Origin of the sequence: Pseudomonas frederiksbergensis, from assembly GCF_003732275.1 — a bacterium.
GTDB lineage: Bacteria > Pseudomonadota > Gammaproteobacteria > Pseudomonadales > Pseudomonadaceae > Aquipseudomonas > Aquipseudomonas frederiksbergensis_H.
Map to the genome: position 1 here is coordinate 173,015 of NZ_MOBM01000012.1, position 115,343 is coordinate 288,357.

Annotated in this window: 107 protein-coding genes and 1 pseudogene (2 of these 108 running past the window's edge); 24 read left to right on the forward strand and 84 right to left on the reverse strand. The window is 59.2% G+C overall.

What is annotated here, in order from left to right; genetic code table 11:
- The 10 genes from ihfB to mtnA all read right to left on the reverse strand — a co-directional run.
- Nucleotides 1-251 carry the 5' portion of an integration host factor subunit beta gene (gene ihfB, locus BK662_RS08780; RefSeq protein WP_003369729.1) on the reverse strand. Its footprint begins 46 nt before the window's first position, so the window shows 251 of its 297 coding nt (coding positions 1-251); the start codon lies at nucleotides 249-251; the stop codon falls past the left edge of the window.
- Between the two features lie 149 nt (nucleotides 252-400).
- The gene (locus BK662_RS08785) at nucleotides 401-679 is read right to left on the reverse strand and encodes a hypothetical protein (RefSeq protein ID WP_123357744.1); all 279 of its coding nucleotides are present in this window, start codon (nucleotides 677-679) and stop codon (nucleotides 401-403) included.
- Between the two features lie 219 nt (nucleotides 680-898).
- Entirely contained in the window at nucleotides 899-2,590 is a 1,692-nt protein-coding gene (gene rpsA, locus BK662_RS08790) for a 30S ribosomal protein S1 (protein ID WP_008005961.1), read from the reverse strand.
- 120 nt (nucleotides 2,591-2,710) lie between these two features.
- The gene (gene cmk, locus BK662_RS08795) at nucleotides 2,711-3,400 is read right to left on the reverse strand and encodes a (d)CMP kinase (RefSeq protein ID WP_123357745.1); all 690 of its coding nucleotides are present in this window, start codon (nucleotides 3,398-3,400) and stop codon (nucleotides 2,711-2,713) included.
- A complete protein-coding gene (locus BK662_RS08800) occupies nucleotides 3,397-5,604 on the reverse strand; it encodes a bifunctional prephenate dehydrogenase/3-phosphoshikimate 1-carboxyvinyltransferase (RefSeq protein ID WP_259695899.1) in 2,208 nt (735 codons plus the stop codon). Before BK662_RS08800 ends, cmk begins: the two co-directional genes overlap by 4 nt.
- A 28-nt stretch (nucleotides 5,605-5,632) precedes the next feature.
- A complete protein-coding gene (gene hisC / locus BK662_RS08805; protein WP_063341135.1) occupies nucleotides 5,633-6,745 on the reverse strand; it encodes a histidinol-phosphate transaminase in 1,113 nt (370 codons plus the stop codon).
- Between the two features lie 12 nt (nucleotides 6,746-6,757).
- Complete coding sequence (pheA, locus tag BK662_RS08810) at nucleotides 6,758-7,852, reverse strand: prephenate dehydratase (protein WP_030128742.1); 1,095 nt, start codon at nucleotides 7,850-7,852, stop codon at nucleotides 6,758-6,760.
- The gene (gene serC / locus BK662_RS08815) at nucleotides 7,852-8,937 is read right to left on the reverse strand and encodes a 3-phosphoserine/phosphohydroxythreonine transaminase (protein ID WP_123357747.1); all 1,086 of its coding nucleotides are present in this window, start codon (nucleotides 8,935-8,937) and stop codon (nucleotides 7,852-7,854) included. Before serC ends, pheA begins: the two co-directional genes overlap by 1 nt.
- A 237-nt stretch (nucleotides 8,938-9,174) precedes the next feature.
- Nucleotides 9,175-11,844, reverse strand: a complete 2,670-nt coding sequence (gene gyrA / locus BK662_RS08825; protein ID WP_123357748.1) for a DNA gyrase subunit A — start codon at nucleotides 11,842-11,844, stop codon at nucleotides 9,175-9,177.
- Between the two features lie 418 nt (nucleotides 11,845-12,262).
- Nucleotides 12,263-13,339: an S-methyl-5-thioribose-1-phosphate isomerase gene (gene mtnA / locus BK662_RS08830; protein ID WP_123357749.1), complete on the reverse strand. Its 1,077-nt coding sequence runs from the start codon at nucleotides 13,337-13,339 to the stop codon at nucleotides 12,263-12,265.
- Nucleotides 13,340-13,448: 109 nt separating this feature from the next.
- Between mtnA and BK662_RS08835 the strand changes: the two genes are divergently transcribed.
- From BK662_RS08835 to BK662_RS08860, 5 genes are all read left to right on the forward strand, one after another.
- On the forward strand, nucleotides 13,449-14,783 hold the full coding sequence (locus tag BK662_RS08835) for a TRZ/ATZ family hydrolase (protein ID WP_123357750.1): 1,335 nt from the start codon (nucleotides 13,449-13,451) through the stop codon (nucleotides 14,781-14,783).
- A gap of 57 nt (nucleotides 14,784-14,840) precedes the next feature.
- A complete protein-coding gene (ubiG, locus tag BK662_RS08840) occupies nucleotides 14,841-15,539 on the forward strand; it encodes a bifunctional 2-polyprenyl-6-hydroxyphenol methylase/3-demethylubiquinol 3-O-methyltransferase UbiG (protein ID WP_046042598.1) in 699 nt (232 codons plus the stop codon).
- A gap of 4 nt (nucleotides 15,540-15,543) precedes the next feature.
- Nucleotides 15,544-16,215: an N-acetylmuramic acid 6-phosphate phosphatase MupP gene (gene mupP / locus BK662_RS08845; RefSeq protein WP_052964126.1), complete on the forward strand. Its 672-nt coding sequence runs from the start codon at nucleotides 15,544-15,546 to the stop codon at nucleotides 16,213-16,215.
- Between the two features lie 186 nt (nucleotides 16,216-16,401).
- The gene (locus BK662_RS08855; RefSeq protein ID WP_007899713.1) at nucleotides 16,402-17,142 is read left to right on the forward strand and encodes a YciK family oxidoreductase; all 741 of its coding nucleotides are present in this window, start codon (nucleotides 16,402-16,404) and stop codon (nucleotides 17,140-17,142) included.
- 374 nt (nucleotides 17,143-17,516) lie between these two features.
- Nucleotides 17,517-18,443, forward strand: a complete 927-nt coding sequence (locus BK662_RS08860) for a GGDEF domain-containing protein (protein WP_123357751.1) — start codon at nucleotides 17,517-17,519, stop codon at nucleotides 18,441-18,443.
- A gap of 140 nt (nucleotides 18,444-18,583) precedes the next feature.
- On the opposite strand, the gene BK662_RS08865 is transcribed toward BK662_RS08860, so the two are convergent.
- Both BK662_RS08865 and BK662_RS08870 read right to left on the reverse strand, forming a co-directional pair.
- On the reverse strand, nucleotides 18,584-19,345 hold the full coding sequence (locus BK662_RS08865; RefSeq protein ID WP_375538986.1) for an iron-containing redox enzyme family protein: 762 nt from the start codon (nucleotides 19,343-19,345) through the stop codon (nucleotides 18,584-18,586).
- 76 nt (nucleotides 19,346-19,421) lie between these two features.
- Nucleotides 19,422-21,881: an EAL domain-containing protein gene (locus tag BK662_RS08870; protein WP_123357753.1), complete on the reverse strand. Its 2,460-nt coding sequence runs from the start codon at nucleotides 21,879-21,881 to the stop codon at nucleotides 19,422-19,424.
- 218 nt (nucleotides 21,882-22,099) lie between these two features.
- On the opposite strand from BK662_RS08870, the gene BK662_RS08875 reads away from it, so the two are divergent.
- Complete coding sequence (locus BK662_RS08875) at nucleotides 22,100-26,266, forward strand: hypothetical protein (protein WP_123357754.1); 4,167 nt, start codon at nucleotides 22,100-22,102, stop codon at nucleotides 26,264-26,266.
- Nucleotide 26,267: 1 nt separating this feature from the next.
- Here BK662_RS08875 and BK662_RS08880 read toward each other — a convergent pair whose 3' ends face one another.
- The 5 genes from BK662_RS08880 to BK662_RS08900 all read right to left on the reverse strand — a co-directional run bounded on the left by BK662_RS08880 (nucleotide 26,268) and on the right by BK662_RS08900 (nucleotide 30,776).
- A complete protein-coding gene (locus BK662_RS08880) occupies nucleotides 26,268-28,085 on the reverse strand; it encodes an ABC transporter ATP-binding protein (protein ID WP_123357755.1) in 1,818 nt (605 codons plus the stop codon).
- The gene (locus BK662_RS08885; RefSeq protein WP_185047109.1) at nucleotides 28,078-28,680 is read right to left on the reverse strand and encodes a DsbA family protein; all 603 of its coding nucleotides are present in this window, start codon (nucleotides 28,678-28,680) and stop codon (nucleotides 28,078-28,080) included. The genes BK662_RS08880 and BK662_RS08885 overlap by 8 nt, the downstream gene beginning before the upstream one ends.
- 39 nt (nucleotides 28,681-28,719) lie before the next feature.
- Nucleotides 28,720-29,661 carry an oxygen-dependent tRNA uridine(34) hydroxylase TrhO gene (gene trhO, locus BK662_RS08890; protein WP_123357757.1) on the reverse strand — a complete coding sequence of 314 codons (942 nt, stop codon included), beginning with the start codon at nucleotides 29,659-29,661 and terminating at the stop codon, nucleotides 28,720-28,722.
- Between the two features lie 278 nt (nucleotides 29,662-29,939).
- Nucleotides 29,940-30,239, reverse strand: coding sequence for a BolA family protein (locus BK662_RS08895; RefSeq protein WP_052964137.1), 300 nt, complete (start codon nucleotides 30,237-30,239; stop codon nucleotides 29,940-29,942).
- A 12-nt stretch (nucleotides 30,240-30,251) separates the two neighbouring features.
- Nucleotides 30,252-30,776, reverse strand: a complete 525-nt coding sequence (locus BK662_RS08900; RefSeq protein ID WP_008005911.1) for a DUF2059 domain-containing protein — start codon at nucleotides 30,774-30,776, stop codon at nucleotides 30,252-30,254.
- 192 nt (nucleotides 30,777-30,968) lie between these two features.
- Here BK662_RS08900 and BK662_RS08905 point away from each other — a divergent pair, with 192 nt between their 5' ends.
- Entirely contained in the window at nucleotides 30,969-32,363 is a 1,395-nt protein-coding gene (locus tag BK662_RS08905; RefSeq protein WP_123357758.1) for a class II fumarate hydratase, read from the forward strand.
- Between the two features lie 139 nt (nucleotides 32,364-32,502).
- On the opposite strand, the gene BK662_RS08910 is transcribed toward BK662_RS08905, so the two are convergent.
- The gene (locus BK662_RS08910; RefSeq protein ID WP_123357759.1) at nucleotides 32,503-33,462 is read right to left on the reverse strand and encodes a DMT family transporter; all 960 of its coding nucleotides are present in this window, start codon (nucleotides 33,460-33,462) and stop codon (nucleotides 32,503-32,505) included.
- Nucleotides 33,463-33,663: 201 nt separating this feature from the next.
- Between BK662_RS08910 and BK662_RS08915 the strand changes: the two genes are divergently transcribed.
- A complete protein-coding gene (locus BK662_RS08915) occupies nucleotides 33,664-33,858 on the forward strand; it encodes a DUF6316 family protein (RefSeq protein ID WP_123357760.1) in 195 nt (64 codons plus the stop codon).
- Between the two features lie 139 nt (nucleotides 33,859-33,997).
- Here the strand turns inward: BK662_RS08915 and BK662_RS08920 are convergent, their stop codons facing one another.
- The gene (locus tag BK662_RS08920) at nucleotides 33,998-35,182 is read right to left on the reverse strand and encodes a thiolase family protein (protein ID WP_123357761.1); all 1,185 of its coding nucleotides are present in this window, start codon (nucleotides 35,180-35,182) and stop codon (nucleotides 33,998-34,000) included.
- A 105-nt stretch (nucleotides 35,183-35,287) separates the two neighbouring features.
- Nucleotides 35,288-36,811: a polyphosphate:AMP phosphotransferase gene (gene pap / locus BK662_RS08925; protein ID WP_123357762.1), complete on the reverse strand. Its 1,524-nt coding sequence runs from the start codon at nucleotides 36,809-36,811 to the stop codon at nucleotides 35,288-35,290.
- Nucleotides 36,812-37,135: 324 nt separating this feature from the next.
- On the opposite strand from pap, the gene mnmC reads away from it, so the two are divergent.
- The 5 genes from mnmC to BK662_RS08950 all read left to right on the forward strand — a co-directional run bounded on the left by mnmC (nucleotide 37,136) and on the right by BK662_RS08950 (nucleotide 44,533).
- On the forward strand, nucleotides 37,136-39,118 hold the full coding sequence (gene mnmC, locus BK662_RS08930; RefSeq protein ID WP_123357763.1) for a bifunctional tRNA (5-methylaminomethyl-2-thiouridine)(34)-methyltransferase MnmC2/FAD-dependent 5-carboxymethylaminomethyl-2-thiouridine(34) oxidoreductase MnmC1: 1,983 nt from the start codon (nucleotides 37,136-37,138) through the stop codon (nucleotides 39,116-39,118).
- Nucleotides 39,119-39,240: 122 nt separating this feature from the next.
- A complete protein-coding gene (locus tag BK662_RS08935; protein WP_123357764.1) occupies nucleotides 39,241-41,013 on the forward strand; it encodes an N-acetylglutaminylglutamine amidotransferase in 1,773 nt (590 codons plus the stop codon).
- 3 nt (nucleotides 41,014-41,016) lie between these two features.
- Nucleotides 41,017-42,762 carry an N-acetylglutaminylglutamine synthetase gene (ngg, locus tag BK662_RS08940; protein ID WP_123357765.1) on the forward strand — a complete coding sequence of 582 codons (1,746 nt, stop codon included), beginning with the start codon at nucleotides 41,017-41,019 and terminating at the stop codon, nucleotides 42,760-42,762.
- Between the two features lie 164 nt (nucleotides 42,763-42,926).
- Nucleotides 42,927-44,117, forward strand: coding sequence for an osmoprotectant NAGGN system M42 family peptidase (locus BK662_RS08945; protein WP_123357766.1), 1,191 nt, complete (start codon nucleotides 42,927-42,929; stop codon nucleotides 44,115-44,117).
- A 188-nt stretch (nucleotides 44,118-44,305) separates the two neighbouring features.
- The gene (locus BK662_RS08950; protein ID WP_025212539.1) at nucleotides 44,306-44,533 is read left to right on the forward strand and encodes a YheU family protein; all 228 of its coding nucleotides are present in this window, start codon (nucleotides 44,306-44,308) and stop codon (nucleotides 44,531-44,533) included.
- 3 nt (nucleotides 44,534-44,536) lie between these two features.
- Here BK662_RS08950 and csrA read toward each other — a convergent pair whose 3' ends face one another.
- The 3 genes from csrA to BK662_RS08965 form a co-directional block, all read right to left on the reverse strand.
- Nucleotides 44,537-44,722 carry a carbon storage regulator CsrA gene (gene csrA / locus BK662_RS08955; protein ID WP_123357767.1) on the reverse strand — a complete coding sequence of 62 codons (186 nt, stop codon included), beginning with the start codon at nucleotides 44,720-44,722 and terminating at the stop codon, nucleotides 44,537-44,539.
- 154 nt (nucleotides 44,723-44,876) lie between these two features.
- Nucleotides 44,877-45,209, reverse strand: a complete 333-nt coding sequence (locus BK662_RS08960; RefSeq protein WP_123357768.1) for a YnfA family protein — start codon at nucleotides 45,207-45,209, stop codon at nucleotides 44,877-44,879.
- Between the two features lie 64 nt (nucleotides 45,210-45,273).
- A complete protein-coding gene (locus BK662_RS08965) occupies nucleotides 45,274-46,089 on the reverse strand; it encodes an SDR family oxidoreductase (protein WP_123357769.1) in 816 nt (271 codons plus the stop codon).
- Between the two features lie 292 nt (nucleotides 46,090-46,381).
- Here BK662_RS08965 and BK662_RS08970 point away from each other — a divergent pair, with 292 nt between their 5' ends.
- Complete coding sequence (locus tag BK662_RS08970) at nucleotides 46,382-46,534, forward strand: DUF3309 family protein (protein ID WP_008012020.1); 153 nt, start codon at nucleotides 46,382-46,384, stop codon at nucleotides 46,532-46,534.
- Between the two features lie 60 nt (nucleotides 46,535-46,594).
- Here BK662_RS08970 and BK662_RS08975 read toward each other — a convergent pair whose 3' ends face one another.
- The 10 genes from BK662_RS08975 to BK662_RS09025 all read right to left on the reverse strand — a co-directional run bounded on the left by BK662_RS08975 (nucleotide 46,595) and on the right by BK662_RS09025 (nucleotide 56,307).
- Nucleotides 46,595-48,688, reverse strand: a complete 2,094-nt coding sequence (locus tag BK662_RS08975) for an LTA synthase family protein (RefSeq protein WP_123357770.1) — start codon at nucleotides 48,686-48,688, stop codon at nucleotides 46,595-46,597.
- Between the two features lie 509 nt (nucleotides 48,689-49,197).
- Nucleotides 49,198-49,800, reverse strand: a complete 603-nt coding sequence (locus tag BK662_RS08985; RefSeq protein ID WP_123357771.1) for an START domain-containing protein — start codon at nucleotides 49,798-49,800, stop codon at nucleotides 49,198-49,200.
- 41 nt (nucleotides 49,801-49,841) lie between these two features.
- The gene (locus BK662_RS08990; RefSeq protein WP_123357772.1) at nucleotides 49,842-50,096 is read right to left on the reverse strand and encodes a YkgJ family cysteine cluster protein; all 255 of its coding nucleotides are present in this window, start codon (nucleotides 50,094-50,096) and stop codon (nucleotides 49,842-49,844) included.
- 166 nt (nucleotides 50,097-50,262) lie between these two features.
- Nucleotides 50,263-50,730 carry a translation initiation factor 2 gene (locus BK662_RS08995; protein WP_123357773.1) on the reverse strand — a complete coding sequence of 156 codons (468 nt, stop codon included), beginning with the start codon at nucleotides 50,728-50,730 and terminating at the stop codon, nucleotides 50,263-50,265.
- 87 nt (nucleotides 50,731-50,817) lie between these two features.
- Nucleotides 50,818-52,257 (reverse strand): aminotransferase-like domain-containing protein, encoded by a 1,440-nt coding sequence (locus tag BK662_RS09000; protein ID WP_007903895.1) that lies wholly within the window; start codon nucleotides 52,255-52,257, stop codon nucleotides 50,818-50,820.
- Between the two features lie 276 nt (nucleotides 52,258-52,533).
- The gene (locus BK662_RS09005) at nucleotides 52,534-53,346 is read right to left on the reverse strand and encodes an OmpA family protein (protein WP_123357774.1); all 813 of its coding nucleotides are present in this window, start codon (nucleotides 53,344-53,346) and stop codon (nucleotides 52,534-52,536) included.
- Nucleotides 53,343-53,699, reverse strand: a complete 357-nt coding sequence (locus BK662_RS09010; RefSeq protein WP_123357775.1) for a DUF4398 domain-containing protein — start codon at nucleotides 53,697-53,699, stop codon at nucleotides 53,343-53,345. The genes BK662_RS09005 and BK662_RS09010 overlap by 4 nt, the downstream gene beginning before the upstream one ends.
- A 9-nt stretch (nucleotides 53,700-53,708) precedes the next feature.
- Nucleotides 53,709-54,545: a substrate-binding periplasmic protein gene (locus BK662_RS09015; RefSeq protein WP_123357776.1), complete on the reverse strand. Its 837-nt coding sequence runs from the start codon at nucleotides 54,543-54,545 to the stop codon at nucleotides 53,709-53,711.
- An 82-nt stretch (nucleotides 54,546-54,627) separates the two neighbouring features.
- Nucleotides 54,628-55,557: an electron transfer flavoprotein subunit alpha/FixB family protein gene (locus BK662_RS09020; protein WP_050682913.1), complete on the reverse strand. Its 930-nt coding sequence runs from the start codon at nucleotides 55,555-55,557 to the stop codon at nucleotides 54,628-54,630.
- A complete protein-coding gene (locus BK662_RS09025; RefSeq protein WP_003226982.1) occupies nucleotides 55,558-56,307 on the reverse strand; it encodes an electron transfer flavoprotein subunit beta/FixA family protein in 750 nt (249 codons plus the stop codon).
- A gap of 547 nt (nucleotides 56,308-56,854) precedes the next feature.
- On the opposite strand from BK662_RS09025, the gene BK662_RS09030 reads away from it, so the two are divergent.
- Complete coding sequence (locus BK662_RS09030; protein ID WP_123357777.1) at nucleotides 56,855-58,519, forward strand: electron transfer flavoprotein-ubiquinone oxidoreductase; 1,665 nt, start codon at nucleotides 56,855-56,857, stop codon at nucleotides 58,517-58,519.
- Between the two features lie 124 nt (nucleotides 58,520-58,643).
- On the opposite strand, the gene BK662_RS09035 is transcribed toward BK662_RS09030, so the two are convergent.
- The gene (locus BK662_RS09035; RefSeq protein ID WP_123357778.1) at nucleotides 58,644-59,534 is read right to left on the reverse strand and encodes an AraC family transcriptional regulator; all 891 of its coding nucleotides are present in this window, start codon (nucleotides 59,532-59,534) and stop codon (nucleotides 58,644-58,646) included.
- 204 nt (nucleotides 59,535-59,738) lie between these two features.
- Between BK662_RS09035 and BK662_RS09040 the strand changes: the two genes are divergently transcribed.
- Nucleotides 59,739-60,791 carry an NAD(P)-dependent alcohol dehydrogenase gene (locus BK662_RS09040; RefSeq protein WP_123357779.1) on the forward strand — a complete coding sequence of 351 codons (1,053 nt, stop codon included), beginning with the start codon at nucleotides 59,739-59,741 and terminating at the stop codon, nucleotides 60,789-60,791.
- Nucleotides 60,792-60,806: 15 nt separating this feature from the next.
- Here BK662_RS09040 and BK662_RS09045 read toward each other — a convergent pair whose 3' ends face one another.
- The 6 genes from BK662_RS09045 to BK662_RS09070 all read right to left on the reverse strand — a co-directional run bounded on the left by BK662_RS09045 (nucleotide 60,807) and on the right by BK662_RS09070 (nucleotide 66,699).
- Nucleotides 60,807-61,610: an IclR family transcriptional regulator gene (locus tag BK662_RS09045; RefSeq protein WP_123357780.1), complete on the reverse strand. Its 804-nt coding sequence runs from the start codon at nucleotides 61,608-61,610 to the stop codon at nucleotides 60,807-60,809.
- Nucleotides 61,611-61,670: 60 nt separating this feature from the next.
- Nucleotides 61,671-62,981 carry an MFS transporter gene (locus BK662_RS09050; RefSeq protein WP_123357781.1) on the reverse strand — a complete coding sequence of 437 codons (1,311 nt, stop codon included), beginning with the start codon at nucleotides 62,979-62,981 and terminating at the stop codon, nucleotides 61,671-61,673.
- Between the two features lie 190 nt (nucleotides 62,982-63,171).
- Nucleotides 63,172-64,320 carry a galactonate dehydratase gene (dgoD, locus tag BK662_RS09055; RefSeq protein WP_123357782.1) on the reverse strand — a complete coding sequence of 383 codons (1,149 nt, stop codon included), beginning with the start codon at nucleotides 64,318-64,320 and terminating at the stop codon, nucleotides 63,172-63,174.
- A gap of 47 nt (nucleotides 64,321-64,367) precedes the next feature.
- Entirely contained in the window at nucleotides 64,368-64,988 is a 621-nt protein-coding gene (locus tag BK662_RS09060) for a 2-dehydro-3-deoxy-6-phosphogalactonate aldolase (protein WP_123357783.1), read from the reverse strand.
- A 19-nt stretch (nucleotides 64,989-65,007) separates the two neighbouring features.
- Nucleotides 65,008-66,000: a 2-dehydro-3-deoxygalactonokinase gene (locus tag BK662_RS09065; protein WP_123357784.1), complete on the reverse strand. Its 993-nt coding sequence runs from the start codon at nucleotides 65,998-66,000 to the stop codon at nucleotides 65,008-65,010.
- A gap of 216 nt (nucleotides 66,001-66,216) precedes the next feature.
- Nucleotides 66,217-66,699 (reverse strand): GNAT family N-acetyltransferase, encoded by a 483-nt coding sequence (locus tag BK662_RS09070; RefSeq protein WP_123357785.1) that lies wholly within the window; start codon nucleotides 66,697-66,699, stop codon nucleotides 66,217-66,219.
- A gap of 301 nt (nucleotides 66,700-67,000) precedes the next feature.
- Between BK662_RS09070 and BK662_RS09075 the strand changes: the two genes are divergently transcribed.
- The 4 genes from BK662_RS09075 (at nucleotide 67,001) to BK662_RS09090 (ending at nucleotide 68,790) form a co-directional block, all read left to right on the forward strand.
- Complete coding sequence (locus BK662_RS09075; RefSeq protein ID WP_123357786.1) at nucleotides 67,001-67,657, forward strand: HD domain-containing protein; 657 nt, start codon at nucleotides 67,001-67,003, stop codon at nucleotides 67,655-67,657.
- A 93-nt stretch (nucleotides 67,658-67,750) separates the two neighbouring features.
- A complete protein-coding gene (locus BK662_RS09080) occupies nucleotides 67,751-68,056 on the forward strand; it encodes a hypothetical protein (RefSeq protein ID WP_123357787.1) in 306 nt (101 codons plus the stop codon).
- A gap of 55 nt (nucleotides 68,057-68,111) precedes the next feature.
- Complete coding sequence (locus BK662_RS09085) at nucleotides 68,112-68,366, forward strand: hypothetical protein (protein ID WP_038982112.1); 255 nt, start codon at nucleotides 68,112-68,114, stop codon at nucleotides 68,364-68,366.
- A 43-nt stretch (nucleotides 68,367-68,409) separates the two neighbouring features.
- Nucleotides 68,410-68,790 (forward strand): Rho termination factor N-terminal domain-containing protein, encoded by a 381-nt coding sequence (locus BK662_RS09090; protein ID WP_050683264.1) that lies wholly within the window; start codon nucleotides 68,410-68,412, stop codon nucleotides 68,788-68,790.
- A gap of 135 nt (nucleotides 68,791-68,925) precedes the next feature.
- Here the strand turns inward: BK662_RS09090 and BK662_RS09095 are convergent, their stop codons facing one another.
- The 10 genes from BK662_RS09095 to BK662_RS09140 all read right to left on the reverse strand — a co-directional run bounded on the left by BK662_RS09095 (nucleotide 68,926) and on the right by BK662_RS09140 (nucleotide 80,031).
- Nucleotides 68,926-69,855 (reverse strand): PfkB family carbohydrate kinase, encoded by a 930-nt coding sequence (locus BK662_RS09095; RefSeq protein WP_123357788.1) that lies wholly within the window; start codon nucleotides 69,853-69,855, stop codon nucleotides 68,926-68,928.
- Entirely contained in the window at nucleotides 69,848-71,314 is a 1,467-nt protein-coding gene (locus BK662_RS09100; protein ID WP_123357789.1) for a purine-cytosine permease family protein, read from the reverse strand. Before BK662_RS09100 ends, BK662_RS09095 begins: the two co-directional genes overlap by 8 nt.
- 209 nt (nucleotides 71,315-71,523) lie before the next feature.
- The gene (locus tag BK662_RS09105) at nucleotides 71,524-72,531 is read right to left on the reverse strand and encodes an ADP-ribosylglycohydrolase family protein (protein ID WP_123357790.1); all 1,008 of its coding nucleotides are present in this window, start codon (nucleotides 72,529-72,531) and stop codon (nucleotides 71,524-71,526) included.
- A complete protein-coding gene (locus BK662_RS09110; RefSeq protein WP_123357791.1) occupies nucleotides 72,528-73,241 on the reverse strand; it encodes a GntR family transcriptional regulator in 714 nt (237 codons plus the stop codon). Before BK662_RS09110 ends, BK662_RS09105 begins: the two co-directional genes overlap by 4 nt.
- 254 nt (nucleotides 73,242-73,495) lie before the next feature.
- Complete coding sequence (gene araH, locus BK662_RS09115; RefSeq protein WP_123357792.1) at nucleotides 73,496-74,464, reverse strand: L-arabinose ABC transporter permease AraH; 969 nt, start codon at nucleotides 74,462-74,464, stop codon at nucleotides 73,496-73,498.
- A gap of 9 nt (nucleotides 74,465-74,473) precedes the next feature.
- A complete protein-coding gene (gene araG, locus BK662_RS09120) occupies nucleotides 74,474-76,018 on the reverse strand; it encodes an L-arabinose ABC transporter ATP-binding protein AraG (RefSeq protein ID WP_123357793.1) in 1,545 nt (514 codons plus the stop codon).
- Nucleotides 76,019-76,084: 66 nt separating this feature from the next.
- On the reverse strand, nucleotides 76,085-77,089 hold the full coding sequence (locus BK662_RS09125) for a substrate-binding domain-containing protein (protein WP_123357794.1): 1,005 nt from the start codon (nucleotides 77,087-77,089) through the stop codon (nucleotides 76,085-76,087).
- Between the two features lie 129 nt (nucleotides 77,090-77,218).
- A complete protein-coding gene (locus BK662_RS09130) occupies nucleotides 77,219-78,037 on the reverse strand; it encodes an SDR family oxidoreductase (protein ID WP_123357795.1) in 819 nt (272 codons plus the stop codon).
- A 273-nt stretch (nucleotides 78,038-78,310) separates the two neighbouring features.
- Nucleotides 78,311-79,186 carry an SMP-30/gluconolactonase/LRE family protein gene (locus BK662_RS09135; RefSeq protein ID WP_123357796.1) on the reverse strand — a complete coding sequence of 292 codons (876 nt, stop codon included), beginning with the start codon at nucleotides 79,184-79,186 and terminating at the stop codon, nucleotides 78,311-78,313.
- A 128-nt stretch (nucleotides 79,187-79,314) separates the two neighbouring features.
- Nucleotides 79,315-80,031 (reverse strand): FadR/GntR family transcriptional regulator, encoded by a 717-nt coding sequence (locus BK662_RS09140; protein ID WP_050683259.1) that lies wholly within the window; start codon nucleotides 80,029-80,031, stop codon nucleotides 79,315-79,317.
- A gap of 249 nt (nucleotides 80,032-80,280) precedes the next feature.
- On the opposite strand from BK662_RS09140, the gene BK662_RS09145 reads away from it, so the two are divergent.
- Entirely contained in the window at nucleotides 80,281-81,153 is an 873-nt protein-coding gene (locus BK662_RS09145; RefSeq protein WP_123358127.1) for an esterase/lipase family protein, read from the forward strand.
- 66 nt (nucleotides 81,154-81,219) lie between these two features.
- Here the strand turns inward: BK662_RS09145 and BK662_RS09150 are convergent, their stop codons facing one another.
- From BK662_RS09150 to BK662_RS09230, 17 genes are all read right to left on the reverse strand, one after another.
- Nucleotides 81,220-81,780 (reverse strand): DUF1285 domain-containing protein, encoded by a 561-nt coding sequence (locus BK662_RS09150; protein WP_123357797.1) that lies wholly within the window; start codon nucleotides 81,778-81,780, stop codon nucleotides 81,220-81,222.
- A 16-nt stretch (nucleotides 81,781-81,796) separates the two neighbouring features.
- On the reverse strand, nucleotides 81,797-82,402 hold the full coding sequence (locus tag BK662_RS09155; RefSeq protein ID WP_007903975.1) for a DUF4823 domain-containing protein: 606 nt from the start codon (nucleotides 82,400-82,402) through the stop codon (nucleotides 81,797-81,799).
- A gap of 259 nt (nucleotides 82,403-82,661) precedes the next feature.
- Nucleotides 82,662-83,630 (reverse strand): GTP 3',8-cyclase MoaA, encoded by a 969-nt coding sequence (locus BK662_RS09160; RefSeq protein WP_123357798.1) that lies wholly within the window; start codon nucleotides 83,628-83,630, stop codon nucleotides 82,662-82,664.
- A gap of 139 nt (nucleotides 83,631-83,769) precedes the next feature.
- On the reverse strand, nucleotides 83,770-84,408 hold the full coding sequence (locus BK662_RS09165; protein ID WP_123357799.1) for a TetR/AcrR family transcriptional regulator: 639 nt from the start codon (nucleotides 84,406-84,408) through the stop codon (nucleotides 83,770-83,772).
- Between the two features lie 394 nt (nucleotides 84,409-84,802).
- Complete coding sequence (locus BK662_RS09170) at nucleotides 84,803-85,594, reverse strand: TatD family hydrolase (RefSeq protein ID WP_123357800.1); 792 nt, start codon at nucleotides 85,592-85,594, stop codon at nucleotides 84,803-84,805.
- Nucleotides 85,595-85,608: 14 nt separating this feature from the next.
- The gene (locus BK662_RS09175; RefSeq protein WP_008014345.1) at nucleotides 85,609-85,965 is read right to left on the reverse strand and encodes a PilZ domain-containing protein; all 357 of its coding nucleotides are present in this window, start codon (nucleotides 85,963-85,965) and stop codon (nucleotides 85,609-85,611) included.
- Between the two features lie 43 nt (nucleotides 85,966-86,008).
- Nucleotides 86,009-86,995 carry a DNA polymerase III subunit delta' gene (locus BK662_RS09180; RefSeq protein WP_123357801.1) on the reverse strand — a complete coding sequence of 329 codons (987 nt, stop codon included), beginning with the start codon at nucleotides 86,993-86,995 and terminating at the stop codon, nucleotides 86,009-86,011.
- Entirely contained in the window at nucleotides 86,988-87,620 is a 633-nt protein-coding gene (gene tmk / locus BK662_RS09185) for a dTMP kinase (RefSeq protein WP_123357802.1), read from the reverse strand. Before tmk ends, BK662_RS09180 begins: the two co-directional genes overlap by 8 nt.
- Before the next feature lie 19 nt (nucleotides 87,621-87,639).
- Nucleotides 87,640-88,842: an endolytic transglycosylase MltG gene (gene mltG, locus BK662_RS09190; protein ID WP_123357803.1), complete on the reverse strand. Its 1,203-nt coding sequence runs from the start codon at nucleotides 88,840-88,842 to the stop codon at nucleotides 87,640-87,642.
- A 3-nt stretch (nucleotides 88,843-88,845) separates the two neighbouring features.
- On the reverse strand, nucleotides 88,846-89,661 hold the full coding sequence (gene pabC / locus BK662_RS09195) for an aminodeoxychorismate lyase (protein ID WP_123357804.1): 816 nt from the start codon (nucleotides 89,659-89,661) through the stop codon (nucleotides 88,846-88,848).
- Complete coding sequence (fabF, locus tag BK662_RS09200) at nucleotides 89,661-90,905, reverse strand: beta-ketoacyl-ACP synthase II (RefSeq protein ID WP_123357805.1); 1,245 nt, start codon at nucleotides 90,903-90,905, stop codon at nucleotides 89,661-89,663. Before fabF ends, pabC begins: the two co-directional genes overlap by 1 nt.
- Before the next feature lie 108 nt (nucleotides 90,906-91,013).
- Nucleotides 91,014-91,250: an acyl carrier protein gene (gene acpP / locus BK662_RS09205; RefSeq protein ID WP_003175607.1), complete on the reverse strand. Its 237-nt coding sequence runs from the start codon at nucleotides 91,248-91,250 to the stop codon at nucleotides 91,014-91,016.
- A 191-nt stretch (nucleotides 91,251-91,441) separates the two neighbouring features.
- The gene (fabG, locus tag BK662_RS09210) at nucleotides 91,442-92,185 is read right to left on the reverse strand and encodes a 3-oxoacyl-ACP reductase FabG (RefSeq protein WP_008014356.1); all 744 of its coding nucleotides are present in this window, start codon (nucleotides 92,183-92,185) and stop codon (nucleotides 91,442-91,444) included.
- A gap of 16 nt (nucleotides 92,186-92,201) precedes the next feature.
- Entirely contained in the window at nucleotides 92,202-93,140 is a 939-nt protein-coding gene (fabD, locus tag BK662_RS09215; protein WP_052964852.1) for an ACP S-malonyltransferase, read from the reverse strand.
- 125 nt (nucleotides 93,141-93,265) lie between these two features.
- Complete coding sequence (gene plsX, locus BK662_RS09220; protein WP_081501315.1) at nucleotides 93,266-94,276, reverse strand: phosphate acyltransferase PlsX; 1,011 nt, start codon at nucleotides 94,274-94,276, stop codon at nucleotides 93,266-93,268.
- Nucleotides 94,277-94,279: 3 nt separating this feature from the next.
- Nucleotides 94,280-94,462: a 50S ribosomal protein L32 gene (gene rpmF, locus BK662_RS09225; RefSeq protein ID WP_003179396.1), complete on the reverse strand. Its 183-nt coding sequence runs from the start codon at nucleotides 94,460-94,462 to the stop codon at nucleotides 94,280-94,282.
- A gap of 13 nt (nucleotides 94,463-94,475) precedes the next feature.
- Nucleotides 94,476-95,003 carry a YceD family protein gene (locus BK662_RS09230; protein WP_004371317.1) on the reverse strand — a complete coding sequence of 176 codons (528 nt, stop codon included), beginning with the start codon at nucleotides 95,001-95,003 and terminating at the stop codon, nucleotides 94,476-94,478.
- Between the two features lie 104 nt (nucleotides 95,004-95,107).
- On the opposite strand from BK662_RS09230, the gene BK662_RS09235 reads away from it, so the two are divergent.
- Complete coding sequence (locus BK662_RS09235; protein ID WP_123357806.1) at nucleotides 95,108-95,686, forward strand: Maf family protein; 579 nt, start codon at nucleotides 95,108-95,110, stop codon at nucleotides 95,684-95,686.
- A gap of 10 nt (nucleotides 95,687-95,696) precedes the next feature.
- Here BK662_RS09235 and sppA read toward each other — a convergent pair whose 3' ends face one another.
- Genes sppA through rluC form a run of 3 tightly spaced genes read right to left on the reverse strand, consistent with a single transcriptional unit; the run spans nucleotide 95,697 to nucleotide 98,324 of the window.
- Nucleotides 95,697-96,686: a signal peptide peptidase SppA gene (gene sppA / locus BK662_RS09240; protein WP_123357807.1), complete on the reverse strand. Its 990-nt coding sequence runs from the start codon at nucleotides 96,684-96,686 to the stop codon at nucleotides 95,697-95,699.
- Between the two features lie 26 nt (nucleotides 96,687-96,712).
- Nucleotides 96,713-97,375 carry an HAD-IA family hydrolase gene (locus BK662_RS09245; RefSeq protein WP_123357808.1) on the reverse strand — a complete coding sequence of 221 codons (663 nt, stop codon included), beginning with the start codon at nucleotides 97,373-97,375 and terminating at the stop codon, nucleotides 96,713-96,715.
- Nucleotides 97,362-98,324 carry a 23S rRNA pseudouridine(955/2504/2580) synthase RluC gene (rluC, locus tag BK662_RS09250; RefSeq protein ID WP_008014368.1) on the reverse strand — a complete coding sequence of 321 codons (963 nt, stop codon included), beginning with the start codon at nucleotides 98,322-98,324 and terminating at the stop codon, nucleotides 97,362-97,364. Before rluC ends, BK662_RS09245 begins: the two co-directional genes overlap by 14 nt.
- 700 nt (nucleotides 98,325-99,024) lie before the next feature.
- Between rluC and rne the strand changes: the two genes are divergently transcribed.
- Nucleotides 99,025-102,219 (forward strand): ribonuclease E, encoded by a 3,195-nt coding sequence (rne, locus tag BK662_RS09255; RefSeq protein ID WP_123357809.1) that lies wholly within the window; start codon nucleotides 99,025-99,027, stop codon nucleotides 102,217-102,219.
- Nucleotides 102,220-102,479: 260 nt separating this feature from the next.
- A complete protein-coding gene (locus tag BK662_RS09260) occupies nucleotides 102,480-103,355 on the forward strand; it encodes a LysR family transcriptional regulator (RefSeq protein ID WP_123357810.1) in 876 nt (291 codons plus the stop codon).
- A gap of 11 nt (nucleotides 103,356-103,366) precedes the next feature.
- Here the strand turns inward: BK662_RS09260 and BK662_RS09265 are convergent, their stop codons facing one another.
- From BK662_RS09265 to BK662_RS09330, 14 genes and pseudogenes are all read right to left on the reverse strand, one after another.
- Nucleotides 103,367-104,284: a DMT family transporter gene (locus BK662_RS09265; protein WP_123357811.1), complete on the reverse strand. Its 918-nt coding sequence runs from the start codon at nucleotides 104,282-104,284 to the stop codon at nucleotides 103,367-103,369.
- An 11-nt stretch (nucleotides 104,285-104,295) separates the two neighbouring features.
- Nucleotides 104,296-104,427, reverse strand: coding sequence for a hypothetical protein (locus BK662_RS35175; protein WP_259695890.1), 132 nt, complete (start codon nucleotides 104,425-104,427; stop codon nucleotides 104,296-104,298).
- A gap of 285 nt (nucleotides 104,428-104,712) precedes the next feature.
- Complete coding sequence (locus BK662_RS09275; protein WP_123357812.1) at nucleotides 104,713-105,306, reverse strand: nucleotidyltransferase family protein; 594 nt, start codon at nucleotides 105,304-105,306, stop codon at nucleotides 104,713-104,715.
- Nucleotides 105,303-106,286: an XdhC family protein gene (locus BK662_RS09280; protein WP_123357813.1), complete on the reverse strand. Its 984-nt coding sequence runs from the start codon at nucleotides 106,284-106,286 to the stop codon at nucleotides 105,303-105,305. Before BK662_RS09280 ends, BK662_RS09275 begins: the two co-directional genes overlap by 4 nt.
- Nucleotides 106,286-108,607, reverse strand: a complete 2,322-nt coding sequence (locus BK662_RS09285; RefSeq protein ID WP_123357814.1) for a xanthine dehydrogenase family protein molybdopterin-binding subunit — start codon at nucleotides 108,605-108,607, stop codon at nucleotides 106,286-106,288. The genes BK662_RS09280 and BK662_RS09285 overlap by 1 nt, the downstream gene beginning before the upstream one ends.
- The gene (locus tag BK662_RS09290; RefSeq protein ID WP_038982082.1) at nucleotides 108,604-109,074 is read right to left on the reverse strand and encodes a (2Fe-2S)-binding protein; all 471 of its coding nucleotides are present in this window, start codon (nucleotides 109,072-109,074) and stop codon (nucleotides 108,604-108,606) included. Before BK662_RS09290 ends, BK662_RS09285 begins: the two co-directional genes overlap by 4 nt.
- Nucleotides 109,075-109,309: 235 nt before the next feature.
- Nucleotides 109,310-110,329: a UDP-N-acetylmuramate dehydrogenase gene (gene murB, locus BK662_RS09295; protein ID WP_123357815.1), complete on the reverse strand. Its 1,020-nt coding sequence runs from the start codon at nucleotides 110,327-110,329 to the stop codon at nucleotides 109,310-109,312.
- A complete protein-coding gene (locus tag BK662_RS09300; RefSeq protein ID WP_123357816.1) occupies nucleotides 110,326-110,790 on the reverse strand; it encodes a low molecular weight protein-tyrosine-phosphatase in 465 nt (154 codons plus the stop codon). The genes murB and BK662_RS09300 overlap by 4 nt, the downstream gene beginning before the upstream one ends.
- Entirely contained in the window at nucleotides 110,790-111,554 is a 765-nt protein-coding gene (kdsB, locus tag BK662_RS09305; protein ID WP_123357817.1) for a 3-deoxy-manno-octulosonate cytidylyltransferase, read from the reverse strand. Before kdsB ends, BK662_RS09300 begins: the two co-directional genes overlap by 1 nt.
- Complete coding sequence (locus tag BK662_RS09310; RefSeq protein WP_003174668.1) at nucleotides 111,551-111,736, reverse strand: Trm112 family protein; 186 nt, start codon at nucleotides 111,734-111,736, stop codon at nucleotides 111,551-111,553. Before BK662_RS09310 ends, kdsB begins: the two co-directional genes overlap by 4 nt.
- Before the next feature lie 25 nt (nucleotides 111,737-111,761).
- A complete protein-coding gene (gene lpxK / locus BK662_RS09315) occupies nucleotides 111,762-112,772 on the reverse strand; it encodes a tetraacyldisaccharide 4'-kinase (RefSeq protein ID WP_123357818.1) in 1,011 nt (336 codons plus the stop codon).
- Nucleotides 112,772-113,200, reverse strand: coding sequence for a flagellar polar localization protein PocB (pocB, locus tag BK662_RS09320; RefSeq protein ID WP_007904055.1), 429 nt, complete (start codon nucleotides 113,198-113,200; stop codon nucleotides 112,772-112,774). Before pocB ends, lpxK begins: the two co-directional genes overlap by 1 nt.
- Complete coding sequence (gene pocA / locus BK662_RS09325; RefSeq protein WP_008067747.1) at nucleotides 113,197-113,832, reverse strand: flagellar polar localization protein PocA; 636 nt, start codon at nucleotides 113,830-113,832, stop codon at nucleotides 113,197-113,199. Before pocA ends, pocB begins: the two co-directional genes overlap by 4 nt.
- 96 nt (nucleotides 113,833-113,928) lie before the next feature.
- Nucleotides 113,929-115,343: pseudogene (locus BK662_RS09330) on the reverse strand (DNA internalization-related competence protein ComEC/Rec2); it runs 788 nt beyond the window's last position.

Below are 115,343 nucleotides of genomic sequence, written 5' to 3' on the forward strand. Positions count from 1 at the left end.
TTGCCTGGCTTGAAATGCGGAACGAACTTGCCGTCGAGGCTGACGGACTGACCGGTTTTCGGATTGCGACCTACGCGCGGCGCGCGATAGTGCAGGGAGAAGCTGCCAAAACCACGGATCTCGATTCGATCACCGGTGGCCAGACACTGGGACATTTGCTCAAGCATGGTCTTGATGGCCAACTCCACATCCTTGGATGAGAGCAGCCCTTGATGGGTGACAATTCGTTCGATCAACTCCGACTTCGTCATATTTTTCCCTTCTTTTTCAAGCAGCTAGGAAAAGCGCTTCAAAGGTTTTAGCATGCCCGGAAGAATTTGAACAGCCTGAGTTTTCACATATCTTTCCTGCAATGAGGTGCCCGATTTCAGAACATCGGAACACTGCTCAAACCCAGCATTCATCTACAGATAACCAGCATGGTGCGCGTCAGATAACCCGCGGGATTGAAGCCAAAAGGGAATTCATCTTCCTCTTTCGCGTCATCGGACCTTACGACGACCTTATAGCCTGCACCCTTGCATTCCTTGGCAGCTCTTTTGTGACACCTCTCCCATCCGGAGCCCAACCCCGAACAATCGATCTCTATGCCACTGACTCCGCGCACCGCATGAGTCTTGGCATTGGTGGTACAACCCGCCAATGTCAGTACTGCTATCACGACAATGAGCTTGTTCATTTATTTCCTTATGCCGGGCGTATTGCCCAGCGGTCGTTCACTTCAGACTAAGCCTAGCCTTGAATAGACGATTGACCTGTATGAAGTTACAGACAGCTTATGTAGATCATTGGTTTCACGAAAGAAATAAGGCGGGGTCAGCCCCCCCCTGGAACTCACCAAATTGCAGACACAAAAAAGGGCGACCGAAGTCGCCCTTTTTCTATGGTCTGACAGAACTTAGTTCTGCTTTTCCATTTGTGCGCGCAACAGGTCGCCCAGAGTGGTAGGACCAGCAGCGATGCTATCTGAAGGCTTGTCTTTCAAGCTCTGGATGGCTTCTTTCTCGTCTTCAACGTCTTTCGACTTGATCGAGAGCTGGATTACGCGGCTCTTGCGGTCAACGCTGATGATCTTGGCTTCTACTTCTTCGCCTTCTTTCAGAACGTTGCGCGCGTCTTCAACGCGGTCACGGCTGATTTCGGAGGCTTTCAGAGTCGCTTCGATATCGTCGGCCAGAGTGATGATGGCGCCTTTAGCGTCAACTTCTTTCACGATGCCTTTAACGATGGCGCCTTTGTCGTTCTCTTGAACGTACTCGGAGAACGGATCGCTTTCCAGTTGCTTGATACCCAGGGAGATGCGCTCGCGCTCTGGGTCAACCGACAGGATAACGGTGTCCAGCTCGTCGCCCTTCTTGAAGCGGCGAACGGCTTCTTCGCCCACTTCGTTCCAGGAGATGTCGGACAGGTGAACCAGACCGTCGATGCCGCCGTCCAGACCAATGAAGATACCGAAATCGGTGATCGACTTGATGGTGCCGGAGATTTTATCGCCCTTGTTGAACTGGCCAGAGAAATCTTCCCATGGGTTAGATTTGCACTGCTTGATGCCGAGGGAGATACGACGACGCTCTTCGTCGATGTCCAGAACCATAACTTCCACTTCGTCGCCGACTTGTACGACTTTCGAAGGGTGGATGTTCTTGTTGGTCCAGTCCATTTCGGAAACGTGTACCAGACCTTCAACGCCTTCTTCCAGCTCAGCAAAGCAGCCGTAGTCGGTCAGGTTGGTTACACGAGCGGTAACGCGAGTGCTTTCTGGGTAACGGGCTTTGATAGCAACCCATGGATCTTCACCCAGTTGCTTGAGGCCCAGGGAAACACGATTGCGTTCGCGATCGTACTTCAGAACCTTGACATCGATCTCGTCGCCAACGTTGACGATTTCGGAAGGATGCTTGATACGCTTCCAAGCCATGTCGGTAATGTGCAGCAGGCCATCGACGCCACCCAGATCGACGAATGCGCCGTAATCGGTGAGGTTCTTGACGATACCTTTGACTTGTTGGCCTTCCTGCAGGGATTCCAGCAGAGCTTCACGCTCGGCGGAGTTCTCGGCTTCGAGGACGCTACGACGGGAAACGACAACGTTGTTGCGTTTCTGGTCGAGCTTGATGACCTTGAATTCCAGCTCTTTGCCTTCCAGGTGCGTGGTGTCGCGCACTGGACGGACGTCAACCAGAGAACCTGGCAGGAACGCACGGATGCCGTTAACGTCGACAGTGAAGCCGCCTTTAACCTTACCGTTGATAACGCCCTTGACCACTTCTTCGGCTGCGAAGGCTGCTTCCAGAACAATCCAGCATTCAGCGCGCTTGGCTTTTTCACGGGACAGCTTGGTTTCACCAAAGCCGTCTTCAACCGAGTCCAGAGCAACGTGAACTTCGTCACCGACGTTGATAGTCAGTTCGCCAGCATCGTTGTAGAACTGCTCAAGCGGGATGAGTGCTTCAGACTTCAGGCCAGCGTGAACGGTTACCCAGCGAGCTTGGTAATCGATATCAACGATAACACCGGTGATGATGGAGCCTGCCTGAAGGTTCAGGGTTTTTAGGCTTTCTTCAAAGAGTTCCGCAAAGCTTTCGCTCATTTTAATTCCTGTTGAATAAGGGCGAAGGATACGCCCATCTCCACATCCCAGACGATGTGGGTTACGTTCATTTAAAGAAACGACACAGGACTATGACTGGTCCCCTGGGTCGTTTCTTGGTCACCCGGCGATATCGCGAATGGCGATTTCACTCATGATGCGTTCCAGCACCTGATCGATGGATAATTCCGTGGAATCCAGCTGGATGGCGTCAGCCGCCGGTTTGAGCGGGGCTACCGCTCGCTGGGTGTCGCGCTCATCGCGCGCACGTATCTCATCTAGCAGACTCGACAGACTAACACCATCGACTTTGCCCTTCAACTGCAAGTATCGACGGCGCGCACGCTCCTCGGCACTGGCAGTGAGGAATATCTTCAACGGCGCGCTGGGAAATACCACCGTGCCCATGTCGCGACCATCGGCCACCAGACCCGGTAGCTCCTGAAAGGCCCGCTGGCGCTGTAGCAGTGCCTCACGAACGGCAGGCAATGCTGCGACCTGCGAGGCGCCCGAGCCAATACTCTCGGTGCGAATGATATCGCTGACTTCGTCGCCTTCCAGAATAATGCGCTGCAGCTGACCGTCGGTCGCCGCGATGAATTGCACATCCAGATGAGCGGCAAGTTTTTTGAGCAGCTCTTCATTCGTCAGATCGACGCCATGGTTATACGCCGCGAACGCCAGCAATCGATACAGCGCACCGGAATCCAGCAAGTTCCAGCCCAGACGCTTGGCCAGCATCCCGGCGACAGTACCCTTGCCAGAGCCGCTTGGCCCATCAATGGTGATGACCGGTGCGATGATTTTCACGACTGAGCCTCTTGTGCAACGCGGATACCGACCTGCGCGCACAGCGCGAGGAAGTTCGGGAACGAGGTCGCGACGTTGGCGCAATCATGGATGCGGATCGGTGCGCTCGCGCGCAAAGAAGCCACGCTGAAAGCCATGGCAATCCGGTGATCGCCGTGACCGTGCACTTCGCCGCCGCCGATCCGGCCGCCGTCGATGATGATGCCGTCCGGGGTTGGCTCGCACTTGACGCCCAGCGCCAGCAGACCATCCGCCATGACCTGGATCCGGTCCGACTCCTTCACGCGCAGCTCTTCGGCACCGCGCAGCACGGTGCGCCCTTCGGCACATGCAGCGGCCACGAACAGCACCGGGAACTCGTCGATCGCCAGTGGAACCAGCGCCTCAGGGATCTCGATACCTTTGAGTTTAGCTGCCCGCACGCGCAGATCCGCTACCGGTTCGCCGCCAACTTCACGCTGGTTTTCCAGGGTGATGTCAGCGCCCATCAGGCGCAGGATGTCGATCACGCCGGTACGGGTCGGGTTGATGCCGACGTGCTCAAGCACCAGTTCCGAACCTTCGGCAATCGACGCCGCCACCAGGAAGAATGCCGAGGACGAGATATCGCCCGGCACTTCAATGTGGGCCGCGGTCAACTTGTGGCCGGACTCGACCGATGCGGTGGCGCCGTTGACAGTGACCGGGTAGCCGAAGCCGCGCAGCATGCGCTCGGTGTGGTCGCGAGTCGGTGCCGGCTCGGTGACGGTGGTCTTGCCTTCGGCATACAGACCTGCCAGCAACAGGCAGGATTTAACCTGCGCGCTGGCCATTGGCATGGTGTAAGTCAGGCCCTTGAGCTTGTTACCGCCACGAATGGTCATCGGTGGACGACCTTCAGCAGCGGTCTCGATCACGGCGCCCATTTCGCGCAGCGGATTGGCCACGCGATTCATCGGACGCTTGGACAGCGAAGCGTCGCCGGTCAGGGTGCTATCGAAGTTCTGCGCAGCCAAAAGGCCAGACAGCAGACGCATCGAGGTGCCGGAGTTGCCCAGATAGATCGGGCCCGGCGCAGGCTTTAGGCCATGCAGGCCGACGCCGTGGATGGTCACGCGACCGTGGTGCGGACCTTCGATGACGACACCCATGTCGCGGAAAGCTTGCAGGGTCGCCAGGGCGTCTTCGCCCTCAAGGAAACCTTCCACTTCGGTGACGCCTTCGGCCAGGGAACCGAGCATGATCGAACGGTGGGAAATCGATTTGTCGCCCGGTACACGAATCCGCCCAGTCAGGCGGCCACCAGGTTGTGCCAGGAAAATCAGATCGTTGGAATTCATAGCGTCCACATAGGCCCGGCGGGCCAGGATTTTACTGAAATGCTCGCGGGCAACCCGGGCGCGCGTGAACACGCCCAATAATTGGTGCCCATCCCCTGCATCGACCGCGTCGCGCAAGGCGTCGAGGTCGCTGCGAAATGTATCGAGTGTGCGCAGGACAGCTTCGCGGTTGGCGAGGAAGATGTCGTGCCACATGACCGGGTCGCTACCGGCGATTCTTGTGAAATCGCGGAAACCGCCCGCAGCGTAACGGAAGATCTCAAGATTTTCATTGCGTTTGGCCAACGAATCGACCAAACCGAATGCCAGCAAGTGCGGCAAATGGCTAGTCGCCGCCAACACTTCGTCGTGACGCTCGACCTGCATGTGCTCGACGTCGGCGCCCAGTTCGCGCCACAACCGGTCAACCACTGCCAAAGCGGCCGGATCGGTCTGATCCAGCGGCGTCAGAATGACTTTATGGCGACGGAACAGCTCGGCATTGGAGGCTTCCACCCCGCTCTGCTCGGAACCGGCAATCGGATGCCCCGGCACGAAACGCGCCGGCATGCCGCCAAACGCTTCGGTCGCCGCGCGCACCACATTGCCCTTGGCGCTGCCGACGTCGGTCAGAATCGCTTGCCCCAGATCCATGCCCGCCAACAGCGCGAGCAACTTCTCCATGGCCAGGATCGGCACCGCCAGCTGAATCACGTCAGCGCCCTGGCAAGCTGCCGCCAGGTCTTCTTCGCAGCGATCCACCACGCCCAACTCGACCGCCAGCTTGCGCGACTGCGGATCAAGATCGACCCCGACCACTTCGCGGCACAGACCGCTTTCACGCAAGCCTTTGGCAAACGAACCGCCGATCAACCCCAGGCCGACCACCACCAGGCGACCGATCATAGGTTGAGCAGATTGCAGTGCAGTGACATCAACCACGAGCCATAACCTTGGTCAACGCCTCGAGGAAGCGGCTGTTTTCAGCCGGCAAACCGATGGTGATACGCAGGTGGTTCGGCATGCCGTAGTTGGCCACCGGACGCACGATCACGCCTTCACGCAGCAACCCCTCGAACACTGGAGCCGCAACGCGCCCCAGATCGACACAGATGAAGTTGCCTTTGGATGGAATCCAGCTCAGACCCAGCTCACGGAAACCCGCTTGCAGCTGCTGCATGCCGGACTCGTTCAGGCGACGGCTTTCGGCCAGGTACTCGACGTCTTGCAACGCGGCACAAGCGGCAGCCAGCGCGAGGCTGTTGACGTTGAACGGCTGACGCACGCGATTCAGCACATCGGCGACGATGGCCGAGGACAAGCCGTAACCAACCCGCAGCGACGCCAGACCATAGGCTTTGGAGAAGGTGCGCGAGACCAGCAGGTTCGGGTAGGCCGCCAGATAGTCCAGACCATCGGGCAAGTCGCTGCCTTCGGCGTATTCGATGTAGGCCTCGTCCAGCACCACCAGCACATGAGCCGGCACGTCCTGCAGGAAATCATCCAGCGCCTGGGCGTCGAACCAGGTCCCGGTCGGGTTGTTCGGGTTGGCGATGAACACCACACGGGTATCGGCATCGATCGCGGCGAGCATGGCCGACAGATCATGACCCCAGTCTTTGGCCGGGATCACTTTTGCTTGGGCACCGACGGCCTGGGTGACGATCGGATAGACCGCAAACGCATGCGCGCTGAACACCGCGTTCAGGCCCGGCGCCAGATAGGCGCGCGCGACCAGCTCCAGAATGTCGTTGGAGCCGTTGCCCAGCGTCACCTGGTTCAGCTCGACGCGGCACTGATCGGCCAGCAGGGTCTTGAGCGCAAAACCGTTGCCGTCCGGATAGCGGGTCAGCTCGGTCAGCGCTTCGCGAATCGCTGCCAGCGCCTTGGGACTAGCGCCCAACGGGTTTTCGTTGCTCGCCAGCTTGACGATATTGGCCGGATCGAGGTTCAGCTCACGGGCCAGTTCGTCCACGGGTTTGCCCGGAACGTAAGGCGAAAGTTGTTGCACGCCCGGCTGTGCCAGAGCGAGGAAGTTGCCACTCATTTGCTACCGCCCTTAGAGAACTGCTTTCGGGTAGGAACCCAGCACTTTGAGTGCTACTGCTTCCTGACTGATCTTTTCCAGCACACCTTTGATCAGCGGATCGCGATGGTGGCCGACGAAGTCGATGAAGAACACGTAGGTCCATTTACCGCTGCGCGACGGACGGGTCTCGATGCGTGTCAGGTCGATGCCGTTGTCATGGAACGGCACCAGCAGCTCGTGGAGCGCGCCGGGTTTGTTGCTCATGGAAACGATGATCGAGGTCTTGTCGTCGCCGGTCGGCGGCACTTCCTGGCTGCCGATCATCAGGAATCGCGTGGAGTTGTCCGGACGATCCTCGATTTTTTCGGCCAGACGAGTCAACCCGTACAGACCAGCGGCCATGTCGCCGGCGATCGCCGCCGAGTTCCACTCACCCTTGACCCGCTTGGCCGCTTCGGCGTTGCTGGAAACCGCCACGCGCTCGACATTCGGGTAATGGGCGTCCAGCCACTTGCGGCACTGGGCCAGCGACTGGGCGTGGGAATAGATGCGACTGATGCTGTCGGTCTTGGTGTTTTCACCGACCAACAGGTGATGGTGGATGCGCAGCTCGACTTCGCCACAGATCACCATGTCGTGTTCGAGGAAGCTGTCGAGGGTGTGGTTGACCGCGCCCTCGGTGGAGTTTTCCACCGGGACCACGCCAAAGTTCACTGCACCGGCCGCCACTTCACGGAACACTTCGTCGATCGCCGCCATCGGCTTGCTGATCACCGCGTGACCGAAGTGCTTCATGGCCGCAGCCTGGGTGAATGTCCCTTCAGGGCCGAGGTAAGCCACTTTCAGCGGCTGCTCGAGGGCCAGGCACGAGGACATGATTTCGCGGAACAGCCGCGCCATCTCTTCGTTGCCCAACGGCCCCTGGTTACGCTCCATCACACGCTTGAGCACCTGAGCTTCACGCTCAGGACGATAGAACACCGGCACTTCGCCTTCGGCCAGCGAGGCCATCTTTACTCGCGCAACTTCCTGGGCGCAGCGTGCGCGCTCACTGATCAGCTCCAGGACCTTTTCGTCCAGAGCGTCAATGCGCAGGCGCAGTGCCTTGAGTTCTTGCTCAGACATTAACCGTGTTCCTTCTCGAACTCTGCCATGTACGAAACCAGTGCGTTGACCGCAACGATATCGACGGCGTTATAGATGGAGGCACGCATGCCGCCCACGGAACGGTGGCCCTTGAGGTTCAGCAGGCCGCGCTCGTCGGCGCCAGCCAGGAACGGCTTGTCGAGACGATCGTCGGCCAGACGGAACGGCACGTTCATCCACGAGCGGTCCGACTTGTTGATCGGGTTGCTGTACAAGCTGCTGGCGTCGATGAAGTCATACAGCGTGCGCTGCTTCACTTCATTGAGCTTGCCGATGGCTTCGACACCACCCTGCTCTTTCAGCCACTCGAACACCAGACCGGACAAGTACCAGGCCAGGGTTGGCGGGGTGTTGTACATCGAGCCGTTATCGGCCGCGACCTTGTAGTTGAGCATGGTCGGGCAAATGGAACGGGCGTGACCCAGCAGGTCTTCGCGAACGATGTTCACGACGAGGCCGCTCGGGCCGATGTTTTTCTGGGCGCCGGCGTAGATCATGCCGAAGCGCGAAATATCCACCGGACGCGAGAGAATGTCCGAGGACATGTCGGCAACCAGCGGTACATCACCGGTTTCCGGGATCCATTGGAATTCCAGGCCACCAATGGTTTCGTTCGGTGCGTAGTGAACGTAGGCCGCGTCTTTCGACAGGCTCCATTCGTTCTGACCGGGGATAGCGAAATAGTCATAAGGCTTGGCGGTGGCGGCAACGTTGACGTGGCCGTAGCGCGAGGCTTCTTCGATAGCTTTCTGCGACCAGATACCAGTATCGATATAGTCGGCGGTGCCGCTTTCCGGCAACAGGTTCAGAGGAATCTGAGCAAATTGCTGGCTCGCGCCACCTTGCAGAAACAGCACTTTATAGTTCGAGGGGATATTCAGCAGATCACGCAGATCCTGCTCGGCCTTGGTGGCAATGGACACGAACTCATCACTGCGATGGCTCATTTCCATGACCGACAGACCCTTGCCGTGCCAATCAAGGAGTTCACCCTGGGCGCGCTTCAGGACAGCTTCGGGAAGCGCCGCAGGACCGGCACAGAAGTTATAGGCTCTCTTGCTCACATCCAATCTCGCTCTGATTTGGTGGTATCACGCAATAAATCACAACATCAATCGCCACGAAACTCATGTGGGAGCGGGCTTGCTCGCGAAAGCGGTGTATCAGGCGACATCAGTACCGAATGTCAGTCCGTCTTCGCGAGCAAGCCCGCTCCCACATTTGATCTTCGTGGGTGTCGAAATATTCTTTAGGGACAAACAACAAGGGGGCGAATCTTCATCCGCCCCCTGCTTGCCCGCTTACTCTTGCGGCTCTTCGTCAGCGGCGGCGTCGAGTTGCTGGTCTTCGGCAACGTCGTCGATCACGACCTCACCGTCGAACACTACACCTTCTTCACCTTCGAGCCCTTCGCCTTCCAGCTCTTCGCCTTCGACTTCCGACGGCTCTTGAACCCGCTCCAGGCCCACCAGCGTTTCATCGCTGGCCAGCTTGATCAGGGTCACGCCCTGGGTGTTACGGCCCAGGCTGGAGACTTCGTCGACACGGGTACGAACCAAAGTACCCTGGTCGGAAATCAGCATGATTTCCTCGCCGTCGAGCACCTGGACTGCGCCGACCAGACGGCCGTTACGCTCGTTGCTGACCATGGCGATAACGCCCTGACCGCCACGCTTGTATTCAGGGAACTCGGTGATCGCGGTGCGCTTGCCGAAACCACGCGCCGAAGCGGTGAGGATCTGGCTGCCTTCTTCCGGGATCAGCATGGAAATCAGCTTCTGGCCTTCCGGCAGACGCATACCGCGGACACCGCGAGCGGTACGGCCCATGGCACGGACGTCGGTTTCCTTGAAGCGAGTGACCTTGCCACCGTCGGAGAACAGCATGACTTCGCGCTCGCCATCGGTAATGGCGGCAGAGATCAGTACGTCACCTTCGTCCAGCTCCAGCGCGATCAGACCAACGCTGCGTTGACGGCTGAAGGATTCCAGCGGGGTCTTCTTCACGGTGCCTTTAGCAGTGGCCATGAAGATGAAGTGACCTTCGGTGTATTCCTCGACCGGCAGCATGGTGGTGATGTATTCATCACTGTCCAGCGGCAGCAGGTTGACCAGCGGACGACCACGGGCTGCGCGGGACGCTTCCGGGATTTCGTAGGTTTTCAGCCAGTACACTTTGCCTTTGCTGGAGAACAGCAGCAGCGTGGTGTGGCTGTTGGCGACCAGCAGGTGAGCGATGTAGTCCTCATCCTTGACGCCGGTAGCCGATTTGCCTTTACCGCCACGACGCTGAGCCTGGTACGCAGCCAATGGCTGGGTCTTGGCGTAGCCACCGTGGGAAATGGTCACGACGCGCTCTTCTTCCGGGATCATGTCACCCAGGGTCAGGTCGAGACGGGCATCGAGAATCTCGGTGCGACGCACATCGCCGTATTCGGCGCGGATCACTTCCAGTTCTTCGCGGATCACTTCCATCAGGCGCGTGGCGCTGCTGAGGATGCGGATCAGCTCGCCGATCTGGTTGAGGATCTCTTGATATTCGGCCAGCAGCTTTTCGTGTTCCAGACCGGTCAGACGGTGCAGACGCAGCTCCAGAATGGCTTGCGCCTGCTCTGGCGACAGGAAGTACTTGCCTTCGCGCAAACCGTATTGCGGGTCCAGGGTCTCTGGACGGCAAGAGTCGGCACCGGCACGTTCGACCATCGCGACCACGGCGGAAGATTCCCAGGCCGTGCTGATCAGCGCTTCCTTGGCTTCCGACGGCGTTGGCGAGGCTTTGATCAGGGCGATGACCGGGTCGATGTTCGAGAGGGCAACCGCTTGACCTTCCAGAATGTGGCCACGTTCGCGCGCTTTACGCAGCTCGAACACGGTACGACGGGTCACCACTTCGCGACGGTGACGAACGAACGCTTCCAGCAGGTCCTTGAGGTTCAGGATCCGCGGACGGCCGTCGATCAGTGCGACGATGTTGATACCGAACACCGCTTGCAGCTGGGTCTGGGCGTAGAGATTGTTGAGGATCACCTCAGGCACTTCACCGCGACGCAGCTCGATCACGACGCGCATACCGTCCTTGTCGGACTCGTCGCGCAGCTCGGTGATGCCTTCGAGCTTCTTCTCTTTTACCAGCTCGGCGATCTTCTCGATCAGACGCGCCTTGTTCAGCTGGTAAGGGAGTTCGGTGATGACGATCTGCTGACGACCACCGACCTTGTCGATGTCTTCGATCATCGAGCGGGCGCGCATGTAAATGCGCCCGCGACCGGTGCGGTAGGCTTCGATGATGCCGGCGCGACCGTTGATGATCGCGGCGGTCGGGAAGTCCGGACCGGGGATGTATTGCATCAGTTCATCGACGGTCAGTTCCGGGTTGTCGATGAGTGCCAGGCAACCGTCGATGACTTCACCGAGGTTGTGCGGCGGAATGTTGGTCGCCATGCCCACGGCGATACCGCTGGAGCCGTTGACCAGCAGGTTGGGAATACGGGTCGGCATGACCGCCGGGATCATTTCGGTGCCGTCGTAGTTCGGCACCCAGTCCACGGTTTCTTTGTGCAGGTCAGCCAGCAGCTCGTGCGCCAGCTTGGTCATGCGCACTTCGGTGTATCGCATGGCCGCGGCGTTGTCGCCGTCCACCGAACCGAAGTTGCCCTGACCGTCTACCAACAGGTAACGCAGCGAGAATGGCTGCGCCATCCGAACGATGGTGTCGTACACCGCGGTATCACCGTGAGGGTGATACTTACCGATCACGTCACCGACAACACGGGCAGATTTCTTGTACGGCTTGTTGAAGTCGTTGCCCAGCTCGCTCATCGCGAACAGCACACGCCGATGCACGGGCTTCAAGCCATCGCGCGCATCCGGCAGTGCCCGCCCGACAATCACGCTCATCGCGTAGTCGAGGTAGGACTGCTTCAGCTCGTCTTCGATATTGACCGGGAGGATTTCTTTGGCCAGTTCGCCCATGAGAAGCCTGATTCCTTTTTCTGGTGAAACTTCGTCACATCCATATGGGACGAACGAAGCTCGCCGATGCAGACTGAGTGCCATGCACCGACTTACGACAAATCAACGAGTTATGCCATGGATCTGCGCAGTAAAGGCAGCCACATCAGGCTACCCTGGAAACCGCCGGATGTTATCACAAGAGCCGCCACGCACCTATCCCCCAGATGCGCATGGAGCATAGTTAGTTGACCGGTGACAGGCTTGAAAGGGACGAGAGGGGCTTAGAGGAAAATTTCAGAGGGGATTGAAGCGTATTTGTTGGCTGCCAGGGCCTCATCGCGAGCAGGCTCGCTCCCACATTGGATCTGCGTCGTTCACAAATCCCCTGTGGGAGCGAGCCTGCTCGCGATGGCAATCTCTCAGGCGCCAAAAATCATTAATGCAGACGCTTACGGCACATCAACTGGGCCATTTTCGCCGTATCCGGCCGCTCGACAATGCCTTTTTCGGTGACAATCGCGTCGATCAAATCCGCAGGCGTCACATCGAACACCGGGTTGAACGCATCGACATCCGCCCCCACCCGCTTGCCGCCGACTTCCAGCAATTCGCGGCCATCGCGCTCTTCGATGGGAATCTCGTCGCCACTGGCCAGGTTCATGTCGATGGTCGAACTTGGCGCCACCACCATGAAGCGCACGCCGTGGTGCATGGCGTTGACCGCCAGTTGGTAGGTGCCGATCTTGTTCGCCACATCACCATTGGCGGTGATGCGGTCGGCGCCGACGATCACCCAGGTCACACCCTTGGTTTTCATGATGTGCGCGGCGGCGGAATCGGCATTGAGGGTCACGGGAATGCCTTCATTGGCCAATTCCCACGCGGTCAATCGCGAACCTTGCAGCCATGGCCGGGTTTCATCGGCATAGACGCGTTCGACCATGCCTTCGATGAAAGCCCCGCGAATCACCCCCAGCGCCGTGCCGAAGCCGCCGGTGGCCAGTGCGCCGGTGTTGCAGTGCGTGAGGATCGCCTGGGCGTTGCCCTGATGCTTGCGGATCAGGTCGACACCCAGTTGGGCCATGGTCAGGTTGGCTTCGCGATCACTTTCATGGATGGCGATAGCTTCGGCCTCCAGCGCCGCCAGAGGGTCTGCGTCTTCCTTGAGGCGGTCCAGGCGATCACGCATGCGACTCAACGCCCAGAACAGATTAACCGCTGTTGGACGGGAATCGGCCAGTAACGCGTAATCCTCTTCCCACGCTGCCTGCCAGTCACCGCCCTCGGCAATTCGGGCGCGGGCTGACAGCACCATGGCATACGCCGCACTGATGCCAATGGCCGGCGCGCCACGCACCACCATCGAGCGAATGGCTTCGGCCACACCCGCAGCGCTGGTGTAGGCGATCCAGGTTTCCTCGAACGGCAAAATACGCTGATCCAGCAGATACAGGGCGCCATCTCGCCAATCGATGGCCTTCACCTTCTCCGCAGCCAACAGTCGATCGCGCATCCACTTACCCCGCACTCATGAACAAAAGCCGCCGATTATAGCGATCCCCCCGCGAAGACGCTCGGGTATACTTCGCCATCCTTTACAAAAGCACTGGAACCGACTTTCGATGCCGACCCCCACCGCTGCGCTCGACCTATTATTGCTGCCGACCTGGCTGGTACCCGTCGAACCGGCTGGCGTGGTCCTTAAAGAGCATGCCCTGGGCATCCGCGACGGTCGTATCGTATTTATCGGCCCGCGTGCAGCAGCCTTGAAGCTTAACGCAACTGAAGTCCGCGAATTGCCGGACATGTTGCTCAGCCCCGGCCTGATCAATGCCCACGGGCATGCGGCAATGACGCTGTTCCGCGGCCTGGCTGACGATCTGCCGCTGATGACCTGGCTGGAAAACCATATCTGGCCGGCCGAAGCCAAGTGGGTCGACGAGGCGTTCGTTCGCGACGGCACGGACCTGGCCATCGCCGAGCAGATCAAAGGCGGCATCACCTGTTTCTCCGACATGTATTTCTTCCCGAAGGTCGCCAGCGAACGCGTACATAACAGCGGCATTCGCGCCCAGATCGCCATTCCGATCCTCGATTTCCCGATTCCAGGCGCCGCCACGGCGGATGAAGCCATTCGTCAGGGCGTTGAATTATTCGGCGATCTCAAGCATCACGAGCGGATCAAAGTCACCTTCGGCCCCCATGCACCCTACACCGTGGGCGACGAAACCCTGGAAAAAATCAGGGTCATCGCCGAAGAACTGGACGCTTCGATTCATATGCACGTCCACGAAACCGCTTTTGAAGTGCAGCAGTCGGTCGAGCAGTGCGGCGAACGCCCGCTGGCCCGCCTTGGCCGCCTAGGCCTGCTCGGGCCGCGCCTCCAGGCCGTTCACATGACCCAGATCAGCGATGAAGACCTGGTGCTGCTGGTAGAAAGTAACACCAATGTGATTCATTGCCCGGAGTCGAACCTGAAGCTGGCCAGCGGTTTCTGCCCGGTCGAGCGCTTGTGGCAGGCCGGGGTCAATGTGGCGGTCGGCACCGATGGTGCAGCCAGCAATAATGATCTCGATTTGCTCGGCGAAACCCGCACCGCTGCGTTGCTGGCCAAGGTTGTCGCCGGCTCGGCCACCGCGCTGGACGCCCATCGCGCCCTGCGCATGGCCACGCTCAATGGCGCCCGTGCGCTGGGAATCGAAGCTGAGACGGGTTCGCTGGAAGTCGGCAAAGCGGCGGACATCGTTGCGTTCGACCTGTCGGGCCTGGCGCAGCAACCGGTCTACGACCCGGTTTCGCAACTGATCTATGCCAGTGGCCGCGACTGCGTGAAACACCTTTGGGTCGCCGGCAAGCAACTGCTCGACGACCGCCGCCTGACCCGTCTGGATGAGGCGCAGTTGTGCGCCACTGCCAAGGCCTGGGGCAGGCGCATCAGCGGCCACACCGAATCGTAAGCACCCTGGACCAAAACCGGGGCAACAGGATTTTTCAAGTTTTAGAGGACTGACACCATGAGCAACGTCGACTACGCCGAAATCGCCAAATTCGAAGCCCTGGCCCATCGCTGGTGGGACCGCGAAAGCGAGTTCAAACCGCTGCACGACATCAACCCGTTGCGGGTCAACTGGATCGACGAGCGCGTCAATCTGGCAGGCAAAAAAGTCCTCGACGTCGGTTGCGGCGGTGGCATCCTCAGCGAAGCCATGGCTCAACGCGGCGCAACCGTGATGGGCATCGACATGGGCGAAGCGCCGCTGGCTGTCGCTCAACTGCATCAGCTGGAATCCGGCGTGAGTGTCGAGTACCGGCAGATCACCGCCGAAGCCCTGGCCGAAGAAATGCCCGAGCAGTTCGACGTGGTGACTTGCCTGGAAATGCTTGAACACGTGCCGGATCCGTCGTCGGTCATCCGCGCCTGCTTCCGCATGGTCAAACCGGGTGGACAGGTGTTCTTCTCCACCATTAACCGCAACCCGAAGGCCTATCTGTTCGCCATCGTCGGTGCCGAATACATCATGAAGCTGCTGCCGCGCGGCACTCACGACTTCAAGAAATTCATTCGCCCCTCGGAGCTTGGCGCCTGGAGCCGCATGGCCGGCCTGACCGTCAAGGACATCATCGGCCTGACCTACAACCCGCTGACCAAGCACTACAAACTGGCGGCCGATGTCGACGTCAACTACATGATCCAGACCCTGCGCGAGGAGTAAGCCGATGCGTATCAGAGCAGTCCTTTTCGACATGGATGGCACCCTGCTCGACACCGCGCCGGATTTCATCGCCATCTGCCAGGCGATGCGCGCTGACCGTGGTTTGCCGCCAATCAACACTCAACACATTCGCGATGAAATTTCCGGCGGCGCCAAAGCGATGGTCGCCGCGAACTTTTCCATGGACCCGGAATCGCCGGGGTTCGAGGAACTGCGTCAGGAATTCCTCGACCGCTACCTCAAGGGTTGCGCGGTCCACAGCCATCTGTTCGATGGCATGGCCGAGGTGCTGGAAAAAATCGAAAAGGCCAACCTGATCTGGGGCGTGGTCACCAACAAACCGGTCCGTTTCGCCGAGCCGATCATGCAGCAACTGGGCCTGGCGGAACGTTCGAAGGTGCTGATTTGCCCCGATCATGTGAAGAACAGTAAACCGGACCCGGAGCCGTTGATCCTGGCGTGCAAGATGCTCGACCTGGATCCGGCCAGTGTGTTGTTTGTGGGCGATGACCTGCGGGACATCGAGTCCGGCCGCGATGCCGGCACCAAAACCTGCGCGGTGACCTACGGTTATATTCACCCGGACGATAATCCGAAGCATTGGGGCGCAGACGTGGTGATCGATCATCCGCTGGCGCTGGTCGAGGTGTTGGATAACGCTTTGTGCAGCTGCTGAACACAGAGGCTTTTGTGGCGAGGGAGCTTGCTCCCGCTGGGCTGCAAAGCAGCCCCTCTATCTATGAACGCAGTCTTTCAGGCACACCGCATTTGCAGGTTTTTACGACTGCTTCGCAGCCGAGCGGGAGCAAGCTCCCTCGCCACAGATACGATGCCTGCCTGTTGAATTGTTGTGAGGTTTTTTATGTTTGATTATTCCGCCCGCCCTGAATTGCTCAAGGACCGGGTCATCCTCGTCACCGGCGCTGGCCGTGGCATCGGTGCCGCCGCTGCGAAAACCTACGCCGCCCACGGCGCCACCGTGTTGTTGCTGGGCAAGACCGAAGCCAATCTGACTCAGGTCTATGACGAGATCGAAGCGGCCGGGCATCCACAACCCGCCGTGATTCCGTTCAATCTGGAAACCGCACTGCCTCATCAATACGATGAGCTGGCAGCCATGATCGAGACCGAATTCGGCCACCTCGACGGCTTGCTGCACAACGCCTCGATCATTGGTCCCCGGACACCGATCGAGCAGTTGTCCGGCGAAAATTTCATGCGCGTCATGCACGTCAACGTCAACGCCATGTTCATGCTCACCAGCACCCTGCTGCCACTGCTCAAGCTGTCTCAGGACGCCTCGGTGGTATTCACCTCCAGCAGCGTCGGTCGCAAGGGTCGTGCGTATTGGGGCGCGTACGGCGTCTCCAAGTTTGCTACCGAAGGCTTGATGCAAACCCTGGCCGACGAAGTAGACACGGTCGCACCAGTGCGCTCCAACAGCATCAATCCCGGCGCTACCCGCACCAGCATGCGCGCTCAGGCCTACCCCGGTGAAAACCCGCTGAACAATCCGACGCCCGAGGAGATCATGCCGGTTTATCTTTACCTCATGGGTCCAGACAGCACCGGCATCAATGGCCAGGCGTTCAACGCTCAGTAACGCCCGTGCGTCGCTTTTCTGCCGCGACGACTTCCCGCCGCGGCACTCAAACTCGGTGGTAACTACCCCCGCTTCAAGTCAAATAAATGTCGTCACCCTCCGCAACCCCTCTCGCATGACCTTTCAGTATTTTGATTTTTAAAGCTTTTTATTCGACTGAACCGAATGGCACGACTTTCGCTCTAATTTTGTTCAGACACGCCGTGTGAAAGCAGACGGGGCGGAGCTTGAGCCGAGAGGTTACTAATCTTCGGCAAAGCGGACTAAACTCGTGCCAAATGTCCTACGGGACTGATGGACCAGTATGACGCGCAGCCCAAAGCCGCTCTCACCCAGCCTGTAAGACAGCCTTACTGCTTAGGGGCTCACGCCATATGAAATCACCTTCCCAGACCAACGCAATTGACTTCGACAGTGCCAAATTGCAACGCCTGGGCTTTGGTCAGCAGCCTCCCCTCCTGGAGCGGCCCGTCAGTCTTGCGCAGTTGCGCCAAGCGCTGGGCCTGCAACTGCAAACCAGTCTTGAGCCGCAACGCATCCTCGGACTCTTCTTCCGTGAAATTCAGCGTCTTGTGCCGCTGGATGCCCTGAGTTATGAGCATCCGTCCAGCGACTTGCGCCTGCAATTCGGCTCACGGGGTCATCATTCAATCAGCTACAGCCTCAGTCATGAAGGCGAACAATTGGGTGAGCTGGTGTTCCGCCGCAATCAGCGTTTCAGCGAACAGGAACAGGGTAGCCTGGAGTCACTGTTGTCGACCCTGCTCTTCCCCATGCGAAACGCCCTGCTCTACCGAGCGGCGACCCAAAGCGCATTGCGTGATCCGCTGACTGATACCGGCAACCGCACCGCTATGGATCAGACGCTGCAACGGGAAATCGAGATGTCGCGGCGACACTCCCAACCCCTGTCGCTGCTGATGCTGGACATTGATCACTTCAAACACATCAACGACACCTACGGGCACAGTGCCGGCGATGAAGTGCTGAAGGCCGTCGCAGCTTCGATCAAAAACCAGTTACGCAACGTCGATATGGTGTTCCGGTTTGGTGGCGAAGAATTCATGATCCTGCTGTCCAATACCAGTCGGGAAGCGGCAGCCATGGTCGGTGAACGACTGCGGTTTGCAGTGCAGGCTCAAGACTATGTGGCCGAGGACAAGATGATCGAGCTGACGGTCAGCATCGGTTGCTCGACGCTGCTACCCGGCGAGTCTGCCGAGAGCCTGCTGCGACGGGCCGACAGTGCGCTGTATGTGGCCAAGCGTGAGGGGCGTAACCGCCTTGCGATGGCGGGCTGATATTTCAGCAACGCTGCATAACTCATGTGGGAGCGGGCTTGCTCGCGAAAGCGATCTGACATTCAGCATCTGTGTTGAATGTTAAGCCGTCTTCGCGAGCAAGCCCGCTCCCACATTGGGTTTGTGTTGCTTTCAGAGAATCAGCTTTCGGCCAACGCCATCCGCTCACGGACTACCGGGGTTTTCACTGCCAGTTCCAACTGCATGCAGCGTTCCAGGAACAGGTACATGTAGTCGTAACTTTTGCAGACTGCCTGGCGCAACTCCACTTGCAGTGCTTTGCTCGGGTTCATACCCGCCAGGGTGCAGATGATTTCCAGCGCCTCCCATGGATGGGCATCGTCATACTGGGCGTGCATCTTCAACCACTTCATGGCCCGCTTGCGATCTTCCTCGGGGAACGCCGCCGCGTAGACGCCAGTGGAACAGACCAGTGCCGACCACTCTCCGGTCGCACCCTCGATGGCGTAGTTGGTGGCGGCGATGGCCACGATCAGCGAATCCGACGAACTGGTGTGCCAGCACCAGTGGCTCAAGGCGTGAAGCTCAGGGGCCACCTGTTGTGCTTGCAGATCTTCCAGGCTGACACCGTGAGCACGGCTCCAATGCACCCAGTAATCGGCATGGTTCAATTCGACGCGAATGTTGCGCATAAGCCAGCGACGCGCCATGTCTTCGCCAGGGTGGCGCGCAAAACGGGTCTTTGTCAGGTTCTGTGCCATGTATAAAGCGAACTGTTCGACCACCGGCCAGCCACCAATAAGGTACTGACGCATGGTTTTTGCACTGAGCTTGTTATCTCGCATGCGTTGATACAGTTCGTGTCCGACAACCCGGCGTTTGCTCTCGCTGCAATCCCGGATCAGTTGCTGAGCCCAGGCGGGATAACTTGCAGCTTCCATGAGTGGTCCGGTTCTGTTGAATGTGTCGATCACTGTCGCGCTCCTTTTGATTGTGATTTTTAGATCAGCAAGAGTTTCAACGGAACGTGCCGGGCGCCTTGAACAACAAAGGTCGGGGCCGGGCAGGACGACTTTGCAAACTATCCCAGGTAAACAGATGCGGGCGTTCAATCACATACCCTTGAGCGTAATCCACCCCGATCTCCAGCAATGCCTGCTCGATCTGAGGTGTTTCAACGAACTCGGCAATCGTGCGCTTACCCATGACATGACCGATGCGATTGATCACTTCGACCATGGCGCGGTTAATCGGGTCGTCCAGCATATCCTTTACGAAACTCCCGTCGATCTTCAGGAAGTCTACAGGTAAATGTTTCAAGTAAGCGAATGAGGACATACCGGCGCAAAAGTCATCTAGCGAAAAATGACAACCTAAGCCTTTGAGTTCATTGATAAATCTAATTGCACTGCCCAGATTTGCAATCGCGCTGGTTTCTGTAATTTCAAAACAAATCATTTCAGGTGGAATTGAATATGCAACAAACTGTTCACGAAGGAAGTCCAGAAACGCCTCATCTCCGATAGTAATACCTGACAGATTTATCGCACACATGGCCAACGGCCCTTCGCGCTCTTGGGCGATGCACTGGGCAATGACTTTGAAAACGTTCTCCACCACCCAACGGTCAATTGACGTCATCAAACCGTAACGCTCGGCAGCCGGAATGAAACTGTCCGGCAGAATCATGCGCCCCGCTTCGTCATGCAGGCGCAGCAGGATTTCGATATGTCCGCCGCCCTGCTCGCCAGGGCCAAGGGGCGCGATTTCCTGGGCGTACAGGCAGAAGCGGTCCTCTTCCAACGCCACATGCAGGCGTTGCACCCAGGCCATCTCGCCAAAGCGCAGGGACAGCTCCGAGTCGTCGGCATGATAGACCTGAACCCGGTTGCGGCCCTTTTCCTTGGCCATATAACAGGCCATGTCAGCGGCCCGCAGAGAAGCTTCGAGGGTGGCCGGACTCTGGACCACATGCACCAGACCAATGCTCACGGTGGTCACGAACGGCCGGCCTTTCCAGACAAAGTGCAGGTTCTGCACGGTCTGGCGCAGGACTTCGGCGATTTTCTCGGCCGCTTCCGGCGCACAGTTTTCCAACAGAATGCCGAACTCGTCGCCACCCAACCGGGCCAGGGTGTCGCCTTCGCGCAAACCTGATTGCAACAACGCACAGATATGCCGTAACAACTCGTCGCCCGCCGCATGACCGCAGGTGTCGTTGACCAGTTTGAATTGATCCAGGTCGAGAAACATCAAGGCGTGACGCCCCGCCTGGCGCGTCAGGTTATGCAGGGCCTGTTCGAGGCGGTATTCGAACTCGCGGCGGTTGGCCAGCCCGGTCAGGGCGTCATGGGTTGCCTGCCAGGACAGATTGGCGATGTATTGCCGCTCCTGAGTCATGTCGTGCAGCACCAGCACGGTGCCACTGACCTTGCCCGTGTTGCGGATCGGCGCGCCGACCAGCGTGACCGAAACCGTGCTGCCGTCCAGACGCTGGATCAGTTTGGAATGCTCGCTGCCACCGCTGAGCTGCCCGCTCAAAATGTGCTCGATCAAGGTAAAACCATCAGCCTGAGCGTTCTCATCCAGCAGATTGAACAGCGCCGCCAATGGCAACCCTGCCGCCTGTTCGGCCTTCCAGTGAGTCAAGGCCTCGGCGGCCGGATTCATATAGGCAATCGCGCCCTCGACGTCCGTGGTGATCACCCCGTCGCCAATCGACTGCAGAGTGATCTGCGCCCGGTCTTTCTCCAGCTGCAAGGCATCGGCGAAGGCATGGCGTTGCTTGAGCAGTTTATGAGTACGCAACAGGGCCAACACAATCAAACCCAGCGCTGTGGCGAGGTTCGTCACCAACAGCAGCCGAAGAATCACCCGTGAGCCTTCGCCCAAGGCATCGCTGAACGCTTTGGCGGCAGGTGTCACGCCATCGTTGATGGCAAAAATCTGGTCTTTCCAGCGTTTGACGTCGACTTCCGTGACCTGGCTATCGGCAATGCGCTGATGCATCTCCCGCGCGACGTCATCGAGTTGCACGAGGTACGCGTCACCGACCGTCCAGAGGTCGATGGCTTTTTCAAGGTAGCTGAAGTGCCGGAAATTGAGGTACAGCCAAATCACGCTGGAGACGTCGTCCGGGTGGTTGCCGCCCTTGAGAATGGCGATTCGCGCCGCCTCGATATTCGGTGGCTGATGATCCAGCGCCAGACGCAATTCATGGCCACCCTGAGGTACGGCAATCGCGTTCTGGTATTTGAGAAAAATCGTTTCGTCGCGACTGTCGGCGTAGAGATTGAGGTAATAGATGGCGTCTTTCTGGCCCTTGGACCACAGGCTTTCACCACCGACGTAGCCGCGAACCGCCGAAAGAACGTAAAGGCTGACGCCTCCCAACAGGGCCTGAAATAACACGACGGCGATAAAAGGCCAGACAATGCCCAACAACCGAGGGGTTCCGAGAGTCCTTTTTTGCTTCATGAGGTCCCTTGTTTAAGCACTGCCAGATCAGCATCCAACGTGATCGCTACAGCTAGACTAGGGTGCGTTCTCGGTTCCGGCAAGCAGAGGATCGGCCTCAATGCCGTACACGTGCGCCCCCTATAGATATATACCGCCAAAGCCGGTTTGGAGATCTGTTTACTGGGCACTTCGGGCTCCCCCTATCCGTTGCGGGAACCCTTTCAAAGGAGTGCAACATGACAGAGACGTCTTTACCTTCACCTGATCAACGCCCCCTGTCACCGGCGGACGAAGAATTTCGCGCCAGTCAGGCTCTGGGACTCGACGACGGCCCGGATATCGAATACTTGGGCCTGCGCCCCACTGCCCGGGATCGAAGAGAGCTCAAGATTATTCAGCACGCAGCCCCCGACCTCGCGCAATACATGACCATCGACATTTACACGGCAAAACGCATCAATACTCAAATCATCGACATCGTGAAAGCTTTCCTGAACGGCAGGCGTTCATTGATCGGTCATCTCGGCGCCTCTGTACTGGATTGCGCCTCCATGGATCAATTGCGCGCGACGCCTTCTGTATTCCTGCTGCGAATGCTGAACACGTTAGAAGCAAAAGAGCTGGGCGACACGCTGCTCAGGACGCTCAAGTGGTATGGCGCAGGTCCTGATGAACAAACTTCGGCGTCCGTGCGCCATCAACTGGTTTGCAAAGCCATATGCCTTTACTTGCACGCCCCGTCTGCGGATGAGCCGCAGGAAATCGCCGGATTCCGCTGGCAAGACACGGCTCATTGGGGCAAAAGCTACCAGACCCTGCGCAGCGATTTTGAACAGCACTTGCTGCGCACCCATCGGGTCACTGATGCAAAAGAGGCGGCCTTACTCGCGCGGGTATTCGAGACCCGCGTCTCAAAGGACTTCGCTGTGCGCGATATCCCGTCCGACCTTCCTTACAAGAGTTCGGTGGTATGGGTGAACTTCATGCACGGTGTGCTGCTGGCAGATGAACTTGGCCTTGATCGATTGCAAGCGCTGTCCTTTCAGCAACTCGTCGACTTGCCCCTGACCCGGAGCGCCGACGCCTCGTCCGAACAACTTGAGCAGATCACTCGACTGAGGATGGTGCCGGCACTGGAATGGGCGGTCTGCTGCGGCATCGTTCAATCGCGAACAAAATCCGATTACGACGAGGACGATATGAAGCGGGCGATGGCGGCTCTGGAAAGCCACTGCGAGAGCCTGAACAACGCCGTTGTGACACTGGACTTGCCGCCCCCTGAACGACTGAAGATGGCCAAACGGGTAAAGGATGATCTGTTTGGCGATGCAATGTTCGAATCGGACGGGCGCAAGTTGCTGAGGGATGATCCACCGAGTGGCTCGGGGTTCAGAGACACGCCCTCATTGACGCTGCCAGGCCATGCATTCCTCGATGTCTATGCCGACGGCCAATTGGATGACGCAAGCAAATGGTTTGTAACCCAGCCTGATGGGAAAACACGAACCAGCCGCTGGATCAGGATCGACGACAAGCGAACCCTGCAACATCATGAATTTCGCAAAGATCACATGGGGATCGAAAGACGTGTTATTTCCACATACGGCGGCAAGACGCTGCCTGATATCAACAAGCAGTTTGAAACAGACTTCACAAATTACCTTTCGAAAATCAGATCGGCCTATCAGACCCTGATCACCAGCCTACTCACCTCACTGCCACTGGCCGACCGCCAGGCCCTTGAAGTGGGTCACGTCCGCTTGCTTGGCCTGCACCTGGGAAAAAACCTCATCAAGGTAAGCGGAGACATCCGGCCAAGAAAAGGTTTCGTTCTACAGGTGACCCACAACGATGAAATCACCTATTACGAACTGATCCCGAGTGCTGGCGTCATTCGTTGCCGACCGCACATGAGAGTTTCAACTGTCAACGGGGTTCGCACCACGTTTCCGTTGCACGCCTCAATCCCCGGACAAAGATATACGGCTGAACTCAGCACTACGCTGCTTCTCGATTGGGACGCTCACTTAAATGGCACGCAGCCTGCTGACAGGGCGTACTGCATAGCGATCCTCGGCGTGGTCGGTGACGTGCCCGCGGCTGTATCGCCAAATGCAGCCGTTAGCGAAGTGACAACGCAGGCATCTGCCCGTTTGAATGAAGTGGCCCACTACATTGCAACGAATTTCCTGTTCGTCGATGAACAACAGTTGCATACCCAAGCCCGCGGCATGACGGCATTCGACACCATCAGGGCCAGAAGCGAACAACGGATCAGTACGGCCATGGAAGTAGCCAAAGGGTTTGTGCCCTTCTGGGGCAGTATTGAGGATATTTTGTCAGGCAAAATTGACAATATACTCATAGGCGCGGCCGGACTCGTGCTGGACCTGGCTTCATTCATCAGCCCTGTCGGGAAATTCATGTCGGGTTCAGTGCGTTTGATCAGGGCCGGGGCCACAGCCTCGCGCATGACCGTCAAAGCAAGCCTGCCTTCCTTTTCAACGTTGACCCGAAAACTCCTGATCGCCACGCTGAGTAACCTCAATCCGCTGGACGGGGTACCGACACTACTCAAGTCAATGGGAAGCGGTGCGTGGAAAGGACTGCACATGGCGGGACGCATTGGTGTCAGGGGGGTCAAGAAACTGACAGGACACGCCGACAGCTACCGACTGATGCACAACCTGCCCCAGACAACCGATCCGGGGCGCTGGAAGCCGCTGACAAGCAATGATCGACTGGCAACGGTCAACGGTGTCGATGATGTACTTGTGCGCAATACCAGCCGGTCGGATCTGACCCGATTTCACCCCGTCGACCCGGTGACGTCCTTGCCTTATGGCCCGCGCCTGCACAATCACAGCGAAAACCTCATACAGGGCCGCTCAACCTTCAAAACATTACCTCCTACCGAATCCCACGTCCCGGTAGAACTCCCGGATTACGCCCATATCCGTGAAGTACTTGAGGTCGATGGTCGAACCACACTGTTCGTTGATGACATTCCCTATCGTCTGGACGGCAACCAACTGCGCCGTGCCGACTTGATTGATGATCAGGCGATGTTCAGATCCTTGCCTTGCCGGGTACGACGTAATCCGGGTGCCGATGTATGCACGACCAAATTCGTCACCCGTGATCCGGCACCGACGCCGGCCATTGGCAGTTTCGACGAAAACAAAGGCTGGGCGCCGTGGTTTGGAGACAGTATCTATACGCCGGCCACTGCGGATCGGGCGATGTTGCTTAAAACCTTGAAGAAAAAAAGCCAGCTCCCGGCGACGGTGGAGTTCCAAAAAGGGATTTATGGGAGGATCAAGGTGAGTCTTCCCTACGGGAACCAGAATCAATTTGATACCTTTCAGGCCGGTGCCACCATCATCCCGGCGATAGACGATTCGAAGCGCTATGTGTTCACCCGGCTAGATGCTGGAGCTTTTTACGTCGCCGAACTGGCACAAGGTCAAAGCATAAGAGACACGCTGAATTTCAAGAAAGCTTCCAAATTGCCGGAAGATCTCAAAGCAGAATTGCTGACTGTCTACACCGGATCGTTGAATGCCAACAATATGGCAAGGATTTATGGCACGGAAGCGGTGGAACGTGCGTTGAAAACAATGGAAGAAATTGCCATTCCGATTGGCGGTCACGTGAACCCGCCCGATACGCTCAAGCTGCTCAAGGTCGATACCACTCCGGGCGAAGCGGTGCTGTTCGACAATTCCACACGCATGATTGTCAGCAATCTTCCGAACGGGGCGACGTCTTGGTCTCGCAGCAAAAACGCTTCGGAGCCCTTTCGCCAAAGAGCCGCGGACATCTTCGATACGCTGTTCGTTGAGAAGACCATCACTGTCGGGTTGAACAGTAACTTGCGAATCGATAAGACGATGGGCAAGTTCCAGAAGCTGCTTCCCCCTGACCTTCAATCAGGGAATGCGAGAAATATCGCTTACGCCGACATCGTGACATCGACCGGTAAGCGCGAGGTTTATGTCAGCGTTTCCGGCGCACAGGGACTTACCGCAGAGCTGCCACTGTTCAAACATCCGTTCGCCCCGGATAAAATCATCGTCGGCGATACAACCTACTTCAACATTGACTTCGGCCAGACATTTACCAGGACGTCCTTGAACGTCTCAAGCGAAGGAAAGGTATTGGCCATTCCGCATACGATAAAGAACATTGATACCTATACGCCTGCGATGACCAGCCGACCGACTTCTCTGGACAGCGAGGCCAAACTGATCAGCACGCTGCGGAAAAAATACCCGGAGAACACTATGATCAAATCAGTCGACGTGGCCACGACCATGCCGCCATGCAATAGCTGTTCAGTCGTCATCAAAGAGTTCGGCCATGACGGCGGGGCGGATGCTCTGAAGGTGCTGTGGAAGTGACCTACAACTGCTGCAAATGCCCATAAAGCTTGGCGTACAACCCACCATCAGCAATCAACTGCTGATGGTCGCCATCCTCGGCAATCTGCCCACCGTCGAACACCAGGACCCGGTCAGCCTGCTTCACTGCAGACAAGCGGTGCGCAATGATCAGCGTGGTGCGGTGGCTCAGAAACCGTGCCAACGCCTGGTGCAGGTTGTATTCGGTGGCGGCATCCAGTGCTGAAGTGGCCTCGTCGAGGATGACCACTTTCGGTTCGGCCAGCACCATTCGCGCAATCGCCAGGCGCTGACGCTGCCCGCCGGATAAACGCACACCGGAGCGCCCGACAATACTGTCCAGGCCGTTGGGCAATTCACGCACCGTGTTGTGCAGTTGAGCAATTTCCAATGCCTGCCAGCAGGCTTCGTCGCTGCGTTCGCGGCCCATGGTCAGGTTGGCGCGCACGGTGTCGTTGAACAGTGCCGGATGCTGCAAGACTACGGCGACATTTTCACGCACGGTTTCCAGACCAATCTCTTCCTGAGTCGAACCACCGAAACGGATGGTGCCCGCCAGCGGCGTGTACAAGCCCAGCAGCAATTGCACCAGGGTGCTCTTACCGCCACCGCTGGCGCCAACAATCGCGACTTTTTCACCGGGTGCGATGGACAGGTTCATCTGGTTCAACACCAACTCGTCGCCATAACCGAAGCTCAGTCCCTGAACTTCGATGCCTACCGTGTCGCGCCCCTGGAACGGGTCGACACTGCCGGTGTATTGCGGCTCATCGGCGCGGGCCAGCAACTCGTTGATCCGCGACAGCGCGCCACCGGCGGCGTAATAGGCGTATTGCAGATTCAGCAGCTGTTCCACCGGACCGATCATGAACCACAGGTAGCTGAACACCGCGAGCATCTGGCCGATGGACAGATCAGAGAACAACACCGTGAGCATGGCCGCGGCACGGAAAATATCGATGCCGAACTGGAACAGCAAGCCGCTGGCACGGTTCGATGCATCGGTTTTCCATTGCGAGTTCACTGCGTAATCGCGCACTTCACGCGCTCGCTGGCCAAGCCGTCCGAGGAAAAAGCCCTGACGATTACCGGCGCGCACTTCCTGGATGGCATCCAGCGTTTCGGTCAAGGCCTGGGTGAAGCGCGAGGTGCTGTCGTTCTCGAGTTTCTTCAGGTGTTTGACCCGCTTGCCCAACTGCACCGTGGCATAGATCACCAACGGGTTGAACAGCAGGATCAGCAGCGCGAGTTTCCAGTGCATCCACATCAGGATGGAGGCGGTGCCCACCAGCGTCAGCATGGCCACGAGGAAACGACTGAGGGTTTCGCCGACGAATTTGTCCAGCGTGTCCAGGTCCGTGACCAGGTGCGTAGTCACCGTGCCGCTGCCCAGGCTTTCGTATTCCCCGAGCGAGATGCACTTGAGTCGCTCGATCAGCCGCACCCGAATCCGATACACGATGTCTTTGGCCAACGCCGCAAACAATTTCGCCTGCACAACGTTGAACAATAACGCAGCGCAACGTAGTGCCAGAGTCACCAGCAGCATCAGGCCAATGTAACCCGCGGCTTTCTGCCAGACGTCGGGCAGCGCGTGGTTCATGATTTTCAGCGCGGCGTCACCGTGGCCCAGCAGCACTTCGTCGACCAGCAACGGCAACAGCAAGGGGATCGGCACGCTGCACAGCGTTGCCAATACCGCGACGCCGTTGGCGATCCACAGGGATTTTTTATGGTGAAGGGCCAGTCGACGGATTTCCGCCCAGCTCAGACGGTCGACACGTGCAGGGGCTGGAACGTCATCGGGCAGCTCATGCACAGGCAGCGCGCTCCAGCCAGCGGCCGAGCAACGGTGACAACACACTCAAAGGCTGATACCCATTGGTCAGCAACGCCAATTGACCATCACGCTCTGCCAGCAAGGTCGGGAAACCGGCAATGCCCAGGTCCTGGACCCAGGTGAAATCGGCAGCGGTGGCTGCGTGCTGATCGGCACGGTCGAAGGCAGCAGCGAACTCGATGCGCGGTAAACCGGCCTGCTCTGCCAGCTCGACCAACACGCTGGCGTGGGTGACGTCGCGCCCTTCGGCGTAGAACGCGTGCTGGATCAACCCGAGCAGTTTCCACGCGCAATCCGGTGCCAGGCTGCGCGCCGTCACCAGCGCCCGACAGGCAGGCTCGGTGTCGTAAACGAATCCATCGGGCAGCGCGCCTTCAAACTTGAACGGTTGGCCGGTGGCCTCGTGGACCGCCTGCCAGTGCTCAAGAATGTAGCGCCGGGTAGTCGGCTCCAAAGCTGAGCCGCTGCCGGTGCGCAAACCGCCGACGACCAGATGCACGTCCACCCCCGCTGCCTGCGCCTGCTCGACCAGCGCGTTGGCCACTGGCGTAAAACCCCAGCACCAGGAACACATCGGGTCCATCACATAGAGCAGGCGACGTGCAGACATGGTTCAAGCCTCGGAAGGAGTTTGCTTGTAGTTGTAACCAATTGGGTGCGGCAAGTTGCGCGCCTTGGCCAGTTCGATCTGCTTCTGCCGGTCGATGGCACTGCGACGGGTTTTCTCGCTCAGCTTATCCCAGCAATGCGGGCAACTGATGCCGGCCACGTAATGCTCGGATGCGCGGTCTTCCACACTGACGGGTGTACGACAGGCATGACATTGATCGTAGTCGCCTTCGCTGAGGTCGTGACGAACGGTCACCCGGTTATCGAACACGAAGCAGTCGCCCTGCCATTTGGTTTCTTCCTGCGGCACCTCTTCGAGGTACTTCAGGATGCCGCCCTTGAGGTGATAGACCTCGTCGAAACCCTGGCTGAGCATGTAGCTCGAGGCCTTCTCGCAGCGAATACCACCGGTGCAGAACATCGCGACTTTCTTATGCACGGCCGGGTCGAAATTGGCTTTGATGTAGTCAGGGAATTCGCGAAAACTGGTGGTCTTCGGATCGATGGCGCCTTCGAAGGTGCCGATCGAGACTTCATAGTCGTTACGGGTGTCGATCAACAGCACTTCAGGATCGCTGATCAGGGCGTTCCAGTTCTGCGGATCCACATAGGTGCCGACCTTTTTGTTCGGGTCCACGCCTTCGACGCCGAGGGTGACGATTTCTTTCTTGAGTTTGACTTTGGTGCGATAGAACGGCTGATCGTCGCAGTACGACTCTTTGTGGTCGATGTCGTCCATGCGTGGATCGTTCTTGAGCCAGGCCATCAGCCCGTCAATGCCTTCGCGGCTGCCGGACACGGTGCCGTTGATGCCTTCTTCGGCGATCAGCAGCGTGCCTTTGATGCCGTTGTCGACCATTGCTTGCAGCAGCGGCTCGTGCAGGGCGACGTAATCTTCCAGGGTGACGAACTTATACAGTGCCGCCACGACAATCTGTTGTGTCATGGGTAATTCTCCAGGTGGCTACCCTCGTAAGGGGTGAACCGGATGCGAAAAAAAACGCGCCGGGTGAGCGGCGCGTTGCGGATTCTAGCAAAAACGGTGTGATTTTAGGACTGCGAGATGCCTTTGTGGCGAGGGAGCTTGCTCCCGCTCGGCTGCGAAGCAGTCGTAATGCTGGCGACTGCACTCTTTCAGACAGAATGCTGTTGCAGGTTTTGGGACTGCTTCGCAGTCCAGCGGGAGCAAGCTCCCTCGCCACAACAGCTCTTCAGCCCGTCACATTAATGCTTGCTGCCGCCAGCACAGGTCGGCGAAGCCGGAGCCGCGTCGATCTGTGCCCATTCTTCCGGCGTGTAGGTATGCAGCGCCAACGCATGGAACTCGCCCATCAGTTCGCCCAAAGTGCCATACACCTTCTGGTGACGCTTGACGCGATTGAGGCCTTCGAACTGCTGGCTGACCACCACCGCCTTGAAGTGGGTCTGTAACCCACGGCTGTGCATGTGGCTTTCATCCAGCACTTGCAGATGCTCGGGCTGTAGCAGCCCGAGTGTCGATTCGATGCGTTGTTGCATGGTCATCCCGAACTCCGCTTAAGGCTTTTTCTTGGCAGGAGCGGCAGCGCCTTTAGGCTCCAGCTCGGCTGTCATGTCAGCCAGCAGTTTGTTGACCACAGGCACCGCGCTTTCCAGCTTGGCTTGAGTCATCTGGGCCGATTGCTGAGTCAGCTGCGGCATTTTTTCCAGAACTTTCTTGCCCAGTGGCGACTGGTAGAACGCAACCAGATCCTTGAGCTCGGATTCACTGAAATTGGTGGTGTAAAGCTTGACCATGTCCGGCTTCAGCTTGTTCCAGCCAATGGCGGCGTCCAGAGCGGCGTTGGCCTTGGCCTGGTAGGTTTCCAGCAGGGCTTTTTTCGATTCAGGGGCCTTGGTCTGTTCGAAGCGCTGAGCGAACATTTGCTGCACTTGCATGTACACCGGAGTGCCCAATTTGTCAGCGTGCGCCAGGGTCAGGAAAGCTTCGGCACTGGCGTTGTGGCTGGCGGTATCGGCAAAAACCTGGCCGCTGGCGCAAACCAGTGCAACCGCGGTACAGATGGCACGAAGACGAGTCATCGAGTTTCCTTTTCTAGCAGGCGAGGCAAAACCTCAAGGGCGTCCATTCTGCACCTAAAAAAGTGTGTCACTCAACCCCAAGCCTTGTCGCGCCTGATTTAGAGGGGTTGAACGGTCAAATTCCAGACTGATGGAACCACAGCCGACGATCACGGCCTAAACTGCGCTATCAGACCGACAGGAGTGTGCATGATGAGCCGTATCGAAACCGACAGCCTGGGCCAGGTAGAAGTCCCGGATGACGCTTACTGGGGCGCTCAGACGCAACGCTCGCTGATCAACTTCGCCATCGGCAACGAGCGTATGCCGCTGGCGGTGCTGCACGCCCTGGCCTTGATCAAGAAAGCCGCGGCGCGCGTCAACGATCGCAATGGCGACCTGCCCGCCGACATCGCCCGCCTGATCGAACAGGCCGCTGACGAAGTGCTCGACGGCGACCACGACGAGCAGTTCCCGCTGGTGGTCTGGCAGACTGGCAGCGGTACTCAGAGCAACATGAACGTCAACGAAGTGATCGCCGGTCGCGCCAACGAACTGGCCGGTAATCCGCGCGGTGGCAAGGCCCCGGTACACCCCAACGATCACGTCAACCGTTCCCAGAGCTCCAACGATTGCTTCCCCACGGCCATGCACATCGCGACGGCCAAGGCGGTGCAGCAGCATTTGCTGCCGGCGATCAGCGAGTTGTCTGGCGGATTGGCGGAGTTGTCCGCACGACACATGAAACTGGTCAAGACCGGTCGTACCCATATGATGGACGCCACGCCGATTACCTTCGGCCAGGAACTCTCGGCGTTCATCGCACAACTGGATTACGCCGAGCGGGCGATCCGCAGCGCGTTGCCGGCCGTCTGTGAGCTGGCTCAGGGCGGCACTGCGGTTGGCACCGGATTGAACTCGCCCCACGGTTTTGGCGAAGCGATCGCTGCTGAACTGGCCGCCCTTTCCGGCCTGCCGTTCGTCACCGCCCATAACAAATTCGCCGCCCTGGCCGGTCACGAACCGTTGGTCACCCTCTCCGGCGCCCTGAAAACCCTTGCCGTAACCCTGATGAAAATCGCCAACGACCTGCGTCTGTTGGGCTCCGGGCCGCGAGCGGGGTTTGCCGAAGTGAAACTGCCGGCCAATGAGCCCGGCAGTTCGATCATGCCCGGCAAAGTCAACCCGACTCAGTGCGAAGCGCTGTCGATGCTGGCCTGTCAGGTATTGGGCAACGACGTCGCCATCGGTTTTGCGGCCAGTCAGGGCCACCTGCAATTGAACGTGTTCAAACCGGTGATCATCCACAACCTGCTGCAATCGATCCGCTTGCTGGGCGATGGCTGCAGTAACTTCCAGCAGCATTGCATCGCCGGGCTGGAACCGGATGCCGAGAAAATGGCCGAGCATCTGGAACGAGGTTTGATGCTGGTGACGGCGCTGAACCCGCACATCGGCTACGACAAATCGGCGGAAATTGCCAAGAAGGCTTACAGCGAGGGGCTGACCCTGCGCGAGGCGGCGTTGCAGCTGGGCTATCTGACGGATGAAGATTTTGATGCCTGGGTGAGGCCGGAGGATATGTTGGAGGCTGGCAAGCAGGGGTGAATCTGAAAATGATTTAGTGCCAGACAGTCAGTCTTCGCGGGCAAGCCACGCTCCCACAGGTTATGTGTCGATCGCAATATTCGGGATCGACACATAACCTATGGGAGCGTGGCTTGCCCGCGAAGAACGATAACGCGGTCTAACTGGCCGCCATCCGCACCCGCCGGGCCTTGAGCCCCGCCATCAACGATGGCCCCAACGCCACCAGCGCCGACCCGAGCACCACCAGCACCGCCCCGCCATAACCCAGGCCATTGATCTGCTCGGCATGCACATACTCCGGCCATAACCACGCGGCCATGGCCACGGCGGCAAAGGTCACCAGCGGCGTGATCGCCAGCGTCGCACTGACCCGTGAGGCTTCCCAATGGGCCAGGGCTTCAGCGAAGGCGCCATAAGCGATCAGCGTGTTCAAGCAGCACGCCAGCAGTAGCCAGCCTTGCAGCGGACTCAATTGCAGCGCCTCCAGCGGATGCACCCATGGCGTCAACAACAGCGCGCAGAACAGGTAAATCACCATCATCACCTGCAACGAATTCCACACCGTGAGCAACTGCTTCTGACCCAAGGCATAGAAGGTCCAGACCGTGGACGCCAAGAGCACCATCAGCACACCGGCGGTGTAATCAGTCAGGGAGGTGAGCAACTCACTCAAGCGCTGATTGAAGAACAGTGCAAAGCCGATCAGCAGCACCAACAGGCCAATCCCCTGCCCTACGCTAAACCGTTCCTTGAACACGAACAGACTGGCGATCAGCAACATGATCGGGCCCATTTGCACCACCAGCTGCGCGGTGCCGGGGCTGAGCAGGTTCAGGCCCATCAGGTACAGCACGTAGTTGCCGACCAGTCCGAGTACCGCCATCAACACCAGCCAGCCACCGCGCGGGCCGAGGACTTTGCGACTCGGCAGGCGTTTGGTCGCCGCCAGATAAATGAACAGGCAACCGCCGGACACCAGCAGGCGAAACCAGGTCACCGTCACCGGGTCCATCACCAGCAGCACTTGCTTGAGCTTGATCGGCAGGATTCCCCACAGCAACGCAGTCAGCAAGGCCAGGCACAGACCATAAACCCAGCGACCCGATGAAATATGCATGCTGACCCCAAAGCCGATTGGCGAAAACGGTCATTCTAGGCTCAGACCGGGGCGCGACACAGGGACAGTTGCCAACGGGCCGCGAATGAAACTGTGCAGGTCGCAACATAAAGTTGACGATATGCCGTCGATCAGGTGGCCAGGCGGGGCAAGTGGTTCATGCATAAGCTCATTGAAACCGTCACCCGCAGGAGATCGCCCATGTACGGCATGCGCGCCCAAGACAACGCCCCCGCCACCCACTTTCGTTGTGACCGCTTGTGTCGTGTGAATGGAGAGCTGTATTTCACCACGCGGGAACACACGCTGGAGGGGCCGTTTGAAAACCGGGAGACAGCGATGCGTGAGATTCAGGCGTATATCGAGCGGATGCAGTTCTTGTGCATGAGCCGGTAAACCGCTGCGCCTTCATCGCGAGCAGGCTCGCTCCCACAGTGGATCTATGGTGAACACAATATTGGTGAACACCAGTGATCCATGTGGGAGCGAGCCTGCTCGCGATAGCAGTCAATCAGGCAATACAAACTTTGCGAATTTAACGCACCACCTCAAACAACCCCGTAGCCCCCATCCCGCCCCCCACGCACATGGTGACGATGCCGTAGCGCAGGTTACGCCGCTGCAACTCTCGCACGATGTGCCCGACCTGACGCGAACCGGTCATGCCGAACGGATGGCCGATGGCAATCGAACCGCCGTTGACGTTGTACTTGTCGTTGTCGATTTCCAGCCGATTGCGGCTGTACAGGCATTGCGAGGCGAACGCTTCGTTGAGCTCCCACAGATCAATGTCAGCCACCTGCAACCCCTTGGCCTTGAGCAACTTCGGCACCGAGAACACCGGGCCGATGCCCATCTCGTCCGGCTGGCACCCGGCCACGGCAAAACCGCGGAAGAAGGCTTTGGGCTTGAGCCCCAGCGCCAGGGCTTTCTCCAGGCTCATCACCAGGGTCATCGAAGCGCCATCGGACAGTTGCGACGAGTTGCCGGCGGTCACCGAACCGTCTTCGGCAAACACCGGTTTCAACCCGGCCAGGCTTTGCAAAGTGGTGTCCGGGCGGTTGCAGTCGTCGTGGTCGACGATGCCGTCGAGGATCTGCACCTGGCCGGTGACCTTGTCCTCAACGCGATACTTCACCGCCATCGGTACGATTTCATCGTTGAACAACCCGGCGGCCTGCGCCAGGGCGGTACGCTGCTGACTTTGCAGAGCGTATAAATCCTGCTCTTGGCGACTGACATCGTAACGACGCGCGACGATCTCGGCGGTCTGGCCCATGGGGAAATAGATACCCGGCACCTGCTCTTTCAGCAGCGGGTTGATCAGGTTGTCGGTGTTGACGCTTTTCATGGTCAGGCTGATCGACTCGACACCACCAGCGACAATGATGTCGCTGCAGCCCGAAGCGATCTGATTGGCGGCAATGGCGATGGCCTGCAAGCCCGACGAACAGAAGCGGTTAAGGGTCATGCCACCCGTGCCAATGCCCAGGTGTGACAGCACCGCGACGTTGCGACCGATGTTGAAACCCTGGGCGCCTTCGTTGGAGCCGGCGCCGACGATGCAATCCTCGACGCTGGCCGGGTCGACGTCATTGCGCGTGAGCAGCGCGTTGACACAGTGGGCCGCCATGTCGTCCGGACGGGTCATGTTGAACTTGCCGCGAAAGGATTTGGCCAGGCCGGTCCGTACGCTGTCGACGATCACCACTTCACGCATGGCATACACCTCATTGTTGTTGTCAGTCAGGAGTTGGACCGAGCATAAGTCCACCCTATGACTGACCGCGACAATCATTCACCCCGCGTATGCGTAGCCATCGGTTCAGCGCTTGCGTTTTTGCAGTTTCTTCTCGCGTTTGTCGGACTTTTCGAAGGCCTCTTCCAGCGCATGGTTAATGGTGCGCAAGACCTTGACCCGCGCCCAGCGCTTGTCGTTGGCTTCCACCAGAGTCCACGGCGATATCTCGGTGCTGGTGCGATCGACCATATCGCCGACGGCGGCGCGATAATCGTCCCATTTGTCGCGATTGCGCCAGTCGTCTTCAGTGATTTTGAAGCGCTTGAAGGGGATCTCTTTGCGCTCCTGGAAACGCTCCATCTGAGTCTGTTTGTCGATGGCCAGCCAGAACTTGACCACGATCACTCCGGCATCGGCGATCTGCTCTTCGAAGTCGTTGATCTCGCCATAGGCGCGCATCCAGTCCGCCTTGCTGCAAAAGCCTTCGATGCGTTCCACCAACACCCGGCCATACCAGGAACGGTCGAACACGGTGAATTTGCCCCGGGCCGGAATATGCCGCCAGAACCGCCAGAGATACGGCTGCGCCCGTTCTTCCTCGGTAGGTGCGGCGATCGGCACGATGTCGTACTGGCGCGGGTCGAGCGCTGCGGCCACCCGACGGATTGCCCCGCCCTTGCCTGCCGCGTCGTTGCCTTCGAACACCGCAATCAACGCGTGGCGACGCATGCGCTTGTCGCGCATCAGCCCGGAAAACCGTGCCTGCTCGGTAATCAGTTGCTCTTCGTAATCGTCCTTGTCCAGCTGCAGGGTCAAGTCCAGGCTGTCGAGCAGATTCAGTTGATCGACGCTGGGGAACAAGGGCGCTGCGCTGACTTTGTGCGGGTGAATCCTGGGTCTCTTCAGCGCGCTCTGCAGGCCCTCGAGCAAGATCTTGCCGACCGTCAGGCTCCGATAGCGCGCGTCCACGCCGGCAATCACATGCCACGGCGCATAGTCGCGACTGGTGCGGCGCAGCACCCGTTCGCCGTACTTCACGAACTTGTCGTAGGTCGCGGATTGTTGCCAGTCCAGCGGGCTGATGCGCCAGCTGTGCAGCGGGTCGTCGGCCAGCGCCTTGAGCCGCGCTTTCATTTGTTTCTTGGAGAGGTGAAACCAGAACTTGAAGATCAGCGCGCCTTCGTCGCACAGCATCTTCTCCAACCGCTCGGCCCCGTTGATGCTTTGATCGAGTCGCGGATCCTTGAACAAACCATGAACCCGTCCCTGCAGCATCTGGCTGTACCAGTTGCCGAAGAAAATCCCCATGCGGCCCTTGGCCGGGAGCATCCGCCAGTAGCGCCAGGCCGGTGGTCGTGCCAGTTCTTCGTCGGTCTGCTGGTCGAACGTACGCACCTCGATCAGGCGCGGGTCCATCCATTCATTGAGCAACTTGACCGTCTCGCCCTTGCCGGCCCCTTCAATGCCATTGATCAAAATGATCACTGGAAAGCGGTGTTGCTGCCGAAGTTCAAACTGCGCTTCGAGCAAGGCCCCACGCAAGGCCGGCACTTCGGCGTCATAGGTTTCTTTGTCGATGGCATGACCGATTTCGGCGGATTCGAACATAGAGAGCAGCTCCTTCCAGGATTGAGCAAGACTAGCGGATTGACTGCTCATGTATAGGACAAATCAGTCTTTGAGGCCGATACAATCCCTGTGGCGAGGGAGCTTGCTCCCGTTGGACGGCTAAGCCGTCCCGACCTCAGCAACCCCGCACTCCAGTAGTACATCGACAACCAGCTTGCGGCTGCTTCGCCCCCGAGCGGGAGCAAGCTCCCTCGTCACAAAAGCGACGTTTTTCCCTGACACAACCAATGTGGCACTTGCCATGGATCAAGCACCGCAGCAGCGATCGGCTAGAATGGCCACCTTGCCGTTACCGAGCCTGCCATGAAACCTGTATTGCCCCACGCCCAGCTCGACTGGGACGACCAAGGTCGCCCGCGTTCGCGGGTGTTCGATGATGTGTATTTTTCCGACCGGTCGGGCCTTGAAGAAACCCGCTACGTGTTTCTGGAGCAAAACGATTTGCGTGACCGTTTCGCCGCCTTGCCGGTGGATGGTCGACTGGTGATTGGTGAAACCGGGTTCGGTACCGGGCTGAACTTCCTCTGTGCCTGGCAGTTGTTCGAACAGCACGCGGTGGCAGGTGCGCGGCTGCATTTTGTCAGTGTCGAAAAGTACCCGCTGAGCGCGACCGATCTGCAACGGGCCCTGGCCTTATGGCCGGAGCTCAAGCCATTTGCCGATCAATTGCTGGCGCAATACGTGGCGATCCATCAAGGCTTTCAGCGTCTGGTGCTGGACAACGGCCGCGTCACCCTGACCTTGCTGATCGGCGATGCACTTGAGCAATTGCCACAACTGGATGCGCAGATCGATGCCTGGTTTCTCGACGGTTTTGCCCCGGCGAAAAACCCTGACATGTGGACCGCCGAATTATTTGCCGAACTGGCCCGCCTGGCGGCACCCGGCTCGACCATCAGCACCTTCACCAGCACCGGCTGGGTGCGCCGCTTGCTGAACGCGGCGGGCTTCAAGATGAAGCGCACGCCGGGCATCGGCCACAAGTGGGAGATCCTGCGGGGCACGTTCCTCGGTTGGCCTGAAGAGGCCACTAAACCAGCCGCAACAAAACCATGGTTCGCTCGCCCAAAATCGCTGACCGGCGAACGCCGCGCCCTGGTGATCGGCGCCGGGCTGGCCGGTTGCGCCAGTGCTGCCAGCCTGGCCGCTCGAGGTTGGCAAGTAAGCCTGCTGGACCGCCACGAAGCATTGGCGCAGGAAGCCTCGGGCAATCCTCAGGGCGTGCTCTACCTCAAACTTTCGGCCCATGGCACGGCGCTGTCGCAATTGATCGTCAGCGGTTTTGGCTACACCCGGCGTCTGCTGGAACAACTGCAACGTGGCGTCGACTGGGACGATTGCGGAGTCTTGCAACTGGCCTTCAATGCCAAGGAAGCCGAGCGTCAGGCGCAATTGGCCGCGGCCTTTTCACCGAGCCTGGTGCACCTGCTCGATCAACCTCAGGCTCAGGCCCGAGCCGGCATCGAATTGACGCACGGCGGCTTGTTCTACCCTGAAGGCGGCTGGGTGCATCCGCCCGCGTTGTGCCAGTGGCAGGCGTCCTCACCGAACATCCAGTGGCTGCCCCATCGCGAGGTGCTGGAATTGCGCAAGGTCGATGATCAATGGCAGGCCTGGGACGGCGATGCACTGCTGGCCAGCGCGCCCGTGGTGATTCTGGCCGGTGCCGCCGAGATCAAGCGTTTTCCACACAGCGCCGACCTGCCCCTCAAACGCATTCGCGGCCAGATCACCCGACTGGCGCAAACCCCTGAAAGCCAGAGCCTGGCCACCGTCGTCTGCGCCGAAGGCTATGTGGCGCCCGCACGCTTGGGCGAACACACACTCGGCGCCAGCTTCGATTTCAAAAGCGATGAGCTGACCCCGACCGTCGCCGAACACCTCGGCAACCTGGCGTTGCTCGAGGAAATTTCCACTGACCTGGTCGCCCGTCTGCATGTTCCAGATCTGGACCCGCAACAGCTTGAAGGGCGCGCGGCGTTCCGCTGTACCAGCCCGGATTACCTGCCGATCGTCGGACCGTTGGCTGAACAAGTCGCCTTCGCCGAGGCCTATGCCGCGCTGAGCAAAGATGCCCGGCAGGTGCCCGATGTGCCCTGCCCATGGCTCGAGGGGTTTTACGTCAATAGCGGTCACGGTTCTCGCGGTTTGATCACTGCGCCGTTGTCTGGCGAGCTGTTGGCGGCATGGCTTGAAAACGAGCCGTTGCCACTGCCAAAAACAGTGGCCGAGACCTGCCATCCCAACCGTTTTGCTCTGCGCCAATTGGTCCGCGGAAAAGCCTGACGCGCAGCCTTATAACTTATCGGTCTAAAACTCCAGGGATTCACGTGGGTCAGTTTCTGAGTACCCGCCGTTTTTGGCGGGTATCGATTGACCCTCCCCAACGGAAAAACCGGTAAGGACTTATGTGCGGATTAGCTGGAGAATTACGTTTCGACCATCAACCTGCGGACCTCGCAGCCATAGAACGAATCACCCATCACTTGGCCCCTCGCGGCCCTGATGCGTGGGGCTTTCACAGCCAAGGGCCGATTGCCCTGGGCCATCGGCGCCTGAAAATCATGGACCTGTCGGACGGCTCGGCACAGCCGATGATCGACAACCAGCTGGGCCTGTCCCTGGCCTTCAACGGCGCGATCTACAACTTCCCGGAACTGCGCACCGAACTGGAAAGCCTCGGTTACGCCTTCTATTCCGACGGCGACACCGAAGTTCTGCTCAAGGGTTATCACGCCTGGGGCGAAGCCCTGTTGCCCAAACTCAACGGTATGTTCGCCTTCGCCATCTGGGAGCGCGACGCCAAGCGTCTATTCATCGCCCGCGACCGTCTCGGCGTGAAGCCGTTGTACCTGTCGCGCACCGGTCAACGCCTGCGCTTTGCCTCGGCCCTGCCGGCATTGCTCAAGGGTGGCGACATCAACCCGATCCTCGATCCGGTGGCGCTCAATCATTATCTGAATTTCCACGCCGTGGTCCCGGCCCCACGCACCTTGCTGGCGGGCATCGAAAAGCTGCCCCCGGCGAGCTGGATGCGCATCGACGCAGACGGCGCCACCGAGCAGAAAACCTGGTGGACCCTGCCCTACGGCCCACACGCCGACGAGCTGAACCTGACCCTAGAAGACTGGCGCGACCGCGTGCTCGACAGCACCCGTGATGCGGTGGCGATTCGTCAACGGGCGGCGGTGGATGTCGGCGTGCTGCTTTCCGGTGGTGTCGATTCGAGCATGCTGGTCGGTTTGTTGCGTGAAGTCGGCGTTGAAAACCTGTCGACCTTCTCCATCGGTTTCCAGGATGCCGGCGGCGAGCGCGGTGACGAGTTTCAGTATTCGGACCTGATCGCCAAGCACTACGGCACCCAGCATCACCAACTGCGCATCGACGAAAAAGAGATCATCGAGCAACTGCCCGCGGCGTTCCGCGCCATGAGCGAGCCGATGGTCAGCCATGACTGCATCGCGTTCTATCTGCTGTCTCGCGAAGTGGCCAAGCACTGCAAGGTGGTGCAAAGCGGCCAGGGCGCGGACGAGTTGTTCGCCGGTTATCACTGGTATCCGCAGGTTGACGGTGCGAGCGATCCGTACGCGGCGTATCGCGATGCGTTTTTCGACCGCAGCTACGCCGACTACGCGGCCACGGTGCAGCCGAAATGGCTGACGGCCAACGACGCGGCCGGCGACTTCGTGAAAGAACATTTCGCACAACCTGGTGCCGACGCGGCCGTGGACAAAGCCCTGCGCCTGGACAGCACTGTGATGCTGGTGGATGACCCGGTCAAACGGGTCGACAACATGACCATGGCCTGGGGTCTGGAAGCGCGTACACCGTTTCTCGACTATCGCCTGGTGGAGTTGTCGGCGCGGGTGCCGGGCAAATTCAAACTGCCAGATGGCGGCAAGCAAGTCTTGAAAGAAGCGGCGCGGCTGGTCATTCCGAGTGAAGTGATCGACCGCAAAAAGGGTTACTTCCCGGTCCCTGGCCTCAAGCATTTGCAGGGCGACACGCTGAACTGGGTGCGTGAACTGCTGCTCGATCCGAGTCAGGATCGCGGCTTGTTCAACCCCGCCATGCTCGACCGCCTGCTGACCGATCCGCAAGGTCAACTGACCCCGTTGCGCGGCTCCAAGCTGTGGCAATTGGCAGCCCTGAACCTGTGGCTCAGTGAACAAGGAATCTGATCGATGAAACCTCACGCCACGGCTTATAGCCAACGCTTGTTGCGCGGTCAGGCGCCCTCCTATGAACGCTTGCAGGCGCGCCTGGCCGAAGACGGCAGTGAATTGGGCGCCGCGCCAATCGCGGTGCATTGCGGTTGGGGCCGGCTGCTGATCGGCCATACCTTTCCCGATGCGGCGAGCCTTGCCCAAGAGTTGCTCAATGAGCAGCCCGGTGAGCGGGACATCGCCTTGTACGTTGCCGCGCCCCAGCAAGTGCTGGGGCTGGAGCCGGCCCAGTTGTTTCTCGACCCCTCCGACACCTTGCGCCTATGGTTCAGCGATTATCGTCAGGCCACTCGGGTGTTTCGCGGTTTCCGCATCCGTCGGGCGCAAAGCGAGGCGGATTGGCAGGCCGTCAATCAGCTGTATCAGGCCCGCGGCATGCTGCCGATTGATGCGAGTTTGCTGACGCCTCATCACCAGGGCGGCCCGGTTTATTGGCTGGCCGAAGATGAGGACAGCGGCGCGATCATCGGCAGCGTCATGGGCCTGAATCATCACAAGGCCTTCAACGACCCGGAAAACGGCAGCAGCCTGTGGTGTCTGGCGGTCGATCCGCAATGTTCCCGCCCAGGCGTCGGTGAAGTGCTGGTGCGGCACTTGATCGAACACTTCATGAGCCGTGGCCTGAGTTACCTGGACCTGTCGGTGCTGCACAACAACCGTCAGGCGAAAAGCCTTTACGCCAAGCTCGGTTTTCGCAACTTGTCGACCTTCGCCATCAAGCGCAAAAACGGCATCAACCAACCGTTGTTTCTCGGCCCCGGCCCGGAAGCCGAGTTCAATCCATATGCGCGAATCATCGTCGAAGAGGCTCATCGGCGCGGCATTGATGTGCAAGTGGATGACGCGCAAGCCGGTCTGTTCACCTTGATCCATGGCAGTCGCCGGGTGCGTTGCCGCGAATCCCTGAGCGATCTGACCAGCGCCATCAGCATGACGTTGTGCCAAGACAAAAGCCTGACCCACAAGGTGCTGAAAAACGCCGGTCTTAAACTGCCCGCCCAGCAACTGGCGGGGAGCGCGGACGACAATCTGGCGTTTCTCGACGAGCACGAACGGGTGGTGGTCAAACCGCTGGACGGTGAACAGGGCCAGGGGGTGGCGGTGGATTTACGGACCATCGAAGAGGTCCAGCAAGCCATCGAAAGCGCTCGTAAATTCGATAGTCGAGTACTGCTGGAAAGCTTTCACGAAGGCCTCGACTTGCGAATTCTGGTGATCGGTTTCGAAGTGGTCGCGGCCGCCATTCGCCGGCCGGCGGAAGTGGTGGGCGATGGTCAGCATTCCATCGGCGCGCTGATCGAAGCCCAGAGCCGTCGCCGTCAGGCGGCGACCAGTGGTGAAAGCAAAATCCCGCAAGACCACGAGACCCAGCGCACCTTGCAGGCTGCGGGTTACGACTACAGCAGCATTCTGCCGGCCGGGGAGCATCTGTTCGTGCGGCGCACGGCGAATCTTCATACCGGCGGCATTCTTGAGGATGTCACGGCGATTCTGCATCCGACCTTGGTGGACGCGGCAGTGCGCGCGGCGCGGGCGCTGGAGATTCCGGTGGTCGGGCTCGACCTGATGGTGCCGGGCGCCGACCAGCCGGAGTATGTGTTTATCGAAGCCAATGAACGCGCCGGGCTGGCCAACCATGAACCGCAGCCGACGGCCGAGCGGTTTGTGGATTTGTTGTTTCCGCATAGTCAGCCGGCGGTTTGACATTGATGTGTTGCCTGTTCCATCGCCATCGCGAGCAGGCTCGCTCCCACATTTGACCGCATTCCCCTGTGGGAGCGAGCCTGCTCGCGATGGGGCCCTGACAGATCACACACACTCTTTTCCTCATCGAAACCATCGATGCTCTCAACCCATCAGGAGTTTCCATGACCCGCAAAATTCCCGAACCGGATCTCAATTACCTGCAAAAAGTCCTGCTGGAAATGCTCGCCATTCCCAGCCCTACCGGGTTCACCGACACCATTGTGCGTTACGTCGCCGAGCGTCTCGAAGAGCTGGGCATTCCCTTTGAAATGACTCGTCGCGGCACCATCCGCGCCACCCTCAAGGGCAAGAAGAACAGTCCGGACCGCGCCGTCTCCGCTCACCTGGACACCATTGGCGCGGCGGTTCGCGCGATCAAGGACAACGGTCGCCTGACCCTGGCGCCGGTCGGTTGCTGGTCCAGCCGTTTTGCCGAGGGCAGCCGCGTCAGTTTGTTCACCGACAACGGCGTGATCCGCGGCAGCGTGTTGCCACTGATGGCTTCCGGGCACGCGTTCAATACTGCCGTGGATGAAATGCCGATCAGCTGGGATCACGTCGAATTGCGCCTGGACGCCTATTGCGCCACCCGCGCCGATTGCGATTCGCTGGGGATCAGCGTCGGTGATTTCGTCGCCTTCGACCCGTTGCCGGAGTTCACCGAAAGCGGCCACATCAGCGCCCGTCACCTCGATGACAAGGCCGGCGTTGCCGCCCTGCTGGCGGCGCTGAAAGCGATTGTCGACAGCGGCGAAGAGTTGATGATCGACTGCCATCCGCTGTTCACCATCACCGAAGAAACCGGCAGCGGTGCGGCGGCAGCCTTGCCTTGGGATGTCAGCGAATTCGTCGGCATCGACATCGCGCCGGTCGCGCCCGGCCAGCACTCCAGCGAACACGCGGTGAGTGTGGCAATGCAGGATTCCGGCGGGCCTTATGACTATCACCTGTCCCGTCACCTGCTGCGCCTGGCCAGCGACAACGAATTGCCGGCGCGCCGCGACTTGTTCCGCTATTACTTCAGCGATGCTCACTCGGCCGTCACGGCCGGCCACGACATTCGCACCGCCCTGCTCGCCTTCGGTTGCGACGCCACCCACGGCTATGAACGCACCCACATCGACAGCCTCGCCGCCCTCAGCCGCCTGCTCGGTGCCTACATCCTCAGCCCGCCAGTGTTCGCCAGCGATGCACAACCGGCCAAGGGATCGCTGGACCGGTTCAGTCACCAGATCGAACACGAGACGCAGATGGAAAGCGATACGCGGGTACCGTCGGTGGATAGTTTGATTGGGCAGCGTTCGGAGGGCTGAGCCTGATTCGAGATGTGTAGCGCATGAAATATCGCCATCGCGAGCAGGCTCGCTCCCACAGGAGTACACCGATAATTGTGGGAGCGAGCCTGCTCGCGATGGCGGTGGATCAGGCGACAGATTAGCCCAGGCTAGCCGCCCTCCTTCATTCGCCGTAGCATCGCGCCATTGTTTAGCCGAGGTGCCTTATGCTGATCCCCCACGACCAACTTGAAGTCGACACGCTGACCCGTCTGATCGAAGATTTCGTGACCCGCGACGGCACGGACAACGGCGATGACACACCGCTGGAAACCCGCGTATTGCGTGTTCGTCAGGCATTGACCAAGGGCCAGGCGCTGATCGTCTTCGATCCGGACAGCGAGCAATGCCAGTTGATGCTCAAGCACGACGTGCCCAAGCATCTGTTCGACTGAGGCTTAACGAGCTTTCGCTTTGGCCTGTTTGAGCTGGATGCGCTCATAGACCTCGGCGCGATGTACGTTGACCTGCTGCGGCGCTTCAACACCGAAGCGCACGCTGCTTCCGTTGACGGCGAGAACCCGCACGGTGATGTTGTCACCAATGGATATCAACTCGCCCACAACGCGACTAAGTACAAGCATGGCATTCATCCTTCAGGGTTACCGGCCCTTGAAGATGCCCGGTGCACGACTGGCCTTCAATGCAACGGCAGCAAAACAGTCTCGCCCTACGGCGCAGGATGCATCCCCCTGACGGACGTATCCGACAAACCGGTTTGAATGAAGGACCGATCCTTCAGGAAGCGGAGAAACGCGGGCCAAACAAGATAACACTCGCACCGATCACACACAGCGCCACGCCAATCCAGTCCGAGCCCAGTGGACGAATCCGCTCGACCACCGCCAGCCAGCCGATCGAGGCAATGATGTAGATGCCACCATAGGCGGCATAGGCGCGGCCGGCGTAGCTCGCTTCGACCCGGGTCAGCAGCACCGCGAACAAGATCAGGCTGAGCAACGCCGGGATGATCCACCAAGCGCTTTTACCCTGGCGCAGCCACATCCAGAAGGCAAAGCAGCCGGCGATTTCGAACAGCGCGGCGAGGAAAAACCACAGGTAATTGATCATGCAGATGTCTCGTGAGGATGGCCGGTTGCGGCCACCCTAACGACGGTATTGCGCACGGGCAAGTTCAGCCTGCGGATTGTTTGGCCTTGGCGCGCATTTTGTCGGCCATCACGGTCATTTCGTTGTAGAGCAACTGCGGATCTTTTTGCTTGATCGCCCAGGCCATACGGCCCTGTTCGTGAGGCAGAATCAAGAATTCGCCAGCGGCAACCTGCTGATAGATGTAATCGGCAATGTCGGCAGCGCTGATCGGCGAGCTTTCCAGTAATTTGCCGACCTGGGCTTTCATGGCCGGGGTCGGGCCGCGGAAAGAGTCCAGCAAGTTGGTCTGGAAGAACGACGGGCAGACTACATGCACGCTGACTTCCTCGTGGGCCAGTTCGATCAACAGACTTTCAGACAAAGCCACCACACCCGCCTTGGCCACGTTGTAGTTGCTCATGGCTGGGCCTTGCATCAGTGCCGCCATCGAAGCGATGTTGATGATCTTGCCTTTGCTTTTCTCCAGCAGTGGCAGGAAAGCCTTGCAGCCCTTGACCACGCCCATCAGGTTGATCGCGATCTGCCAGTCCCAGTCTTCCAGCGACAGTTCACTGAAGAATCCGCCCGAGGCCACGCCGGCGTTGTTGACGATGACATCGATGCCGCCGAACTTTTCTTCACAGGCTTGGGCGAAAGCCGTCAGCTGGCTGTAGTCGCGCACATCGCAACGCTGGATGAAACCGTCACCGCCGGCTTCGCGAACCAGCTTCAGGGTTTCTTGCAGGCCGGGTTCACTGACATCCGACAAGGCCAGCTGCCAGCCTTCACGCGCCCAGCGCAGCGCGATTTCGCGACCCAGGCCTGAGCCCGCGCCAGTGATCATCATGCGATTTTGCATAGCAAACAGCCTTGTTGTTCCGGGGAAGATGCACCGAGTGTAGCGAAGGATAATGCGTGACCCACGCTCCATCAGATTGCTGAATGGCCAGCAATGACCACGGCGCGGTCCGGTTGTTTCAACTTTGAGACGCAGTAAAAGAAATAAACGTGCTTTCCAAATACATTAAAAAAACCTGGAATTTTTCTTCATATCCATGAGTCGGATTTTGTAAGCAGCTAGGATTAATACAAGTCCAGCTGATGGCTAAAACCCTAGGTCAATCCACAACGCTTCCAACAAGGAAACAGACATGGGCACAATTCTTATCGTTATTCTTATCCTGTTGTTGATAGGTGGCTTGCCGGTCTTCCCGCACTCCAGAAGTTGGGGTTACGGCCCGTCCGGTATCATCGGCGTAGTGTTGGTGGTGCTGTTGATCCTGCTGCTGCTTGGCAAGATATAAAGATTTTTCCGGCAAAAAAAAGAGGCCCTGCGAAGGGCCTCTTTTCTATTGCGGCAAAACTTAGTCCGGTTTGCCGTGAACCACACCGGCGGTGTTATCGATCAGGCTTTTAGTGGCCGTTTGCAGGAACGCTTCGAGCTTGAGCTTCAGCTCGGCTGTACGCGGTGCATCCGGAACGATCTCGGCGTGAGGCGTCGCGCCCAGTTCGTACTGATATACCTTCGGCGCCATTTCCTTTTCCTTTGGCAGAACCAGAATCTGGTCATCCGTGATGATGGCGGTGGTTTGCTCGCTACCCGACGGCTTGATCACGCCAAAACCGGTGTCGCCTTCAGGCAGGTTGAGCAGGTCGCGTCCCCAACACTGATGACGCACTTCGCCACCAATACGACCCATGATGGTCGGCACGACGTCGATCTGAGTGCCCACGGTATGGTCACGCTGGCCGAACTTCTCCTGGATGCCCGGTGCGATCATCAACATCGGCACGTTGAAGCGACCCAGGTCCATTTCGGTAATCTGACGCTCGTTGCCAAAACCGTGATCACCGACGATGACAAACAGGGTTTCCTTGAAGTACGGCTCCTTGCGGGCCTTTTCAAAGAATTGGCCCAGTGCCCAGTCCGAATAGCGCATGGCGGTCAAATGCTCGTTCAGGCTGCCGCGATCGGTTACACGCTCAACCGGCAATGGCGTCGGCAAGGCATATGGCGTGTGGTTGGACAGGGTTTGCAGCAATGCATAGAACGGCTTGCCGTTTTCCCGCGCCTTGAGCTCTACCAGACCACGGTCGAACATGTCCTGGTCGGACACGCCCCAGGTCGGATCGGAGAACACCGGGTTCACGAAGTCGTTACGACCGATGAAGTTGGTCATGCCCTGGTTGCTGAAGAAACCCGACTGGTTGTCCCAGGCAAAGTCGCCGTTATAGACATATACGTCGCCGTAATCACGGGCGCTGAGCAACTGCGGCAGGCCGGACAGTTTGTGACTGCCTTCCGGGGTCTGCATCAGGTATTCGAAACCCGGCAGGTTCGGGAAGCAGGCCATGGTGGCGAACATACCCTGGTGGGTATGCGTCCCGTTGGAGAAGAAGCGATCAAACAGCAGACCTTCTTTCGACAGTTTGTCGAGGTATGGCGTGATGTTGCCCGGTGCGCCCAAGGCACCCACCGAGTGACCGGCCATGCTTTCCATCAGGATCACGACGACGTTCTTGATCGGCAGGGTTTTGTCGGCCGGCGGCATGTAATCGCGACGCACCGCTGCGATATCGGCATCCACCAGTTTTTCGTCCGGCATCACCAGCATGTCACGCACGATTTGCTGAGCTTGCGGCTGTGGCAGTGTTGCCTTCCAGACATTGTCGCGATGTTCGGACATCCGGCTCTTGGCCGCCGCGATCAGCGATAGCGTGCCGTTGAGGCCCAGCTGGTTGGCGAAGTTGGAGTCGGTGGTGTAAACGTCACCCCAACGCAGCGGTGGGCCCTGACGCAGGGTGCCACGAGCGGCGACCACGCAGACCAGCAGGCAGACCACGAACACCACACCGCGCGCATACCACGGAGCGACCTGCCGCGTACTAATGCTGCCACCGCTGAACGGCCCGCGAGGACGCGTGGCGCGGTCGGCGCCCTTGAATGCGAGGGTCAGAATCAACGTGCCTACGGCCCAGGCCAACAGGTAACGAACCACCGGAAAACCGTACCAGAGCATGCTCATCACGGTTTTCGGGTCTTCTTTCACGTACTGGAAGACCAGACCGTTGAGGCGCTGGTGGAATTCGCGGTAAAAGTCCATCTCCATCAGGCCGAGGAACAGCGCGATGCTCGAGGCAACGGTCAACCACAGCCGGAAGAACCCGCGGGCGGCCATGGCCCGGGCACTGAACAATGCCAGCAGCAGCGGAATGCTGAGGTAAACCACCAGACGCAAGTCGAAACGCAGGCCATTGGCGAACGCTTCCAGAAAGGTCGAAGCCGGTGTGTCGAGGATCATCGAGCTGTTGTAGACCAGCAGCGCCACGCGCAGCAGGCTGAACATGACCATCATGACCAGGGCACACAACAGTGTGTAGGCCAGATGCGATTTGACGGTCGGTTGCAGCAGGCGACTAGAAGCTCGCTGCTGACTCAGGGCGTCCGGGTTTGCCATGTCGTTTTAGGACCCATTGGAAGTTGAAGTTTCAAAAATACAGCGGCGCCTTGTCTAACGCTGGTCGGTCAACCTGTGGGAGCGGGCTTGCTCGCGAAGGCGGCGGCACAGTCAACATTGAAGTCGTCTGACATACCGCTTTCGCGAGCAAGCCCGCTTCCACATGGATAGCGTTTAACTGACCAGCATCAGCTGTCTCACCCTCTGTTGGCCATCCTCGGCCCCGGGGCTTGCGCGGTGCGCAAATGTTGCACGATCAACCGCAGCATTACCATTGATTACTGACCCGCAGGCCAGACTGTCGCTTGTAGCGTTCTGGGACAAGAGACGTGGCGCAAAGTTGCGGAGGCTGACGGGTTGGGGCGCGAGTGAATTGTCTTGGAGACTTTGTGAAAATTTCGTTCAACGCATATCCAGAAACAAAATAAAGCCCCGCCCAAGGTAAAAACGCAAACGCCCCGATCAAATCGGGGCGCTTTCGAACGGACCCTATCAAAAGAGTCGGGTGGTTACTTCTCGGCGCGTTCTTTCAGGGCTTTGAGGGTATTGAACGGCGCGTCGACCACGAATTTGTTGGCCAACCACGACGGCACGCTGCCGCCGGGTTCGGTATGGGCCTGATAAGTCACTTCGACTTGATCGCCTTTAGGCACGAGTTTCCAGAAACCTTTGACCTGTGTAACCCGTACAAAACCTTTTTCTTCCGGAACGTACTTCGGCTGCCCTTCCAGCTCGCGGGTAAGGCTGCCATCGGCGTTTTCAATGGTGGTGACATGCAACACGGAGTCGCGAGGAGTGACCGGCCAAGGGGTATTGAACTGGGTGTAGGTCCAGTTCTGGTTACCTTCATGCTTGAGCAGCTTCTGAGTCTTGCACTCGTGAATCCATGCACAGGCACCCGGCACGTCTTCCTGCAATGCACGCAGTTTGGCCATGGTGGTCTTCATGATGGTCACGCCGCGGTAAGCCTTGTATTGGGAACCGGCCACTTCACTCAAGGACACCTTGATGCCCTCTTCTTCCTTGACGGTTTTCCATTCTTCGGCCTGGGCCGTGGAGGCCAGCAGAACCGTCAAACCACACAGCACAGCCATACGATGCAGTGAACCCATAATCTTATTCCTTATTGTTGAAGTTCCGTTCATTGAACACATCACGCGGCCGTCATTTGCTCCCACCAACCCAGCAACTTGATCGCTTCGTCGCTGCTGCTTCCGCAGACCTCGATATCGGCTTCAAATGCCGAACACACCGCAGGACGTTCAGGCTTGCCGAAAATGCTGCACAGGTTATCGACAGACAGTTGTACGCAACGTTCTCCGGCGGCTTTGCCATTGGGCATCCCGGGAATCGGTGAACTGATGGAAGGGGCAATGCAACAGGCGCCACAGCCTTCACGGCATCTCATGACGACAAGCTCCTCGCGACGGGTAATGTGTTAAAGGGACGTGGCACAGAGTAACGGCTAAAACGCCTGTTTAAAATTACCTGAGCCCGGGTTTTTTCGTTCAAACGAACGTGACTGATCAGTCTCCGACAAAGCGTCTGGTTTGCGGGTCACGAATGGGAGGGAATTACTGCTTGAACTCGAACTCCAGCGCCGCTCCTTCAACTTCCCGACGCTCTTCATTGCGCAATTGCAGCTGCATTTCGTTGCTGAGCAGACGACCGTTGAGCTGGAACGGGCTGCTCTTGTCACCGAACATTTGCGGCAACAGCGCATCGTGTCGGGGCAACTGTACCGTGCCGACCGGCTTCAGTTCTTCGACCATGTCCTTGGGCAAGCTCAAGTCGAGATTTGCCGAAGGGAGTTTGGTTTTCACGACTTCACTGGCCGGTTTCGACTTGGAAGCAATGGGGGAACGTTTTTTGACCGCTGCAGCCTGCTTTTTGGCCGGTGCGGCCTTTTTGACCGGTGCCGTTTTTTTCGCGGTGGTGCTGGCTGTCGGTTTTTCCTGAACGGAAGCCGCCATGACGCCTTCCGGGTGACAGGTCATTAACAGGCAGATCAACAACCAGGCGGCAGGAAAAATCGGCTTCATGGACCCAACGGCGTGAACGGCAGAAGGCTATATGCTCGCCTGTTGGAGACGACAAGACAAGCGGCCAGTTCAGAACTGCCCAGCCGCTCAAAAACCGCTCGCCGTCTCCTGACAAAGTTGTGTCGCCAGCAACCCCAACGTCATCAATGCACGCTCGGCCTCGCGGTTCCAGGGGATGCCACAGTTCAGGCGAATGCAGTGATTGAACTGCTCGGTATTACTGAAAATCAGCCCCGGTGCAATGCTGATGCCCTGCTGCAACGCACGTACATGCAGTTCCTGCGTATTAACCCGCCCTGGCAGGCTGACCCACAGAATGAAGCCACCGGTGGGCCGGGTCATCTGCGTGCCTTCCGGGAAGTACTGCTGCACCGCCAGCTGAAAAGCACTGAGGTTCTTGCGGTACTCCTGACGGATGTAACGCAAATGCCGGTCGTAACCGCCGTTCTCCAGATAGGCCGCGATGCCCATTTGCGTGACGCTGCAGGCCGAATGGGTGCTGAAGGTCTGCAAGCGCTGGATTTCCTGTTGGTACTTGCCGGCAATCATCCAGCCGATGCGCACACCGGGCGACAAGGTCTTGGAGAAGCTGGAGCAATAGATCACCCGATCCAGCCGGTCATAGGCCTTGAGCGATTTGGTGCGGCCCTGCTCGAACATCAGTTCGCCGTAAATATCGTCTTCGACGACCTGGATATCGAAATCCGAGGCCAGGCGCAGCAATTGTTTCTGTCGCTCTTCGGGCATGGTGCCGCCCAAGGGATTGCTCAGGCGCGTGGTCAGCACCAGCGCCTTGATCGACCACTGGTTGGCCGCCAGTTGCAGGGCTTCGAGGCTCATGCCGGTGGCAGGATCGCTGGGGATCTCGATGACTTTCAGCCCCAGCAGGTCGGCCAGTTGCAGCAAACCGTAATAGGTCGGCGACTCGGCCGCGATCAGATCACCCGGCCGGGTCAACACGCGCAGAGACATCTGCAATGCATCGACGCAGCCGTGGGTGATCACCACTTCCGACGGATCGACCACCACACCGGCATCGCGCATCCGGATAGCCACTTGCCGACGCAACGGCTCGAAACCGGGGCTGAACATGTAGCTGAACGCCCGCGGGCTATGGAAACGGGTGACTTTGGCCAGTTGCTGATGCAGCGCCCGCACCGGTAGATAGTCGACGCTCGGTACCGCGGCGCCCAATGGGAAGACGCCTTCGCGGCGGGATTCAACCAGGACTTGCTGAATGATGCTGCTGCGGGTGACAAGGCCAGGTCGCTCGACCCGGGCGATATCCGGGGTTGGTGCCGTGAGCGCCGGAGTCTGATGCACGTAGTAACCGGATTGTGGCCGGGCACGAATCAGCCCCTGATCCTCAAGGTTGGCGTAGGCCTGCAATACCGTTGCATGGCTGACGTTGAGCTGCGAACTCATCTTGCGCACCGAAGGCACGCGCTCCCCGGGTTGATAGACACCGCGGCGGATGTCTTCGGCCAGTTGCTGAGCAATACGTTGGTAGAGCAAGAGATTGGTCATGACGCAGCACTCGATTTCACGGGCATTTTATTCTTGTGTGAAACAATACCGGAACAGTTTAGAAGTGTACTGGGACAGTTGTCACAATAGTCGACCGTACAGTGCATTGTCAGCAAAAACTGTACTGTTTTGTGAGTTGATCAGCAGGCGTAAAAAAACCCGGCGCTGACGGGCAGGCCGGGTTGTAGGAGCTGTCGAGTGAAACGAGGCTGCGATCTTTCCAGGCCCACTTGAGTATCAAGAGCAAGATCAAAATATCGCAGGCTCCGCCAGCTCCTACCTGGCGGCGCCGAGCTGGCCTTTTTCGTCGGAGAACACAATTTCCACCCGGCGGTTCTGCGCACGCCCGCGCTCGGAAGCGTTCACGTCCACCGGGTATTCATCGCCGTAGCCTTCGACTTTGATACGTTTGTCGTCGATACCCAGGTCCATCAACACATCCGCCACCGATTGCGCACGATCGCGGGACAGCTTGAGGTTGTCCTGTTTACCGCCAGTGCTATCGGTATAGCCCTCGATCCGCACCACGCGCTTGGGATTGAGCTGCAAGAACTGGACGATCTTCAGCACCACGCGGTTTGCCGAGCTTTTCAATTCTGCTTCACCAGTATCGAACAGCACATCGCCCAGGGTCATCACCAGACCACGGTCGGTTTGGGTGGTCGCCAGCGCCACGATCTGCTCCTCGAGCCACTTGCCCTGTTGCTGCACGCTGAGCAACTTGGACTCACGCAGGGCCAATTGCAGGCGCTGACGCTCGAGTTCGAGCTTCGCCGCGCGTTCTTCGTTGAGCACTTGATTGGTGTGTTCCCGGGCGATTTCGCTGTAGCGCTGGCTCAGGTAGGCGTAATGCACAACGTCCGAACCGCTGCCCCAGTAGCTGGACAGACGATCGGCGCGGGCCAGGGATTCGCCGGCACGGATCACGTCTTTGGGCGCAATGCGCAGCACGTTGGAGTCTTCCTTGACCTTCTGGAAGTCGGTGCCGGCCTGCTGCAATACGGCTTCGCTGTGTTGCCCGGCGCAGCCATAAAGGCTTGCGCAGCCGGCCAGGATCAAGCCGCCGAATGCTATGGTCTTGAGGCTCATTGGGCATCTCCCAGTTGCTTGCGCAGGCGAGTGATGCGGGTATTGAGCACGTTCAACTGCGCCTCGCTCTTGAGGGTCAGAACCCGGGCTTCGGCCAGGCGCGCGTCCAGCTCGGCCTGCTCGGCCCGCATGCGCGCATTCTTGAAGGACTGATCGGCCATGTTGCCCTTGGCACGCTTGAACTTGTCTTCAGCCAGTTTCATCTCTGGCACTTCGTCGGCGGTAGCACCCACGGCCTTGGCTTGTTCAAGGGCCTGTTCGGTCAGGCGTATTTGTTCATTCGGCGCCGGATCGGCTGCACAACCCGCCAGAGCCAGAACGGCCAGGGCAGCGAAAAGAGGTCGAATACTCACTAAAAATCCCTACTGTTTTGGGGTACTGACAGGTTGTGGCTGCGGTTGTGAGAGTTGCGCTTTCCAACGCTCGATATTGCGCAGCAGCGCAGCTTCTGTCAGTCCGGACGCGGGCAATTCTGTCATCTTTTTGGCCAGCTGTCCGCGCAACCAAGGATCGTTGCAGGCAGAGTTATGGGAAACCGCGAGAAACAGGCCGGGTTTGTCGATGGGTTGTTGATGGGCCATCAAGTCATCGGCCATCCCCAGCGTTTGCACCATTGCCATGCCCGAGTAGCGTCCGGCGAGGACAAATTCCACCTCGTTCAGCAGCAATTTCTGAAAGGCCTGGGTCAGATTGGGCGTGCGCACCAGGGTCAATTGCTGCTCGGCGAAAGTGCCGAATGACGGGGTCACTCGAGCCTTTTCCGACAATGCACCGGGATGACCGTGAAGGTCCTGCGCTTCGTTATAGACCAGCAGTGAGTCGTTGCGTGTCCAGACCAGATAATCGTTTTCCAGCAGCGGTGGATGGATGTAATCCAGATTTTCCAGCTCACCGACCGTCAACGGCGCATCGGCCAGCATGTCCATTCGCCCGCTGCGCACTTCATCCAGGGCCTGGGAGCGCTTGCCGGCGTAAAGCAGCTCGACCTTGATGCCCAACTCCCCCGCCACTTGCTGCAACAGGTCAGCGCTGGCGCCAATCAGATACTTGGGGTTTTGTGGGTCTTGCCACAGGTACGGCGGCGCGTCCGGGCTGCCGGTCACCACCAGGCGCTCGCATTTGCCCGCGGCCATGGACAGCCCCGGCAACAGCGTAAGCCCCAGCAGTAATGACCAGCCACACACGCGGCGCAAATCCATGGCGACACTCCCTACAACCGAATATTTTCGCAAAAAAAAGCCCGACCAAAAGGCCGGGCTCTTTATAAGTCAAGCCGCTGGATTAGACCAGCTTCTCGAACTCGGGGATAGCTTCGAACAGGTCTGCCACCAGGCCGTAATCGGCCACCTGGAAGATCGGCGCTTCTTCGTCCTTGTTGATCGCAACGATCACTTTGGAGTCTTTCATGCCGGCCAGGTGCTGGATCGCGCCGGAGATACCGACGGCGATGTACAGCTGTGGAGCAACGATCTTGCCGGTCTGACCGACCTGCATGTCGTTGGGTACGAAACCTGCGTCGACCGCGGCGCGGGAAGCACCGACGGCAGCGCCCAGCTTGTCGGCCAGGGCGTACAGGTGTTTGAAGTTGTCGCCGTTCTGCATGCCGCGACCGCCGGAAACGACGATTTTGGCAGCGGTCAGTTCCGGACGATCGGACTTGGCCAGTTCTTCGCCAACGAAGCTCGAAGTGCCAGCGTCGTGAGCAGCCGCAACCGCTTCAACGGCAGCCGAACCACCTTCAGCAGCCACCGGGTCGAAACCGGTGGCACGCACGGTGATCACTTTGACTGCAGCGTTCGATTGAACGGTAGCAATGGCGTTACCGGCGTAGATCGGGCGCTTGAAGGTGTCAGCGCTTTCGACCGAGATGATCTCGGAGATCTGGTCAACGTCCAGGGACGCGGCAACGCGCGGCAGGATGTTTTTGCCGTTCGAAGTAGCGGCAGCCAGGATGTGGCTGTAGCCCTTGCCCAACTCTGCAACCAGCGGAGCAACGTTTTCCGGCAGTTGATGAGCGTAAGCGGCGTTGTCGGCCACCAGCACTTTGGCCACGCCAGCGATTTTCGCAGCGGCTTCAGCCACGGCGCCAGCGCCCTGACCTGCAACCAGAACGTGGATATCACCGCCGATCTTGGCAGCAGCAGCCACAGTGTTCAGTGTGGCCGGGGCCAGTACTTTGTTGTCGTGTTCAGCAATAACCAAGATAGTCATTTAGATTACCTTCGCTTCGTTTTTCAGTTTCTCGACCAGTTCAGCCACCGACTTGACCTTGATACCCGCGCTGCGTGCAGCCGGCGCTTCGACTTTCAGGGTCTTGTTGGTGGAGGCGGTGGAAACGCCCAAAGCGTCCGGAGTCAGCACTTCGAGAGGCTTCTTCTTGGCTTTCATGATGTTTGGCAGAGACGCGTAGCGCGGCTCGTTCAAACGCAGGTCGGTGGTGACGATGGCCGGCAGTTTCAGGGAAACCGTCTGCGCGCCGCCATCGATTTCACGGGTCACGGCAACGCTGTCGCCGGACACTTCGACTTTCGAAGCGAAGGTGCCCTGACCGTAGCCGCTCAATGCCGCGAGCATCTGGCCAGTCTGGTTGTTGTCGCTGTCGATGGCTTGTTTGCCGAGGATCACCAGCTGAGGCTGTTCCTTGTCGACAACAGCTTTCAACAACTTGGCAACCGCCAGGGAAGTCAGATCTTCAGCGGATTCGACGAGGATGGCGCGGTCGGCACCCAGAGCCAGCGCGGTGCGCAGTTGCTCTTGAGCGGTAGACGGGCCGATGGAGACGACGACGATTTCAGTCGCAACGCCTTTCTCTTTCAGACGTACGGCTTCTTCCACTGCGATTTCGCAGAACGGGTTCATCGACATCTTGACGTTAGCGAGGTCGACGCCGGAATTGTCCGCCTTGACACGAACCTTGACGTTGTAATCCACAACGCGTTTGACAGCTACAAGAACCTTCATGGATTCCTCGTTACTCTCCGGTGAAAAGAAAGTCGCCTAGGCGAACCTGGCGGTTGATGCTCATCGGCGCAAGGGCACCTCTAAAAACGCTGGCAGGTGTACCGGGTGAACCTTGCTCACGAGGCTGATTAACCGTTCGTCAGTGGTGACCGACGAGTCATTCATTATCGCGGCGTGTAAACTGCGCGCCTGACCTGCGCTGCGCATCACCTTATACTGCCATCGCCCTGTCTTTAGAGGTGCTCTTGAAACCAACAGTCAGCCTACGGCGAGCGCAAAACCGCCCGTATCTTGACCGGAACACCTATTCCGGTCAATACGGCAAAATGGCCAGTCATAAGCCGCGTGACTTTGATTTCTCTGGCTTTGAGCCAATTCAAACAAACGTTTGTATTGGACGCTAGGAGTGGTGTAGATATAATGCGCCACCTAGAGAGAAAGGTGGGTCATCCATTGTCCCTTCCGGCAGTTACCGGAGGAAATAATGGATGCAACGCCAAACCTCCAATTAGAAAAAAACTGTTGAGCCTTGAGTAGGAGATAGCCTGTGGAACGCGAATACATGGAATTCGACGTGGTCATCGTCGGTGCCGGCCCCGCTGGCCTGTCCGCCGCCTGCCGTTTGAAGCAGAAGGCCGCCGAAGCCGGTAAGGAAATCAGCGTCTGCGTGGTCGAAAAAGGCTCCGAGGTCGGCGCTCACATCCTGTCCGGTGCCGTGTTCGAACCACGCGCCCTGAACGAATTGTTCCCGGACTGGAAAGAACTCGGCGCTCCGCTGAACACGCCAGTCACACGCGATGACATCTTCGTTCTGAAAAACGCCGACAGCGCGCAGAAGATTCCTGACTTCTTTGTGCCCAAGACCATGCACAACGAAGGCAACTACATCATCTCCCTGGGCAACCTATGCCGCTGGCTGGCCCAGCAGGCCGAGAACCTGGGCGTGGAAATCTACCCGGGCTTCGCCGCCCAGGAAGCACTGTTCGATGAGAACGGCGTGGTTCGCGGGATCATCACCGGCGATCTTGGCGTTGACCGCGAAGGCAATCCCAAAGAAGGCCTGTACACCCCGGGCATGGAACTGCGTGCCAAGTACACGCTGTTCGCCGAAGGTTGCCGCGGCCATATCGGCAAGCAGCTGATCAAGCGCTTCAACCTCGACAGCGAAGCCGACGCCCAGCATTACGGCATCGGCCTGAAAGAAATCTGGGAAATCGACCCGGCCAAGCACCAGCCAGGCCTGGTGGTTCACACCGCCGGTTGGCCGCTGGACATCATGAGCACCGAGAACACCGGTGGCTCGTTCCTCTATCACCTGGAAAACAACCAGGTGGTGGTCGGCCTGATCGTCGATCTTTCCTACAGCAACACCTTCCTGTCGCCGTTCGACGAATTCCAGCGCCTCAAGCATCACCCGGTGCTCAAGCAATACCTGGAAGGCGGCAAGCGCATCAGCTACGGCGCGCGTGCTATCTCCAAAGGCGGCCTGAACTCGCTGCCGAAAATGGTCTTCAAGGGCGGCGCGCTGATCGGTTGCGACCTCGGCACCCTGAACTTCGCCAAGATCAAAGGCAGCCACACCGCGATGAAGTCCGGCATGCTCGCCGCTGACGCCGTGGCCGACGCGCTGTTCGCTGAAAAGGACGGCACCGAAGAGCTGACCACTTACGTCGACGCCTTCAAGAAGAGCTGGCTCTACGACGAACTGTTCGCCAGCCGTAACTTCGGCCCGGCGATGCACAAGTTCGGCCCGATCATCGGTGCCGGTTTCAACTGGCTCGACCAGAACATCTTCGGCGGCAAACTGCCGTTCACCCTGCACGACACCAAGCCCGATTACGCTTGCCTGAAACTGGCGGCCGACTGCAAGAAGATCGACTACCCGAAACCGGACGGCAAGATCAGCTTCGACAAACTCAGCTCGGTGTTCATCTCCGGTACCAACCACGAAGAAGAACAGCCTTGCCACCTGAAGCTGGCCGACGCGAGCATTCCGATCGGCAAGAACCTGCCGATGTACGATGAACCTGCCCAGCGTTACTGCCCGGCTGGCGTGTACGAAGTGGTGACCAAGGAAGACGGCGAGAAGCGCTTCCAGATCAACGCCCAGAACTGCGTTCACTGCAAGACCTGCGACATCAAGGACCCTGCACAGAACATCACCTGGGTGGCGCCGGAAGGCTCTGGCGGCCCGACTTACCCGAACATGTAACTCAAATCGCTGAACAACAAAGGCTCCCGAAATGGGGGCCTTTTTGTTGCCCGTAATCCAGGCATCAACACCAAACCAATGTGGGAGCGGGCTTGCTCGCTCCCACAAGGGGATTGGTGGTGTATCAAGCAGCGCGCTCATCCCCGGGATTGCGCTCAAAGTAACGCTTGTACTCGCGACTGAACTGCGACGTGCTCTGATACCCCACCCGATGCGCCACCTGGGCCACGCCCAACCCTTCGCCCAGCAACAACTGCTGGGCCCTGAGCAAGCGTAAACGCTTCAAATACTGCACCGGTGACAACAAGGTGCTGCGTTTGAAATGCTCATGAAACGTCGACGCGCTCATGTTCGCGCAACTGGCCAGGGTCTCGACGTTCAGCGGCTCGGTGTAATGCGCATGCAGATGACTCAGGGACGCCGCGATCCGCGCGAACTGCCCCTGTTGTTCCACCAGCGCCCGCAACACATCGGCTTGCGGCCCTCGCAACGCCACGAACAACAATTCACGCAAGCGCGCCGGGCCCATGATCTGGCATTCCAGCGGATCGTGCAGGCAGCGCAACAACCGTTCCACACAACCGCGCATGGCATCGTCGAGGACTGCCGAGGTCATGGACTCAGGCGTCTGTGCGGGAACAGTGCGCCCCGGCGCCAGCCCCATGCCCAGCACCAATTCACTGAGCAGGACCCGGTCAATGGCGATGGAAACGCCTAGCATCGGGCCATCTGGAGCTGAAAAAGTCTCGCATTCGAAGGGTACTGGCAACGCCTGAATCAGGTAATACCCAGCGCCATATTCCAGAGTACGCGGGCCTAGATGCGCCAACTTGCCGCCCTGGGCGATGATGACCAGGCTTGGCTCGTAGATTTGCGGGCCACGGGTGACATCACAACTGGCTCGCATAAGCTGCACGCCCGGCAACGCGGTAGGCGCAAAGCCGTCGCGGGTGATCAGCGGCTGGATCAACGAAACCAGGGTGGCATTGGCGTCGAGGTGACGGGTCAACAACATGGGGGAGCTCTTCACAAAAGAAGTCACAAAAAAGTCGCGAAAAAAGGGATGAAAGCATCATCGCAGGTCTGAACGCCAATGCGACCAATCAACGGTGCAAGCCGGAGGATTAGGCATGACACCCGGAGGAATCGCCATGGCCGGTAACCCGTGCGGCGCCCAGAATTGCTCGCCTCACCTGTCACTGCTTTTGCGAGGTTCACCATGTACACCGCCATCGGCTACGCCGCTCAATCAGCCACCACTCCCCTCGCCCCGATGAAATTCGAACGCCGCAGCCCACGCGCCGACGACGTTGCGATCGACATTCTCTATTGCGGCGTCTGCCATTCCGACATCCATCAGGCACGCAACGAGTGGGGCATTGCTGTTTACCCACTGATGCCCGGCCACGAGATCGTCGGAAAAGTCACCGCCGTCGGTGCGAATGTTACCCAACACAAGGTCGGCGATCTGGTCGGCGTCGGCTGCATGGTCGACTCGTGCCGTCACTGCGAAGCCTGCAAGGCGGATCTGGAGCAATACTGCCTGGAAGGTACGACCATGACGTACGCCACCCCGGACCGGGTCGATGGCAGCAACACCATGGGCGGCTACTCCGACAGCATCGTGGTCAGCGAGCACTTTGTCGTGCGCATCCCGGAGAAACTCGACCCGGCCAGCGCCGCGCCGATTCTGTGCGCCGGCATCACCACCTACTCGCCGCTCAAGCACTACGGGGTCAAGGCCGGCGACAAGGTCGGGATTCTCGGCATGGGTGGCCTCGGCCACATGGGCATCAAGTTCGCCAAGGCGATGGGCGCTGAAGTGACGTTGTTCACCCGCTCGGCGAGCAAGGCTGAAGAAGGTCGTCGTCAAGGCGCGGACCACGTGATCGTGTCCACCGACGCAGAACAGATGAAAGCCGCCGCGGGACATTTCGACTTCCTGCTGGACACCATTCCGGTGCAGCACGACCTCAATCCCTACCTCGATACCCTGCGTTTCGACGGCGTACACATTCTGGTGGGCTTGATTGAACCGATCGATCCACCGGTCCACGCTGCCAAACTGGTACTGGGTCGTCGTGTGCTGGCCGGCTCGCTGATCGGCGGTATCGCCGAAACCCAGGAAGTGCTGGATTTCTGCGCCGAACACAGCATCACCTGCGACATCGAAATGCTCGACATCCGCCAGATCAACGAGGCTTACACCCGCATGATTGCCGGTGATGTGAAATACCGCTTCGTCATCGATATGGCGACGCTGAAAGTCTGATCAGACCCGCTCGACTTATACCTTCAACCCGAGCTCCGCCGACAGCCGGGCTGTGACCCCTTTGATCAGGGGAATCAGCTCGGCCATTTTTTCCAGCGGCATGTACGGCACGGTGCTGGCAATGCTGATACCGGCGACAATGCGCTTGCTGGCATCGCGGATCGGCGCCGCCACGCAGCGGATCGACGGTTCGTTGTCTTCCAGGTCGAAGGCGTACCCGCCGGCCACGTACTCAATCATGCGCTGCTGAAACTGCTCCCAGGATTGCTCCGGGTGCTGCGGCCAGAACTGATTTTTCCCACCCACCGGCAAACTGATTTCGTACAGCCGTTGCCATTCTGCCTGCGTGTCATCGAGCATCAGCGCCTTACCGATCCCGGTACGCGCCAACGGCATGCGATGACCGACCCGCGAACGCATTTCCGGACCATTGCGCCCCGGATTCTTGTGCAGGTACAGCACCTCGTCGCCCTCACGAATCGCCAAGTGAATGGTGTCGCCGGTCAACGCCGACAACTCATCCAGATACGGCCCCGCCAGCGTCACCAATGGCAGCTCTTCACGTGCCTGGAAACCCAGCTCGATCAGTTTCGGCCCCAGCAGATAACCGACTTGCGGCACCACCCGCAGATAACGCTCGTCCACCAGGCAACTGGCCAGACGATGAGTGGTGCTGCGCGTCGTGCCGATCAGCCGGGCGATTTCCTTGAGATCGCGGGCGCCACAGGCCACGGCCTGAACCACACCCAGGCCACGAAGCAGTGTCTGGGTGCCAGTCGGCGCAGCGTCCTTGGCGATTTTTGGGGCGTCTTCCTGCATATCCAGCCTTTACCGTTGAGCGAGTGAACGGGCGGCATTATGGTCGCCCGATGGCCGCGACTACAACTTGATACGCTCGACCTTGCCCACCAGCAACACGTAGGAAAGCGCACCCAACAACGCCAGAACCGAGATATAGGTAATCGCCGGGGCAAACGAATCACCGGAAGCGAGAAAACCGATGACGATGGGCGTGGTAATCGCCGCCAGGTTACCGATGAAATTGAACACCCCACCGGTCAATCCAAGCAAGCGCGCCGGGGCCAGGGTCGACACCAAGGACCAGGTAATCGAAGCCAGGCCATTGCCGAAGAAGGCCAACGCAAGGAAGGCAATCACCAGAGGCGTCGACTCGACGAAATTGGCACCGATGATCGAAGTGGAAATCAGCAGACCACCAATGATCGGCAACTTGCGGGCGAAACCCACCGTGTAGCCGCGACGGATCAAAAAGTCCGAGAAGAACCCCGAACACAGCACGCCGACGAAGGCCGCCAGAAACGGTAGCGACGCCAGCAAGCCAGACTTGATGAAGTCCATGCCGCGATATTTCACCAGGTAGGTCGGGAACCACGTCAGAAAAAACCACAGGGTCGAGTTGAGGCAGAACTGACCGAGGTAAATACCCCAGAGTTTGCGTTTGGTCAGAACGATGCCGAGATCGGTCCAGCTGAATTTCGCCTTGGTCTTCGCGGTTTCTGCCTGGATATCCACCAGCCCGCCGCCTTCGCGGATCAGCTCGATTTCAGCATCATTGGCGCCCTTGAAATCCCGTGGCTCGCGATACACCGCGTACCAGATCACCGCCCAGATAATGCCCACCACGCCAGTGCTGACAAACACCATGTGCCAGCCATATTGGTGCTGCAGCCAGGCCAATACAGGCGTCAGGAACGCCAGACCAACGAATTGCCCGGACGTGTAGAAACCAATGGCGGTGGCACGTTCGCGCTCGGGGAACCAGGTCGTCACCACGCGGCTATTGATCGGATAGGCCGGCGCTTCCAGGGCACCGACCGCCATGCGCAGCACGAACAGCGCGATGAAACTGGCAGCGAAGCCGAGCATCACCGTAACCAGCGACCACAGCAGCAAGGCGACGCTATACAGGATGCGCGGCGGCACCCGGTCCACCAGCCAGCCGCCGGGGATCTGCATGGCGGCGTAAGTCCAGCCGAAGGCGGAAAAGATCAGCCCGACATGGATCGGATCGATGCCCAGATCGCTGGTCAGCGCCGGGGCGGCAATGGACAGATTACTGCGGTCCAGGTAGTTGATCACCACGGTGATGAACAACAGGACCATGATGAAAAACCGCTTGCGGCTCGGCGTCACCAACGACGCCTGCCCGGTGAGGGTTTGCGGTTGCATGAGAGATGCCTCTTCTTATGTTTATTGAGGTCGTGGAACGAACATGAACGCGGATCTCCTCTGCCTGGAGATAAAACCTGTGGGAGCGAGCCTGCTCGCGATGGCGTCTTGTCAGTCACATCAATGTCGGATGTGCCGCCATCATCGCGAGCAGGCTCGCTCCCACAGGGGTCGGTGGTGTATCAGCCACTCACCACTCGGCAAAGCTGCCATCGGCATGGCGCCAGATCGGGTTGCGCCAGCGGTGGCCGACGGCGGCGCGTTCGATCACGTATTCCTCGTTGATCTCGATGCCCAGGCCCGGACCATTGGGGATTTTCACGAAGCCCTTGTCGTAGTCGAATACCCGCGGATCTTTCACATAATCGAGCAGGTCATTGCTCTCGTTGTAATGGATGCCCAGGCTCTGCTCCTGGATGAATGCGTTGTAGCAAACAGCATCCAGTTGCAGGCACGCGGCCAGGGCAATCGGGCCCAACGGGCAATGCAGCGCCAGTGCCACGTCGTAGGCTTCGGCCATGTTGGCGATCTTGCGGGTTTCGGTGATGCCACCTGCGTGGGAGGCATCGGGCTGGATGATGTCGACGTAGCCTTCGCTGAGCACCCGCTTGAAATCCCAACGCGAAAACAACCGCTCGCCGAGGGCAATCGGTGTGCTGGTCAGCGGTGCGAGTTCTTTCAGCGCTTCGTAGTTTTCGCTGAGCACCGGCTCTTCGATGAACATCAGTTTGTACGGGTCGAGCTCCTTTATCAGCACCTTGGCCATGGGCTTGTGTACCCGACCATGGAAGTCCACGCCGATGCCGACATTCGGGCCGACGGCATCGCGTACGGCGGCGACGTTGGCCAAGGCCAGATCGACCTTCTCGAAGGAATCGAGGAATTGCAGTTCTTCGGTGCCATTCATTTTCACCGCCGTGAAACCACGGCTGACCGCTTCTTTCGCGGCGCGAGCGGTGTCCGCCGGGCGATCACCACCGATCCACGAATAAACGCGGATCTTGTCCCGTACCTGACCACCCAACAGATCACTGACCGACACACCCAGGGCCTTGCCCTTGATGTCCCACAACGCCTGGTCGATGCCGGCCAGGGCGCTCATGTGGATCGCACCGCCACGGTAGAAGCCGCCACGGTAGAGCACGGTCCAGATGTCTTCGATGTTGCGTGGGTCTTTGCCGATCAGGTAGTCGGACAATTCCTCAACCGCAGCAGCGACGGTGTGCGCGCGGCCTTCGACCACGGGCTCACCCCAACCGGTCACGCCCTCGTCGGTTTCGACCTTGAGGAAGCACCAGCGCGGCGGAACGATGAAGGTGGTGAGTTTGGTGATTTTCATCTCTATTGTCTCTCTTGTAGATGTAGCGCTCACAGCGCCAAAAAGTCTTAACGCAAAGCATTCCAGGCAGCGACATACGCCTTGGCGCGCACCGCTACTTCGTCAGCCGTCATGCCCGGTTTGAACAACCCGGAACCGAGACCGAAACCTTTGACGCCGGCCTCGACAAACACCTGCATGTTGTCCGGCGTAATCCCGCCCACCGGCACCAGCACCGTCCCCGCCGGCAACACCGCCAGCCAAGCTTTCACAACGGCGGGGCCCATCTGTTCGGCCGGGAACATCTTCAGCACATCCGCCCCTTCGCCCAATGCAGCAAAGGCTTCGGTCGGGGTCGCGACACCCGGCGACAGGAACAGCCCCGCCGCTTTCGCCGCACGCAACACCTTGGCATCGCTATGAGGCATGACGATCACTTGGCCGCCCGCCGCTTTCACTTGCTCGACCTGTTCCGGCGTCAACACCGTGCCCGCACCGATCAGGCAATCGGCGGGTAAGGTACTGCGCAGGATGCGGATACTTTCGTACGGCTCGGGGGAGTTAAGCGGCACTTCGATGACACGAAATCCGGCCGAGTACAGGACTTCGCCAACAGCTGCCGCTTCTTGCGGACGCAGGCCACGCAGGATCGCGATCAGACCGTTTTGTGCCAGTGCTTGCTTGAGCATGTCAGACCTCCAGTCAGGTTTAACGGGATGGGGGTGTCGTGATCAGTCCGGCGGCGACCGCCAACTGCCACAACCCGCGTTCGGTGGCCTGCTCGGCCAGGGTCACGCGGGCAAAACCGCAGGCGTCGAGCGCCCGGCTGTAGCGGGCGCAGAGTTGGGCATTGCCGATGAGGATGATCGAAGGCAGATGCACGCTGTTGCGTCGGCGCCGCAGAACGTTGGCGAGGGCCGACAGTTCATGGCCGATCAACAGGCCGGACAGATAGTCCGGCTGAGCGACGGCGCTGAGTTCACCGGTCAGCCCCAGACTGCGGGCACTGAACAGCGTCGACAGCGGCCCGATCTCGCCGTCCGCCGACAAGGCCACCCGCACGCCACGATCAAACGCTTCGCCATCGAAGGACGCGCCGCGCTGCTGAGTGCGACCGAGAATGCTGTGTTCACTGAGGACGGCGAAGATTTCGCCGGTCATGAACGTATCGAAATGCACGATGCAGCCGTCGGCCACTTCCACCCACTTCGAATGGCTGCCCGGCAAGCCGATCAACAAATCGTTGCCCGCCCCGCTCGGCAAATTCTGCAACACGCCGAGGACTTGGGTTTCCTCGCCGCGCATCACGTTCGGCAAGCGCGAACGCTGAATCACGCCCGGCACGATATGCACATCGACACCGCGAAGGCTGCGAACGGTTTGTAGGGAAGTTCCGAGATTGGCGACGTTCGCCGGCGTGTCGCAGTAGGCCGCTTCGCGCCAGCCCTGAGCACTGCCGACCATGCCGCAAGCAATCACCGGCAAATCGGGCTGCGCGTCGAGCCAGTCACCGCAGGCCTCATCGAAGGCCAATTCAAAACCGTCGGCACATTCCTGGCCGGCGATGATTCGCGGCGTCTTGGGCAGCTGCATGATCCCGGACGACAGCGCACGCTGTTCCAGCACCTGGCCACCGAAGCCGAGTTTGTAAGCACGTAATGAGGTTGTCCCCCAATCGAGCGCGATCAATTGCGCCAGCATCGCTTCACCTGTTTTGTTTTTTGGCAGTGAGTGAGCTGGACTATAAACCTGGACGAAGGCAAATCTCAATATATAAATATCTATCCCACATATTGGGAGAAATACAAAAAAAGATCGCAGCCTTCGTCAGCTCCTACACGAGATTGTGTTCGACCGCGTTATTGCGTCGTACATCAAATCGGTAGGAGTTGCCGAAGGCTGCGATCTTTTAGGGGGTCAATTGCCCTCGGCAAAATCCCTTAACACCGCCCCATCCATCCGATACCGCACCCACTCCTCCTGCGGCTGTGCACCGAGGGATTTGTAGAATTCGATCGCCGGTTTGTTCCAGTCCAGCACGCTCCATTCGAAACGCCCGCAGTCATTGGCGCAGGCGATTTTGGCCAAGTGGCGCAGCAAGGTTTTACCGGCGCCGCCGCCCCGTTGTTCGGGAGTGATGTAGAGGTCTTCGAGGTACAGGCAGTTGCTGCCCAACCAGGTCGAATAGCTGAAAAAGAACACCGCAAAGCCGATCGGCGAGCCATCGCGCAGGCAGATCAGGCCATGAGCGGTGGCGCCCTCGCTGAACAGGCTACGCTCGATGTCGGCGACGCTGGCGATGACTTCGTGGCGGGCACGTTCGAAGTCCGCCAGTTCAGTGATGAACGCGAGGATTTGCGGAGCATCGCTGGGGGTTGCCGAGCGGATTTCGATCGTCATGAACGTGCCTTGTGAAAAGTTGAAAACGCCATACTAAGTCCGCGCGCGATGCTCGTCACATTTGAATGCAAAACGACATGTAGCATCGCTGTTTTGTTGCACTTTGTGTAAACGGACCAGCCTGCGAAATCAGCATGATTGTGCTAGTCAGTTAAGGTGCAGAACCTGTGGGAGCGGGCTTGCTCGCGAAGAGGGAGTATCAGTCGACATTAATGTTGCCTGGCACAGCGCCTTCGCGAGCAAGCCCGCTCCCACAGGGTGCTCATTGATCACAAAAACCGAGTCGAATCCAAGGAATTCCATGACCATCACCGCTTTCGCGCCGCTGCACAATCTGGCTTCTGAACTGCTGCCTCATGCACTGGAACCTGGTGAGGATGGCGCCCATGATCTGTCGCACTTGCAGCGGGTGTGGCACAACGTGCGCACGCTTCATGCCGAAGAAGGCGGTGATCTTGAGGTGCTGCTGGCAGCCGTGCTGTTGCACGATTGTGTGGCGGTAGAGAAGAACTCGCCGCAGCGCTCACAGGCATCACGACTGGCGGCGCAGAAAGCTTCGACAGTTCTGATAGCCATCGATTGGCCTGGCGCAAAAATCACAGCGGTCGTTCACGCCATCGAAGCCCACAGCTTCAGCGCCAACATCACCCCCATCACCCTCGAAGCGAAAATCATCCAGGACGCCGACCGTCTGGACTCCCTTGGCATGCTTGGCGTGGCGCGTACCTTCTACATCGCCGGGCGCATGGGCAGTGCGCTGTACGACCCTTTGGACCCAGAAGCAAAAGAACGGGACTACGACGACAAACGTTTTTGCCTCGATCATTTCCAGACCAAGCTGCTGCACCTGGCGGACGGCTTCCAAACGACTGCCGGTCAACGTCTGGCACTGATTCGCCACGAACGCCTGAAGGGTTTCATGGAGCTGTTCAAGGAAGAAATCGGCGTCGACCAATAAGCTTGAGCGACACCACTCGTCGTTCATCAGGCACCAATCCAGGTCAGGAAGGACCAATATCGGGTAAGGACTCTAATCAACGGAGACGACACCATGATCACGTCCCGACTGACCGCCCTCGCTCTCACCACATTGCTCACCTCTGTCGCGTTCGCCGCGACCAGCTCTTCCGGGACCGACCCGACCGATCCAATCGAAAGGCCCGAATCTGCGGCCACCCAAGGCATCGACAGCGGCCGGTCGCCTTCTGCGACGGCCACAGACCCACGGATTTATCACGACGATGCGGGCGAGATGAATACACCCAGTACCCAGACTCCCGACAACGCCGGAACCGGCGTCGGCTCGAAAACCACCACCGGTGGCTCGGGCTCCGAAGGCCGTAGCGTCAATCAATAAGTTCGCCGACGCGAGTGAACATGCAATACCTACCCATCCTGACGAAGAGGTAACCATGAACGTCGATAAAAACCTGGAAAAAGAAGTCCTGACCCGCCTGCTGCACGCCCACCCAAATGGCTTGGGCAAGGAGGTTCTGGACAATTACCGGGGGGAGAGAGTCGTGGCCAGCACGCTCGCGACTCTGCAGGAACGCGGGCTGATCCAGCACGGTCATGTGACCTGCAACGAAGCCGGCGAGCACTCGTTGAACCTGCCGATCAAACTCAGCGCCGCTGGGGTTGAGGCGGCGCGCAAGCTGGATGTCTAACCGAGTAGGCGCTTCGCCAGCTCCTACAGCCAGGAGAAATCCCATGCCTCGTGGAAGTAAAGACAAATACACCGCCGAGCAAAAACGCAAGGCCGAACACATCGAAGAAAGCTACGAGCACAAAGGCGTGTCGAAAGATGAAGCCGAAGCTCGAGCCTGGGCCACGGTGAACAAGCAGTCGGGCGGAGGTGAACGCGCCGGCGGCTCCGGGCGCAAGAAGCCGGCCAGCGCCAAGTCTGCAGATCGCAAGGAATCGGCCCGACGTGCGGTGGCCACCCGTGAAGGCAAGCCGCGCAACAGCAAGGCTTCGCGCGATACGCAGACGGTGGACAGCCTGATGAAAGAAGCCCGGGCGAAGAAGATTCCGGGGCGCTCGAGCATGCGCAAGCAAGAGTTGATCGAGGCGTTGCGCAAGGCCGGGTAAGGGTCCGGATTTGATGGTGAGTTTGAGGGCCCCATCGCGAGCAGGCTCGCTCCCACATTGGATTTATGCCAGCCGCCAATATTGCGGCTCACACGAATCAACTGTGGGAGCGAGCCTGCTCGCGATAGCGGTCAATCAGGCGCCATAGGTCTCGCGAATCAACGCATCCACCTCAGCCGCCCCCGGTGAAGTCGCCGGCCCCCAGCGAGTGACCGCCAACGCCGCTGCCGCATTCGCCCGCCGCGCCGCTTCGACTGCCGGTAATCCGTGCGCCAACCCGGCGACAAAAACTCCCGCGTGAGCATCCCCGGCACCATTGCTGTCCACCGCCACGACCTTGAAGCCCGGCACGTGCTGGTGATCGCCGCGCTGGCTGATCCAGCACCCTTGCGGCCCATCGCGTACCACCGTCAACACCTCGGTCGGCAGATGATCCTCCAACCGATTCAATGCCTCGTCGATTTCCTTCGCCCCGGTAAACCGCTGCGCCTCGACACGGTTGCTGGTCCACAGATCGATGCGCTGCAACAAGGCCTTCATCAGTGGCGCGTCCGGCGAATCCACCAACGGCCCCGGATCGAACACCACCTTGATCCCGTCCGGCAAATCCAGCACCCAATCCACCAGCGCCTGAGCCTTGCCGCCATGCAGCAGGCTATAGCCGCTGACATAGACAAAATCGCCCGCCTCGGCTGGCACATTCGCCAGGTCTTCGGCGGTCAATTCGCCTTCGGCACCGATGCAGGAAATGAACGTGCGCTCGGCCGAGGCTTCGGTCAGCGCGACGCACAGCCCGGTGTCGCGCTCAGTGCTCTGATCGATGCCGATCCGAATGCCTTCAGCCGTCATCGCCTCTCGGGCCATGTCGCCGAAACGGCCCTTGCCATGGCCACCGAGGTAAACCACCGGCAAACCGTTTCTCCGGGCCGCAGCCATCACATTGAAGCCACCGCCAGCCTCGAAACGGGCGGATTGCGCCAGCACGTCACTGCCCGATTGAGGCAATTTATCCACGGCCATGACCAGATCGATCATGACCTGGCCGGTGTGCAGCATTTTAGGCATGAGCCGGCTCGATCAACGCAGTGCGGCGGTCCTTGGCACCGCCGAGTACCCAGTAAATGCCACCGGCCACCAGGAACGTTACGATCCAGCCCAGGCCGTTGTGGCCCAGCCAGGAATCGGACAAAAAGCCCCGGAACCAGACATCTTGTTCAGTAGTACCGATGGTGGTGAAACTGAAACCCAGCACAATCGCCAGCGCCCATGCACCGAAGGCGCGCCACTCGACGCCGCCGCGATACCAGTAGGCGCTGCTCGGGCTGACGTCCAACAGGTCTTTGGGGCTGTAGTAATGCCGGTGAATCAGGTCGACCACAAAAATCCCGACCCACGCGGTGATCGGCACGGCCAGCAAGGAAATGAAGGTGATGAACGGGCCGTAGAAACTCTCGGCGATCAGCATGAAGTAGATCGACCCGGCGAAGATCGCAATGATATCGACCACCACCGCATACACGCGCTTGACCTTCAGGCCGAGGGTCAAGGTGGTCAAACCGGCGGAGTACACCGACAGGTTGTTCGACAGCAGCAGCCCGCCGAACGCGGTGATCAGGTATGGCACGGCCATCCAGGTCGGCAGCATGTCGCGGATTGCGACGATCGGGTCAGTGGCCGAGGCCAGATCATTGTTGCCCACTGACAGCAAACCACCGAGGGTGATCAGCAGCACCAGCGGAATCCCTGCACCGAAGGCCGCCGACGCCACCAGACGCACGGCTTTGACACTGCGGTGCTGGTAGCGCGACATGTCGGCACCGGCGTTGGCCCAACCGATCCCGGTGCCGGCGGCCATGGTGCCGATGCCGATGATCATTGCGCTCAGAGGCGCTGGCGTGGCATTGAATACGGCGCTCCAGTCGATGGTCGCGCAGAGGAAACCGCCGACCAGGATGTTCAACGCACCGAACACGTAGGTCGACCATCTCTGGATCACCAGCAACGTGGCGTGACCGAGGCCGGACACCGACAACGTCAGCAGCACAAAAATCGCAATGAACACCAGGGTCAGCAGCGGCGCGCTTTTGGCTTCCACCGGCGAGCCGAACAGAATCGAGCACAGCGACAGTAAGACGAATGCAGCGGTGGTGGTGTTGACGGTTTCCCAACCCAGACGCGACATCAGCGAGACCAGGGTCGGGCCGATATTGCCGCGTACGCCGAAGATAGCTCGCGACAACGTCAGGCTCGGTGCGCGACCACGACGACCGGCAATGGAAATGATCCCGACCACCGCGAAAGAACCGGCAGCACCGAGGATGGCGACGATGATCGCCTGCCAGATCGCCAGGCCGCGGAAGGCTACCAGCGTGGCGCCCAACGGCAAGCCGAGGATGGAAATGTTCGCCGCGAACCAGACCCAGAACAGTTGCAGTGGGTGACCGTTGCACTCCCCTTCCGGCACCGGTTCGATGCCGCGGGTTTCCAATTGCCCGACACTTTGCCCGGTGTTCGATGAACTCATAAAAATGCTCCTGTTGCCATTATTGTGGTTATGGGCAATTTCGGAAGTCGATATAACTTTCCGGCGATCCTGGCCATGTTTGTGCGCTCCATTGCGGTGAAAAATTCAAATATGCGGTGCCCCATCGCGAGCAGGCTCGCTCCCACAGGTACGGCGTGTGCCTTGAGATTGCACCATACCCTGTGGGAGCGAGCCTGCTCGCGATGGCGTCAGTGCGAATAGCGCAGAGCCAACAGCCCTTGCACCAACGGTTCCAACTCCAACGAATTAATGGCTTTGACCTTTTCGATCATCGCCACAGGCCAACTCTCAATCCCCAGACAAGCCCCAAGCATGGCGCCGAGAATCGCCGCGATGGTGTCGGTATCACCGCCCAGACTGGCAGCCATGCACAGCGCTTCGAAGGCCGTCATTTCCCCGATGACCACTTGCTGAGCCAAGGCAAACGACACCACCACCGATTCCTGCGAGGCCACCGACGTGCCGATTACGTCGTACAACAAATCCGCCAGCAACGCCTTGTCGCTGTCGACGCTGATGCGCCACGCCCAACTGATGCGCGCGGCGATACGCCCGCCAGCGACCCAGTGGCCATGGCTTTCGGCTTGCTGAGCGATCTGCTGGCCGAGGTTCAATGCCTCGCCCAGGTCCATGCCGTTGATCCCGGCAGAAACCACCGCCGCCACTGCTGCCGCGCTGGAAATTCCCAGCGAGGTATTGTGGGTGACCTGACAGGCTTGCACCACGGCGCGGATGAAACGCTCGGGATTGGCAACATCGGCCGCAATCCCCACCGGCGTGATGCGCATGGCCGCGCCATTGGTGGTGCCGTGGCGGCCGGCCTCTTCCAGCGAGTGGCCGGTGAGGATCATCTCGATCGCGCGTTTGGTCGAGGGGCCGAGCAAATCCTGCGAACCTTTGGCTTGCATCCCGGCGTCCCATTCGATCAAGCGCTGGGCCAGCACCTGCGGTTCGATCCAGCCCTCGCCTTCAATCAACAACCGACCGACCAGGATCGCCTGTTCGGTATCGTCAGTGATCGAGCCTTTGGGCATGTTGGCGGCGATCGGTTGATCCGGGCCAGCGTCTTGCAGATCGGTGATCTCGCCGAAGCGCGCCTTGATCTCGGCGCGGCTCAGGGATTGTGTCGGCATGCCCAACGCATCGCCCAGGGCCAGCCCATAGAAGGCGCCCAGCGCACGGTCCAGCGCGGTCATTTTGAAGTTCCAATTTGCAGGTGCAGACGAAAATGCACCGGATCGAGCAGGCTTTCGACCTGTTCCATGAAGCGGTTCTGACGGTCGTAAGTGGTGCGCAGGGCCTTGAGGAACACCGTGCCCTCCGGGCGCCCGAGCAATTCGGCGTCTTCGGCATTCAAGGGTTCGGCGCCGATCCACTGATCGCCGTGGTCGCCGATGTAACCGTAGGCGGCCAACGTGATGGTCAGGGAGTCATCGATCAGACCGACTCGCGGCAGGCCTTCCAGGCCTCCGGTGGCGGGCATCAATGAACGCTCAAGGGACACCAGCGTGCCGTCGGTGCCGCGGCGGCGACGGTCGAGGGTGATGAATTGATCGGTGCCGAAACGTGGTAGCAAGTCAGGACGGGTCACCGCCTCCAGCCGCAGCACTTCGGTATTGATCAGCGCCCCATTGTCGGCCAGCGCCTGGGCCCAGCCGCTGCGCTGATCGAGCACCACACCGTCGAACGTGACGATGGACCCTACCCCGCTTTGCGTAGCGATGTAGTGGCGCCGTTTCAGTTCGGCCAGGGCTTCACGCAGCGTGCCTCGGCTGACCTTGAATTCTTGAGCCAACTGATGTTCGCCCGGCAATAGAACGCCGTCCTCCATGAGGCCGTTTTCGATGCGCCGGACGAGCTCGTCGAGCACCTGTTGTTTCTTGTCAATTCGTAGCGGTCTAATCATGTACACCTCGGGTGTACCGTCATAGCTGAAACGGGTTGGGGCGAGCAAGGGATATTTTGTGAAAGTGGGTGAAGGATGCCGATTCAAAACCGACCGCTGCGCGGTCAATCGCGAGCAGGCTCGCTCCCACAAAGGATCTGCCGTGTAGACAAATTTTGTGCGCAACACAGCTCAACTGTGGGAGCGAGCCTGCTCGCGATGGCGTCGGCACATTCAAGCTCAATGTGTCAGACAGCCCACTCCCACAGAGAAAATCAGCGTTGTTTCAATCGATCAATCACCACCGCCAGCAGCAAGATCGAACCGCGAATCACGTACTGATAAAACGTATCGATATTCTTCAGGTTCATCGCATTCTCGATGATCGCCAGAATCAGCACCCCGGCAATCACATGACGAATCATCCCGATCCCGCCACTCAGCGACACCCCGCCGAGCACGCAAGCCGAGATCACCGTCAGCTCGAAACCCTGGCCAATCATCGGCTGACCGGACGTCATGCGCGACGCCAGAATCACCCCGGCCAACGCGCCGATCACACCGTGTACGGCGAAGATGATGATCTTGGTCCGATCAACGTTCACCCCGGCCAGCAACGCCGCTTCCTGGTTGCCGCCGATGGCCATGGTGTTGCGACCGTAGGTGGTGTAATTCAGCAACCAGCCGAAAAACAGGAAGCAAACGATGGTGATCAGAATCGGCACCGGCACGCCGAACAACTGACCGTTACCGAAGACGAAGAACTGCTCCTGGGACACACCGACCGCTTTGCCGTTGGCGAAAATGTAAGCCAGGCCACGCACGATCTGCATGGTCGCCAGCGTGGTGATCAACGCATTGACCCGCAGCTTGGCGATCACGATCCCATTGATCAGCCCGACGATAAGCCCCATCACCAACGCCGCACTGACGCCGAGGAACACGCTGTCGGTGTCACGCATTACCACTGCCGCAACCACGCCGGCGCAGGCAATCACCGAGCCCACCGACAAGTCGAAGTGCCCGGACGCCAGGCAATACAACATGGTGCAGGCGGCAATCCCGGTAGTGGAAATCGCCAGGCCCAGGCCGCGCATGTTCAGTGGCGACAGGAAGTTGTCGATCAGCAAGGTGCAGAGCACAAAGATCCCGACGGCCGCCAGCAGCATCACCCAGTCATCGAGAAAACGCCGCAGGTCCAGAGGTTTGCGCGGGGTTGGCAAAGCATTGTTTTGGATGGTCATAGTCACCTCTCAGTTCGCCACGTCGGCAGCGCGTTGGCGTGGCAACGCCAGTTGCAGCAGGTTGGATTCATTGGCTTGTTCGCGGGTCAGTTCGCCGCGCATCGCGCCTTCGCAGAGCACCAGGATACGGTCGGAAATGCCCATGACTTCCATCAGGTCGCTGGACACCACAATCACCGCGATGCCGCTGGCCGCCAGGTTATGGATGATCTGGTAGATCTCGGCTTTTGCGCCGATGTCGATGCCGCGGGTGGGCTCGTCGAGCAGCAGGACTTTCATCGGCATCGACAGCCAGCGACCGAGAATCGCCTTCTGCTGATTGCCGCCGGACAGGTACATGATTTTCTGCGCTGCGTTGGGCGTCTTCACCTTCAGCGCCTTGATCTGCTTGTCGGCATTGTCCTTTTCCCACAAGCCGCGCAACAGGCAGCCGAAGGTGGAATGGGCGCCACGAGCGCTGATGTTGATGTTCTCGGCGACGCTTGCGAGCGGCAGGATGCCTTCCTTCTTGCGGTCCTCGGGACACAGCAGAATCCCCGCCGCAATGGCATCGCGCGGTGAACGCAGTTTCAGTTCATGACCGCGCAACTCCAGGCGCCCGGCGGTGTTGCGCGTCAGCCCGCTGAGCATCCGGAACAGCTCGGTGCGCCCGGCCCCGACCAGGCCGAACAGCCCGAGGATTTCGCCCTTGTGCGCCTCGAAACTCACCGGCTCACGCAAGCCCGGCCCCAGTAATCCGTCGACCTTGAGCGCCACTGCGCCGCGCGGACGGCTGCGGTAATCGTAGATATCCTGAATGTCGCGCCCGACCATGCACGTCACCAGCTGATCATGGGTCAGCGCGCTCATGTCCTCGAAAGTGCGCACGAAGCGACCGTCCTTGAACACCGTCACCGCGTTGCAGATACGGAACACTTCTTCCATGCGATGGGAGACGTAAAGCACCACTTTGCCTTCGTCACGCAGGCGCCCGATGATCGCCATCAAGCGATCGATTTCCCGTGCCGACAAACTGCTGGTGGGTTCGTCGAACGCAATCACATGCGCGCCACGGGACAACGCCTTGGCGATTTCCACCAGTTGCCGCTGGCCGAGGGATAAGCGCCCGACTTTCTCTTGCGGGTCGATTTCATCGGCCAGGCCTTTAAGGCAGGCCAATGCCTGTTGCCGCAAAACGCCGCGATTGATCAGGCCGAAACTCGCCGGCAGATGCCCGAGAAACAGGTTCTCGGCGACGGTCATTTCCGGCACCAGGTGCAGCTCCTGATGAATCACCGCGACCCCGCTGCCAATGCTGTCGGCGGTGGATTTGAAGATCCTCTTCTGCTCACCAATCTGCAGATCGCCGCTGCTGGGCGTGTAAGCGCCGCCAAGGATTTTCAGCAGCGTGGATTTACCCGCGCCGTTCTCGCCCATCAAGGCGTGAACCTGCCCCGGATGGGCGACGAAGCTGATGCCATCCAGCGCCTTCACCCCGGGAAAAGTCTTGCCGATCCCGTTGAAGCGCAAGCTGCCGCCAATGCCCTGTTGATCTGTCTTTACTTGTGCGTGCATAAACCCACCTCATCACACCGGTCAGGCAACCCCGTTGCCAGGGCTGCCGATGAAATCAACCGCGCCTCAGTTCCACAGGCCGATCTTTTCCAGTTCCTGCTTGAAGTTGTCGCGCGTGATCAGCGTAACGTCGTCCATCGCGGTGTATTTCGGCGGTTCTTTGCCGGTGGTGACCCACTCGTACATCATGCTCGCGGTGTTGTAGCCCTCGATGTGCGGGCTCGGCAGCATCGAGCCGAAGAAGCCGCTGTTGGGCTTCTTCAGTTCGCCAATGGCGTCGGTGCCGTTGATGCCGATGCCGATCACGTTGGCCGCGGCAAAACCGGCACTTTCGGTGGCGCGTACACCGCCCAGCACGGTGTTGTCGTTCATGCCGCCAATGATCAGGTTTTTCGCCGCACCCGGAAGCTTCACCAAGGCCGAGTTGGTGGCGTCCATGCTGCCCGGTACGTCGAGGGTTTTCAGCGCCGAGAAGAGGATGTGGTCTTTCGGCATACCGGCGTCTTCCAGCGCTTTGACAGAACCGTCAGTGCGTTTCTTGCCGGTGTCGAGTTCGTTGTAGGTGTTGATTACCGCGTAGGTGTCTTTCCAGTCCCAGCCGCGTTTTTTCGCTTCGGCGGCCATGGCGGCGCCTTGCTTCTGGCCGACTTCGAAGGCTGCCATGCCGAGGTACGGCACATGCTCCATAAACTTGCCGCCGGCATCGACGAAGCGGTCATCGACGGCGATCACTTTCAAGCCGTTGAGCTTGGCCTTGGCCATGATTGCCGGGCCGAGGGAGACGTCCGGCGGGCAGATCACGAAGCCCTTGGCGCCGTTGGCCGCCAGGCTGTCGATGGCCGAGAGGGTTTTCTCGCCGTCAGGCACGGCGATCTTGATGACGGTGAAGCCCTTGTCCTTGCCGGCCTTTTCGGCGAAGGCCCATTCGGTCTGGAACCAGGGTTCTTCCGCTTGCTTGACCAGAAAACCGATCTTCACTTCCTCGGCCGCCAGCAACGTACTGCTCAGGCTGACCGCGGTGACCGCCAAAGCGGCACAGCACAGGGAACGGATCCCACGACGACGTTTCATAAGCTGACTCCTTGTTATTTTTTTTGAGCGTTATTTGAAAGCCAATACAGCGGTCGAAGCATGCAGCCAATAGTCATATCGTATGATGATTGGATTTCAGGCGTAGTTTCGCGCTTGAAGCCCGGTTATTCAGTCGTGGTACATGACCGAGCGCCCACCATCGATGGTGATGCATGAAGCGTTAATGAACGGCGCTTCATCGCTGGCCAGGAACACAGCGGTCATCGCCACCTCAATCGGCTGGCCGATGCGTCGCGGTGGATGCAGGTCGAAAGCTCGCTGACGTTCGGCATGGGGGTCGGCAAAACCGTTCCAGTAATCGACGTTCAGTTGGGTTTCGATGTAGCCCGGTGCGATAGCGTTGACGCGAATGCCTTTGGGTGCGTATTCGATGCCCAAGGCGCGGGTCAGTCCGAGCAAGCCATGCTTGGCCACCGGGTACGGGAAGCAGCCGGGAATGATGTGAGTGGAATGGGTCGAGGCAATGTTGATGATGCTGCCGATGCCCTGCTCGATCATTTGCGGCAACACGGCTTTGCAGCCATACCAGGCGCCATCCAGGTCGATGGCGAAACAGCGATGCCAGTCTTCCTCGGTCATTTGCAGCGGATCGCGGAACACGTTGACCCCGGCGCAGTTGACCAGCACGTCGATCCGGCCGTGAAGTTCGATGGCCAATTCAGCCATGGCGTGCAGGTCGTGCTGGCGCGACACGTCGGCCTTGATCGCTATGACATCCGCGCCTTGTTCACGCCAATGCGCCGCGACTTTTTCGACTTTCTCGGCCTGGATATCGCTGATGATCAGCTTGGCCTGCTGGGAGGCGAAGGTCGCGACAATCGCTTCGCCGATACCCTGAGCGGCACCGGTCAGCAGCACAACCTTGTTTTTCAGGCGCTCACCCTTGGGCGGTTCGGGTACCGGTGGCAAGGAAAGAGGTTCAGCCATGGATCAACACTCCTGTTCGAAGGCACGACGAAAACCGGACATCTGTCGATGTCCGGTCAAAAGGCTTTTGGGAATAGGCAGGCAGGCGCGAAAACGCCCGGGCGCCGAGGCGGCCTGAAGCACTGACTCCGTAAGGGAGTGCGGTGGAATATCGCTGCATCACTTCACCTGTTTTGTTTTTTTAAGTGTGAGTGCGTGTAACTGATGGGGCCGACTATAAACCCGACCACCCAATAATCTCAATATATAATTTTACATCCCATATTTAGGGATTTATCCAGCAAACCGCTGACAGGCTTTTCCGGGCACATCCACTCGAATCGATAACAGCGCGCCGTCCAGCGGGTGATTGAGCGGACTTGCGGCGCTGGTGATGTACAGGGTTTTGAAGTCTTCGCCACCGAATACACAACTGGTGGGACGGCTGACCGGCAGTTCGACCACCCGATCCACATGACCTTCGGGGTTCAATCTGAGCAGACAACTGCCATCCCAACGGGCATTCCATATATAGCCCTCGGCATCCATCGCCGAGCCATCGGGGCCGCCACGTTCGTGGGGGCCAAGCCAGACATAGGCGGTGTCCAGGTTGCCGTCGGTATGGATGAAATGCCGGTAAAGCGTGCTGTCGAGGCTGTCGGCGAAATACAGGGTTGTGCCGTCGTCGCTCCACAGCAACGTGTTGGGGATGCCTAATCCTCGAAGCAGCGGCGTGACTCGAGCATCGCGGTCGATGCGAAACAGGCCACCCGAGCGGCGCACGACGGGCAAGTCTTCGCCCTGCTCACCGATGTTGTTTTGCATGGTGCCCAGCCAGAGCCGGCCCTGGGCATCGCAGCGAGCTTCGTTGGGGCGATTGCCGGGTTGCGGATCGGCGACGCAGAACAAGGTCAGCCGAGGTTCCAGGCCTGGAGAATCCAGATCCAACCGATAAACCCCACTGCTCAATGTCACCAGGGCATCGCCGCTTTCGCAGGGGATGAACGCGGACACGTGCTCCGGCATCTGCCAGATTTCCACATTGGCGCCGATCAGCCTCAGCGCCTGTTGACCCGCGATGTCTACCCAATACAGCGCCTGGGTCGGCGCATCCCAGAACGGACCTTCGCCGAGTCGCGCACGGTGTCCGGTAACCGCAGTCCACGTCATGAAACCTCCTTTTTGTTGCTTTTATGTGGGAGCGGGCTTGCTCGCGAAGAGGCCGTGACATTCACCCTCTCTGTCGCCTGACGCATCGCCTTCGCGAGCAAGCCCGCTCCCACAAGGGTTCTTTATTGTTAGCTGGCTTTCTTGTCGGCCATGACTTGGGGATAGAAGCGTTTGATCGCCAGGTCCGCGTTATCGATCAGGGTCATGCAAGCCCACACACCCCGCGCGGCATCCCGGGCGGCGATGGCGTCGGCCATGTCTTTGTGGATTGGCAAGGTTCGGCGCAGTTCGTCCGGGTCGGCGGCAGACACTTCGAAAGACACTGCCAGCAACGCGCCGAGGGCCGGGACCATTTGTTCGATGAATTGATTGTGGCTGGCGGCGAGGATGCACTCGTGGAAGAACTGGTCGGCACGGTTGTAATCGATGCCGCTGTCCACCGCCCGTTCCAGCGCGTTGTAGGCCTGGAGCACGGCTTGCACTTGTTCCACCGTCGCCCGCTCACAGGCCCAGCGCACCGCCATGGGTTCGATGGTGCGGCGCAGGTCGAGCAAGTCGTCGACAAAGTTTTCCGGTAAGCCGCTACGCGATAGCCAGCCGACGACTTGCGGATCGAAGAGATTCCAGCGCCGCACCGGCAATACGCGTGTGCCGACCTTCGGCCCGACTTCGAGCATGCCTTTGGCCACCAGGGTTTTGATGGCTTCGCGGATGACCGTACGACTGACACCGAGCTGCTCGCCAAGATCGGCTTCGACCTTGATGGTTTCGCCGGGTTTGACCTGGCCGGCAGCAATCCAGCACCCCAGCCAGTCGACCGTCGACGCATGAAAACTGCTGGACATGGGCACCTCGTCGACCGGTGATAAAAAACAAACGACACAAAGCCGTTCTCGATGGGTGTCCACGCTAATCATCATATGATTTGGTGTCAATTGGATTTTCAGCTGCCCCGCCAATATGGACATGGCTGTTCGTCCGAATCCTGCCCAAAGCGCTTTGATCCCATCCACTTTGTAAACTACGGTTAGCCGCAACAGATCGGGCAGTCAGCGATCTGCTCCCCTTCAAATCCGCTATTGATAGGTATGAACATGGACATGGACGCGTCTACGAAATACCCCATTGTGTTGGTTCACGGACTATTCGGCTTCGATAAAATCGCCGGTTACCCCTACTTCTTCGAAATCGAGGAGGCCCTGGAACGCGCCGGCGCCCAGGTGTTTGCCGTCAATATTCCAACCGTCAACGGGAATGAGGAACGCGGTGAAAAACTGCTCGAACACGTCAACCGCATTTTGCTGGAAACCGGAGCTGCCAAGGTCAATCTGATCGGCCATAGCCAAGGCCCCCTGGCCGCACGCTACGTCGCAGCCCTGCACCCGGAAAAAGTCGCGTCGGTCACGTCTGTCAGTTGCCCCAATCATGGCTCCGAGATTGCCGACCAATTGCATAAGGCACTGACGCCCGGAGAGTTGCCCGAAGCGTTCGTACTGGCTCTGTTAGGCGCAGTCGGCACCTTCATTTCGCTGATTAGCGGCCATCCGGAAAACCCGATTGACCCTGAAGCGGCGTTCGAATCGCTGACCAGTGCAGGATTGGCTGCCTTCAATCGCAAGTACCCGCAAGGGATGCCAAAGGTTTGGGGCGGGGAAGGCAACGAAGTTGAAAACGGCGTGTATTACTACTCCTGGAGCGGGATCGTGCAGAGGTTCCAAAGCCTGCAACCACTCGACCCGAGTCATTTGAACTGTAAAGTGCTGTCAAAGTTATTTTATAAAGAAAAGGACGCCAATGATGGGCTGGTCGGCCGTTACAGCTCGCATCTGGGGAAAGTGATTCGCTCGGATTACCCGATGGACCATTTTGACGCGGTCAATCAGATGGCAGGGATCAACAGTTGGAACGTGAGCCCGGTCGGGCTCTACCTGGAACATGCTGCGCGACTCAAGAGCAAGGGTTTGTAAGCCCATAAAAAAAGGCCCGTTGAAATAACGGGCCGTTTCTTTTTTACAGCACAGAAGCACAACGCCTTACGGCTCAAGCCCGATAGGGAAGAACTCGCCACCGCTCCATACGCCCAGCCAACGCTGCCCATCGATTTCACGGGTCACCGCCAGCTCTACCAACTGGTAGAACACATTGCGGTGAATCAGCGCTTCAAGGTTAGTGCGAATATGCACGTACGGTGCGGGCTGCTGAGTGACCGGATCGATCACCACGCGCATAGGGTGCTCGGCGCCGGCATCGGCCGTTTCATCGACGTTGGTGGTAAAGCGCAAGACCTGAGCTTCGCCCTCGCCTTCGACCTCCACGGCAATCGCCACGAACGGCGCGTCGTCGACCTTGATGCCAACCTTTTCGACCGGGGTAATCAGAAAGTAATCATCGCCGTCGCGGCGAATAATGGTGGAGAACAGCTTGACCATCGGCTTGCGCCCGATCGGCGTGCCCAGGTAATACCAGGTGCCGTCGCGGGCGATGCGCATGTCGATATCGCCGCAGAAGTCGGGGTTCCACAAGTGGACCGGCGGCAAGCCTTTGGTTTTGGGGATTTGCCCCAACAGGTCGTTGGCTTTTTGCGGGCCACTCATGGCGTTCTCCTTTGAATTACTGGTCGCTGAGCCCCAGCAGGCTGCGAGCGTATTGCTCCAGCGGCGGGCCCAGCAAGTCTTCTGGCTTGTTGTCGTGGAACGTCAGTAAACCGCCACGACTCTTGATACGTGCAGTATCAATCAAATACTGGGTGCTGGTCTCGATCAACATGATCTGAATCACGCCGTTGTCGATGCCGAGGCGATCCACGTGTTCCTGGTCGAGCCATTCGTCCGAGTTGCCGATGCGGTCGTCGGCCTTGGCGAAACGCGTGTAAAGCAGGTAATGGGCGCCGGCGGCACGGGCTTCGCCCATGGCAGCGTCGAGGCCTTCCGGCGCGCGGGCGCGGCGGACCATCGGGAAATATTCGATAAAGCCGTTGAAGGCCTCCTCGGCCACGACGTTAGGGCGCGGATAGGCATTGCCGGGTGGCACGAAAGCCCCCTGGGCGATGTAGATGAACGAGTCCGGCTGAATGCGGAAGTTATTCACACGACGGCTGTCGCTGTGGTCCAGCAGCCCCGCGTCGCTCATGTGGTAGCGAGTCCCTTCGGCCATATCGCTGACATTCATGCAGCCACCAAGCGCCAAAACGGCCAGTAGCAAAACCAGGCTACGCATCCTACCCTCCAGAGGCCGGTGACGGAAAACCGGCGAATGGCCATGGGATGCAGCTTCCGCGCCAGCTAAGACCCTGCACAATTCCAGACTGAGAATACAGACCTGTGGCGAGGGAGCTTGCTCCCGCTCGGCGGCGTAGCCGTCGTAGAGCGATGAATGCGCTAATTCTGACGAAACGGGGATTTTTTTGGGGCCGCTTCGCGACCCAGCGGGAGCAAGCTCCCTCGCCACAGCAAGCGCCCTTCACCATAGGGCCCGATCAGCCGCCGATGATTTTCATGATGGTCGCGCCACCGGAGAACGCCACTTCCTGCTTGTCTCCCAGCGCTTTGACCAGCAGTCGCTGCAACGCCGGTAGCGCCTGGTGACGAGGCTTGTCCAGCAGGTCGCCGACATAGTGGCGATTGCTCGACGACAGGCAGCCATGCAGCCAGCCAGTGGACGATAGGCGTAGACGCGAACAGGTGCGGCAAAACGGAACGCTTTCGTTGGCGATCACGCCGAAATGGCCCAGCCCCGGAATCTGGTAACGCACCGCCGTGGCATCGACGGGGGCATCGGCCTGAAGGTACTCGTAGCGCTCGCCAATCAGGCTCAGCAACTGCTGAAGGCTGACGAACTGCTGCAGGAAGGCGTTGGAGTCGCTGGCCAGGTGGCCCATGCGCATCAATTCGATGAAGCGCAACTCGTAGCCACGCTCCAGACAGTAGTCGAGCAGTGGCATCACCTGATCGAGGTTCTGCCCACGCAACGGCACCATATTGACCTTGATTTTCATGCCGGCCGCGGCGGCCTGGTCCATGCCGTCGAGGACAGTCGCCAGATCACCGCCGCGCGCAATGCTGCGAAAAGCGCTGGCATCCAGGGTATCGAGGGAAACGTTGATGCGCCGAATGCCAGCATCCACCAACAGTGGCAACTTCTTCGCCAGCAACTGACCATTGGTGGTCAGGCTGATATCCGCCAGGCCCATCTGCCCGACGGCGGTCATGAAGGCTTCGAGTTTGGGACTGACCAGTGGCTCGCCACCGGTAATGCGCAAACGCTCGATGCCCGCAGCCTCGATCAGATAGGCCACGCCGCGTGCCATGGCCTCCGCCGACAACTCATCCTGCGCAGCCACCAGGCGCTTGCCATTGGGCACGCAGTAGGTACAAGCGTAATTGCAGGCTGAGGTCAGACTGATCCGCAAATTGCGAAAACGCCTGCCTTGACGGTCAACGATCATGGATCACTCCGGCGAAAGAAGATTCGAACGCGCAAAACTTGACTCACAAATCAAGTTTTAGCAAGCCCTATGCCTGAGTATATTCCTGCGGTACTGCGCCATGTAGCTAAATCATGGCGCAATAAGGCAACTGAATGGTTCAGCTGCTCGGCGTGTCGTTATCGCGCTTGCGCTTGTTGCCCATGCGCACGCCGATGTCCATCAGGAACTGGAAGAAACCTTCCTGATCTTCCAGCACGTTGCTCCAGAACGGCGAGTGATACAGCGCCACGGCGCCATGCACCAGCGCCCAGGCCGCGCAGTAATGGAAGTAAGGCGGCACGTCTTCGAGCTTGCCTTCGCTGATCCGGCCCTTGATCAGCAGGGTCAGGCGTTCGAAGTTCGAGGCGCGGATCTTGTGCAGTTCCTCGACCATCTCCGGCACCTGGTTGCCCTTGACCACCTTTTCTTCCAGGCGATCGAACAACCGATAGCGTTGCGGATCGCGCATGCGGAATTCGAAGTAGGCCCGGGACAGGGCTTCCTTGTCCTTATCGACATCGGCCGAATGCAACAGCTCGTTCAAATCGCGCTCGTAATCGAGCATCAGGCGCAGATAGATCTCCGCCTTGGATTTGAAGTGCTTGTAGATCGTGCCTTTGCCGATACCGACGGCATCAGCAATCATCTCGACGGTGACACTGTCTTCACCTTGTTCGAGGAACAGCTTGAGCGCGGTATCGAGAATTTCTTGCTCGCGGCGACGAAACTCACGGACCTTACGAGGTTCTTTATGCATAAGAAAAGGTCTGTAGGGGTCAAAATTCGAAGCCGCGTATTATGCCTAACTTACGCCAAAATGCACGGATCATCCGACCATATATGTGTTTCTTGATGAATTCGCACAACCTCGCCGGTTGATGAGAACTCAACCGAAGCGCGCGTATTCCAAATTTGTTTAAAAACCCGACCAGCTAAACTGGACTCGGCGCAATACTGATCAATACTTCAACTGTCGGCGAGGCATCTCCCCCAAGTGTCGCGCCGATGAAGGTACCAAAGGATTGCGTGCCTTTGTTTTACTCCTAATGGTCTTAACCCGGATTCACCCCCCAGAACCCGGGTTTTTTTTGCCTGCGATTCAGCGGCCAAAGCCCGGTAGGTGCTGCCGAAGGCTGCGATCTTTTCTAACGTTACACCGATGCTCCGACGTGCGCCAACGGGAACAAACGCTTGAAATTCTCGGTGGTCTGCTCGGCAAACCGCTCGTAGGACTCACCTCGCACCATTGCCAGAAACTCCGCTACCTCACGCACGTATTGCGGCAGGTTCGGTTTACCGCGATAAGGGATCGGCGCCAGGTACGGCGAGTCGGTTTCCACCAGCAACCGGTCAGCCGGCACCTTGCTGGCCACATCCCGCAGGGCATCGGCATTGCGAAAAGTGACAATACCGGACAGAGAAATGTAATACCCCATGTCCAGCGCAGCCTTGGCCATCTCCCAGTCTTCGGTGAAGCAATGCAGCACGCCTGCCTGCGGCAGCGCCGCTTCGCGTAGCTGCTCAAGGGTATCGGACCGCGCGCCACGGGTATGGATGATCACCGGTTTACCGGTCTGCCCCGCCGCTTGCAAGTGCAGACGGAACGATTCCTGCTGCAATGTTGCCGCTTCCGGCTCGTAGTGATAATCCAGACCGGTTTCACCGATCGCCACCACCCGCGGATGATTGAGTTCGTGCAACAGCCAATCCAGCGCCGGTGCGGCACCCGGCTGCACATCGAGTGGATGCACACCGACCGAACAGTCGACATCGTCGTAACGTTCGGCCAGGGCTTTGACGTCGGCGGCGTTATCGGCGCTGACACCAATGCACAGAAAGTGCCCTACCCCGCGCGCACGGGCCGCATCGAGCGCGGCATCCAGGGAGCCGTCGTGGGCGGTGAGGTCGAGGCGATCAAGGTGACAATGGGAATCTACGAGCATAAAAGGGCTGCAACTTACATCGTATGAGTGGGACGGTCGGACTTCAGGGCTCCGGCCAGATGGGTTTCGATTCGACTGCGCGCGGTATTGTCGCCTTCGTTGAATTGCACGCCAACACCGGCGGCGCGATTGCCCTGAGCACCTTTGGGGGTAATCCAGGTGACCTTGCCGGCGACCGGAATCTTTTCCGGTTCGTCCATCAGGTGCAGCAGCATGAAGACCTCATCGCCCAACTTGTAGCTTTTGTTGGTCGGGATAAACAGGCCACCGTTCTTGATGAACGGCATGTAAGCCGCGTAGAGCACGGCCCTGTCCTTGATGGTCAAGGACAAAATGCCATTGCGCGGCCCCGGACTGATGGGTTCGTTCATGTTGACCTCCACTGTCTGATGATCAGAGTCTAGTGTCAGACGGTCACTTCTGGGTAGGCAAGGATACCCATTGCACCAACAGCGCCTCCAGCAACAACACCGGATTGAGGTTGGCTTTGCTCATCACTTTCTGCCGCTGGGCAAGAATCCAGTCCTGGATATTCAGGACCTTGTCCTGTGCGGATTTCTGCGCCAGGTATTGAATCACCTTGCGCATGTCTGCCAGGCCCAGCCCTGCTTCATCCTGAGTCAATTGATAACGCAGGATCAGGCTCGACCAATCGCAGAACCAGTCGAACAGCAGCAACATGGGAATGGTTTTCCACTCCTCGGCCAGTTGCGTCGGCGATTGCTGCTGCTTGAGCAGCTTCTTCACGCCTTCAACCACCAGTGCCCGCTGCTCGCGCACGCCTTGCGCCTGCAATTTGACCGCGGCCAATGGCGAACCGGCGGCAAGGGTCAGCAGTTCAATGCGCTCCTCTTCCGAACAGTCCGGCAAAGCGCTGGCCAGCCAGGCCAGACTCATGGCTTCGCTTGGCAACGGACAGGCCTGCTGCACGCAACGGCTCTTGATGGTCGGCAGCAGACGACTGGTCTGGTGGCTGACCAACAGCAATACGGTATCGCCGGACGGCTCTTCAAGGCTTTTCAGCAAGGCGTTGGCGGCGTTGATGTTCATCGACTCGACCGGCTCGATGAGCACCACTTTACGCCCGCCCATCTGTGCGGTCTGGACCACGAAGCTGACCAGATCACGTACCTGATCGACCTTGATCGCCTTGTCTGCCTCTTCCGGCTCCAGAATGTAGTTGTCGGGGTGACTGCCGGCCTTGAGCAACAAGCAGGATTTGCACTCACCGCAGGCGTCTTGGGCGGTCGGGCGCTGACACAACAAATGGGCCATCAGACGCTCGGCCAGCGCACGCTTGCCGATCCCGGCCGGGCCATGCAGCAAATAGGCATGGGCGTGCCGGGCACGGCCGGCCAATTGCTGCCAGAGACTGTCCTGCCACGGATAGGCTTCAGCCACGGGTCAGCTCCAGCAGACGTGGCAACAAGGCGTCCAGAGACTGCTGAACCTGCGTCAGCGGCTGAGCGGCATCCACCAGGACATAACGCGCAGGATCCGTTTTGGCACGCTCCAGAAAGGCAGTGCGCACCGCATCGAAAAACGCTCGGCCTTCCAGCTCGAAGCGGTCCAGCCGACCGCGGGCGCTGGCACGGGCCAGGCCCACTTCTACCGGCAGATCGAAGATCAGCGTCAAGTCCGGGCGCAGATCGCCCTGGACGAACGTCTCGAGGGTCGCAATGCGTTCCAGTGACAAACCACGACCACCGCCCTGGTAGGCATAGGTCGAATCGGTAAAGCGATCGCACAGGACTACCGCGCCACGGGCCAGCGCCGGGCGGATCACCTCGGCCAGATGCTGGGCTCGCGCGGCGAACACCAACAGCAGCTCGGTGTCGGGGTTCATGACCTCATCGACCGGCGCCAACAGCACGTCGCGAATCCGCTCAGCCAAGGGCGTGCCGCCGGGCTCCCGGGTCAACACCACCTCGATCCCGGCAGCGCGCAGACGCTCGGCCAGGTATTCGCGATTGGTGCTCTTGCCGGCGCCTTCCGGGCCTTCCAGGGTAATAAACAAGCCAGTCACAGGCAGTCCTTAGTCAGAGTCATTGCGGGCTTTGCGGCGCGGGCGCATCCGCTTCGGGTGCTGGCGCAGGTTCTTGTGCAGGCTCTTGTGCAGAGTCTTGCGGCGCTACTAGCGGCATGTCTTCGATCGCCGTATCGGGCGAAGCCGCCGGGATTGGCGCCTGAGCATCCTCCGTCTGCGGCGTAACAGTCGGTGCAGGGCTGGACCGGTAGTCGGCTCGTCGATTGATCTGGAACTCGCGCACCGCATTGTTGTGGGCGTCCAGATCATCGGAGAACACGTGGCTGCCATCACCGCGCGCGACAAAATACAAACTGTTGCCGTCCGCCGGATTCAACGCCGCATGGATCGCTTCGCGGCCCACCATCGCAATCGGCGTCGGCGGCAAACCAGCAATCATGTAAGTGTTGTACGGCGTCGGTTCCTTGAGATGAGCGCGGGTCAACTTGCCGTTGTAACGATCACCCAGACCGTAAATCACGGTCGGATCAGTCTGTAACAGCATGCCCATCTCCATGCGCCGCACGAACACGCCGGCGATCTGCCGACGCTCCTGCGGCACACCGGTTTCCTTTTCCACCAGCGAGGCCATGATCAGCGCCTGATAGGGCTCGGTGTAAGGGACGTCGGCAGCGCGTTGGTTCCATTCCTTGAGGAGGACCTCGTCGAGGCGATCGTAAGCTTTCTTGAGCAGATCGACGTCAGTCATGCCGCGCACGAAACGATAGGTATCGGGGAAGAATCGTCCTTCCGGAAAAATCCCGTTGTGCCCGAGCTTGTCCATCACTTGGCTGTCGCTCAGACCGTTGAGGGTCTGCTCGAGTTTTTCATCCTTGGCCAGGGCCGCGCGAACCTGATGGAAATTCCAGCCTTCGACCAGCGTCAGGCTGTACTGCACCATTTCCCCGCGCTTCCACAGGTCGATCAGACCGTTGACTGTCATGCCGGGCACCATGCGGTATTCGCCGCTGTGCAGCGGTTGCCCTGCCAGATTAAAACGCCAATACACGCGCAGCCAGAAAGCGTCCTTGATGACGCCATCGGCTTCGAGTCGAAGGAAGGTGCGGTTTGGCGTAGTGCCTTTGGGCACTTCCAGCAGCTCTTCCTGGGCGATGTTCAGCGGCTGTTCCAGCGCCGAATCGATTTTCCAGGCGCAAGCGCCCGCCAACAGCCCCGCCAGAACCAATCCGGTTTCCAGCAGCAGCAAGAATTTACGTCTCACGAATCAAGCATCCAGTAGCGCACGAGCAATGGTTTGGAGTTTACGGGTGAGCGGCCCAACCGGCCAGCTCAGTGCGGCATAGGCGCGCACCGGCCAAACGCCATACACGCTGTTGCAGACAAAGACCTCGTCAGCCCATTGCAGCTGCTCGAGGGTGATATCGGTGATTTGCGTGGGAATCCCCAATGACTTGGCTTGAAACAATAATTCGGCACGCATCACGCCCGCCACGCCACAGCGTTTGAGATTGGCGGTCACCAGCACGCCATCGCGTACCAGGAACAGATTACTGAACACGCCTTCGATCACCCGCCCTACCTGATCCAGCATCAAGCCTTCGGCATGCTCGGTGTCCTGCCATTCTGAACGGGCGATGACCTGCTCCAGACGGTTCAAATGCTTGAGACCGGCGAGCAATGGCTGTTTGGAAAGCCGTGTCGCACAAGGAAACAGGCGAACACCTTGCTCCGCATGAGCCGCCGGATAAGCAGCAGGAGGATTGCCTTGCAGAATACGTCGAGCCTGAGCCGAGGGATCGACGGCATAACCGCGCAGGCTGTCGCCGCGGGTGAGAATGAGTTTGAGCACGCCCTCGCCCAGCGCGGCGGCATAGGCCAGTAGCTCCGCGCGGATCAATTCATGATCAGCGGCAATCGCCAGGCGCGAACAACCCTCCGCCAGACGCGACAAATGTCGATCCAGTAGCAACGGCTGCCCGCTCTTGACTGCGATGGTCTCGAACAGACCATCACCGTAAGCCAGGCCGCGATCCTTCAGCGACAAAGCGTCAGCCGGTTGACCGTCGACCCAGCTGTCCATCAGCCAGCGAACCGGCGGAACACCAGCGAGCCATTGGTACCGCCAAATCCGAAGGAGTTGGACAGCACCACATCGATATCCATGCCACGCGCGGTGTGGGGTACGAAGTCGAGGTCGCAGCCTTCGTCCGGCTCATCGAGGTTGATGGTCGGCGGTGCTACCTGGCTGTTGATTGCCAGTACGCTGAAAATCGCCTCGACCGCGCCCGCCGCACCCAACAGGTGACCGGTCATGGATTTGGTCGAACTGACCGCCAGCTTGTAGGCGTGATCGCCGAACACGGATTTGATCGCACAGGCTTCGGCGAGGTCGCCGGCCGAGGTCGAAGTGCCGTGAGCGTTGATGTACTGAACCTGATCGCTATTGATCTTCGCATCGCGCAAGGCATTGGTGATGCAACGCGCGGCACCGGCGCCGTCGGCCGGTGGCGAGGTCATATGGTAAGCATCGCCACTGGTGCCGAAACCGATCAGCTCGGCGTAGATGGTCGCGCCACGGGCCTTGGCGTGTTCCAGTTCTTCGAGAACCAGAGCGCCGGCACCGTCGGACAACACGAAGCCATCACGGCCCTTGTCCCATGGACGACTGGCGCGGGACGGCTCGTCATTACGGGTCGACAGCGCGCGGGAGGCACCGAAGCCACCCATGCCCAGACCACACGCAGCCATCTCGGCGCCACCGGCGATCATCACGTCGGCTTCGTCGTACATGATGTTGCGTGCTGCCATGCCGATGCAGTGCGTACCGGTGGTACACGCCGTGGCGATGGCGTAGTTAGGTCCCTGTGCCCCCAGATGGATGGACAGGAAACCGGAAATCATATTGATGATCGAGCCAGGCACGAAAAACGGAGAGATCCGTCGTGGGCCGGAATCATGCAGCGTTCGGCTGGTTTCTTCGATATTGGTCAAACCGCCAATACCCGACCCCATGGCCACGCCGATCCGCTCGCGGTTGGCGTCGGTGACTTCAAGACCTGCGTTACGCACGGCCTGAAAACCTGCTGCCAGACCGTACTGAATGAACAGGTCGAGCTTGCGAGCCTCCTTGACCGACAGGTATTCCTCGACATTGAAGCCCTTTACCGAACCGCCAAAACGGGTGGAATAGGCAGAAAGGTCGGTGTGTTCGATCAGACCAATGCCACTGCGGCCAGCCAGAATGCCCTGCCAACTGCTCGGCACATCCGTGCCCAGTGGCGACAACATACCCATACCGGTGACTACGACGCGTCTACGCGACACAGCACTCTCCTTTTTCAAATGACGACTTTGCATCAGGCCTAAAGAAAAAACCGCACGCCATGATGGCAGTGCGGTTTTTCCATGACAGCGAGCGACGACTAAAAACTATTACGCCTGGTGGCTGGTAACGTAGTCGATTGCTGCTTGTACAGTAGTGATCTTCTCAGCTTCTTCGTCAGGGATTTCGGTCTCGAATTCCTCTTCCAGAGCCATCACCAGCTCAACGGTGTCAAGGGAGTCGGCACCCAGGTCTTCAACGAAGGAAGCAGTGTTGACCACTTCTTCTTCTTTAACGCCCAGTTGCTCAGCAACGATTTTCTTGACGCGCTCTTCGATGGTGCTCATACCTTGTTTTCACTCCTAATGGACAAATTCAGGCAGCTGGCCGGTGGGTAAGTGTATAGAAAGACTTTTCAGTTTTTCAACTGAAAGCTTCACTCCTCAAACCCGGCGACCCTCTGTCTATAAATAGATTGCAGCTTTATAACGGATTTTAGACAGCTCGTATGACATTTTTTTGAAGCAATCCGTCACATTTAACTCATGTACATCCCGCCGTTCACCGGGATTGTAGCCCCAGTAACGTAAGCCGCACCGTCAGATGCAAGAAAAGCGACCACAGACGCGATCTCTTGAGCTTGCCCCAGACGACCCAGCGGAATCTGCGTCTGCAAGGCTTCACGCTGCGCCTCGGGCAGTTCACGGGTCATATCGGTGTCGATGAACCCAGGGGCCACCGAGTTTACCGTAATCGAACGCGAACCGACTTCACGCGCCAGTGCACGGCTGAAACCTTCCAGACCGGCCTTGGCGGCAGCGTAGTTTACTTGGCCTGCGTTGCCCATGGCACCCACAACCGAGCCAATACTGATAATTCGTCCCCAACGGGCTTTGGTCATGCCGCGCAAAACGCCCTTGGACAGGCGGAACAGACTGTTCAAATTGGTATCGACGACGTCATGCCATTCGTCATCTTTCATGCGCATCATCAGGTTATCGCGGGTGATACCAGCATTATTGACCAGGATCGCCGGCGCACCGAATTGCTCCTGAATGCTCGCCAGCACGGCCGCTACGGACTCGTCGCTGGTGACATTGAGTTCCAGGCCAGTACCCTGAATACCATTTTCTTTCAGGGTAGCCGCGATACGCTCGGCCCCCGAAGCGGAAGTCGCGGTGCCGATAACAATGGCACCCTGACGACCCAATTCCAGAGCGATAGCCTGGCCGATACCACGGCTGGCACCAGTGACCAATGCAACTTTACCTTGCAGACTCATGCAAGCTTCTCCTTGTTCAGGCCAGCGCTGCACGGGCGGCAGCGAAAGCGTCTGGGGTATTGAGGTTAGAGGTCGACACGCCTTCGGCGCAACGTTTGTTCAAACCGGCAAGTACTTTGCCAGGGCCGCACTCGACCAGTTCGGTCGCGCCCTTGGCAGCCAGCGCCTGGACCGACTCGACCCAGCGTACAGGCTTGTAGAGCTGTTCAAGCAGATCGCGCTTGAGGGTTTCCAGATCGGCCGGCACGTTGGCGCTGACGTTCTGTACCACAGGAATCTGCGGTGCCTGCCAGTCGATCGCTGCGATCGACTCGGCGAACCGCTCGGCGGCTGGGCGCATCAATTCGCAATGAGACGGCACGCTGACCGGCAATGGCATGGCACGCTTGGCGCCGCGTGCCTTGCAGCCTTCGATGGCACGTTCTACCGCCGCCTTGGCGCCAGCGATCACTACCTGGCCCGGGGAGTTGAAGTTAACCGCACTCACTACTTCGCCTTGCGCCGCTTCGGCACAGGCTGCCAGCACATCGGCGTCTTCCAGACCCAGGATTGCAGCCATGCCGCCCTGCCCGGCCGGAACGGCTTCCTGCATCAACTGACCGCGACGCTCTACCAGCTTCACCGCGTCGCCCAGGCTCAGACTGCCTGCAGCCACCAGGGCACTGTATTCGCCCAGGCTGTGACCGGCAACGTAAGCCGGACGCGCACCGCCTTCAGCCAGCCACAGACGCCACAAGGCGATCGAGGCGGTCAGAATGGCCGGCTGGGTTTTATCGGTTTGATTGAGTTGTTCTTCCGGCCCTTGCTGGGTCAGTGCCCACAGGTCGTAACCCAGAGCATCAGAAGCTTCTTTGAATGTTTCGAGGACCACAGGATGTTGCGCGCCCAACTCGGCCAGCATGCCGAGGGACTGCGAACCCTGTCCTGGAAAGACGAATGCGAGGGAAGCAGACATGTAACAAGCCCCTAATGATCTTGTCGTCGGAGAATTGACGTCCCGCTTGTGGAACGCAAGAAACTCACAGTTGGATGGCCCATTGAACTGAGCGGTCACATTTAAGCATTGTCCGACGAAAACACCTAAGGCAACAAATCCTCCAGGCGCCCATGAAGCCGCTCCGGCAAGTTTTCCTGGATCTCGATCAACGCGCGTTGAATCGCACTCTGAAAACCCTGCACCCCCGCCGAACCGTGGCTTTTCACGACAATTCCCTGCAAACCGAGGAAACTTGCGCCGTTATGGCGTGCGGGTGCCAGTTCGGCCTGCAAGCGTTTCATCAACGGCAGCGCCAGTGCGCCCACCACTTTCGACGCGAAATTTTTCTTGAATAACGCCTCGATCCGCCCGGCAATCATGGTCGCCAGGCCTTCGCTGGACTTGAGCAGGATATTGCCGACAAAGCCGTCACACACCACCACGTCCGCCTCGCCACGGTACAAGCCGTCACCTTCGACAAACCCGATGTAGTTGATGCCACGAGCACTCTGCAACAAGGTGGCCGCCAGTTTGACCTGCTGATTGCCCTTGATGTCTTCGGTGCCGATGTTCAGCAATGCGACCCTTGGGCGAACAATGCCCAGGGTTTCTGCCGCGACCGAGCCCATCACTGCAAACTGCAACAAGTGCTCGGCACTGCAATCGACGTTGGCACCCAGATCGAGCAACTGGCAGTAGCCCTTCTGCGTCGGAATGGCCGCGATCATTGCCGGCCGATCGATGCCCGGCAAGGTCTTGAGCACAAACCGTGACAACGCCATCAATGCACCGGTGTTACCCGCACTGACGCAGGCCTGGGCCTTGCCGTCTCGCAGCAATTCCAACGCCACGCGCATCGACGAATCGGGTTTGCCGCGCAAGGCCTGGGCAGGCTTTTCGTCCATGGTGATGACTTCGGATGCCGGCGTAATCGACAGGCGCGCGCGATCCACAGCCGATTGGCTGGCGAGCAGTTCTTCAAGAAGGGAGGGTTGACCGACGAGGGTCAGGTGCAGCGAGGGTGTAGCAGACAGACAAGCAAGGCTGGCCTGAACAATGCTGCGGGGACCGAAGTCCCCGCCCATTGCGTCAATCGCGATGACTTGAGCGGACAAGGATTACTCGTCAGCGCCCTTGTCGATCACTTTACGACCACGGTATACGCCTTCTGGCGATACGTGGTGACGCAGGTGAACTTCACCGGTGGTTTTTTCTACAGACAGGGTGCTAGCCTCGAGAGCGTCGTGCGAACGACGCATGTCACGGGCAGAGCGGGATTTTTTGTTCTGCTGAACAGCCATAATTGATTAACTCCTAAACGTTTGGGTCACGCTTTAACTGCGCCAATACACTGAACGGGTTGGACCGCGTTACCTCGTCCTCGCTCGGTTCGGGCTCATCGAGACCCGCCGGCTGCTGGCATTCTTCCGGATGATGAGCAGGCACAATGGGCAAGGCGAGCAAAAGCTCCTCCTCGATCAGTGACTGCAGATCCAAAGGATCTTCGCCCAGTTCCAGCACGTCATAACCTTTCGGCAACGACTGGGTATTCGCACCCTCCTTCACCACAGCATAACTGCATTCGCTATGGATCGGCAGGGTGACCAGCTCAAGACAACGCTGGCAAACCATTTTGACTTCGGTGTCGATAAAGCTGTGAATTACCACAGATTTACGTTCATCTCGTTCAAAAACGAATTTAGCCTGCACCGTACCGACAGTATCGGAAAGCGGGTCGCAGAGTCTCTCCAAATCGGCCAGCAGCAGCTCACCTTGAAGGGTGGTGCCACGGTCAGCCAATTTGCGCGGGTCAACGTGAGGTGGAATCGGGTCATTCAACATAGGCGCAGCATTATAGGGATGCCCCCAGCCATGTCAAAGGAAATTCAGCCCTGTCCGTCACTTGAGCCTGCGCTAGAATTCGCCCCTGCCCTTTGGAGATGCGCATGCTGCCTTTATTACTCGCTTCAAGCTCGGCCTATCGCCGGGAATTACTGGCCCGCTTGCAGCTGCCGTTCACCTGCAGCTCGCCGGATATCGACGAAAGCCACCGTCCGGCCGAGTCAGCCGTCGAACTGGTAAAGCGTCTCGCCGAAGAAAAAGCCCGCGCCCTTGCGAACGGTCATCCTGACCATCTGATCATCGGCTCGGACCAGGTCGCGGTACTCGGAGAGCGGATTATCGGCAAACCTCACACTTTCGAAAAGGCCCGCGAACAACTGCTGGCGTCCAGCGGTGCGAGCGTGACCTTCCTGACCGGCCTGGCATTGCTCAATAGTCAGACCGGCCACTGCCAGGTCGACTGCGTGCCCTTTACCGTACACATGCGCACACTCGACGCAGCGCGCATCGAACGCTACCTGCGCGCCGAACAGCCCTACGACTGCGCTGGCAGCTTCAAGGCCGAAGGTTTGGGGGTGAGCCTGTTTCAAAGCACCGAAGGCCCTGACGCCACCAGCCTGATCGGCCTGCCGTTGATTCGCCTGGTGGACATGTTGCTGGCCGAAGGCGTGCAGATACCTTAAAGCAAGAAGATCAGCGCAACGACGGACCCTGAAAGCCCATCCACATCGCCAAATGCTCAGCCACGCTGGAGCCGAGTTTTTTCGAGAAGCGATCGAATGGCGATTCCTCAACAGTGAAATCCACCAGTTCTTTCTCGCCGATCACATCACGGGCAACCGAACTGGCATTACCCAGACCATCGATCAAGCCCAGCGACAGCGCTTGCTCGCCGGACCAGACCAGCCCGGAAAACAGCTCCGGATGCTCTTTATCCTTCAGGCGATCACCACGGCCCTTCTTGACGCTGCTGATGAACTGCTGATGAGTGGTATCGAGCACGCTCTGCCAGAACTGGGTTTCCGCAGGCTTCTGCGGCTGGAACGGATCAAGGAACGATTTGTGCTCGCCGGAGGTGTAGGTACGACGCTCGACACCCAACTTCTCCATGGTCCCGACAAAACCGTAACCGGCCGCTGTCACACCAATGGAACCCACCAGGCTCGCCTTGTCGGCGTAGATCTGATCCGCGGCGCTGGCGATGTAATAGGCACCGGAAGCGCCCAGATCCGAGATCACCGCATAAACCTTGGTATCTGGATTCAGGCCGCGCAAACGACGGATCTCGTCGTAGACATAACCCGACTGCACCGGACTGCCGCCAGGGCTGTTGATCCGCAGAATCACCCCCTTGACCTTCTTGTCCTCGAAGGCTGCACGCAGACTGCCGACGATATTGTCGGCACTGGCCGGCTCTTTGTCGGCAATCATGCCTGTTATATCGATCAGCGCCGTGTAGCCAGAGCCGAGGCTCGCGCCCTTCTCCATGCCTATCAACGGCGATAACAGAATCAACGCGCCGAGCAGGTACAAAAAAGTCAGCGACTTGAAGAATATCCCCCAGCGACGGGACCGGCGCTGTTCCTGCACACCAGCCAGCAAGGTTTTTTCCAGCAGCTTCCAGCTTTTCTCGTCACCGCTTTCCGCACTCGCCTTGGCGGGCGCTTTCCATTCGTCGGTCATGCCATGTACCCCAGCAAAAAAACCAATTAAACCCGCTGATTCAGCCAGGCGTGCAACTCTGAAAAACGATCAATGGCCAGTCTCGGCTCAAATAGCTTCAAGGCGTCGATCGATTGAGCGCCATAGCTGACCGCCACTGAATCCATGCCCGCATTGCGCGCCATCTGCAGGTCGAACGACGAATCGCCAACCATCAGCGCCTGCTCCGGACGGACCTCGCAATGGGCGAGAATCTGCTCAAGCATCAGCGGATGGGGTTTGCTGGCGGTTTCGTCAGCAGCACGGGTGATATCGAAATAATCTTCCCAGCCGTGAGACCTCAGCACCCGATCCAGCCCACGACGAGCCTTGCCGGTCGCTACTGCCAGATGATACCCCTCGACACGAAACGCTTCGAGAGACTCGACCACGCCCTCAAACAATGGCGAAGGCACGGCCTCCGCCGCAATGTAGTGATCCGCATAGTGCTGACGGAATGCTATCAGCTCGGTGTCGCCAATCTCGGGATACAGCGTGCGGATCGCTTCCGGCAAGCCCAGACCGATAATGCCTTTGACGGCAAAATCATCACGCAACTGAAAACCGGACCGCTCGGACGCGACATGCATCGCCTCGACAATCCGACCAATGGAGTCAGCCAGCGTGCCGTCCCAATCGAAAATCAGCAGCTTGTAATCAGTAGGGCGCACTCAATCGCTCCACGGTTTTGGCCCACATCTCGTCGACCGGCGCCTGCAACTTGAGCTCACCACCATCAGGCAGCGGCACAGTCAGCATGTAGGCGTGCAGAAACAGACGCTTGCCGCCGAGATCACGAATCTCTTTGCTGAAACCTTCATCGCCGTACTTGGTATCACCAGCAATGCAATGTCCGGCATGCAGAGTATGGACGCGAATCTGGTGAGTGCGACCCGTGATCGGCTTGGCTTCGATAAGGGTGGCGAAGTCGCCAAAACGACGCAGGACCTTGAACACGGTCACAGACTCCTTGCCCTCCTCCTCGTCCACTTCGACCATGCGCTCGCCGGAGCGCAGATTACTCTTGCCCAGCGACGCACGGACTTGCTTGATTGAGGCCGCCCAGTTGCCGCGCACCAACGCCATATAGCGCTTATCGACGCCATCGCCGCGCAATGCCGTGTGCAAGTGGCGCAACATGCTGCGCTTTTTGGCAATCATCAACAGGCCGGAGGTATCACGATCGAGACGATGAACCAGTTCGAGCTCCTTGCAATCGGGACGCAACTGACGAAAGGCTTCAATCACGCCGTAGGTCAAGCCACTGCCACCATGAACCGCAATGCCGCAAGGCTTGTTGACCACGATCAGCGCCTTGTCTTCGTAGACAATCGAGGCCTCGAGCCGCTGCAGCAAACCCTGGGCTAATGGCACGGGTTCGTCGCGCTCAGGCACGCGAACCGGCGGCACGCGCACGATATCGCCCGCCTGCAACTTGTATTCGGGCTTGATCCGACCTTTGTTCACCCGCACTTCGCCCTTGCGCAAAATGCGGTAAATCAAGGTCTTGGGCACGCCTTTGAGCCGAGCGAGAAGGAAGTTATCAATACGTTGGCCGGCATATTCCGGCGAGACCTCCAGCAGTTGTACGGCTGGGGTCGAAGGGGCAGTAGTCGTCATGGCGTGGATGATAACAATTTTTTATGGAATTGAAGCACTTAATCATTGCTGCTATAGTCGCGAACGCCGCCAAAAGTGGCCTGGACAGCGGACTAACGGTCAAAAACCGGCCCTGACCAACGCAATTCACGAGGACGAGAGGCCGTCCTACGGGGCTTTCGCTACGTAACGGCAGAGTTTGCAGTTGTAACGAGCGCAGGTGACATAAGGCCTGAATCATGCCGCAAAGCAGAGTTTTCACTCGCCTTCCGAGCAAATATTCACGGCCAGTTCACAAAGTGCAGTCAGCTGCGAACGACCCCGAGCGAACGCTTCGGAAACACCGCCTAAATTAGCCATGATGCGTGACCTCCCCTTTCGGAGCTCACGGTAAATGCCAACCCGCTGCGGATTCTGCGCGCGGCAGCACCCGAATTATCAGGGATACGTGTAGGGTGGAGATGCACAACCGCTGGACTGTGTAGCAATAGGCTTTATCAAGACGCTTCATCTCGTCCACAGCCGCCGGTTGATTCCTCCTCCTGACTGAGTGCTTAAGTAGCCACAGCAAGCAGGACGCGTACGTCGCGACACCGGCCCAATTGGCCGGGGTTCGCTAGACACTGGAGTGGCCAACCACTCCTGACGCACCTGACACCGACCATGAGAAGTCGTGTGTGCCGAACGCCGTTTCCGGCAGCCCGGAAACCGACGGTACTACATGAAAAGAATGCTGATTAACGCAACTCAACCCGAAGAGTTGCGTGTTGCACTGGTAGATGGCCAGCGCCTCTACGACCTGGACATCGAATCCGGTGCACGCGAGCAGAAGAAGGCCAACATCTATAAAGGCCGGATTACTCGCATCGAACCAAGCCTTGAGGCTGCCTTTGTCGATTTCGGCTCTGAGCGCCACGGCTTCCTGCCCCTCAAAGAAATCTCCCGCGAATACTTCAAGAAAGCCCCTGAAGGCCGCGTCAACATCAAGGACGTCCTGAGCGAAGGCCAGGAAGTCATCGTTCAGGTCGAAAAAGAAGAACGTGGCAACAAGGGCGCCGCCCTGACCACTTTCATCAGCCTGGCCGGTCGTTACCTGGTTCTGATGCCGAACAACCCACGTGCCGGCGGTATCTCCCGTCGCATCGAAGGTGAAGAGCGCAATGAACTGCGTGAAGCCCTGAATGGCCTGGTTGCCCCGGCCGACATGGGTCTGATCGTTCGCACCGCAGGCCTTGGCCGCAGCAGCGAAGAAATGCAGTGGGACCTCGATTACCTGCTGCAACTGTGGACCGCCATCAAAGAAGCTTCGCTGGATCGTTCCGCGCCGTTCCTGATCTACCAGGAAAGCAACGTGATCATCCGCGCCATCCGCGATTACCTGCGCCAGGACATCGGCGAAGTGCTGATCGACAGCGTTGAAGCCCAGGACGAAGCCCTGACCTTCATTCGCCAGGTGATGCCGCAGTACGCCAGCAAAATCAAACTTTACGAAGACAGCGTTCCGCTGTTCAACCGTTTCCAGATCGAAAGCCAGATCGAAACCGCCTTCCAGCGCGTCGTCGAACTGCCTTCCGGCGGCTCCATCGTTATCGATCCGACCGAAGCCCTGGTGTCCATCGACATCAACTCGGCGCGCGCCACCAAAGGCAGCGACATCGAAGAAACCGCACTGCAGACCAACCTTGAAGCCGCCGAAGAAATCGCCCGTCAGTTGCGCTTGCGCGACATCGGCGGCCTGATCGTCATCGACTTCATCGACATGACCCCTGCCAAGAACCAGCGCGCCGTGGAAGAGAAAGTCCGCGAATGCCTGGAAGCCGACCGCGCTCGCGTGCAAGTCGGTCGTATCTCGCGCTTCGGCCTGCTGGAAATGTCCCGTCAGCGCCTGCGTCCATCGCTGGGCGAAAGCAGCGGCATCGTCTGCCCGCGTTGCAACGGCACCGGCATCATTCGTGACGTTGAATCGCTGTCGCTGGCGATCCTGCGCCTAATCGAAGAAGAAGCCCTGAAAGACCGCACCGCCGAAGTTCGCGCTCAAGTGCCGATTCCGGTTGCAGCTTTCCTGCTCAACGAAAAACGCAACTCGATCACCAAGATCGAACTGCGCACCCGTGCCCGCATCGTCATTCTGCCGAACGATCACCTCGAAACGCCTCACTTCGAAGTTCAGCGTCTGCGCGATGACAGCCCGGAAGCCAGCATCAACCAGTCCAGCTACGAAATCGCCGCTGCCGCTGCCGAAGTCGAAGAAGTCCAGCCAGCCGCCGCAACCCGCACCCTGGTTCGCCAGGAAGCCGCGGTCAAGACGGCTCCAGCCCGCGCCAACGCTCCGGTTCCGACCGAAGTCGCCGCCGCTCCGGTGGCTGCACCGGCCGTCGCCCCAGAGCCAAGCCTGTTCAAAGGCCTGGTGAAGTCGCTGGTCAGCCTGTTCGCCACCAAGGAAGAGCCTGCTGCGCCGGTTGTGGTTGAAAAGCCAGCCACCGAACGCCCTGCGCGCAACGAAGAGCGCCGTAACGGCCGTCAGCAGAGCCGCAACCGTAACGGTCGCCGCGATGAAGAGCGCAAGCCTCGCGAGGAACGTGCACCGCGTGAAGAACGCGCACCACGTGAGCCACGCGAAGCCCGCGAAGAAGCTCCAGCAGTCGCCCAGGAACGCGCTCCGCGTGAAGAGCGCGCACCACGCGCCCCTCGTGAAGAACGTGCGCCGCGCGCCCCGCGTGAAGATCGCAAGCCACGTGGCGAGCGTGAAGAACGCCCGGTTCGTGAACTGCGCGAGCCTCTGGATGCCGCTCCGGCCGTCGCTGCCAACGCTGAAGAGCGTCCAGCCCGCCAGCCACGTGAAGAACGCGCTCCACGCCCACCGCGTGAAGAACGTCAGCCACGTACCGAGCAAGCCGCTGCTGCCGTTGCCGAAGAAGTGTTGACCACCAACGAAGAGCAACTGCAGGAAGATGGTCAGGAAGGCGCCGAAGGCGATCGTCCACGCCGCCGCTCCCGTGGCCAGCGTCGTCGCAGCAACCGTCGTGAGCGTCAACGCGATGCCAACGGCAATGTGATCGAAGGTTCGGAAGAGTCCGAATCGGCTGAAAACGCCGAAGCGCCAAGCGCTGCCGATCTGGCCGCCGGCCTGGCTGTTACCGCAGCCGTTGCCAGCTCCGTGATCAGCGCACCTGCTGAAGCACAAGCCAACGAGCAAGCTGAACGCGCCACTGCCGCCACGCTGGAAACCGCTCCGGTTGAAGCACCAGTGGTTGAAGCGACCACGCCAGTAGAAGTCACCGCCGCTCCGGAAATCGAAGTAGCATCGGCTCGTGAAGCACAGCCTGAAGTTGAAGCTGCCGCTGAACCGACTATCGTCACTGAACCAGTGGCTGCTACCGAGCCTGTGGTTGAAGCGCCGGCTGAACCGGTTCGTGAAGTTCGCGAAGAACAAACCACGTTCAACTGGGTTGCCGAGCCACCTGTAGCGGTCGAAGCTCCAGCGCCAGTCGATGAGGCCCCGGTTGCTGAAGCCATGGTCTCCGAGCCAGTGGTTGCTGCTGCCGAGCCTGCTCCAGCGGTTGTTGAAGCGCCAGTTGTTGCCGAAGAGGCTGCACCGGTGGCCGAAGCCGCCCCTGTCAGCGCTCTGACCCCAAGTGGCCGTGCGCCGAACGACCCGCGTGAAGTACGTCGTCGCAAGCGTGAAGCCGAGCGTCTGCAGAAGGAAGCCGAACTGGCCGCCACTGCTGCTCCGGCTGCTGCCGAGCCAGCACCGGTTGTTGCTGAAGTCGTCGAGGCAGCCCCTGCCCCGGCCGCTGAAGCCCCTGCCGAACCGGCTGAATCCGTGATCGACGAAGCACCACGCTCCGTTCAGGAAGCGGTAGAGCAACACGAGCAAGCCCAGGAAAAAGAGCACGAGCCTAAACCCCTCGTCTGATTCCATCGGCCACTAAAAAGCCCCGCCTGGTGATCCAGGCGGGGCTTTTTTTTGCTAATAAAAACTGAAGCCTGTCGCTACCTGCCAACGGTTTATTGTCGAGGCGATTGCGTTCCTTGCTAAACACCCGCTTAAATATTTGTAAGCAAGTATTACGAAAGAGCTGTGCAACGTGCAGAATAGAGCGGTGCAGGGCTCAAAGTAGATCCTGCCACGGCCCGAAAGCCTTCGGCCCGTTATGGAGCAAAGAGTGCGTGACTATGGAAATTGCTGAACTGGACGCTTTCAAAGCGATCGTTGACTACGGCAGCGTCACACAAGCAGCGATCAGGTTAAACCGCGCTCAATCCAGTATTTCCTTCCGCATCAAGACACTCGAATCACGGCTCGATACCAAGCTGTTCGAACGCTCCGGTCGCGGAATCACGATGACGGCGCCAGGCAAGGAGCTCTATGCCTACGCCTCACAAATTCTCGAACTGGTTGCTCGCGCTCAAGCCAGCCTGAGCCAGACAAAAACCGAAACACGGGTGCGTTTGGGTGTCATCGAAAACCTCACTATTACTCGCCAGAACCTGTTGCAAAGCATCGTTGCCAATCCCGACGGGCTGGCAGTGGATGTCAGCATTGGTAATACACAGTCGCTGCTCAAGGATCTTGAGGCCGGCAAGCTCGACGCAGTGATTGTCGGCGCAGGCTTTGCACCTTCGCATTATCGCCGGGTAACGCTGTTCAACGATCCGCTGGCCTTGATCTACAGCGCAGCACACCCCGCCATCCAGGACCTGAAAGCGTTCAGTGGCCAAGTGTTCCTGGTCAACAGCCGACGCAGCGCTTCGCAACGTAATCTCGACGAACTATTCATGATGGGCAATATCACCCCGGAAAAAATCATCGAGTGTGGCTCTTATCCGCTGTTGTTTTCTAATGTGATCAACGGTGTGGGCGTTGCCCTGGTGCCGTTGTCACTGGTCGATTCGTGCTGCCGCAGTGACCAGGTGCAAACGTATTTCCTGAGTGGTTCATATGCCTCGCTGACCACCGAATTCGTATTTTTCGATCACCCTGGCAAACCAGCCCCCCGAGCGCTGGCGCAATGGGTGCTGGACTTCGAAAAACCGGCCAGCCCGGGTTGAGTGTCTGTCCATCAAGCCGCCTCCGTGCGCAGTACCACCGGCGCCCGTCTTTTAATAGAACAGAGGATCACCCCAAATACGATCAGCACCAGACTGACCAGGTGATAGGCGTGCAATTGCACGTCGAGGAACACGATACTGAACAGCCCACCGGACAGTGGCACCAAGTGAGTGAAGATCTCACCACGGGTGGCACCGATTTCACCGATGCCTTTGCTCCAGAACAAGTACGACAGCCAGGACGGGAAGATCACCAGATACGCCAGGCCCAGCCACGGTGCAGCCCCCTGCCCCAGGTTGAACGTCAGATCAGGGTGCAACGCCCAAATACCCAGGCTGAACGGAATCAGGCACAGCGCCCCCACCACCGCGCAATACGTTACGAACGCATTGCCGGCGATGGTTTTGGGCTTTGTCCGCAAAAAGGAGCAATAGACAGCCCAACTGGCAGCCGAGGCCATGGTCCAGAAATCGCCTTTGTTGAAGCCTTCCAGGAAGCTCAAATCGGACAGATGTCCCATGGTCACCAGCCAGAACACACCCACCGTACTGATGACCACCCCAAGCATGTTCGAGCTGGAGATGAAATCACCGAAAACGAAACGGTTGAGGGCCAGTACCAGACACGGCGTAGCCGACAGGTAAATCGCCGCATTCAACGAACTGGTGTATTGCAAACCGATATATAAGGTCAGCGGAAATATAACTTGGCCACAGACCGCCAACATAACCAGGGTCAACCATGACTTACGTGCGGTCGGCAAACTGGCGATCACGGCTTTATAGTTAATCAACAGTAGTAAAGCGCTGGTAATCAACCATCGAAGTTGTGACAGCAGCACTGGATCAACATCCACCACCATCAACTTTCCGACCACATAGTTACCGCCCCAGAACACGGCAGCGAGTGACAGTAATAAGTACGGCATTGACGCCTCCGTTAGATTTTCTTCATTAACATGAACGAGGCACCGTCGAACTCGACTTCCCCTTGCAGATGGAACAAGTCTTGATACACAGACAGTTGCGCCTGCAACACATCCGTGATGGGCACCAACAACAGTGCCTGCATCTCCAGCACCCGGGCCAATTCGTTGACATAGACTCGGCAAGGCTCGGCCTCGACAGGCGAACTGTTGGCGACAATCAGGGAGTAACCAATCGACGGCGATTTTTTCTAATAAGTACTGACCGGATGTTCACCCCAACTGTGAACACCACACGCCACATGATCGTATGTCGGATAGAACCCGCTGAATAACGAGTTTTATATCTGGCACCCATCGATAAATACGAATGGGCGAAAGGAAGAGCCGATTATTCCGAGGAAGTGCGAATGCAATCCCGCTGACAACCGTTATTGAAAAACCAGTGCCTCAGGCACATCCACATCCCACAACACCCCGGGATCCTCCACCGCCACCTCGACCACCCTCGCCTGCGCGAACAGCGACTTGGCGCCGTGATCACCGGTCAACGCCATCAATCCCGGACCAAAGCTTCGCCCGAACCCCACCGGGTGCCCATATTGCCCCTCATGCACCGGCACGCTGATGGCATCCTCGGCAATATTCGCAACAACCTGTTCAATGCTGGACGGCAGGATAAACGGCATATCCCCCAGCATGATCAGCCATCCACCGAGTTGCGAGCACGCCGCCACACCCGCCGCAATGCTGTCGCCCAGGCCGGTCGATTCGATCCGTACAATTTCACAACCATAGGCTTGAGCCATGCGAATCACTTGCGGGCGATCCGCCGTGGTCACCAGCACGCGCTTCTCAAGCGCGGCCGGCAGATTCACCAGCACCTGCTCGATCATCGAATGCACGGAGACGCCATCACGACCGGTGCAGTCCACCAGCAGCTTGTCCTTATCGTTACCCGCTACCTGTCGAAACCGACTGCCCTGCCCGGCGGCCAGAACGATAACGCCGATGGAGTCGCTCATACCCCCTCCTGCAACGGCCTCTTCTGTTTCAGCTCAATGCCGTTCTTGATCGCCACAATTTCGGCCAGCAGCGACAAGGCGATTTCCGCCGGTGTATGGCTGCCGATGTGCAAACCGATCGGGCCGTGCAAGCGCTCGATGGCCTGTTGTGACAAGCCTAGCTGAGCCAGGTTGTCCCTGCGCTTCTGGCTGTTGACTCGCGAGCCTAGCGCACCGACATAAAACGCCTTGGAGTCCAGGGCCGTGAGCAGCGCCATGTCATCCAGGCGCGGATCGTGGGTCAGCGCGACAATGGCTGTGCGCTCGTCGGTCTGGATGGCCAGCACCGCTTCATCGGGCATGCCCGGGACGAAGCGACCGTGTTGCTCTTCCCAGCCGTAGACGAACTCGGTGCGCGGATCGCAGATCAGCACTTCGAAATCCAGCAGCCGCGCCATCTCGGCAACGTAGCGCGACAGTTGGCCGGCGCCGATCAACAACAGCCGCCAGCGCGGGCCGTAAATGGCGCGCAAGGTCTGGCCGTCAAACACCAGCGCATCGGTCTTGCTCGCTGGCTGCAGAATCACATCGCCGGTCGCCAGGTTCAGCTCACGCGCAACGATTTCATGGGCCTCGCAGCGCGTCAGCAATTCGGCGACCCACGCCGGATCGCCGACGCGCTCCTCGGTCAGGCGCAATGTGCCGCCGCATGGCAAACCAAACCGTGCGGCCTCCTCCCGGGTGACGCCATAGGTAATCAATTGCACCGGCGGCCCGTCGGCCGGGATACGGCCATCGTGCAGCCGGGCAATCAGGTCATCCTCGACACAGCCACCGGACACCGAGCCAATCACCACGCCGTCTTCACGCAAGGCCAGCATGGCGCCAGGTGCCCGGGGCGCGGTGCCCCAGGTCTGGACCACGCTGTACAACATCACCCGCTGACCGGCGCGGCGCCATTCCAGCACGCTGCGCAGGACGTTCAGATCGACGCTGTCCATCAGGCTTGCGCCTTCTGCCAGCCTTGCAACTGATAACGCACTGGCAAGTCACGAATACGCTTGCCGGTGGCAGCAAAGATCGCGTTGCACAACGCTGGCGCGATCGGCGGCACGCCTGGTTCACCGACTCCACCCAACGGCACATCGCCCGGTGGCGTGACCAGATGCACGGCGATTTCTTTCGGTGCCAGAGACATGCGTGCCACCTCGTACATGTGGAAATTGTCCTGCTGAACCTTGCCGTCCTTGAAGCTGATTTCCCCCAGCACCGCGTTGCCCAGGCCCATGACGCAGGCACCTTCGAACTGCGAGCGAATCCGCTCAGGGTTGATCTGCGGGCCGCAATCCACGGCGATGTCGGCCTTGTGCACGATCAACGTGCCATCGTCTTTGACTTCCACCTCGATCACCGCCGCCACATAAGTGACAAAACTATAGTGCACCGCCAGGCCCAAGCCTCGGCCCTTGGGCAACTCACGCCCCCAACCGGCCGCTTTGGCGGCGGTTTCCAGCACGGTGCGCATCCGAGCAGTGTCGATTGGATAACGCTCGGGAGATTCGCCGTAGTTCCACTCTTCACTCAAGGTGCGCGGATCGATCTGACGGTCCGGGCCGAGCAGTTTGATCTGGTACTTGAGCGGATCCTGGCCAGCCTTGTGGGCCAGTTCATCGACAAAGCTCTGAATCGCAAAGCCGTGGGGAATGTTCGATACCGAGCGATACCAGCCGACCCGGGTATGGACCGTCGCTTCAGGGTTTTCCAGGCGCACATTGGGGATCGCGTAAGCCATGTTGGTAAAGCCCATGCCCAGCTCGAAAGCCGCCTCATGGTTCATTCCCGGCGCGAACAGCGCGGTGATGCTTGGCGCCACCGTGCGATGCAGCCAGCCGGACGGCAGGCCGTCCTTGTTCAGGCTGGCCTTCAGGTATTCGGCCGACACGGTGTGGAAATAGGAATTGTGGATGTCATCTTCACGGGTCCATTGCACCCGTACGGCTTTACCCGGGAACTCCTTGGCCAGGATCGCCGCTTCAACGACGAAGTCCGGCTTGGATTTGCGACCGAAACCGCCGCCGAGCAAGGTGACATTGAACGTGACGTTATCGAATGGAATCCCGAGGCGCTCGCCGATCCGTTCACGGGTGACTTGCGGTGCCTGGCTTGGGGCCCAGGCTTCGCACACGCCGTCCTTGAAACGGGCGATAGCGACCATCGGCTCCATTGGCGATTGTGCCAGGTGCGGCAGGTAGTAAGAGGCTTCGAGAGTGCTGTCGGCGCTGCTCATGGCCTGGTCGATGCTGCCGGTATTGCGCACCACTTTGCCGGGCTTGAGGGACGCGGCTTCGAGTTCCTTGCGGTAGGCGATCGAGTCATAACTGGCGTTGGGGCCGTCATCCCACTCGATTTTCAGCGCTTCACGGCCCTTGATCGCCGCCCAGGTATTGCTGGCCACCACGGCCACACCACCCAGTGGCTGAAACTCGGACGGCAATGGACGGCTTTCGACTTGCAGAACCTTGATCACGCCCGGGACTTTCATCGCGGCGCTGGCATCGAAGGATTTGACCTTGCCGCCGTAGACCGCTGGACGCGCGATGGTGGCGAAAAGCATGCCGTCCAAATGCACATCGGCGCCGTAGACCGCGCGACCATTGACGATGTCCGCACCGTCGATGGCCTTGGTGCCTTCCTTGCCGATGTAACGGAATTCCGAGGGTTGCTTGAGCCGCAAGCTGTCGCGGGCCGGCACCGCCAGTGCCCCGGCAGCAGCGGCCAACGCGCCGTAGCCCAGTTCACGACCGGTCGGTTGGTGAATGACTTTATGCAGTTGCGCATGGCACTCGCTGACCGGCACTTTCCACTGCGCAGCGGCGGCTTGCTCAAGCATGGTCCGCGCGGCAGCCCCGCTACGGCGCATTGGCTCGTACCAGTGACGCATGCTACGCGAACCGTCGGTGTCCTGGTTGCCGAAACGCACTTCGTCACCCGGCGCCTGTTGCACTTTGACCAGCGCCCAGTCGGCTTCCAATTCATCGGCCACTACCATGGTCAGACTGGTGCGTACGCCCTGGCCCATTTCCGAGCGATTGCAAACCACGGTCACGCTGCCATCGGCGGCGATGCTGACGTAAACCTTGGGATCATCGATCCAGCCATTGGGCATGCCGTCAGCGCCGAACTTCTTGTCTTTCTCGGCGGCAAGCGCGTCTTGCCAACCCCAACTGGCTGCCAGCACCAGCGCACTGGTGGCGCCCACGCCTTTGAGGAAACCACGGCGGCTGAGGTTGCTCAGCGCAAAGTCATTTGGTAGCTGGCTCATGCCTTGGCCTCCTTCAGGTGAGTGGATGCCTGGCGGATGGCGGTCTTGATCCGGTTGTAGGTGCCGCAGCGGCAAATGTTGCCGACCATCGCCTCTTCAATCTGTTCGTCGCTGGGGTTCGGGTTGGTTTTCAGCAAGGCGGTGGCCGACATGATCTGCCCGCCCTGGCAGTACCCGCACTGAGCCACGGCGCTGTCGAGCCAGGCTTGCTGGACGACTTTGCCAACCGGGTCAGCGTGCAGGTTATCGATGGTGGTGACGTTCTGGCCGACTACCGAGCCGATCGGCGTGATGCAACTGCGCGCAGGCGCGCCGTCGATATGAATGGTGCAGGCGCCACACAGGCCCATGCCGCAGCCGAATTTGGTGCCGTTGTAACCGGCCACGTCACGGATCGCCCAGAGCAGCGGCATGTCCTCGGTGACATCGAGTTGATGATCTTGTCCATTGAGTTTCAGGGTAATCATGGGCACGCCCGCATAGTTATAGAGGTTATGGGGTCGAGCAATCTGCCGCGTGGGTTCCTTCACGCAGATCGACTCAGGCTAATGGGCTCTCTTATGCGGACGCGACGTCTGCACCGGGCCTTTGGTGGAGCAAATGCTTGCATCGTTAGGTAGCTAAGTTAACCCAGCATTAACAAAAAAGCCCTGCACATTTGAAGATGTGCAGGGCTTTGGAATCAGCCGTGAAAGCGTAGCCTCAATACCGATTGGGCTCCATTTCCAGGTCGACGTGGAAACGTTCTGAAATGTCTTTTTGAATACGTTGCGCCAGGTTCAGCAATTGCAGGCCCGTTGCGGTGCCATAGTTGACCAGCACCAGTGCCTGTAATTTATGCACACCGGCATCACCGTCGCGAAAGCCTTTCCAGCCGGCCCGTTCAATCAGCCAGCCCGCCGCCAGTTTCATTTGCCCGTCAGGTTGCGCGTAGGCCACCAGCTCCGGGTATTGCTCCTTGAGCTGCGCCACCAATGTCGCCGGCACCAAGGGGTTCTTGAAGAAGCTGCCGGCATTGCCGAGCACCGCCGGGTCCGGGAGCTTTTCGTTACGAATGCTGCAAATGGCCTGACTGACATCGGTAGATGTCGGGTGATCAATACCCAGCGATGTCAGGCGCTGGCGAACCGGCCCGTATTCCAGGTGCAGGTGAGCGGTGCGATTGAGGGTGAAACGCACCCGCAGGATCAACCAACGCCCCGGTTCCTGTTTGAACAGGCTGTCACGATAGGCGAAGTTGCACTCGGCCAGCGTGAAGTCCCGCAACTCGCCGGTCTGGCGATCGAGGGCCGTCAGGCCGGCAAAAACGTCTTTGATCTCGACGCCGTAAGCGCCGATGTTCTGCATCGGTGCCGCGCCCACAGTGCCGGGAATCAGGCTGAGGTTTTCCAGCCCCGACAGCCCTTGCGCCAAGGTGTGTTGTACAAACGGATGCCATGGCTCGCCCGCCTCGGCTTCGATCACCACCTGGTTGCCGTCATCGCTCAGTACACGAATCCCGCGTGTGGCCATGCGCAGCACCAGCGCCTGCACATTGGCTGTCAGCAACAAATTGCTGCCACCACCGATCACCAGCACGGGCACATCATGTTCCAACCCATAGGCCAGGGCTTCGCGCACGTCGGTATCGCTATGGGCCTCGGCAAACAGCCGGGCCTGAACATCCACGCCAAAGCTGTTGAACGGCTTGAGTGATACCTGAGCTTGTATCTGCAAACTCATAACCGTCCCTTCAATTCGATTACCAGCAGATCGCTGGCGCGCTCAATCAGGTCCAGTACCGCTTCGAACCCCTGGTCGCTGTCGTGATAAGGATCCGGCACTTCATCGATTTCCGACTGGAAGCGACGCAGGAACAGGTCCAGCTCGGCCTTGCCCTTGGCCGGTTGCAGGGCCTTGAGGTGACGCAGGTTGCTGTTGTCCATCGCCAGAATCAGGTCGTAGGTGGCGAAATCGGCGCGGCTGACTTGCTGCGCACGCTGGGCAGACAGGTCGTAGCCGCGCAGTTTCGCCGCGGCCTGGCTGCGCTTGTCCGGGGGCTTGCCGACGTGCCAGTCACCGGTGCCGGCGGAAGCCACCTCGACTTGATCGGCCAGCCCCGCCTCACGCAGTTTGTGCCGCAATACGCCTTCGGCCGTGGGGGAACGGCAGATATTGCCCAGGCAGACGAACAGAACCCGCATCAGGCCTCCAGCAAGCGACGAACGCGCTCGAGGTCTTCAATGGTATCGACGCCGGTAGGCGGGGCGATCAGCGCATCGGCGACGTGAATCCGCACGCCGTGCCAGAGCGCCCGCAGTTGCTCCAGAGACTCGGTGTTTTCCAGCCAGCACGGGCCCCAGGTGACGAAGTCATGCAGAAAACCGGCGCGATAGGCATAAATGCCGATGTGGCGGCGATACGGCACGCCCTCCGGCAATTGCTCGCGGCTTTTGGCGAACGCGTCGCGAGCCCACGGCAAGGTGGCACGACTGAACGTCAGCGCCAGGCCATTGAGGTCACTGATCACCTTGACCACGTTGGGATTGAACAGGGTTTCCACGTCTTCGATCGGCTCGGCCAGGGTGGCCATGCGTGCTTCGGTGTGGGCAGCCAGGTTGGCGGCAACCTGATCGATCACGCTCGGCGGAATCAACGGCTCGTCGCCCTGAACGTTGACCACGATGGCGTCCGGGGCCAGGCCCAGTTTTGCCGCGACTTCGGCCAGACGGTCGGTGCCGGAATTGTGGTCTTCGCGCGTCAGCACCACTTCGGCACCAAAGCTTTTGCAGGCCTCGACAATGCGCGCATCGTCAGTGGCAACGACCACTCGCTGGGCACTGCTTTTGCTCGCTTGTTCCCAGACGTGCTGGATCATCGGCTTGCCGGCGATCAGCAGCAGGGGTTTGCCCGGCAGACGGGTGGAGGCATAGCGCGATGGAATGACGACGGTAAAGGCTGTGGTCATTTATCCAGACGCTCGTCGGTGGTGAGGGTGCGCGCTTCACTTTCGAGCATCACCGGGATGCCGTCGCGAATCGGGTATGCGAGGCCGGCGCCCTTGCTGATCAGCTCGGTTTTGTCGGCGCTGAGCTTGAGCGGACCTTTGCAGATCGGGCAAGCGAGGATATCGAGCAATTTGGTGTCCATGAACATTCCCTGGATAGAAACGGAGTTAAGGCAAAAGACGAGCCGGCAACAGGCGTATCAGCTGCGTATCGAACCAGGCCACGAAGGCCGGCGATGGCACAGCATCGACCGCCAGGTACCACCAATCGGCGGCGGCGAAGGCACGGCACTTCACCGCGTCTTTTTCAGTCATCACCACGGGCAATGACGGTGTGAAATTCAAGGCCTGCACGCTGTACTCGGCGTGGTCGGCAAATGCATGCGGCACTGGCCGCCAGTGTAGCGTTTCGAGGGTCGTGAAGAAACGCTGGGGATTGCCGATCCCGGCCACGGCGTGAATGGCCTGGCCGGCGGGGAAATGGTCGAGAGGCCGGCGTTCGCCGCTTTGCAGGTTGACCAGCGCCGTGGGTTGCAGCTGGAAGGCAAAACCGTCGATGCGGTCGGCCGTGGCACCGTTGTAAAGCACCGCATCGACGCTTTGCAGACGTTCGATCGGTTCGCGCAACGGCCCGGCCGGCAGGCAACGCTGGTTGCCCAGACCGCGGGCGGCATCGATCAGCACCAGCTCCAGGTGCCGGGCCAGCCGGTAATGCTGCATGCCGTCGTCGGAGAGGATCAGGTCCAGCGGCTCGCTCGCCAGCAAGGCTTTGACTGCGCGGCTGCGGTCCGGGTCGATCATCAGCGGCACGCCGGTGCGCTGGACGATCAACAACGGTTCATCGCCCGCCACGTCCGCGCTTTGATCCGCCTTGACCCGCCACGGCAATTGCGACGGTTTGGCGCCGTAACCACGGCTGACCACGCCGACCCGCAGCCCGCTGCGCTGGCAATGCTGGATCATCCACAGAATCAGCGGTGTCTTGCCGGTACCGCCCACCGTGATATTGCCGACCACAATCAGCGGCACCGGCGGCTGATAGATCTCGCCTTCACCCGCCAGAAAGCGCTCGCGCTTGCCGATAACCACGCGCCGATATAGCCACTCCAGTGGCTGCAACAGCTTCAGCGCCGGATGACCTTCGTACCACGCGGCGAGCAATCGATCGGACATGGCCATCAGGACGCCGGCGCCGCCTCGACAGTGGTCATGCGCAAGTGACTGAAACCGAGCTTGCCGGCAGCGTCCATCGCGGTGATGACGGACTGATGAGGCGTCTTGCCATCAGCACTGATGGACAGCGGCAGGTTGGTATCGCCATTGGATTCTTTCTGCAGCGCTTCCATCAGGCTGGTCAGGTCATTCTTGGGCAACAACTGGTTGTTCACGGAGAACACACCTTCGGCGCTGATGGCGATGTCCAGTTGTTTGGCCTGCTGATCTTCGGCCGGGGAACCGCTGACCGCTTCCGGCAAGTCGACGCGCAACTGGGTTTCACGGGTGAAGGTGGTGGTCACAACGAAAAACAGCAGCAGGATAAACACCACGTCGATCAACGACGCGAGGTTGATGTCTATCGTTTCCCGCGGTTTGCGACGGAATTTCACGCTTTGCCCTCAGCCAGATCCACGTCGCGGTCACCCTGCACTACCTCGACCAGCTTGATCGCTTCCTGCTCCATGCCCACCACCAGCTCATCTATACGGCGTTGCAGGAAACGGTGGAAGAACACGGCCGGGATGCCGACCATCAGGCCAGCGGCAGTGGTGATCAGCGCCTTGGAAATACCCCCGGCCAGCACTGAGGCGTTGGTACCCATGCCCGTGCCCATGAACGCACTGAAAATATCGATCATGCCCAGCACCGTACCCAGCAGCCCCAACAAGGGGGCCATGGCGGCGATGGTGCCGAGGGCATTGATGTAGCGTTCGAGCTCATGAATCACCCGCGCTGCAGCCTCTTCGATGCACTCTTTCATGATCTCGCGACCATGCCTTGAGTTCGCCAGACCGGCGGCCAGGATCTCGCCCAACGGAGAGTTTGCCCGCAGTTCCTTGAGTTTTTCTTTATTGAGTTGTTTGTCCTTGATCCAGACCCAGACCTGCCCGAGCAAGTGCTCCGGAGTCACGCGGCTGGCCCGCAGGGTCCACAGACGCTCGGCAACGATCGCCATGGCCGCGATGGAACTCAGAATGATCGGCAGCATCATCCAGCCGCCGGATTTGACCAATTCCCACACAGTGACAGTCCCCTCGAAAAGTGCGCCACTCTAACATAGGGGGTGGACGCACCGAAGACCGCGATGTCGCATCCGGTCGGGCTTCAATAGTTCGGGTTACTGGCTGGAGGGTGGCGGACCGCGCCAGAAGCGCCGTTCTTGAAGCATCGTCCACGGCGGCTTGAAGCGTCCCAGTTGCAGACGAATGGCACCTTGCTCGGCGCTGTCGTAGATCGCCACACCACGTTTTTGATACCGCGCCACGACCGTGGGATGGGGATGACCGAAAGAATTGCCGTTACCACGGGAGATCAACACCGCTTTGGGTTGCAAGGCGCTGAGCAATGCCACCGAAGACGAACTGCGACTGCCATGGTGCGGGGCCTGCAACCAATCCGTCGGTACCGCCAAAGGACCGTCGAGCAGCGCCCGCTCGGCTGCGGCATCGATGTCACCGGTCAGCAGCAACCGCTCGCCGTTGGCCTCAATCTGCAGCACGCAGGATTTCTGATTGCTGTCGCTGGCAGACGGCCACTGCCAGAGTTGAAACTTCACGCCGTCCCAGGCCCATTGCTGACCGCTCTCGCAGCCGTCAGCGTGCAGTTCGTCTGGCAGGGCCAAGTGATCGCCACTCAGTATTTGCTTCACCGGCATTGCATTGGCAATTGCTCGCGCACCGCCGGCGTGATCGGCATCGGCGTGGCTGATCAGCATCAGATCAACGCCGTTCACACCCAGTTTGCGCAATGATGGCAGCACCACCCGCTCCCCCAGGTCGATATCGCCGAACCGTGGCCCGGCGTCATACAGCAAAGTGTGATGGCGGGTACGCACCAGGATTGCCAATCCCTGACCGACATCCAGCTGCCAGACCTCGGCCATGCCTTCAGGCACCGTTTGCCGGGGCGCAAAAACCAGCAACAGCAACATCGGCCAGCCCAACGGACGCAGCGGCACGCCTCGCGGCAATAACAGCAGAAAGGCTCCCAACATGCCGAGCGCCCATACCCACAACGGGACCGCCACCGGCACCCACGCAGGCAATTGGCCGGCTATCAACGCCAACCCCTTGAACAAAAGATCGATCAGACCGCCGGCCAACCACAGCAATCCTTCACCCACATATGGAACGGACAACAACATCGTCCCAAGCAGAGCCGGCGGCAGGACCACCAGGCTGACCCAAGGCACCGCCAGCAAATTGGCCAGCGGCCCGCTGAGACTGATCGGCAATCCCAGCACCAACAGCAGCGGGCACAGACCGATCGCGATCAGCCATTGGGCGCGAGTCCAGGTTTGCCACCAGCGCCACGCCCCCAATCGGCCGCCAAAGGTGAAAATCAGCACCGCCACCGCCGCAAAGGACAACCAGAAACCCGGTTGCAGGCTCACCAGCGGGTCCAGCAGCAAAACACCGTCAAGCGCCAGCAACAGCGGCCACCATGCGCCAAGGTGACGAAACCGTAGTCGCCACAACAGCACCAGACCGATCATCAGGCAAGCCCGCCGTACCGGCACTTCGAAGCCGGCGA

Coding starts and splice junctions, on each gene's coding strand:
- ngg (WP_123357765.1), top strand. CDS start 41,017: ATGAAACCTCACGCCACGGCTTATAGCCAACGCTTGTTGCGCGGTCAG.
- BK662_RS09110 (WP_123357791.1), bottom strand. CDS start 73,241: ATGATTAGACCGCTACGAATTGACAAGAAACAACAGGTGCTCGACGAG.
- BK662_RS09170 (WP_123357800.1), bottom strand. CDS start 85,594: ATGCTCGTAGATTCCCATTGTCACCTTGATCGCCTCGACCTCACCGCC.
- fabD (WP_052964852.1), bottom strand. CDS start 93,140: ATGTCTGCTTCCCTCGCATTCGTCTTTCCAGGACAGGGTTCGCAGTCC.
- BK662_RS09235 (WP_123357806.1), top strand. CDS start 95,108: ATGCTGCCTTTATTACTCGCTTCAAGCTCGGCCTATCGCCGGGAATTA.
- BK662_RS09135 (WP_123357796.1), bottom strand. CDS start 79,186: ATGACGTGGACTGCGGTTACCGGACACCGTGCGCGACTCGGCGAAGGT.
- BK662_RS09285 (WP_123357814.1), bottom strand. CDS start 108,607: ATGAGCCAGCTACCAAATGACTTTGCGCTGAGCAACCTCAGCCGCCGT.
- murB (WP_123357815.1), bottom strand. CDS start 110,329: ATGAGTTTGCAGATACAAGCTCAGGTATCACTCAAGCCGTTCAACAGC.
- BK662_RS09290 (WP_038982082.1), bottom strand. CDS start 109,074: ATGATTACCCTGAAACTCAATGGACAAGATCATCAACTCGATGTCACC.
- dgoD (WP_123357782.1), bottom strand. CDS start 64,320: ATGAAAATCACCAAACTCACCACCTTCATCGTTCCGCCGCGCTGGTGC.
- BK662_RS08870 (WP_123357753.1), bottom strand. CDS start 21,881: ATGAAGCAAAAAAGGACTCTCGGAACCCCTCGGTTGTTGGGCATTGTC.
- BK662_RS09005 (WP_123357774.1), bottom strand. CDS start 53,346: ATGAGCCTCAAGACCATAGCATTCGGCGGCTTGATCCTGGCCGGCTGC.
- BK662_RS09070 (WP_123357785.1), bottom strand. CDS start 66,699: ATGACGATCGAAATCCGCTCGGCAACCCCCAGCGATGCTCCGCAAATC.
- pheA (WP_030128742.1), bottom strand. CDS start 7,852: ATGTCTGAGCAAGAACTCAAGGCACTGCGCCTGCGCATTGACGCTCTG.
- BK662_RS08885 (WP_185047109.1), bottom strand. CDS start 28,680: ATGTGTTCCTGGTGCTGGGGTTTTACGCCAGTGGCCAACGCGCTGGTC.
- rpmF (WP_003179396.1), bottom strand. CDS start 94,462: ATGGCTGTTCAGCAGAACAAAAAATCCCGCTCTGCCCGTGACATGCGT.
- BK662_RS08915 (WP_123357760.1), top strand. CDS start 33,664: ATGTACGGCATGCGCGCCCAAGACAACGCCCCCGCCACCCACTTTCGT.
- BK662_RS09050 (WP_123357781.1), bottom strand. CDS start 62,981: ATGCAACCGCAAACCCTCACCGGGCAGGCGTCGTTGGTGACGCCGAGC.
- BK662_RS08860 (WP_123357751.1), top strand. CDS start 17,517: ATGAAATCACCTTCCCAGACCAACGCAATTGACTTCGACAGTGCCAAA.
- BK662_RS08855 (WP_007899713.1), top strand. CDS start 16,402: ATGTTTGATTATTCCGCCCGCCCTGAATTGCTCAAGGACCGGGTCATC.
- rpsA (WP_008005961.1), bottom strand. CDS start 2,590: ATGAGCGAAAGCTTTGCGGAACTCTTTGAAGAAAGCCTAAAAACCCTG.
- mupP (WP_052964126.1), top strand. CDS start 15,544: ATGCGTATCAGAGCAGTCCTTTTCGACATGGATGGCACCCTGCTCGAC.
- hisC (WP_063341135.1), bottom strand. CDS start 6,745: ATGAGTGGCAACTTCCTCGCTCTGGCACAGCCGGGCGTGCAACAACTT.
- araG (WP_123357793.1), bottom strand. CDS start 76,018: ATGCACGCACAAGTAAAGACAGATCAACAGGGCATTGGCGGCAGCTTG.
- BK662_RS09175 (WP_008014345.1), bottom strand. CDS start 85,965: ATGAACGAACCCATCAGTCCGGGGCCGCGCAATGGCATTTTGTCCTTG.
- BK662_RS09060 (WP_123357783.1), bottom strand. CDS start 64,988: ATGCTCAAGCAAGCACTGGCACAAAACGGTCTGATCGCGATCCTGCGT.
- acpP (WP_003175607.1), bottom strand. CDS start 91,250: ATGAGCACCATCGAAGAGCGCGTCAAGAAAATCGTTGCTGAGCAACTG.
- BK662_RS09045 (WP_123357780.1), bottom strand. CDS start 61,610: ATGCAGGAAGACGCCCCAAAAATCGCCAAGGACGCTGCGCCGACTGGC.
- BK662_RS08905 (WP_123357758.1), top strand. CDS start 30,969: ATGAGCCGTATCGAAACCGACAGCCTGGGCCAGGTAGAAGTCCCGGAT.
- BK662_RS09015 (WP_123357776.1), bottom strand. CDS start 54,545: ATGGATTTGCGCCGCGTGTGTGGCTGGTCATTACTGCTGGGGCTTACG.
- BK662_RS08785 (WP_123357744.1), bottom strand. CDS start 679: ATGAACAAGCTCATTGTCGTGATAGCAGTACTGACATTGGCGGGTTGT.
- BK662_RS09025 (WP_003226982.1), bottom strand. CDS start 56,307: ATGAAGGTTCTTGTAGCTGTCAAACGCGTTGTGGATTACAACGTCAAG.
- BK662_RS08800 (WP_259695899.1), bottom strand. CDS start 5,604: ATGATCGGTCGCCTGGTGGTGGTCGGCCTGGGGTTGATCGGCGGTTCG.
- BK662_RS09125 (WP_123357794.1), bottom strand. CDS start 77,089: ATGAAACGTCGTCGTGGGATCCGTTCCCTGTGCTGTGCCGCTTTGGCG.
- csrA (WP_123357767.1), bottom strand. CDS start 44,722: ATGCTTGTACTTAGTCGCGTTGTGGGCGAGTTGATATCCATTGGTGAC.
- mnmC (WP_123357763.1), top strand. CDS start 37,136: ATGAAACCTGTATTGCCCCACGCCCAGCTCGACTGGGACGACCAAGGT.
- fabG (WP_008014356.1), bottom strand. CDS start 92,185: ATGAGTCTGCAAGGTAAAGTTGCATTGGTCACTGGTGCCAGCCGTGGT.
- rluC (WP_008014368.1), bottom strand. CDS start 98,324: ATGACGACTACTGCCCCTTCGACCCCAGCCGTACAACTGCTGGAGGTC.
- BK662_RS09080 (WP_123357787.1), top strand. CDS start 67,751: ATGATCACGTCCCGACTGACCGCCCTCGCTCTCACCACATTGCTCACC.
- BK662_RS09265 (WP_123357811.1), bottom strand. CDS start 104,284: ATGCCGTACTTATTACTGTCACTCGCTGCCGTGTTCTGGGGCGGTAAC.
- BK662_RS09075 (WP_123357786.1), top strand. CDS start 67,001: ATGACCATCACCGCTTTCGCGCCGCTGCACAATCTGGCTTCTGAACTG.
- BK662_RS08990 (WP_123357772.1), bottom strand. CDS start 50,096: ATGAGATGCCGTGAAGGCTGTGGCGCCTGTTGCATTGCCCCTTCCATC.
- araH (WP_123357792.1), bottom strand. CDS start 74,464: ATGACCATCCAAAACAATGCTTTGCCAACCCCGCGCAAACCTCTGGAC.
- BK662_RS08965 (WP_123357769.1), bottom strand. CDS start 46,089: ATGCAAAATCGCATGATGATCACTGGCGCGGGCTCAGGCCTGGGTCGC.
- BK662_RS09165 (WP_123357799.1), bottom strand. CDS start 84,408: ATGCATAAAGAACCTCGTAAGGTCCGTGAGTTTCGTCGCCGCGAGCAA.
- BK662_RS09140 (WP_050683259.1), bottom strand. CDS start 80,031: ATGTCCAGCAGTTTTCATGCGTCGACGGTCGACTGGCTGGGGTGCTGG.
- BK662_RS09280 (WP_123357813.1), bottom strand. CDS start 106,286: ATGGACAGCGTCGATCTGAACGTCCTGCGCAGCGTGCTGGAATGGCGC.
- pap (WP_123357762.1), bottom strand. CDS start 36,811: ATGTTCGAATCCGCCGAAATCGGTCATGCCATCGACAAAGAAACCTAT.
- BK662_RS09275 (WP_123357812.1), bottom strand. CDS start 105,306: ATGAGCGACTCCATCGGCGTTATCGTTCTGGCCGCCGGGCAGGGCAGT.
- BK662_RS08975 (WP_123357770.1), bottom strand. CDS start 48,688: ATGGCAAACCCGGACGCCCTGAGTCAGCAGCGAGCTTCTAGTCGCCTG.
- sppA (WP_123357807.1), bottom strand. CDS start 96,686: ATGACCGACGAATGGAAAGCGCCCGCCAAGGCGAGTGCGGAAAGCGGT.
- BK662_RS08910 (WP_123357759.1), bottom strand. CDS start 33,462: ATGCATATTTCATCGGGTCGCTGGGTTTATGGTCTGTGCCTGGCCTTG.
- BK662_RS09000 (WP_007903895.1), bottom strand. CDS start 52,257: ATGACCAATCTCTTGCTCTACCAACGTATTGCTCAGCAACTGGCCGAA.
- BK662_RS09300 (WP_123357816.1), bottom strand. CDS start 110,790: ATGCGGGTTCTGTTCGTCTGCCTGGGCAATATCTGCCGTTCCCCCACG.
- BK662_RS08950 (WP_025212539.1), top strand. CDS start 44,306: ATGCTGATCCCCCACGACCAACTTGAAGTCGACACGCTGACCCGTCTG.
- BK662_RS09310 (WP_003174668.1), bottom strand. CDS start 111,736: ATGGACACCAAATTGCTCGATATCCTCGCTTGCCCGATCTGCAAAGGT.
- BK662_RS09100 (WP_123357789.1), bottom strand. CDS start 71,314: ATGAGTTCATCGAACACCGGGCAAAGTGTCGGGCAATTGGAAACCCGC.
- BK662_RS09095 (WP_123357788.1), bottom strand. CDS start 69,855: ATGCCTAAAATGCTGCACACCGGCCAGGTCATGATCGATCTGGTCATG.
- gyrA (WP_123357748.1), bottom strand. CDS start 11,844: ATGGGCGAACTGGCCAAAGAAATCCTCCCGGTCAATATCGAAGACGAG.
- mtnA (WP_123357749.1), bottom strand. CDS start 13,339: ATGCGCGATCGACTGTTGGCTGCGGAGAAGGTGAAGGCCATCGATTGG.
- BK662_RS08985 (WP_123357771.1), bottom strand. CDS start 49,800: ATGGGTTCACTGCATCGTATGGCTGTGCTGTGTGGTTTGACGGTTCTG.
- BK662_RS08935 (WP_123357764.1), top strand. CDS start 39,241: ATGTGCGGATTAGCTGGAGAATTACGTTTCGACCATCAACCTGCGGAC.
- BK662_RS09040 (WP_123357779.1), top strand. CDS start 59,739: ATGTACACCGCCATCGGCTACGCCGCTCAATCAGCCACCACTCCCCTC.
- trhO (WP_123357757.1), bottom strand. CDS start 29,661: ATGACACAACAGATTGTCGTGGCGGCACTGTATAAGTTCGTCACCCTG.
- BK662_RS09105 (WP_123357790.1), bottom strand. CDS start 72,531: ATGACCGCGCTGGACCGTGCGCTGGGCGCCTTCTATGGGCTGGCCCTG.
- BK662_RS09130 (WP_123357795.1), bottom strand. CDS start 78,037: ATGGCTGAACCTCTTTCCTTGCCACCGGTACCCGAACCGCCCAAGGGT.
- BK662_RS09085 (WP_038982112.1), top strand. CDS start 68,112: ATGAACGTCGATAAAAACCTGGAAAAAGAAGTCCTGACCCGCCTGCTG.
- lpxK (WP_123357818.1), bottom strand. CDS start 112,772: ATGGCCATGTCCGATCGATTGCTCGCCGCGTGGTACGAAGGTCATCCG.
- BK662_RS08895 (WP_052964137.1), bottom strand. CDS start 30,239: ATGACCATGCAACAACGCATCGAATCGACACTCGGGCTGCTACAGCCC.
- BK662_RS09155 (WP_007903975.1), bottom strand. CDS start 82,402: ATGCGTAGCCTGGTTTTGCTACTGGCCGTTTTGGCGCTTGGTGGCTGC.
- BK662_RS35175 (WP_259695890.1), bottom strand. CDS start 104,427: ATGCAGGCACTGTTGTTGGTGCCCATCACGGATGTGTTGCAGGCGCAA.
- BK662_RS08920 (WP_123357761.1), bottom strand. CDS start 35,182: ATGCGTGAAGTGGTGATCGTCGACAGCGTACGGACCGGCCTGGCCAAA.
- BK662_RS09035 (WP_123357778.1), bottom strand. CDS start 59,534: ATGTTGTTGACCCGTCACCTCGACGCCAATGCCACCCTGGTTTCGTTG.
- BK662_RS09160 (WP_123357798.1), bottom strand. CDS start 83,630: ATGATCGTTGACCGTCAAGGCAGGCGTTTTCGCAATTTGCGGATCAGT.
- BK662_RS08865 (WP_375538986.1), bottom strand. CDS start 19,345: ATGGAAGCTGCAAGTTATCCCGCCTGGGCTCAGCAACTGATCCGGGAT.
- BK662_RS08875 (WP_123357754.1), top strand. CDS start 22,100: ATGACAGAGACGTCTTTACCTTCACCTGATCAACGCCCCCTGTCACCG.
- BK662_RS08945 (WP_123357766.1), top strand. CDS start 42,927: ATGACCCGCAAAATTCCCGAACCGGATCTCAATTACCTGCAAAAAGTC.
- ubiG (WP_046042598.1), top strand. CDS start 14,841: ATGAGCAACGTCGACTACGCCGAAATCGCCAAATTCGAAGCCCTGGCC.
- pabC (WP_123357804.1), bottom strand. CDS start 89,661: ATGGACAGCTGGGTCGACGGTCAACCGGCTGACGCTTTGTCGCTGAAG.
- BK662_RS09065 (WP_123357784.1), bottom strand. CDS start 66,000: ATGCTGGCGCAATTGATCGCGCTCGATTGGGGGACAACCTCATTACGT.
- BK662_RS09150 (WP_123357797.1), bottom strand. CDS start 81,780: ATGAGTGGCCCGCAAAAAGCCAACGACCTGTTGGGGCAAATCCCCAAA.
- BK662_RS08970 (WP_008012020.1), top strand. CDS start 46,382: ATGGGCACAATTCTTATCGTTATTCTTATCCTGTTGTTGATAGGTGGC.
- BK662_RS09020 (WP_050682913.1), bottom strand. CDS start 55,557: ATGACTATCTTGGTTATTGCTGAACACGACAACAAAGTACTGGCCCCG.
- BK662_RS09090 (WP_050683264.1), top strand. CDS start 68,410: ATGCCTCGTGGAAGTAAAGACAAATACACCGCCGAGCAAAAACGCAAG.
- BK662_RS08835 (WP_123357750.1), top strand. CDS start 13,449: ATGCCGACCCCCACCGCTGCGCTCGACCTATTATTGCTGCCGACCTGG.
- BK662_RS08995 (WP_123357773.1), bottom strand. CDS start 50,730: ATGAAGCCGATTTTTCCTGCCGCCTGGTTGTTGATCTGCCTGTTAATG.
- BK662_RS09260 (WP_123357810.1), top strand. CDS start 102,480: ATGGAAATTGCTGAACTGGACGCTTTCAAAGCGATCGTTGACTACGGC.
- BK662_RS08900 (WP_008005911.1), bottom strand. CDS start 30,776: ATGACTCGTCTTCGTGCCATCTGTACCGCGGTTGCACTGGTTTGCGCC.
- rne (WP_123357809.1), top strand. CDS start 99,025: ATGAAAAGAATGCTGATTAACGCAACTCAACCCGAAGAGTTGCGTGTT.
- BK662_RS09230 (WP_004371317.1), bottom strand. CDS start 95,003: ATGTTGAATGACCCGATTCCACCTCACGTTGACCCGCGCAAATTGGCT.
- kdsB (WP_123357817.1), bottom strand. CDS start 111,554: ATGACCACAGCCTTTACCGTCGTCATTCCATCGCGCTATGCCTCCACC.
- BK662_RS08960 (WP_123357768.1), bottom strand. CDS start 45,209: ATGATCAATTACCTGTGGTTTTTCCTCGCCGCGCTGTTCGAAATCGCC.
- BK662_RS09145 (WP_123358127.1), top strand. CDS start 80,281: ATGGACATGGACGCGTCTACGAAATACCCCATTGTGTTGGTTCACGGA.